Origin of the sequence: Rickettsia conorii str. Malish 7 (genome assembly GCF_000007025.1) — a bacterium.
GTDB classification, from domain to species: Bacteria; Pseudomonadota; Alphaproteobacteria; order Rickettsiales; family Rickettsiaceae; genus Rickettsia; species Rickettsia rickettsii.
This window is the reverse complement of sequence record NC_003103.1, coordinates 230,687-346,029: the sequence shown is the minus strand read 5'-3', so window position 1 is coordinate 346,029 and position 115,343 is coordinate 230,687. Positions and strand designations below refer to the sequence as shown.

Below are 115,343 nucleotides of genomic sequence, written 5' to 3'. Positions count from 1 at the left end.
TAATCTAGAAGAAATAGGAGTATTGACATCGATGATCATATTTTTAATAAATTAGGAACTTTTTATTAAAAAATAGCACCAAATTATTATAGATAAAAGGATTATAGCAAAAAGCTGATGTATAGAGGCAATTATTATAGGTACAGAGTATAAAAGAGTAAGTATTCCGGTAGATACCTGCATAAATAATGCAATCATTAGAAAATACGCTATCTTATTTAATTTCGGATGCTCTATTTTTAACAAGCAACTTATCAAAACTACAACAACCAAAAATACGCTATAGCCGACTAAACGATGTATGAATTGTATAAAAACCGGATCATACCAATTTTTAAGATCAAAGAAATTATCTTTTATCTCCATCGGGATAAATCTATCATCCATTAGCGGAAAACTATTATATATCAGCCCTGCATCAAGCCCTGCAACTAAAGCACCTAAAAAAATTTGCACATATACTACAGTAATAGCAATACCGGAAAATATTAATGGTAATTTAAAATCTGTTTGTGACGGGATTAACAAAATATCACAACGATTTTTTATTAGTTGATAAAAAAGTATGTGATAAATAATTACGGCGATAATTAAATGAAAAGCAAGTCGAAAATGACTAACATACGGGCTATTCAACAAGCCGCTTTTAACCATATACCACCCTATAAAGCCTTGTACGCAAAATAACAACAAAGCAATTATATAAGGTAGCATATCACGATTTTTTATAACATCTTTAAAATAAAAATATATTAAAGGTACAATATATATTAAAGCTGTAATTCTACCGAGTAATCGATGTATAAACTCTAACAGATAAATAAACTTAAACTGTGATAAAGTAATTCCGTAATTAACGGAGTTATATTCAGGAAAAGCTTTATATTTAGCAAATTCCGATTGCCAGCTTTCAAAACTAAAAGGCGGCAAAATACCGGTTACCGGACGCCACTCAACTATAGATAAACCAGAACCGGTAAGCCTTGTTATCCCCCCTATAACAAGCGTCGCTATGACCATTATACAACTTATACACAACCATTTTGTAATTAAACTTTTCTGCACTTTTATTTTAAGTTTATGTTTTTTATCGCGTCATTACAGCATTGCTATGTCATCCCCGCGTATGCCTTGTGGCGTGGATAGGTTTATCATTTATCATCCCGCGACTTGAGTGCGGGATCCAGCTAAAAATACTAATATTATTAGTATTTTTTATTATTTTTATGGACCCCGTGGGCTTGACCACGGGGTGACATTAAGGAGTACTGGATTCCTGCTTTCGCAGGAATAACATATTATATTAGCCCTCAAATCAAGACTCTGCATTCTTTTCCGTATCTTCGACGGTATTAGAAGGACATTTCTTATTTGATGTTTTATTACGATATCTACGTTTTGTCTTTTTTGGAGCAGCTTGTGCTTCTTCTAAGCCGGCATTACTTTCTACAACTTGCACCTCTTCCACAACGCTTACGGTTTGCTCCACCGATTCTTCTGCCTCTAAACTCTTATCTTTTACTTCATTAGCAACATTATTACTATTATTAGCTGTTTTCCATTTATGTTTATTTTTGCGTAACTGTTCTTTTTTCAGCTCTTCTTCAGTATAATCGGCATTATGATTCTGAATTACCGGCTTAACAGAATTAAAATTATTGTTATTTTTCTTGAACAGCTTCACTTTTTCAATCGAATAACTATCTGATGTAGCATTAGGATCGGAATAAAAATTAAGCTTTATATTATATTTTTCTTCAATAAATTTTATCTCAGTACGTTTATTATTAAGTAGATAAAGAACTGAAACGATATTGGTAAAAACATTTATTACATCAATTCTTTCTTCAAAAATTTCATTCTCTATAGTACGTAAAATTAACATAGCATTAGCGTCACTTGCTCTAATGACTCCTTTACCGTTACAATGAGAACAAATTGCCGAATTAGTTTCTAAGAAAGAAGAACGTAATCTCTGCCTTGAGAATTCAAGTAGTCCAAACTGACTAATATTACCGGTTTGTATACGAGCACGATCACGACTTAAAAACTCTTTAAAGGATCGTTCAATAATTTTACGATTCTTAGCTTCGCTCATGTCTATAAAATCAACAACTATCAAACCTGATAGATCTCTAAGCTTTACTTGCTTTGCTACTTCTTTGGCTGCTTCTAAATTAGTTTTTAGTGCCGTTTCTTCAATATTTTGTTCAGAAGTTGATTTACCGGAATTTACATCAATTGCAATAAGAGCTTCCGTGGGATTAATAACGATATATCCTCCTGAAGGTAACGTCACTACAGGCTGATATAATTTAACTAATTGCTCTTCTACTTGAAACTTAGTAAATATAGGAGTTTTACTTTTATGCTCTTTCAGCTTTACAAGCTCTGAAGGTAATAAATCCTGCATAAATTTTGAAGCATCTGCATAACCCTCTTGTCCTTGAATTACCACCTCTTTAACATTGTGATCGCACATATCACGTATGGTTTTACGTATTATACTATCTTCCTCATGAATAAAACACGGAGCCGGAAATTTAATAGTACTTTTACGAATTTTATTCCATAACCTTGCTAAATAATTATAGTCTTTCTTTAAATCTAAGGTGCTACTTCCTCTACCTGCGGTTCTAACAATGACGCTATAAGCATTTTTGTCACCGCTTACTATTTTATTTAAAATATCTTTCAGTCTTTTTCTTTCTTCCCCGTTTGATATTTTACGCGATATACCGTTTTGCGAACCTTTATTAGGCATTAAAACACAATATTTACCAGCCAAGGATATATAAGTAGTAAAAGCGGCGCACTTATTTCCTCGTTCTTCCTTAGTAACCTGCACTAATAATATTTGGTTTTTTCTTATTACTTCTTGAACTTTATATTGTTTATATTGCGGAATATTTGACTCAGGGGTACCGCTTTGAATCATTTCAATATCATCAGCCGCTTCTAAATTAAGTTCTGACTGGAATGTACTCTCTACTAAATCTTCTATGGTTTTTAGGTCAATTTCTTCACTATCAACCAAAGAATCATATATAGCAGCCGGTTTCTCTTTATTATCCTCAACCGTAATATTTGAAAGAGCTATTTCAGGAAAAGCATTAACCGGAAAATTTCTCTCCGAGGTAGGCAAATTGTAATAATTAGGATGGATTTCACTAAACGGTAAAAAACCGCTTTTATCCATTCCGTACTCTATAAAAACAGCTTGTAGCGACGGTTCTATTCTTGTAACTTTTGCTAAATAAATGTTACCTTTATTTTGTTGTCTTACGGTTGTTTGAAATTCAATATCTTCTATATTGTTGCTTTGTCCTAATAAAACTACTCTTGTTTCGCTTGGAAAATTAGCATCAATTATAATCTTTTTATTCATTTATCTTGCTCACTAACTTGAAGAACAAATAATTAATATAATGCTTGTATCTTAAGAAAAATCATTGTTTATCTTGTATTAATTTATTTAAATAGATAATTTATCTATGAGTAAAGAGCAAAAATGAAATTCTAGATAAACTTCAAATAACACCTCTTTAAAATACTAAAAAATATATTATTATTTTTCTTACATTAAAATATTTTCATATTATTTAATTCATTAATTTTTTTAAAATTCAACAATAATTATATACAAATTACAAATAAGACTACCATACTTAATTAAAAGCTGATAATCTAATAACTATCCATATATACTTAAATAATGGAATTATGAATCTCTTTAATTTTTAAGATAATAATCTTAATCATTATAATTATGAGTTATATACCATGTATTTATGTTTAGCAAACACTTAATTTATGACTTTAAAAAACGATTACAAAACTATTTTTTTCTCACTTTTGGGAATATTTATTTTTTCCTGTATCAATACTATAAATTTTTATAATTTTAAAATCTTTTTACTGCTAAATAAAAATCTAGGCGGAGAACAAATAAATCATATCAATCAAACTAAATTTATAGGTTCGATAATCGCAGGCTTTGCCTTAACACAGTTAATTAATAAGTTAAGTAATCAAAAAATTATTTTAATTAGCTTATCTTTATTAATTATTTGTACAATAAACCTAATTTTATTAAATAATTATACTCTAATTAAAATTAATTTTATTGTAATTAATTTTGGAACATTTTCATATTTCACTTCTATAACATTAGATATTATTGAGAGTAGCAAAGAAAAGAAATATTTTTTTTTAGCTTGTATAATGTTGTTATGGGCAGGTGGAAACTTAATGGTAGATTTATTAAATCCATTTATAACACCGACAAATAATACTATAGTAATTTGTGCATTGTTATATTGTATCAATATACTAACCGAATTTCTGCATTATAATCCTACATCTCATAAATTAAATTTAAATTCCAAATTTTCATCCTTAATAAAAAATGTCGAATTACAATTATTGACAGGCTTCGTAGTTGCTTATGTCACCTTGGATATATTATGGTATTATGAAGCTTTTGCATTAAAGAAAGAATTAGCATTAATTAATTTAAGACTTATACTAAAATATATTTTTCTAGCAATATGTTTTTCTATAATTCCTATATGCTATATATTAAGCAAAGTAAATAAATATTTGGCTAATTTATCACTAACTATAATTCTGCTCGTCTGCTTTATTTTACTACCGCTTCATGGAACTAATAAAAACCTTAATATATTATATATAATACTAATCGGTAGTTGTTTAGGATCCATTTATATTTGCAATATTTTAATACTAATTGATAAATTTAGGGATTACGAACTTAGAACAGCTTTATTTTCGTATTTTTCAATGTGCAGCATCGGTACATATGCCGGAGCTTTATCATCTCATGTACCTTACGGCACTATTAACGGCAGTGATTTCTTATTTTCTGTTTGTGCCGTAGTCGGTAGTTTTGTAGCTTATCATTTTTGGTATTTTATTAAGTATACATTATATAGATTTTAATAAGACTTCTTGCATAACTTTCTAATAAAGGTAATTTGTACGTCCGGTACTCGAATCCTCACGTTACTTGCGTGTACGCTGCGGTTCTGCGTTCCGTGTCTCCTTCAAATTTCTCCTTATTAGCAAGTCAAGAAGTCTTATACTAACAGAGGAAGACCAACTTCAAAAAGAGCAAGGAATCCACAAGGTGAGGAGCGGCGCGTATACTTAATACGTGAGTATCGCAACTCTTGTAGGATGAGACAGCCAATTTTTGAAGTTCATCGAGTATATGTGTAATATTCTGTAACATAATATAACTTGTATAATTTGGCATTAAATATTAATATTTAAATATATTTTTACAATGCCTAAAATGCAGCAAAGTACATTATTAAAACCGGTTAGTTGTTACGGAATCGGGGTCCACTCAGGAAAACGTACCCAGTTAACTATAGAGCCCACTAAAGAAAATACCGGAATTATATTCATTAGAACCGATATATCTTCTGAAAATAATTATATTGAAGCTAGCTATTTCAATGTTTCCGATACCTTGTTATCTACCACTATCAGTAATGATCATAAAGTTCAAATTTCAACAATTGAACATTTAATGGCAGCACTTTGGGGATGCAGCATTGATAATGCAATTATTAAAATTGACGGTCCTGAAGTACCAATTATGGACGGCAGTAGTAAACCTTTTGTGTTTATGATTGAGTGTGCAGGAAAAAAATTACAAAATGCTCCTAAAAAATATCTAAAAATTTTAAAAGATATAAAAGTAGTTCATAAAGATTGTGAATTATATTGTACTCCTTCCGATCACATGACTGTAGATTTAACCATTGATTTTAGTAGTAAAGCTATAGGCAGACAAAATCTAAGTTTTAGGGATCAAGAATCTTTTACTAAAAATATTGCGGATGCTAGAACTTTTGGCTTTATAAGAGATGTTGATTATTTGAAAAGCAAAGGGCTTGCCCAAGGTGCCTCATTTGAGAATGCTATAGGAATAGATGAGCAGGATAAAATCTTAAACCCAAACGGCTTACGTTATGAAGATGAATTTGTTCGCCATAAACTATTAGATTTATTCGGTGATTTATATACCAACGGCACTAGCATTGTAAGTGCAATTAAAGGCTACAAAACTAGCCATGCTCTTAATAATGAACTATTGCATAGAATATTTAGCGATACTACCTCTTACAAATTTGTAACTAGCAGTGAGTTATAATAATCATTTCATATTGTTAAATTTCGCTTTCTTTTTTGCATCCTTTTTAAATTTTCACTTTTTGTCCTTTTTATTTCAGCATTATTAACTTTATCTTTATCCATAGCTTTAGTTAAAGGATTATATCCTTCGGCTTTACTAGGATTTTCATAAAATGGATTCATTACATTTTTAATATCTTTAACATAGCTCTCTTTGCTATTATCCATTGTTATTTTATTTTCTCTAAAAAATTCTTCTAAACCGTTTCTTTTTATTTCAGAATTAAAACTGCCTATTATTTCTCGAAATTTTTGTATTGTTTGGTCTTTATTCATACTCCAATAATTCTTATCCGTTATTAATTTTTTTAAAGCTAATGTTTGCAATACTTGATTCTTAGTATAATTCTCTAATTGTTCTAAATTTTTATATATAGGAGTATCTTGTTTTTTATATTCTTCATTTATATTTAATTTAAATATTGCTTTTATTTCTATTTTTTCCTTTTCAGTAAGACCGTCGATAATTAATGATGCGGTCGTAACTACACCGTAACCCGTAGCTCTTAATATATCAAGCACATTACCGCTCGCACCTTTAATAATAGAAGCGGCCAAATTTGCGGCTCCACCTAAATTATTGCCAAATATTCGTCCTGTACTTTTCAATTTATTTACATTTAACTCATACTTATCTTGAGTAGCATCCTTACCTGCCGTTTGCGGCGTATATAATTCATTTTTCAAAATATCTTTTAAGCTCGGTTCTAATGATAATATATAATCTTGCTGACTTTTAGCATTTCTGTTATGTACTAATAAATTATTCTCTTTATGAAATTTACGCAAATCATGCACTTTCAAAGTCTCATTTACAGCTTGAATTCCTACGCTAACTCCTGAAACAACAGCTACAGCTATAATTATCGGTGATATAGGAGTAAAAAGTCCAGAAACTGCAATTGCTATAGAAGCTATGGAAACTGCATAACTTAAACTATTGCTAAATAATATTTTACCGATTTTACTTTGTCTAAAACTAGTCCAATAAGATTTTAACTTATTAAATATTTTTCTAACCCTTGATTTTTTTGACATTTATTTTTCTCTCCAAAGAACAAATATTTTTATAAATTTTTCTTTTATTTATTTAATTAACTTCTCTTACAACTGAAATTATAGTATAAATTCTAATAAAAAAAACAAAATAAATGTCTGGAAAAGAATTAAATAAAATTGTTGCAGCCATCTTATTTGCTAGTTTAATTGCTATGATGGTTGGATTTGTTGCAAATATATTATACAAGCCCACTCTAGAGTTACAACATCGCGGCTACAGCGTTGCGGTTCAAGAATCATCAGAAAATCAAAATACTACCGCACTAGAGCAAGCACCGGTAAATATACCGGAATTAATGAAGACTGCTAACGCCGATAACGGTCGTGAAATAGCCAAGAAATGTTTAATGTGTCATTCTCTTGATAAAGACGGTCCAAATAAACTAGGACCGCATCTTTGGGATGTCACAGGCAGACCAAAAGCAAGCATAGCAGACTATAAATATTCCCCTGCTCTATCAAAACTTGGCGGCGTATGGGATGATGATAGTTTATTTGCTTTCTTACATAAACCAAGTAGCTATGCACCAGGAACTAAAATGTCCTTTGCCGGTATCTCAAAACCACAAGACATAGCTGACGTAATATTATTTTTAAAAACTTATGTTCATGATAAATAATTATCTCACCGAAATATGGTTAATAATAGGTATAATTTGCATAGTTGTTGAATTCTTTACAGTTCCAAGTATTGGATTCTTATTCTTTGGGCTTGGAGCGTTATCAAACACTCTTGTGGTATATAACTACCCTCTAGTTAACTTAACAAATCAAATAACATTTTTTGGTATATTATCACTTATTTGGTTTTGCATATTATATTATCCTCTTAAAAAATATGTTTATAATAAAACTGATAAAACAAAAAATTACTCGGATATGATAGGCAAAACGGTACAGGTTTATAGTGCTACAGTTTCTTCTGATACTATAGGACAAGTAAGATGGTCCGGTGCTATTATGAATGCTTACCTTGTTCCAAATGAAATCGATGCAAAAACAGGCGACCGACTTTTTATTATCGAAGTTAAAGGGAATGTACTAATTTGTTCTAGAGAAAAACCTAATAATAATTCTTAGCAAAATATTTCTAAATGACATTGCCCGCGTAAATACAATTCCTCATTGCAAGTAGGTATTGTTGCGTGGATCATTTTATGTCATTCCCACGGAAGCGGGAATGACACTAAATGCATTTTCCAGTCCAACGCGGGCAGCCTCTCTAAATATTCTCTTTAAACCAATCAAAAGCTTTTTTAAAGAAGCTACTATTTGCATCAAGTCTAATATGAGCAAATTCTTTTTGCTGTTTTAGAGCATGAATTTTTAGCATTCCTATAGTTGCTGAATACATAGCCGGATTATAGTCTTCTATAAAACCGGCAATAATCTCCGGTTTACCGATTCTACTCTGTTTTTCAAAAATTTTATTTGAAAGCTCTTTAAGTCCTCTAAGCTGAGACCCGCCGCCGGTAATTACAACTCTAAAAACTTCAACCTGCCCTTTTGTTGCTTTATCATATTCGGCTTTTACCATTGATAATATTTCTTCGGCTCTTGCTCTTATTACCTCAGCCAATTTATAAATTGTTACGGAAGTATTTAAAGTATGATGAGTATCAACCTGAAAATCCTCCATATTTACAATACTATCTTTCTCAAATAAAGGTATCATTGCATTACCGTATAAAATTTTTAATTTCTCTGCCGTAACAAGATCAATACCAAAGACTTTAGCAATATCCGAGCTAATATGAAAACTACCTATATTTACATACCCCGTATATATTAATTTACCGGCAAAAAAAATGCCGAAAGAGGTAGTTTTATCCCCCATGTCGATGATAAGCGAACCTAGATTTTTTTCATCATTCGTAAGACAGCTAATAGCAGAAGCATAAATTGCTAGAGTAATATTTGTGACTTCAACATGACATTTAGCGAAGCATTGTACAATATTTGATAATATATTTGAACTAGCAGCAATAATATGTAATTCACAACTAAGTTCTCTACCGTACATACCTATAGGATTCTCGACTGAATTATTATCAAGGGTAAATTCAAGAGGAAAATAATGAATAATTTCCTGGTTTTTAACTTTAAATTCAAGTAATGCTTTTTGTAGTAACTTTTTAATATCCTGCTGCGTTACGGTTTGCCCGTTAACTTTAATTGTATAATTAATATAATAAGATTTAGTGTCGGCACCTGATAACGATAATATAACTTTTTTTATATTTTTACCGCAATCTTTTTCAAGTGCGTAAATTGCTGAAACAATGCTAGTTTCAGCATTTTTTAAATCTGATATAACTCCTGATTTAATACCTTTAGAATGATGCAAATTTTGGCTAGCTACTTTAATTTCACCTTTTTTACTAATATAGGCAGCAATTACGGCAATCTTACTACTACCGCAATCAAGTGTAACAAAATTTGATATTTTCTCTTTCATTTTTTTATGCTTGTTATTCCAAAAACGTCATTGCGCGAAGAATTACAAAGTAATGAGACGAAGCAAGCTCAGGATGCTTGACAAGAGTACCACGTCGAAACTACGTTTCTCTTCGCAATGACGATTCTCAGTACTTCTCTATATAATACTTATTCTTATCCCTTAAATCCAAAACCTTATAATTTTGGTTAAATAGCTTATTAGCTTTATTTAGTGCATCGACATATTTTAATGCTTCTTCAAACTCTTTTTCAGGTAACTTAATACTTATATTACCTTTAAGATTTAAATCCCACCTTCTATCTCCAAGTCTTACAGCAGCTGAAGTTTTATTCATTAATGCCGGATATTTCTGCAGCTCTAATACTAATGTACCTGCATAGATATTCGCCCCTTCCCCTACAACATGTAATAAATGAGGAAAAGGTTGAATATTTTTACTAATTTCGTAACCTTCTTCATCGACTAAGAAAAGCTGATTATTAATTTGCCAAATAGCAATAGGTTCTCTTTCAAATAATTTTATATATACCGTATTTGGTAATCTTCTACTGACATATACTTCCTTGATCCATTTATTTTTCTTTAAATTATTTCTAATTTCGTCTAATTTAAGAGCAAAAATAGGACTGCCCTTATTCGCATTTAAAACCTTTAATATTGTAGGCTCATCGACATTTTGCTGTCCTTCAATGATAACATTCTCAAGTTTAAACCCAAGTTTTGTTGTTGTTTGGTATATATTTGTTGTTAAGTAGGTTTTTATGCCGGCAAAATATTTTGTAAAAACAAATAGACATACAAAGATAATTAAAGCAATCTTAAGCCCTAATATTGCTTTTTTGTACATTAGTCCTAATTTTCGGCGTAATGAGATATTATTAGTTTTTTTTGTTTGTTTTTTTTTATTGGAGCTTGTTTTTTTTCTCATGATTCAAAGCTTGCCGTCTTTATAATTTCTTCAATTAAGTTAGTAAAATTTATCCCTGCATAAGCTGCAATTTCCGGCACTATTGATAAAGGCATCATACCTGGGTGAGTATTTATCTCCAAAGCATATAACTTGTTTGTCTGCTCTTCTAAAATAAACTCTGCTCTAGCAGGACCTTTACAATTCATTGTTTTATAAATTTTTTCTGATTCTATAAGTAATTTCTCATATAAATTAGCAGGTAGCGGAGCAGGACAAAGATGATCAGCAAATCCTTCGGTATATTTAGTTTCATAATCATAGAAACGATTCTTTAGTAATTTAATCTCTAAAGCTCCAAGAGCTTTGCCGTTTAATACCGCTACTTGCAATTCTCGCCCTTTTATATATTGTTCTATTATTACCTGATCACCGTAAGGAAAATCATAATCGGCAAAGTTAAAATCGTCTTCTGCAAATATCACCTCAACACCAATACTTGAACCTTGCGTAAGAGGCTTAATAACGTACGGTCGTTTCATAGGATCATTTTTTATATTATCGCTTTTATTTACAACAATGCCTTCTGCCATATTAATATTATTCGTTAAAAACCAGATCCTAGAATGTATTTTATCGAATGCTAAAGCTGAAGATAACACGCCGCTATGAGTATAAGGAATCCGCATTATATTAAGTAATCCTGGTAAACAACCGTCTTCACCATATGTACCGTGCAGGCAATTAAAAACGATATCAGGTTTTATTTCTTGTAATCTAACTGCAATATCCGCTCCCATATCAATAAAGGTAACTCTATATCCTAATTCAATTAAAGCTTTACTAACTCCTTCGCTTGACACTAACGATACTTCACGCTCAGCAGACATACCGCCTGCCATTAATGCTATATGCTTTTTACCGGTACTACTTAATATTTTGACTATAGAGTGTTCTACCCAATGTGTTTGATATTTATGCACGTTTTTTCCTTTCTTATTAAATCCATTGTAATTCCTAACTAAAAGCGGCCTTGGTGCATAGCTCGAAAAACCTACTCGATGTCATCCCCGCGTAGGCGGGGATCCAGAAAAATAACTTCAATATTGATATAGAAGTTACATATTATAAAATAAACATATAAAAAACTTGTTTTTTATATGTTTTACTGGATTCCCGCCTTCGCGGGAATGACATACAACTAGCTGCAACAACGCCATTTTTAATTAGGGATGACGTCCGATTCTCTTAATCTCCCACTCTAACTTAACCCCGCTATCTTCACATACTTTCTGCCGGACAAAATCACCTAAATCTTCTAAATCCTTAGCGGTAGCATCACCATTATTTATCATAAAATTACAATGAAATTCTGACATCGAAGCACCGCCTATTCTATAGCCTCTAAGCCCCGCTTTGTCAATAAGTTCCCAAGATTTACGCCCTTCAGGATTTGCAAAAGTACTACCGCCCGTACGCTCTTTAATAGGCTGTGTAGATGATCTTGCGTTCTTTATTTCATTCATCCGTAATAATATATTTTCACTATCGCCTTTATTTATTTTAAAAACAGCTTTGAGAATAATTAAATTCTTTGGTAAATTATTACTGCGATATTTAAAACCGATTTCTTCATTTGTGAATGTTAAAAAGTTTCCTGCAAAGTCAATCGCTTCAATCTGCACTACAATATCTTTAAATTCAGAGCCGTAAGCACCGGCATTCATAGCAACACCACCGCCGATAGTCCCTGGAATACCTACTAAAAACTCAAAACCGGAAATAGCATTTGCTTGACAAAATTTTGCTAAATTATAATTAAGGCAGCTGCTACCTACTATTAAATGATTATCTACAAACTCAATATTGCTAAAATTCTGACCAAGTTTTATAACGACCCCTTCTATGCCGCCGTCTCTTATAATAATATTTGAGCCTGCTCCAAAAGTCTTTATAGGTAATTTTTGCTTATTTTGTATTAAGAAACTTTTTAAATCTTCGCTATCTAAAGGTTTAAAGAAAATTTCAGCATTACCGCCTACTTTAAACCATGTTAAGTGTTTTAAATTATAATCTTTTTTATACTCGCCTTTTACTATCGGTAAAATTAACATATTTAATCCTGCTATTCGCTTTACTGTTATCTTCACTCTTTTGTCCCTTAGTTCGCTTGACCCTATGTTATACGAACAGATGTCATTCCCGCGAAAGCGGGAATCCAGAAAAAAATGATAAAAACAAAGAAAATTATATACTACATTTTTATATAATTTATTTAAAAAACTGGATTCCCGCTTTCGCGGGAATGACATAAGAGCTATGCAACAATACCAGTCAAACCACGGTATGACAGCTAAAGCCACGGGATGACAATCTCCCCTCTAATTCATTAGCAAAACTTGAAATATTACCTGCTCCCATCATAATGATCATATCACCAGAAGCTGCATTATCTATAATAACTCCAACCGCATCATCTAGCTCTGCTAGAAAATTTGCTTTATCGTGATGTTTACGCTTAGTAATCTTATCAACTAAACTTCGTCCTGTAATTCCTTCTATAGGGTTTTCACCTGCAGCATATATATCAGTAATATAGAGTATATCCGCATCAGCAAAGCAAAGCATAAAATCATCAAATAAATACTGCATTCTTGAATATCTGTGAGGCTGAAAAATAGCAATAACTTTACCGTTTTGTTTATTTGCTATATTTTTAGCCGTCGCAAGCGTTGCTTTGATTTCCTCAGGGTGATGAGCGTAATCATCGATAATTGAAGCGTTATTATATTCAGCTACTTTAGTAAATCTCCTCTTCACTCCTTTAAAATTATTAAAACCGTTTTTAATAGCTTTAATACCGAAATCTAATTCTATCCCAACGGCAATTGCAGCAAGACTATTTAAAATATTATGTCTTCCGGGCGTTGGAATAGTAATTTTTTCAATAATCGTTGTACCTAGTACATTTGGTAGACTAATTTTTACGTCAAAAGTAGAGGAGGCAATATCAGTGTTAATATTAAACGCTATAATATGAGCATCTTCCGAATCGATGCCATAAGTAACAATCTTCCTTTCAGTAATATCGTCTACTAACTTACGAACTATTTTATGATCGATACAACAAACGGCAAAACCGTAAAACGGCAAATTAGTAATAAAGCTTCTAAAAGCACCAATTAATGTTTCAAAATCTCTATAATAATCTAAATGTTCAGGATCAATGTTAGTTATTATCGCAATAGTTGATGGAATATGAATAAACGTTGCATCCGATTCATCGGCCTCCGCAATTAAATAATTACTTGAACCAAGATATGCATTAGTCGATTTATTATTGATGATCCCACCGTTAATAACCGTAGGACATAAACCAGCTGCCTCAAATAAACAAGCAACTAAAGAAGTAGTAGTGGTTTTACCGTGCGATCCCGAAACTGCTACTGAACATTTTAATCTCATAAGTTCAGCAAGCATGTCCGCACGTCTAATAATTGGAATTTTACGCTCCAAAGCTTCTTTTATTTCAGGATTCTTTGGATTAATTGCCGATGAAATAACAACATACGACACATTGGTAATGTTCTGCTCGGCGTGTCCTAAAAATATTTTAATGCCGTATGACTCAAGCCTTTTAGTATTATAATTTTCTACTAAATCGGAACCTTGTACTTTATAACCTAGATTATATAATATCTCAGCAATACCGCTCATGCCAACGCCGCCGATACCTATAAAATGTATAGTTTCTAAGGTTTGATTAGTTTTTTTTAATTCAAGTAACAGCATTTAAGTTTAATCATTTAAAATTGAGTTCTGCATATAGGTTTTAAGTAACATTGTCAAGCACTAACTGTGTCATACCGCGACTTGATCGCGGTATCCAGTTTTAAATATTAAAATCATTGATATTAAAAGTTATTTTTATGGATACCGTGGTCAAATCACGGCATGACATCGGAGTCTTTTTCAAGAGCCATACAACAAAACCGGTTCAGTATGACAATCATTAAACCTCATCCACCCTATCAAATTTTGCTTCGGAATAGAAGTTTCCTTGTAGCCCACCGACTTTTAGATCAATTAAAAATTTAGCTATTTCTCCGTTTTCTACGAATTCAGCTACCGTTTCAATACCTAAATCTTCTGAAATTTTAATTAATCTTTCTACGAAATACCTACTTTGTACATCACTTGTAATACTACGCACATATTTACCGTCAATTTTGATAATATCAATTGGTAAGCTTTGAAGTTGTTTAAAAGAAGTAAAACCCGCACCAAAATCGTCTAATGCAAATTTACATCCGTACTTACGTAGTTTATTAATAAATAAAGTTATTTTATCGTAATTCTGATTGAAAGAAGTTTCCGTAATTTCAATAATTAAACGATCCCGAACATTATGAGCTTTTAATAAGTTTTCTGCTATTTCCCATAAAGCTTCATCGCCTGTTCCTATATTTGAAATATTAACGGCTAACATTAAGTTTGGGTTGCGGGCAAGTTCATTAACAGTCATTTCTAAAACAATTTGATCAATTATAAAAATTAATCCTTTATTTTCAGCAATAGGGATTATAGGACCTACGGAAATATAAACACCGTTCTCGTCAGGTATACGAAGCAGACATTCATAATAATGAATCTTCATAGTATTACGATCTATTATAGGCTGATAAGCAAATCGCATAGTCTTTTTTGCTAAGGCTTGTCGTAGTAAGTTAAGCTGAAGATTAGATTTTCTTATATTTTCCAAATCATGTTCTGTACTGCTATATTCACGGTAATAATAATTATTATTTTGTGAAAGTAACATATTTAATGTTTTTTCAATTTCTTTAGCATTATTACTTACTTTTTTTGGAAATTTAATACTAGCAATATAACAATTCATATAAATTGCTGGCTTCTGTTCATTAATATAAAGCTGCAAAAATAAATATAATTTTCTAGCAAAATTTTTAATTAAGTCAGAATCAGTAGTATTTAGGATAAATAATATTCTATCTTTCTTTATTTTCTTAAACTTTGAAAAAATATTAAGTTCTTTGCTTACATCTTCAATGATTTGATCTAAATCTTCAATTATAAAATGCTTACCCTGCTCTATAAATTCTATTTCATCATAATTAACTAATCTACAAGCAAAACATACGCCTTTTTCCAATTTATCTATCGCATCTTGTAAATCTTTATAATTCGTTCTTAATTCCGACATTGCCATGTGTATCATAAAATTATATACTTAAGAATATTAGGACATTTTTACTGTAAATGAAATAAAAATATGAACCGCATAGAAATGATACAAGAAAAATTAAGTGTGTTAAAACCACATTTTCAAGAAATAATAGATGAAAGCTATAAACATGCTAGTCATTATAACGGAATTCACAGCCATATAAAAATAAGAATTTCTGCAGAAACATTACAGGGGAAAAGCCTAATTGCCAATCATCGCACTATTAATAACTTACTTGCCGATGAATTTAATAGCGGCTTGCATGCTTTATCGATAGAGGTACTATGAAAACAAATAATATTTTAAAAGTAGCCGTTGGAGCTAGCAGCGTAGCACAAAAAGCCTTAAATAGTATAACGGATAAAAGCTGTGGCATAATTGAGGATAAAATACTTAAAGGTAATTACGTCACTCGCGAAGAATTTGAAAAATTACAAACTTTAGTAATAAAACTCAAGAAAGAATTAGCAGAGTTAAAGAGCAAATAATTAATCAACTAGTTTCAGAATTTTCTATTTTTGCTTTTAACTCTTCTATTTCTTCTATAGTTAGCCCTGTTGAATCTGCTATTATATTGACATCTATATCTTTAAGTCACAAGTTCTTTGCTATTTCTATGCTTCGTTCTTTCCCTTTTTCACACTGTTCTTCCTAAAGCTATTTCCTCGGCATCTTCCATTAATTTCGCTCTTATATAGGCATCATATTCTTCGGCGGTGAGGTTATGCATTTCTATTATATTGTATGCATCTAATACCTTCTCGCTCTTTATATTTGCAGGTGGGCTGTTTTCTGTTTCTGCACACTTAAATAAATGTAACCACTCATCTATAGTAGTTTCAAGCTTATCTTTATCAAAATTTTAAGCTCTATAAATACATAGGAAAAATCAAATAAATATTGCTTATTTGTTTCGGTAATAAATCTTTATGCTTTATTCCTTGTGTAAGTTGTAAGCTCGATTATATACCAGCTACCAGCTTCATCTTTAACCTTTAAATCAAATATGCTTTTTGTTCCCTTTATCGAGCATAGGTACTTGCTCTACAGGTATAAATTCTATTGCTTTAATTCTAAGCCCCTCAGGTAATTCAAGAACTGCATTGATAAATTCCTTGAACCTCTCTAAATCACGAAAGATTTTTTTAAATACACTATCAATTAGTGGGATCTAAATATCTTTGCATATTAATTATTACTTTTGGTATTACTCATATTATATAGCTTTTTAAGTAATCAGTAAATAATACTAGAATATGTACTTTTAATAGAATACTTATTGCTATTTTTTAACAAAAATTACGTACTTTGATCCGTTCTAATGGATACGATTGCTGACATGCCGGGAACTAGATTAGCATTTGGGGATTCAAAATCTATTAAAACAGGTACACGTTGTACGCTTTTAGTAAAATTACCGGTAGCATGATCTGGTGGGATTAAGCTAAATTTAGAGCCGGTCGCAGGAGCAATATTACGAATCTTCCCGTAAATTACCTTTTTAGGCAAAGCATCAAATTCAATTTTGACTTTCATGCCAGACTTAAATTTCTGAATTTGTGTTTCTTTAAAATTAGCCTGAATATACATAGTATTATCTTGAACTATAGAAAACAACGCCCTACCCGGTACTATGTAATTTCCGACTTCTAAACTACTATTACCGAATATACCGGGTACCATAGCAATAAGTTTAGTATTTTGTAAGCTCCTTAAGATTACTTTTTTATTTTCTGTTAGCTCTTTAAGTTTTTCCTGTTCTGCTGCTTTTTCAAGCTCAAGAAGCTGTAAATGTTGCTTAGATATATCTAAATCTAACTGTGCTTGTTTATAATCCGTTTTGGCTTTTTGATATGCGTTTTTAGAATCATCTAACGTTTTAGAGCTAGCAAATTTTGCCTTATTTAACTCCTGCACTCTCATAAAATCTGTTGCAACAATATCAAAGCTTATTTTATTAAGCTTTAATTTTTCAGCTGCTTGCTCTAGGCTAATTTGCCCTATTGAGATTTTTTGCTCTATAATTTCTATATTTTTTATGCAAGCTTCAATAGATGCTTCAAGTGCTGCAAGCTTTGCCTTATAATCTCTATCGTCAATTTCACCTATCAGATCGCCTTTATTAACTTTAGTATTATCGGTAACAAATAACTTTGTTAAAACACCGCTAACTTCAGCACTAACATTTGAAATATCTGCATCTATGTAAGCATTATCCGTAGATTGTGTATTTGCCCAAACATAAATTCTATATCCCAAATAAATAAATATGATTAAGGCTATAATAATTACATATTTAGTAAATGGATGATGTTTATATTTGTCGATAGCTTGTTGTAATACACTCGGCATAATTAACTTTACCAATACCCTCTATGTTTAAAAAAATAACAAATTGGTATAGAAAGAATATATATCACTGCAATTAACGGCAGTGAATACCATGGATATATGATAAGATTTATAATAACAATAGCAACTAAAATCATTGCAAGCGATAAATATTCAGGTTTAATACTCAAATTTTTTGTTGAGATTGTAGGAAGCCTACTAGCAAGTAGAAAAGCTATAATAGCCAAATATATATTAATTGTTATAGTATGAGTACGGGTATTGATATTTAATAACGTACCGATTTCAAAATCTATCATTACAGGCATTAAAGCAAGTAAAGCACCGCATGGGGCAGGTACACCGGTAAAAAAATAGTCAGTTTTATCTTGTTTCGGTTGATAAATACCAACGTTAAAGCGAGCTAAACGTAGTGCCATACACACTATAAATAATAACATTACCGCTGATGAAAATACCTTATACTCATATTGTTGAAAAGACCATAAATATATCAGATAGGCCGGAGCTATACCGAAATTAGCAAAATCGCATAATGAATCAAGCTCTGCACCAAATGGACTAACTGCATTTAGCATCCTTGCTATTCTACCGTCGATACCGTCAATAATTGCCGCTACTATAATGCAATATACCGCAAGTTCCCATCTACTATCCAAAGCAAATTTTATAGAACTCATACCGGTTACTAAACCAAGCAACGTAATAAAGTTGGGAATTAATTTTATTAGAGGTACAGGCTTAGTTATTATAGATTTACGAATTTTTAACAATTTTTATACCCAAAATGTATTTATCACGTCATTGCAAGGACAAAACAGTGTGGTTGCATGGCTGTCAATGTCTCATTCCTGCAAAAGCAGGAATCCAGAAAAAAATAATCTTAATTGGTACAAAATTATATATTTGATAAAATAAACAGATAAAAAACTTGTTTTTTATACGTTTCACTGGATTCCCTCCCGCCTACGCCGGAATGACATAAACAAACCATGCCTACAGCTGCTCGCAATGACGGTGTTAAAATTATGAGGCTACTTCCTCTCAAACTTAAATTCTGTTGTCTTTTTACGTCCAAAATCAGCAATGATAGTTTCACCGCCTATAGCAGTCTGCCCTTTACTCACTAATAAAGCTGTTTTCAACGGTAAATAAACATCTACTCTGCTACCGAAACGAATTATACCGTATCGCTCGCCCGTTTTAACTTCATTACCCTCTTCTAAATCACAAACTATACGCCTTGCTATAAGTCCGGCTATTTGAACAAAAACAATTTTCTGACCTTGAGCAGTTTCCATTAATACTGATTGACGCTCATTATAAATACTAGCTTTATCGAGTGAAGCATTAAAAAATTTTCCTGGATTATAATGAAGTGCTAAAATTTTTCCGTTTGCCGGGATTCTATTAACATGGACATTAAAAATATTTAGAAAAATACTAACTCTAATCATTTCCACATCACCAAGTCCTAATTCCGGAGGCGGCAATGCTTCCTTAATTTCTTGAATTATTCCATCTGCAGGACTTATTACCAGATCATCACTTATAGGCACAAAGCGATCAGGATTACGGAAAAAATAAATACACCAAGCAGTAGCAATACATCCAATACAGCCAAGTTTTTCATTAAATGATGCTAATAAAAAACTTACTAATGCAAAGCTAGCAATAAATATATATCCTTCGCGGTGAATAATTTTAAATAAATCATTATATTGTTTCATTTTAATCTCTATGAATCTCCTTATTATTTTTAACTATGCCTGCTCTGCTTTATCCTCTTGATTCTCACTCTCGTTTTCATCTTCGTCTTGAGGGGTAGCTTGAACTTCTTGCGCAGAACCCAGAGCATATACGCATAAATCCGGGAGTGGAACACCGTTTTTTTTGGCAAGATCATTTAGCTGTGATATTGCTTTCATAACATCATCAGGAATAGTACCGCCTCTTTCGTCAGATAACCATTTTGCTTGAAATTGTAGCGGATGATGCCCTTCTTGAGGCGTACCTATATAAAACTTAAACTTGGCTCTTTGTCCACTAAAATCGCAGTCAAATTCAAACTCTTTATAATGTGCCATAACTTTATGAATTAATAATTATATTAATATTATTATAACAATAAAAATGCAAATCTAAAATAATTTCTTATCTAATATTTTTTAAGTTTTTTAGCAATATAACGATTTGAATATAGAAATTTATCGCTAGAATCTATAATTATCCCGCCTGCTTCCTTAATAAAAAGCTCAAATGCATAATATAATGTAAAATTTAATAATGATAAACATATTAAATCCGCTTTACCTGACGCTACAAGCGTAGCCCCATAGCAAAGAGAACCAAAAGATCTAATATTATCTACCTCTATCTCCTCCAAATCATTATGATTTACACCTTCAATAATTGCTAAACAGTTTCTTAAATCGGCATTATCGGAAACTCTAAGTCTTAATCCTTGATAATTAGAGTTTAAATTATTTTTTTCTATCCAAGCTCCCTTACCTTTTTCAGCATAATAAATTTCATTAAGAGCAGGAAAATATATTACTGTAGAAGTAGGAATTAAAACTTCTTGATTCCTTTTTAAATAAGTTACGGATATCGCAAAAAAAGGTATGCTTCTGGCGAAATTATTTGGGCTATCTATAGGATTAATTAAAAAAACACTCTCATAATTATTATTTAAATCGAATTTATCCTCCGGAAAAAATAAATATTGTGTATATTTTTGTAATTCTTCACATAATAAAGTTTTTAATTTTAAATAAGATCGCTTACAAAATTCTTCATTTCTTACAGAGTGTTTTTGTAGCATTTCGAGTTCTAAAAAATCTCTATGCAAAAACTTAACAGCTTTACGCAGGGCATTAATTAATAAATTAGTTATAGGTTGCATTTGATATTTTTAATTATTAGTTTTAGAAATTATGTCGTATGGCTTTAAAAAATTGATACCATTCCTAGCTAAAAGCATTGCCTGAGTGGATGCTGCAAGTCGTCATTGCGAGGAAAAACTGTAAGTTTTGACTAAGCAATCTCAGGATATTTGACGAGATTGCCACGCAGCCTACGGCTGCTCGCAATGACGGGGTGGTATCCATAGTTCAATAAAACAGCTTACTTCGCTCGCTCGACATATGTCATATCATCAGTTTTAACAACAATTTTTTCTCCTATTTCTAAATATTGCGGGACCTTAACTTTAATACCGTTTTCTAAAATTGCTGATTTATAAGAAGCGGTAGCGGTTGCTCCTTTTATTACCGGATCAGTTTCACTAATTTCAAGTATAACAGTTGGAGGAAGCTCAATATTTAAAGGCTTGTCATTATAAAATTCGACTTTAACAATCATATTTTCAGTTAAGAAAGATAATTTTTCTTCTAACATTTCCTTGGAAATATTTATTTGATCAAAATGTTTGGTATCCATTAATACCAAATCATCACCTTCAAAATATAAAAATTGATAATCTTTTTGTTCAAGTTCAGCTTTTTCTAAATAATTGGCAGAACTGAATCTTTCGTTACGCTTTGTCCCTGTTTTTAAATTTTTCATCTCAACTTGTACATAAGCTCCACCTTTCCCGGGTTGAGTATGTTCCGGTGTTTTGCTGACAACCCATAAATCATTATTATACACTAATATGTTACCTGTTCTAATTGAATTTGCTGAAATTTTCATATATCATACATTTAAGACTTAAAATTAAAGTATAAATATACAAATTATTTCCTTTAAAAACAAGAATTTAATCTTATGACCACAATATTAGTAGTAGATGATATAGAACCCAATATTAAGTTACTAACAGCCAAACTTTTAAAAGAGTATTATACGGTTCTTACTGCAAATAGCGGTAAAGAAGCACTAGCAATTCTTAAAAAAGAAAAAATTGATATTATACTACTTGATGTTATGATGCCGGAAATGGATGGATGTGAGGTATGTAAAACGATAAAAACCGATCCGGAAACTACTCATATACCGGTTGTAATGGTAACTGCACTTTCCGATATTGATGATCGCGTTAAAGGTCTTGAGGCAGGAGCTGATGAGTTTTTAACAAAGCCGATTAACGATACTGCTCTATTTGTAAGACTTAAATCGCTATCTAGAATGAAAAGCTTAATTGATGAGTTAAAGCTTCGTAATAGCACTAATGCATTATTAGGCGTAATAAATATTGAAATGCATGACACTTTTGCAGATAAAAAAATATTACTAATTAATGATGATGTGGTACAAGCTAAAAATATAAAACAAATGTTACTTAAGCTTACCCAAAACGTAAAGGTAATAAGTAATTCCGATGAATTAGATATTATAAATGAATATACCCCCGATTTAGTAATTATCAGTAGTACGCTCGAAAATGACGATCCTTTGAGGATCAGTGTTATTTTAAGGGGTAAAGCAGAAATAAGCGGCGTAGTAATAATTTTACAAATTGATGAAGACGGTATGCCTTTGGTTGTGAAAGGTATTGAACTCGGTATTAATGATTATTTCGTTTATCCTATAGAGGAAAGCGAATTGCTTGCTAGAATTAGAACACAATTAAGACGTAAGCAATATCAAGATAATTTACGTAATGATCTTGAACAAAGTGTCAATTTAGCAGTTAAAGACGGTCTAACCGGCTTATTTAATCGTCGCTATTTCGATATACATCTCAAACAAATTATTGAGAAAACTAATAAAGAAAGTATTAAATTATATTTACTTATGTGCGATATCGACAATTTTAAACATGTAAACGATACTTACGGTCATCAAGCAGGCGATAAGGTTTTAACAATTGTATCCCGTATTTTGAAGAATACTCTCAGAGTAACAGACTTAATAGCAAGATTCGGCGGTGAAGAATTTACTATACTCTTAACGGATATAGATATTTCTAAAGCAATTGCAACTGCGGAGAGAATTAGAGTTAAAATAGAATATATGAATTTTCACATTGAAGATCAAATTGAACCTTTAAAAACAACTATTTCAATCGGAGTTACGAAATATAAAAAAGAAGAATCAATAGAATCTTTCATTGAACGTGCTGACAAAGCTATGTATGAAGCTAAAACAACTGGTAAAAATAAAGTAGTAAAATTATAATTGATTTTTTAAAGTAAAAAAATAATGAGCAATTCTTCCAAAAAACATCTTGATTTACCATATAGACCAGGGGTCGGCATGATGATATTAAATGCCAATAACCATATATTCGTCGGTAAAAGAATAGATACAAAAATATCTGCATGGCAAATGCCGCAAGGTGGGATAGTTCCCGGCGAAACACCAAGTATTGCAGCAATGCGTGAGATGTTAGAAGAAATAGGCAGCGATAAAGGATATATTATTGCCGAAAGCAAATTCTGGTATAGTTATGATGTACCAAGCTTTTTAATACCTAAACTGTGGAACGGTAATTTTCGTGGACAAAAACAACGCTGGTTTTTAATTAGGTTTACCGGAAATAACGAAGATATTAATATAAATACCTCTAATCCGGAATTTGACCAATGGCGTTGGGCATCACTTGATGAACTCTTATCTATTATAATACCGTTTAAACGTAAACTTTACCAAGCCGTCGTAAAAGAATTTGAATCATTAATTCAGTAAAAATTATATATATATAGTACTTGTAGAACAGCACTATTTACCTCTTTATCACCTTCAATTCATTCATTTATAGCACTAAATAATGAAATATCCGTATTATTGCCTAAAGTAAATACAGCACACTCATTTGTTCCTCTAGACAATAAACGAATCTTTATCGCAACTAGATTCAATCTCATATAATATGTACGTACTATCATTCTTTATTAGGTTATAATTATTATCACCGATTATATGTGCAGTAAATGCATTTGCTAGATTAGATATAGTTATATTAAAATCTTTTACTTCTCTTATATGAAATAAGTTTATAATGAAATTACTTAGACAGTAATTTGTTGTTGTTTCAGTTTCCTAATTAACCATATCAATTTGAGTTTCCGGCATTAAAAATCATGAATTTATATCTTCAAACGCAAATTTTAGCTCCCTAACCAATCCATATAAAATATATTTTTTATCAGCAATATGTACAAAGGTATGATCAGGATGCTCATCTAAAAAATATGTAGAGGTATTAGAAAAAGGTTTTAAATGTACAGAATATACCTTATTTCTATCAAGGCTTTGGTCATAACTATTTTCACTAGAATCAGCTGATATTAAATTTGGTAATAAAATAAGTCTACAAAAATAACCGATTAACTTAACTCTATTTGGTAAAAATTTAATATGATAATTTGGCATAACGTTACTTTATGTTTATTATAACATGTCTTATTATTAAATTTTCTCACTTAATACTGTCATAGTTTTTTTTCTATATCAAAGTTAAAATATTGATCTTTATAAGGCTCATCTGCAAGTTGTATAATGCCACCACTCAATTTTACATGCTTTAAAATTATGGTTTTGCATCTTAGAACATAAATAATTACGTTTTGCTAAATATTTCTTATCAATTAATTTACTATCATGAGGTAAAGCTTCATCAAATAAGTCAAAAGAAGTATACATGTCTACCGTATTGTCATCTAAAGAGGATTATAACACGCGCGTCTTTCAGCTTTCTCTTAATAATGACTTCAGAATTATTATTAACTTCCTTCTGAAGCTTTATTATTGATCAATCTACAGTACTCCTACTATGACTAGATCTTTCCAGCTATATAACCTAATATAAAACATTTAGACTTATCTATATATGGGTAAAAGCTTTCCTTATTTTTTTGATCAATATTATCGTTGCTCCATCTTAAAAATGTTGTACCGCTTTTTGTGGTCTATATGCATATAATCAGTGAATAACCATCTTTTTGTACCTCAGCTTGTACTGCTTTAAGAGCCTTAACAGCTTATATGGTTAAAATTGCTTCCGGTGCTTTATAACCATCTACCTTTTTACCAACAAAATTTTCATCTGAATAATAATGCATATTTTGAATAATTGTAGGGTCGATATCTTTCAGATACATGAACCCTTTAAGTAAGGATTTAGCATATATTGGAAGAAAGCTCATAAATATAAAAATTAAACTTGTTAAAATCAATTTCATAAAATGCTAGGCTTTGTAAAGATTTCTAATTGATTTTATTTTGAGATATTGTTTAGTGCAAATCAAATCGTTTTAGAGATCTTCACAGAACCTAATATAAAATAGACTCCTTGGCATAATCTCTTTCTAAAGGTAATTTGGATCTGGTACTCGAATCCTTACATAGATTTGTTGGCTACGCTCTGGTTCTATGTTCCGTGCCTCCTTCAAATTCCTCTTTATAAAATAGGTTATGCAATAAGTCTAAGATTTATCTTATACAAAATTTTATTAAAAACTATGGGACTGTTAACAGTACTATAGTAAACTCACCCCCATTTTGTGCCAGGCACGAAGGTAGAGCCTATATATATAATAGACGAGAGGATGAACAACGAAGCACAAAGTTCAAATCAGTTTACTATAGAACTGTCAAAAAGACGGATGAATGGTAGCGAGGGAGGGATTTGAACCCCCGACACACGGATTATGATTCCGTCGCTCTAACCAGCTGAGCTACCCCGCCAGGGGAAAAGTGTTTATATAATTTGTTAAGAAGTGTCATTCTAGATAAAAGCGGTTGCATGGCTTGGAAAATGTACTTAGTGTCATACCGTGGCTTGACCACGGTATCCCAAAAAATAACTTAAAATACTAATTAATTTAAATATTTTAAGCTGGATCCCACGATCAAGTCGCGGAATGACAATAAAAAATTGATCCATGCAACAATTGACTAGCAACTTCTCAAATTGTATCTTAACGTTTAGAGAATTGTGTTTTCTTACGTGCTTTACGTTGTCCGTATTTCTTACGCTCTACTACCCTAGAATCACGTGTTAAAAGACCACCTTTACGCAAAATAGCATGAAAATCCGGAGCAGATTTATCTAAAGCTTTAGAAATTCCATGTAAAATAGCACCTTTCTGTCCTGAAATTCCTCCACCTCTAACAGTACAAATTATATCATACTGATCAATAGTTTTTGTTAAGACAAACGGCTGTAAGATAGTTTTCACATAAGTTTCAGAAGGAAAGTACTGGGCTATTGTTTTGTTATTAACAACTATTTTTCCTTTTCCTACTTTAAGCCATACTCGTGCTATAGCATTTTTTCTTTTACCTGTAGCATAAAACTTGCCTAAATTATCTATTTGTTCTTTAGGAGTTTTTAATACTAAAGGTTCTTTAGTTAACTGCTTTTCTACTTTTTCTGTTTTAATTTTTAACTCGGGCATATTCTATTACTTTTTATTTTTTGGATTTTGGCTTGCAAAATCATAAACAGTAGGTTGCTGTGCCATATGAGGATGATCACCATTTGCATAAACATACAAATTACTCATTTGCTTAGCACCTAAAGCATTTCTTGTAATCATTCTTTTTACGGCCATTTTAATAACTCTCTCAGGGTGTTTACCACTTAAGATTTTACCTGCCGTAGTATCTTTTATCCCACCTGGAAATCCTGTATATCTGTAATATATTTTTCCGTCTTTGGGATTTGCTTTTTTACCTGTTAATTTTACATGCTCCGCATTTATTATGATTATATTATCACCACAATCTAAATGAGGTGTAAAGCTAGGCTTATGCTTACCACGTAGCATATTAGCAACTCTGCTAGCGAGTCGTCCTAGTACAATATTTTTTGCGTCTATGACCCACCATTTCTTTTCAATTTCCGATGGCTTTGCCGAGTAAGTTTTCACAATAGTATCTTTTTAATTAGAATTTAAAATTAAAGAATCAAGCAACATACTTAATAGCATTAATACCCGCTATCTGTCAAGCTAAATATAATTTATTTACTTCCGAATATTATTTTGCTATCGGTAGAAAAATATAAATTATTATTTGCGCTTAGCCCATAATAACGAATATTTTTTATAATTTTGACAACATGAGGTATCATGTTTAATCCATTATTATCAACATCAAAACTATATAAAACACCGTTAACGGAAATAACATTTAAACTTCGCTTATTGTTATTATTAACTCCAACAAAAGGTACTAAAAAAGCAGCAGATTTTAGTTTCTTAGGATCTTGTCCATCATTTAAATCAGCTACAAACTTTACTTTCCCTGTTTCAGGATTAAATGCTGCTATTTGTCTAGCATTATTTGTTACAAATAGACTATTACCGATTAAAGACATTGATTGAATATCCTCGGCATTTACCTGCCAAATCACACTGCCGGTTGCTACATTAAGCTTAATAAGCTTACCAAGACCGGTTGCTATATACAGATTCATATTATCATGAACGGGAGTACATAAAATACTTGATTCGTCAAAATTCGGTATAGCTGTACGATCATTAAGATTTGTAAACTCAAAATTCCATTTTACTTCACCGTTTGTTATATTTAAGGCAAGTATTTGCCCGGAATTATAAGTTACTATTACATTGTCATACTGTACTATCGGCGTCATAAAATAACTAGCCGACAAAACTTCCGCTAGGCTTTCATGTTCCCATACGGTTTTTAAAGTTTCTGCATTTAAAGCAATAGTTTGATTACTGATAGTTTGCACTAAGACAGTATTATCATTGAGCACAATAGGCTTAATTCTAATAATATCCGGAAGTTCTTTTCTAATTATTTCATAACCTGATTTTGCATCTAGCACTACTAACAACCTTGAACCGTATGTTACGTATAATTTTCCGTTATGGTGTAAAATTCCGCCGCCTATATAATTATCTTTTTTATGTCTACTTAAATTATAAGACCAAATAATCTTATTTTTCTCTATAGAAAATGCAGAAATATTCGATCTAATATCCAATGCATAAATCATATCGCCTATAAAAACCGGCTCAGTAATCGTTTTACTTCTAGCGAAACTATACTGTTTATTCTTAAGCATATTTGCATTAAATGCATATATATTTGCATTAGAATCTAAATATATAGGCTCATGAGTCTGAATTGCTAATTTAGGAGTCAACTCAACAATATTTTTTACCCTTTTTGGTCCAAGCCCGTTACATGAAATTAAAATAAACGGTAATAACAGAAGTGCTATTTTTTTTGTCATATTTTTCCTTAAGTACGAATTATTATTTATTTAAATTTACAAGCAATGCTTTAGCCTGATCTTTTATTAGATCAGATACATTATTTGAAATTAATAAATTTTTTAGATTTTTTTCTGCTTGCGGTTTCATATTATTCTTAATATCCCACATAGCTTTTATAATAGTTGCTGTAGCCCAAAAAGGTTTTTTCTCGTCATCAAAATAATTTAAATATTTGGTCAATTTCTCTTTATCTTGAATATCTAGATTGTGATCATCAATAACAAGACTACACCATGAAATACGTGCATAAGAAGTAGAAATTTCGGAATATTCTTTATTTTCAATAATTTTATTAAGCAGGTCTTTCGCTTCTGAATATTTTTTTTTTGAAATCTTTATGGCTACTTGTTCTAATGCAGCTATTTCTTTGATTTTAGTATTACTAGTAGTAACTAAATGCTCTAAAGTATTAAAAGCTAATTCTTCATTATCTTTTGTTGTTTCCAAACCAACAGTCTTAACAAGAATATCTCCGTTTTTTTGGTTATTTTTAATTCTTTTATCTTTATTATTATTAATAACAACCATTATAGTAATAGCTATTATAGAAATGATTATTATTATAGGTAAAAGCTTTTTGAAAAAAATTAACCTTTTTTCTTCATTTTGATCACTCAGTACTTCATCCAAAATATCAGTCATATTTTATTATTTTTATTTATTTTTACAGCCAAATTTAATCTTAGCATCTTCTGCCATTTTCTTGGATGCGGCAGTTCTATTAGTTGGAAATTCCTTATCAAACTTAGCAAGCATATTACATGCTTCCTGAGTTTTTTTTAGTTCGCCTAAGGAAAGTGCTAACTTCAATAACCCATCGGAAGATTTTGCCCCTTTCGGTAACTCTTTATAGCCTTTTAAATAGTTAACCGCTGCCCTGTTATAGTCTTTTTGTTTAAAAAAGCATTCCCCATACCAGAAATAAGCATTACTAATTAGCAAACTGTTAGGATAGTTTTGGATAAAATGTTTAAACTTATCTTTTGCTTCAGTAAGTTTATTATCTTTATAAGCAGCAAGAGCCAAATCGTAGGCTTGCTTATCAGGAGCTATATCCTTATTAACCGCAATAGGTTTTTTAGGTGCATTATCCGGCATATCTTTAAGCAAAGCTATATCAAAAACATCTTGTTTTTTTGAATCACCGGCTTCTAAAACTTCAGTATTTTCTTCTTGATTTGAAATATTTGAGTTCTGCTTTAGCATATCAATTTTATGCTGTAAAACCTCAACTTTACCGATTAGCCTTCTGATTTCTTGTTCCTGTTCATCTAGTCTATTTTCAAAATCATTATTTGCTGCATATTTTAAAGGCTTTCCTTTAATAGTTTCGCTTTCTCCGAAAGAAAACATAGAAAATAAAAAAGTAAATAATAAGACAATCAGTTTCATATATTTTTTAAAAATTTATAATTTTTTTATAATACCGAAATTTTTTTAATATTCCACACAATTTTTTATATTTCAATACTACAGTCATATGTAAACGTTATTGTTATGGTGGTACCTTCATTTATCTTACTTTGCAAATCAAATTTACCGTTCATAAGTTCAACCAGCTTTTTAGTAAGCGGCAACCCAAGACCGGTACCTTCATATTTTCTACTAAGCTCACTATCAATTTGACCGAACGCCGATAAAGTTTTTGGGATATCTTTTTCCTCAATACCGATACCGGTATCTATAACTTTTATATATACTAATTTTGCTAACTCATCTTTTTCAAGTGCAATAGTAACACTTCCTCCGGAATTCGTAAATTTCACAGCATTTGATAAAAGATTTAAGAATACTTGTTTTAGCCTTTTTGGATCAGCCTTTATAACCACATGCTCTTTCGGTAATCTACTAATTAAAGCCACTTCGGCTTGATCGGCACGAGTCTTAACAAGTATCAGCGAAGAACGAATTAATTTATTTAAATCAAGATCTATACTATCTACTTTTAATTTATCGGCAGAAGCTTTAGAAAGATCTAAAATATCATTAATCATACTAAGCAAATGCTTACCGGCATCATTTATATCTTTAATATAATTTTTACTTTTTTCTGCATCTCTTTCCGACATAAGAATTTCCGAAAAGCCTATTATAGCATTAAGCGGTGTACGCAATTCATGACTAATATTAGTAAAAAACTTTGTATTTGAAGAGCTGGTTTTTTCTACTTTTACTATTTGAGCTTTTAAATTTCTATTTATTTCAAGCTGCTCCTCAATGATTTGTCTAGCATAGTTAGTATTACTAATAATTATAGTGCAGAATATTATAAAAATAATGATAAAAGTTATAAAAACCTTTTGCTCAAGAGAGGTTATATTTTGCCACTGGCTGGTAATATTAGTGTTAATCTCAAATACTGCATCTACGGGAAAATCTAAATTATTATTTATAACAGGGATATAGCTAGTAACAAAAGAAGCCTCTTCCACTGTTAAATCACTTTCATTTTCTATTACTACCCTTGGTAATAATATATGACTTGTAATACCTTCAAAAGCATCTCGAAGCGGAGCTTTTGAAGTAAAGGATTTTAAAAAAAATTTATCGATTTTTGCGGTAACTATCTCAACCAAACTATCATCTTTATAATTGTCTACACTATACATATGTAACATATTACTAGTGATGAATTTATTACCTTTGAGATCGTAGAGAGAAATATTAATATTAAGATTGGTGAACCATTGAGTGGTAACCTTTGCAAAATTAATAAAATCTTGATCTTGTAATAGTTTTAAATAATCGAATTTGCGTAATTTACTGATTACGTTCTGATGAGTATTCCAAATATTATCAGTGTAAAGTTCTACAATTTTAGTATGTTCCAAAGCCACTTGTTTTACTATCATTTCTTTTATCATAAAATAACGATAAAACATCATATTTATGACAATATTAAGAAACAATATAATGAATGACAATCTTACTATATACTTATTATGGTTCATTATAAGACCTAGTAGTTATTTTTAACTCAACTGATGTCATCCCTGCGGAAGGCTTGCTCGCATACCAAATCGTCATTGCAAGTGACTAAAAGGAGCGTGGCAATCTCATAAACCAGGGTTCCTGAGATCGCGTACGTACAAAACTTACAGTTTTTCCGTAGCTTATGACGAAGAATCTATCCATGCAGCAAAACCGAGAATGATATTATCCTCTCTACTTATCTTCTTGTTTAACTCTCTCTTTTGTTTCCAGCTTCTTATTAATAATCAACCCTGTAATTACATCATAAGCACGAGCAAATTGATAATCTTTTTTGTATAATTCCGATAATTCATTCTCTTCTTGTTTATTATTTTTGGCTTTTGTTTCTTTTTGGCTATCTTTGTTTTTAGATGCATTATCTTTGTTTTTTTCATTATCATTCTTCAAATAATTTTTTAAAGAACTCTCAGAAAAACGCTTATCTATTTTTTTCACTTCTGGATACTCAACTTTCGCCGGCTCAATTAAAATATCAGGCTCTATTCCTTCTGCTTGAATAGAACGACCGCTTGGGGTGTAATATTTAGATATAGTCAGTTTTACGGCAGCCCTAGAATTGATTTGCGTTAAAGCCTGAACTGATCCTTTACCGAAAGACTTAGTGCCAAGTATTATTGCTCTTTTATGATCTTGCAAAGCTCCGGCCACTATTTCCGAGGCAGAGGCAGAATTACCGTTTATTAAAACTATCATAGGTACTTTGGGAGCTTTTAACGAAAACTCATTTGCTTTAATTTCGCTATTACTTGATGTAGTTCTACCTTTTGTTGTTACAATTACACCGGAATCAATAAAATAATCACTAACAGCAATAGCTTGATCGAGTATACCTCCGGCATTATTACGTAAATCTAGAATTATACCTTTAAGGTCATCTTTACTCTCAGTTTTTAACTTCTTTACTGCTGCCTTCAGCTCAGAAATTGTTGACTCATTAAAAGTAGTTATACGTATATATGCAATATTATTTTTTTCTAAATGTGCTTTTATCGGCTTGATTTTTACTATTTCGCGAGTAAGCTCTAGCTCTTGCGGTTTTGCCTCTTCTTCCTTAATTATCAACAATTTAACCTTAGTACCAGGCGTACCACGCATCTCTTTTATAGCTTTATTAGGACCAAGCGTAGAGACTAACTCGTCATTCACGCCTACTATATAATCCCCACCTTTAAGCCCTGCTTTAAAAGCCGGCAAATCGTCAATAGGCGATATTATCTTAATTGCTCCGCTATCATACATTATTTCAACACCGATTCCGCCGAATTCACCTTTTGTAAAAGTAACAATATCTTCTAAATCCTCATCGGTATAATAGCTTGAATGGGGATCAAGTGAGTTTAACATACCGTTAATTGCTTCATCTATCATTTTTTGCCTATCGGGTACCTGTACATAAGCCTTTTCGATACGTTCAAATACGTCTTGAAATTGCTTATAAGCTTCCTGATTTGATATTTTATTTTCAGTTTCTTTTTCTCCTTCTGCAAATGCACAAATAGAATTTATAATAAAAAATAGTGTTATAATTAAACGTAATAACATAATACTCCAAATATGTGTGTTTTTTAAGCAAAGCGTCATTGCGAGGAAAATTACGAAGTAATCTTAGGATATTTGACGAGATTGCCGCGTCGCCTACGGCTCCTCGCAATAACGATTAAATATCTAGCTCACTAATAATTTTATCCATTTTAACTAAAGCCTGTTCATAAATAAATTGAAATCTTTTTTCCGGCTTTTTACCCATTAAATCATCTACTATTTTATCAACATTTTGAAAATCTGCTAAAGTTACCTTTAAAAGCGATCTTTTTTCCGGATGCATAGTAGTTTCCTTTAATTGTGCAGGCATCATTTCACCGAGACCTTTAAACCTACCTACTTCAATTTTAGCTTTACTAGCTTTTAATAATTTATCCATTAACTTAGCTTTTTCCTCTTCATCGCCTGCATAATAAGTTTTATTAGACTGCGTTAAACGATAAAGCGGAGGCTTAGCTAGATATAAATGCCCCTCTTCTACCAATTTCGGCATTCGTAAAAAAAAGAAAGTCATTAATAACGAAGCTATATGAGCACCGTCAACATCTGCATCAGTCATAATAATTATTTTTTCGTAACGCAGATTTTCTTTTTTATAATTCTTTAAACTACCGCAGGCAAGAGCTATTTCTAAATCTTGTATTGCTTGATTATTAACGATTTTCTCAAGCGTAGAACTCGCAACATTTAGAACTTTACCCCATAGCGGTAATACTGCTTGCGTTTCTCTATTACGTGCTTGTTTTGCAGAGCCTCCTGCCGAATCACCTTCTACAATAAATAATTCCGTCCCTTCAGGTGAAGTGCGTGTGCAATCGGCAAGTTTACCGGGTAAACGTAATTTTTGAGTGGCATTTTTACGGGAAATATTTTTTTCGTTTTTCTTACTGATTCTAAACTCAGCAATGCTAATTACATGCTCAAGTAAATTAGTAGCTAAAGCTTTATCGCTACTAAGAAAATGGTCAAAATGATCTTTTATTATATTCTCGACCGGTTTACTTACACCGTTTGATACTAATTTTTCCTTAGTTTGTCCTTGAAAAGACGGCTCAGCTATAAAAATAGAAAGTACGACACTTGCGGTTTCTAAAATATCCTCAATAGTTAGATTAGCAGCTTTTTTATTCCCTATCATTTCACCATATGCTTTAAGCCCACGTAAAATAGCCGACTTAAGTCCTTGCTCATGTGTTCCTCCTTGAGGAGTCGGAACAGTATTACAATATGATTGAACAAATGCCGAGCTATCGTTATTTTGCCAACAAATCGCCCATTCAAGTTTTATCCTGTCCGACTTAGACTCTATATTACCTGCAAAAATTCCCGGAATAACTAAATTATCTAAAGTTATTTTTGAACTTAAATAATCTTTTAAACCGTTCGGGAAACTTATTAATGCCTTTTTAGGTATATCTGACTGTACTTCTACTTCACATGCCCATTCTATAGTAACACCGCGATATAAATAAGCTTTTGACCTTGCAAGCTCATAAATCTTTTTAGGATTAAAATGTAATTTTTCACTAAAAATTTCCGGATCGGGAGTGAAATTTATTGATGTACCTCTTAGCCTTTTAGATGCTTCTTCACATATTAAATCAGTTAATTTTTCTCCTTTAGAATAACTTTGGCTATATAATTTACCTTGTTTATAAACCTTTATTTCTAAATGTTTAGATAAAGCATTTACTACCGATATTCCAACACCATGCAATCCGCCTGCAGTATGATAAACATTATTTGAGAATTTACCTCCTGAATGAAGAGTAGTTAAAATTACTTCTAAAGCTGATTTGTCAGGAAATTTAGGATGATTATCAATAGGGATACCGCGACCGTTATCAAATATAGTAATACTATGATCATGATGCATTGTTATCGTGATGATACTTGCAAAGCCGGCAACTGCTTCATCCATAGCATTATCCAGCACCTCAGATACTAAATGATGCATAGCATTTGAATCAGTACCCCCGATATACATCCCCGGTCTTTTACGAACAGGCTCAAGCCCCTCTAATACTTCAATATCTTTTGCACTATAGTTATTATCGACTAGCTTATTTTTCTTTTCTTTGTTAAAGCTGAATAAATCGCTCATATATTAGAGATTTAATTAATTATTTTCTCTCCTAAATTAAACTATTTAACATAGAAAAGCAATTAAGCTTTAAAGAAATTGTTTGAAAATTCTACGTAATTGCGAGGCAAAACTGTAAGTTTTGACGAAGCAATCTCAGGATTTTATACTATTTTATGAGATTGCCACGCTCCTTACAGTCGCTTGCAATGACGATAAAAATAATCTTATCAATATCCCTTAGCTTTGATTAACATACAAGCTATGTTAGCGTTTCCTTGAGCTAATGCAATATCTAATGGATATTGGCACTCATCATTTAGAGTAGAAATTTTAATACCTCGTATGACCAAAAATTTTGCTAAATAGTAATTATCGTTATAAATAGCAGCAGTTAGTAATGTCTCACCGCTTCTACCTTTTTCTTGCAATATAGGATAAACGTCAAGTAACGCACGCAACCCAAAAAGATTGTTTCTATCCACTGCTCTAAAAGCATTCTCTACCGCACTACAATAAGATAGATTGGCATAAATATCTTTCTTTTTATTTATATCATTACCATATTTAATAAAACTCTCTACAACTTTTCTTCTTTCGGCACTTGCTATCCATTCTGCTTTCTTTTGGAACAGCTCTATATATGCATACATATCCATCTGCTCTAAAGTCGCCTGCTCTGTTAGTTTACCAAGAACTATATCATCATCAGGTAAAAATAACATTTGTGTTTCATCTTTAACAAATTTTGTTACCAACTCCGATGTTTCATTATTTACGTTATTATCTTGTTTTTGAATCGTGACATTTGGAGAGCTTACCGGAGGTGATTTCTCTTGATTATTTGTAGTTTGATTATTATTAATTTGTAAAGGCTGAAGTTGATTCAGCTTCACTACAACAACGGGTATAAGCGGCGTATTCCAATCTTGTTTTTTTGGGACATCTGAAACAGCTACAAATGTCTCTTGCGAGTTATTGAGTTCTGCTGAAGAATCGGTTGTAGGAATTACTTTAGACGGAGTAGTAACGGGTGTATTTGGGCTAGTCGGTGTTATAGGCTGTGTAGAAGGTTGATTTATAGGCATTACCGAAGGTGCAGGTACATTACGAGGTACTGCCGGAGGTACTGTTGTCGGCATAGTACTTGATGTATTATCTTGGGTTACCGGCGGGCTAACCACAGGCGGAGAAACAGCAGGTATATTAGTTATAGAGGGCAGTGCTGCGCTTTCTTCCTCTTTATTAGCATCAGGAGGGGGATTAAGCGGAATAGGCTTATGCACAGGCGGCAAATTGGTTGGTTTATATATTTGCACCGGTCGCTGCGGAGGCACTACATAACTTTCTGCTTGAGCCGGAGGCATAGATACTATCGGTCTCGGTACGTTAGGAATTATAATATTAGAAGCTAAATTTGTATCATTATGCTCATTAGAAGCAACTTGTGCTTCATGCATTTCATTACTTGTAACACTAGGTAACGTTGCACTACCAATATCTATAAAAGGTTCAGATGCCTCGGCTTCATTAGATTCCTGAATGTCATGAGAAGCTAAATTTACACTACTTTCATGACTGGGATTTGTATGAACGTTATCACTTGTAGCACTAGGCAATGCTGTATTACCGACATCTATAAACGGCTCAGCTTGTTCATTGTCATTAGGCTCTTGGGAAGCTAGCTTTGGTTCTTCTTGATGGGCTGCTTTAGTTTGTTCACTTGCTTGTTTAGGGGGTATATCTTTCTTTTTTGGTTTACTAAAAAATTGCTTAAATTTATCAAAAAAAGAAATATCGGCACTAGAGCGAACATCCTTATCTTTAGTATCTACTGCGGCAGCCGGTAATGATGGCGGTAAGGGCGGAGGTGAAGCATAACTTTGAACTATCACTAATAATAGATTTATAAAAAATAATATCTTACATAAGTTATTTAACATATAATGCCTTATTAAATAATTTATTTGATAGCAGGAGATTGTTCGATGTCATTCCTGCGAAAGCAGGAATCCAGGGTAAAGCGAGATAAATCGAGCTTTTAATATTAAAACTTACTGTGTATATACCTTTTAATTGCTGGATTCCCGCGTCCGCGGGAATGACATAAACAAGCCATACACCTCCCCCGCTTTTAGCTAGCAATGACATTCACTGCCCTACCTCTTACTATTCTGCACCAATTTCTTTATCTCAATCTCTACTAACTCTTTAACAAGTACAGGTAGATTTTTATCAAGCCAAGCTTTAAGTTCTGGTTTTAACATCTCAATTACTAATTCTTCAAGTGCATTTTTAGATGAGATATTATTATCCAGCTTTTTATCTTTAATAGTATCGGTAAAATTTTTAAAAATATCACCTACCTCTTCAGCAGATTTAGTTGATATTAACTTTTCTTCTTCATCTTGATTTACTATTTCCGTTAGCTCTAATACATCTTCATCTTCGCTATCATTTTCATGAATAGGATTTTTACGCTCGTTTATTACTCCTTTAATCGATTTTAATATGTCTTCTATCGACATATCTTGGTTCTTTTTATTGTCCTTACTCACGTTAGAAACCTATAAACATTTTCTTTTTAATAGTCTTAAACTCTTCTTCAGGACTAAAATATTTTACTTTAAGTTTTAAACTTTGAGCCGTTAGCTCGCCGGTTAACAATTTCATTTGATATGCCGCAAGTACTGAAGATTTATACGCATCCACACGAGTTATTTTTGCTTCGTATAATTTTTCTTCGGCAGTTAAAACATCTAATATTGTTTTAGATCCGACTATTTCCTCTTGCACAGTACCGTCATATGATATTTGAGCAGCATCCACTCCTTGATTAGCGGCAACAATACGAGATTTTGCTGCTTCAAATCCCTCCCACACGCTTACAACCCCTGCTTGGGTCTGCTTTATCACATTATCAAGCTGAACTGCACTATTTCTTGTTTGATTTTTAGCCGATCTGATTCTTGAATATTGAGCTCCGCCCTCAGGATAAATAGGGATATTTACCGAAAGAGTAGTAGTATAGCTTCTATTATTTATAGCATTTATATCACCTTGTGGATTGTAGTATGTTCTACCAGATTGCAGTTGCACACTTACTTGCGGTAATAATTTCCCTTTTTCTGCCATTTCTAAAGCTTTAGCCGCAGTTACATTATGCCTTGCCGAATCAATATCAGGATTGAGTTTAGCAGCTCTTCTAGTTAACTCATCTAATGAAGCAGGTAACATTTTAGGTAACTCAGGCATAGTTATATTAGTCGGCTCTATTCCAAATACTCTAATAAAATTTGCTTTTTTTCCTTGAAAATCGGCATAAGCAGCTAGTTTATTCGTTTCTGCTGCTGCAAGCCCCGCTCTTGCGGTTGCTATATCTACTTCCGTTGCTTCTCCAAGTCTTAATTTTTCCTCAACGGTGTTAACTTGTTGTATGTTAGTGCGAACTCTACTTTCGGAAATATCATATTTCGCTTTGCTCTCAAAACAATCAAGATACGCAGTTATTAAATTTAATAATATTTTTTGTTCACCGGCATAATATGCACCCCGTGCAGCTCTAAATCCTGCTTGAGCAGCTTTAAGAGCCGCAACGCTAGAACCACCATTAAATAGAGACTGTTGAATTGTTAATGCACCTTGATCACTATCTGTGTCCCTTGGAGTAAGACCAAGCCTATCAGCATATTTTTTATTATATTTAGTCTTATTATGTTGTCTATTAATCTGTAATCCGGCACTAGGCATAAACCCTGAAAAAGCTCGCGGAAACTGCTCCATCGAGTCTAAAAACTTAATTCTAGCAGCTTTCAGCTCCTCATTATTCTTATATCCTTCAGTTAAAGCTCCCTGCAAATCAACTGCTGCAACCGAACTAGTTAGTAATAATGTAACAATAAATGTAATTAATTTACGCATAAATTTCTTGAATCATTGATAATATGTTAGTTAGATTAGTTTAGTTTAATCTTTCAAGAATATACCTTATATCCTAATAAAACAATATAAATCTATTGTAGCACTGTTAGCACGTAATATAACAAAAATTAATATCAAGGGCAATGATAACTATTTTACATTTTATTTTACGGTTATAAAGCTTTAAGATTAATTAATATTTGATAACAAAATAAAATTTTATGTCTATAATTGATTTTTCTAGTTTCAGCGGATTAAATAAAGAATAACAAAGATTTTTAATAAAATTAAAAGGTTTTACCAAATCTTTGAAAATGAATGTAAAAGATTTAGAAGATCTTATTTTATATTTTACAAAATTCTTTAATGAATTATCTCACACTGAAAATATCGATGGAAAATAGAAAAACTTTTTAATAGGACAATCCAAGAATCTATAACTACTTTATCTGAAGCGCTTGAGAAAGCATATCAAGAACAGTTAAAAAACAAAAGATATATTTTTATTTGACAGGATTATTGTAGAAAAATGTTTAAATGTTTTAGAACACATTTTATTTCAGCAAGAATGAGATAAATTCTATCCTGGAGCTTCTAAAAAAATTATAGAATCATTAGACAATATATTAGTCGGGGTTATATCGACTCAAATACCGATGCTTGGAATATTTATACAAACAAGAGGAATACTTGAAAAAGTAAATAATCTTATTGACTCTGAAAAAATTATTGCCAAAAATAACAAAATTGCATAATGATATAAAAGAAATAAGGGAAGAAGCTACATCTCATGAGAAGCTTGAAAACATCTATGAAAAAGCCAAAAAAGTTGCTACAATTTCAGAAATATCAAAAGAACCGACTCGAAAAATTATTGAAATAGCAAATAAAAACCCTAATAACCAAGCTTCACTAGAGAATATTGTAAAAGCTACTAAAGCTATACCAAAAAGCAAAGATGAAGTAGAAGAAAAAATAACAGAACTAAAAAGTAATATTGAAAGTGCAATTCCACAAGATACAAATATTGACAAATTAAACTCTGTAAAGAATACTATTGCTGGTAATCTAAATGAAGCTAAAACAGAATTATTAAAAGTATTACATCCGGAAGCTTCTTGTAGCGAAAAGATAGAATCCTTATGTAAAGCAGCAGAAAAAGCTACGAAAATTGCAAGCAACATAAAAAAATAGTAGGAGTAACACCAGGAAGTCAAGAACTCGGAAATGTTATAAGTCTCATAATAAAAACTAACTTATTACCGCCTCCGGTCTTAGCAATTGCAAAGCTCACTCCTGATATAGCTAACTTAGTTAATATAGGTAAAGCAGTGGTTACTATACTTTCTAAAACACACAACTTAACTCAACAACAAGGAAGAGCAAAATAGTGTCTAATTCTAATACTCATATTTTAATTGCCATAGGTTGCTTATTAGCATTATTATTAATATTTTTAATGTATAAGAAAATAGCAGCACGTAAAAAAAATATATTACCTGCTGAAAGAGGTAATATTGATGATTCGCCAAATGTGGCCCTTAATAGTCAAAAACCAGAAAATCAAAAGCTGACATTACAAGAAAGAATAGAACTATCTTGGAAATTCCTTTATAATATCACGGAAGTTATTTTAAATAAATTCTCTAAAGAAGATGTTATTCAAGTGAATAAATGCGGTCAAGTTTTATTTGAAAATGGCGTTAGATATGAACATGTAGTCGATCTTGCAATTCCTCAAGTTAAGTCTCATACTCAAACAGTTGAACAAGAACAATCTAAAGGAAAAAAAGCCTTAGGGGTATAACTCTTTTCTTTGAAAAGTAGTATTTTATACTTTTCTTTAAAGCATGTTTAAAATCAATTATGTTTTTTATCCTTTACTTATATACTAATATAACTATTTAGGAGTAAACTCCAATTAAGTTAGATTATAAAAGGCAGCATTCTTAGCTAAATAGGTAAATTTTATTTAAACTATGTCTAATATATATCTTGTTACTATATCGTTTAATAAAAGTAAGCAATTCTTATTATTGGCATTTACTTTGTAGTTTTATCGGTTCTTTATACCAAAACGGTAATATATTAAATAATGGAGAATTTTTAGTCTTACAAAAAATAAATTGGTTTTTTATGCAGTAATTCCTAATAAAGATGCTTTGCATGCTTCACATTTAAGCTATCATGCATTGAAAGATAAAGATGAATTAGAGCAATTGGGCGTAATAATTAGTTATAAAATAACAGCAGACTATGTTAGTGAAACACCTATTGATATCGAAAAAAATATTGAAAATGCAAAATTTCTCTATTTATATCCTATTGCATAGTCAAAAGCTTATGAAGAGCAACTTATATTACGTACAGATGAGGGGAGATATCTACCTTTATATACAATAAATGATAAAGACCGATATCTCGGAGGAACAATTACTTCTTGGCAAAATGATTATGCGGCGGCTTACAGCTTATGGCTTTCAAGCTATAAACATTAGAACCTTTAATGGAAAAACAATTAGCAGAATTAGATAGTGATATTTCTATAAAAGGAAGAAAAATGAGTAAGCGAATACAAAAATGTTTAAAAAAGAAAGTTTTTTATCCTATAGCAGCACCGGTATCAGGAAACTCCTATGCACGTTCTAATTATTCAAATTGTCCATCTTGTAAAAAAGATTGGCAATTCAAAAACAACATTTCCTGAAATATTTGATTATAAATGTAATAAATGCCTTTTATTAGGTTATGAACTTCATAGTTAGCTTTTTGTTGCCTAGAGATACCTTACATATTCTTAATATAACGCCGGTTTAAACAAATCCGTTAACTTGATACTCCCAGAGTTCCTTAAAAGTGCCGTCTTCTACGATCTTGCCTTTATCCATAACAATAATTCTATCCATATGCTTGATAGTAGATAATCTGTGGGCTATAGCAATTATTGTGACATTCTCAATATCAAGCATGGTATTAATAGATTTTTGTACTTCTTGCTCTGTATGGCTATCAAGGCTTGAAGTTGCTTCATCTAAAACCAAAATCGGAGCGTTTTTAAGAATAACACGGACAATTGCTATACGTTGCCTCTGTCCACCACTTAGCTTTACTCCTCTCTCACCGACAATGGTGTTATATTTTTCCGGTAAACTTTCGATAAATTCATGGATATTTGCAGCTTTGGCGGCATTTTCTATTGCCCAAGGCAAAGCTTTTGCATATATCCGATATTCTTACCTACTGAGCGATGAAAAAGCATAATATCTTGAGGAATTAATGATATCTGCTCCCACAGGCTGTCAAAGGAAGTATCGTAAAGGCTTTGGTTATCGATTATAATATCGCAAATTCCGGCTTAAAATTTTTCAATCATAATGCAATTAAAGTGGATTTACCGCTACCTGAATTCCCGACAATACCCACTTTCTCACCGGCTTTAATATACAAATTAAGAGACTGGAATACACTACTCCCCTCTTTGCAAACGATATATCCTTAAATATAATTTCCCCTTTGAAGATTTTTAATGCAGCAGCATTTTTTATCTATAGTATCTTGTGGGATTTGCATGATTGTAAAGGCGGAGCGAAACGCTGCTATATCTTCTAAAAAGTCTTTAAGTTCCATAGTGGCATGCCACGAATTTTCAGTAACTAAAAAAGTAAGGGACATAATAAAAGCAATATCGCCGATACTAATTTCACCAAGATTACGTTAAATGAATTACATACACAAATACACCTATATACCCAATATACTAAACTGAGTATTATACAAATAATTAAATCATATTTGTAATATTTTTATTAGAGGGTTATGTACATTATGGTAATAATCATTTACTTTATTTAATTCTCGCTGCTTTGCTGCAAACGAAAAAATAGTAAAGATGTTTATAATACAATCAGCTACCAAGAATCTTGCTTATCTTGTTCCATTGTAGCAAGTTTAGTAAAAAACTGTAAAGCAAGCGGTAAGTCAATAGCCATAAAGGTACTAATGACAACAAATACTTTAATATTAGTAAGACCCAGTGCAACACCGGAAAGCAAGGTAATTAATAACGGTTTGCTTAATTGATACTCGATTGCTTGGTACATTTTATAATAATTATCACCTAGCCCCGTACCTTCCAACGATAGAACCGGAAAGGTTATTTTGAAAATAAGTATACGGCACATTAAAACAGTGATTACATATTTTATGCATCATGCCTTGAAAGATATGAGGCATTGCTTTAAGTTGTGCAAAGTTATGAGCACGCCAAGCACCATCAAGTATAGCTTGTGCTGCTACAAACCATATTATCGGTTTATAACTTCGAGCAAATATAATCTTTTCATTTTGGGTAAATAAATCAAGCAAAAGCTTTACGGCATAATTATATATAATAGGATGAAAGCCACTTGCAATAGGCCCAAGCATCATAACAAAATACCAATATTTATACGGCTTTATAACAGACCATAAAAAAGAAACAGGATAAGTTTTGATTTTCATAAGTTGAGAAATGTATGTTATTCTTAGATAAAAGCGGCCTTATTACATGGCCCGTTTCATATCATACCTGCGTGTCCTTGTTGCATGACTCTTATGTCATTCCCGCAAAAGCGGGAATCCAGTACCTTAAAGCTTTATTTGAAAAGTAAAATTTATAAATCTTGGTCTAACCTTAAGTTGTCACCCATGTGCGATCAACGGAATGACATTATTGTAGATAATCTATTAATATATTAGTATCAAAGGTAGCTTTCATTTGTTCCACTCATTACATAATTTAGTCTGATATTCTACACTATCTAGATTTTTATCTTTCCAGAGTCCAAAAGCGTTTTCAAATGCCTTATTATTGTGATCATTACTAGCAATGTAACTAGTTAAAGCTTGCCCAATAATTTTATCTCTTGATATTTTTTTCTTGGATATTTTATCTAGAATTTTAATTTGCGAATCAGCTATATTAATAATAGTTCTCACATAATCTCCTTAGGATTTTTTCCTAATTAGGATATCATATCCCTATGATACGTATTATTATCTTATATCATCCTTTAGATTTAAAATCTACAAATATTTCTCATTCTCTTCTTTAACCACAGCTATTAACTGCTCAACCGATAATACTTCTTGGTCAGTAGTTCCGAGCCTTCTAATCGCTACTTGTTTATTTTCTTGCTCTTGTTTACCAATTACTGCAATCATCGGTATTTTTTGATTAGAAAACTCACGAATCTTATAGTTAATTTTATCAGGTGAAATATTAAAATCCGTTCTTACCCCGTTATCAATTAAAGCTTTCTGCACTTCCAAAGCGTAATCGTTCAAATCGCTGGTAATAGTTGCAATAGCAACCTGCACTGGTGCAAGCCAAAGCGGAAACCTACCTGCATATTCTTCGATCAATATACCAATAAAACGCTCAAGTGAGCCAAGGATCGCTCTATGTAGCATTACGGGTCTTTTTTTCTCTCCGCTTGCTGCAACATAGCTAGCGTCTAACCGCTCCGGCAAAACAAAATCCATCTGAAGCGTACCGCATTGCCATTGCCGCCCTATCGCATCGGTTAATACAAACTCAAGCTTCGGACCGTAAAATGCCCCCTCGCCCGGGTTTAGTGTATAATTAAACCCTGCTTGTTCTACTGCTTCTTTTAAAGCATTCTCAGCCTTATCCCAAACTTCATTGCTCCCTGCTCTGATTTCAGGACGATCAGAGAATTTTACCTTTATATCAGTAAAGCCGAAATCCTTATAAACTTCAGTCAGTAATTTACAAAAACTAACCGTTTCATCGGTAATTTGTTCCGCAGCACAAAATATATGTGCATCGTCTTGCACTAAACTCCGCACTCTCATTAAACCGTGCAATGCACCGGATGCCTCATTACGATGGCACAAACCAAACTCCGACATACGAAGAGGTAAATCACGATAACTCTTGATACCTTGTTTGAAAATCTGCACGTGGCAAGGGCAGTTCATCGGCTTCAAAGCTAATGTCTTGTCGTCTGTTTCTAACGCAAACATATCATCACGAAACTTTTCCCAATGTCCTGAAGCCTCCCAAAGGCTTTTATCGACCAAAACAGGAGTCTTAACTTCGGTATAACCGTTTTTACGAATCTTTTTCCTAATATACTGCTCAATGGTATTATATATACTCCAGCCTTTATCATGCCAAAATACCATTCCTTGAGCTTCTTCTTGGAAGTGGAATAAATCAAGCTCACGCCCAAGCTTTCTATGATCACGCTTTTCGGCTTCTTCAAGCATCAAGAGGTAACTATCTAGCTGCTCCTTCGTGGCCCAAGCAGTGCCGTATATACGCTGCAACATCTCATTACGACTATCACCTCGCCAATACGCTCCTGCAACTTTCATCAACTTAAAATGCTTAACAACCCCTGTAGAAGGAGCATGCGGACCTCGGCATAGATCAATAAAATTACCTTGCCTGTATAAAGTAATTGGCTCACCTGCCGGAATTGAAGCAATAATTTCGGCTTTATAATGCTCTCCTATCGATTTAAAAAACTCTACGGCTTTATCCCTATCCCATAGCTCTCTTGTTACTTGCTCGTTCTTTTGTGAAAGTTCTTGCATTTTAGCTTCTATAACGGCTAAATCATCAGTGGTAAAAGGTTTATCACGAGCAAAATCGTAATAATAACCGTTTTCAATTGCAGGACCAATCGTTACCTGAGTTTCAGGGAATAGTTCCTTTACTGCTTCTGCTGTTAAATGTGCCGCATCGTGCCTTATTATCTCGAGACATTCAGGATCTTGCGCAGTTAAAATACGAAGCTTGCAATCATTGTCAATTACGATACTTAAGTCTTGAAGCTCACCGTTTATTTCAGCAACCATTGCTGCTTTAGCAAGTGACATTGAAATTGCATTTGCTACTTCATAGGCGGTAATGTTTTTTGCAAATTGTTTTATACTCCCATCGGGAAAGGAAATATTAATCATTCTTTTATAACTTATTTTTTCTTCAAATTTTTTACTTGTAGACCTTATCTCGTAGCTCTTATGTCATTCCTGCTTTTGCAGGAATGACACTTAGACTACTTGCTTTCTTGATCTATCATAGCCATGGCATTTATAAATTCTAATACTCTTGCATCACTAAGGATCTGATCAATAGCTTTATCGTTAAAGGTTAGTCCGGCGTCTTTACTTTTTACATCCACTACTAAAGATTCACCGTCTTTTAATTCAGAATTTTTACTAAAAACTTCTATTGCCCTAAAGCCATATTGCTTTATTACTGAAGATTGTTTTCCTAGATTTAAAGCAAATTCCTTAGAATCTTTTATTTTATTAAGCACCGGTACAATAGCATTATTAGTATAATGCACAAAATTATTTATAACCACACTCGGATCCGATAATTTTATTACGCTTTCTAGATTCAGAGGATTATCTATAGTAGGCATATCAATATCAATAGCAAAATTAAAATCATCCATTACAAGATTAGTGTTACCGGATAATTTTTTTGCTTCAGGATCAAACTGACCTTTTAAATTAAATTCGGAATTATTTATTTTTGCAAAAACACCCATTACTCTTTCCCCATCTTCTTGAGTAATAGGGCTAGTTAGTTTAAAAATTTTATCTAACTCAGCTCTTTTGTTTAAACCATTACTAAAGTAGCTTCCTAAAGCTTCAGCTGCCGTTTTTTGGTATGTTTCAGAAGGTTCTATAGTAGATTTAATATTTAAAGCAAAATCAAAAATTTTATCTTTTTCTATATTTAATTTATATAAATTACTTTCTACTTTTCCTTTTCTTTCAATATCACAAGCAACTAAAAACGGCTTACCTTTTACTAATTCTCCTAACATCTGCATAAAAATAACAGCATGCATATTCTCATCTTGCCTTTGATCTAGAGAAACATTTTGAATTAATAATTTCCCAAGAGCTACTAACTCATCACTATATTTTAGTTTTAATTTGGAATTGTAAGAAATAGGTAAATTCAATATATCTAACTTTGTCAAACCATACTCAAAGAAAGCAGTATCAGAGTCATTAGCTATTTGATCTCTCAAAAATTCAAAAATTTTATCATATAAATTTCTTCTGTAATTTTCAGAAATAAAAGAAACAGTACTTTTTCCATCCAAAATTAACAAATTAAGGTTATCCGATGTCTTAGTATTAGTAATTACAGAATTACTAATATCACTCTCTGCTAATTTTTCTGCATCTAGAGAACTATAAAGAGTTGATTTATTGTCACTCAAGCTTAATGTCCAATAATCAGGCTCTCTATTAAACAAAGATTTTCTAAACCAAATTGTTGTATGATGATCAGGTGAGTAAAAAATATTTTTTTCATCTTGAGCGGTAGTAATTTTTACATTATTTCCGTAAGAATCAATTTTTGTAATATTCAAAAACGGTATATGTCTAATAACTATTTCATCAAAATAAAAATCTATAGGTTTTAACATTACTTTATTTAAAGTAACACTAAATCCATATTTATTAACTTTTATTGCATCATAAGTTATATATTTTTCATATTTATCAAGAATAGAGATAATATTTTCTTTACTTTGATGTTCAAATTTATAGGCAGCATATCCCCACCCTACTAGGATTAGAGCTATAAAGCTTATTATAATAAATCGTATTTTCATCTTTTTTACTGTAAAAAATTATTAAAAATCAGAAATGTTGTTCCTGTGTAGACACCTAATCGTCATTGCGAGCAGCAGTAGGCTGCGTGGCAATCTCATCAAATATCCTGAGATTGCTTCGTCCATTACTTCGTAATTTTCCTCGCAATGACGAAAAACTAAACTTTGTAATAAAACCTTAAACAGTCCAAAATAGTATATATCGCTTAAAAAATACATTTATTTTTCTTTTAAACGATCAGCTATTAGCTGATATGATTCAAAAACCTTATTTGGTTCTTTTTCAAGCAATTCAAATCCCAATTTTTCATTACTGTTAATATGCCATAATCTACAATTATCCGGACTAATTTCATCAGTTAACATAATGATAGATTCTTCACCGTTAAACACACGCCCAAATTCTAATTTACACTCAACAAGCCGAATCCCGACACCAATAAATAAGCCGCTTAGAAAATCATATATACGCAAAGCCTGCTCTTTTACCGCTTTAATTTCATCCCTAGTTAACCAACCGAAATTTAATATTTGATACTCATTAACTATCGGATATTTAAATTCACGACTTCGGACCTTAAAATCAATAATAGGTTTATCAAATACATACCCTTCATCAATTCCGAATTCTTTTACAAATCTACTGCACGCTACTGATGATATTATTACTTGTATCGGGAAAACCTCAACATATTGAATTAATTGCTCCCTCATATTTATTTTTTCGATAAAATGATTTTCAATGCCGATCATTTCCAGTTTATCCATTAGAAAGGAAGAAATATTATTATTAAGTACTCCTTTACCTGATATATCAACAATCTCACCTGTTTCTAAAATAGCCTTATCGGAAAAAGCCATTATAAGTAAAAAATCTTCTTCGGCAGAATATAAAATTTTACTTGAACCTTCATATAATTTTTTTTTCATTTATTTGTCTCAAAATTCATTTTCCTCGTCATTGCGAGAAAATTACGCAGTAATTGACGAAGCAATCTCAGGAGCTTGTTATTATTTCATGAGATTGCTACGCAGCCTACGGCCGCTCGCAATGACGACTCTGGTATCCACACAAGCATATCATTAAAATCCCTGAAGATCATTCGGACCGATAATTGCCGACGTAGTAGTACCACTAAATATTTTATTTGCCGTATTAATAATATCATCAGCTTTTATGCTCATGATAATTTCCATAATCTCTTCAGGAGAAATATATTGACCGAAAACAGAATAATTTTTACCTATTTCTTCTGACTTATAGGTATTTTTCTCTTGAGCCATTTGTAAATTACTACGTAGTTGTGTTTTAGCTCTAAGAATCTCTTCTGTGCTTACTTGTTCAGTCATTTTTATTATTTCGTTTTTAATCTCTTTATATAATAATTCTAATTTATCATGTGCAGTGGATGCATAAATTGTAAACACTCCACTATCAAAATAAGCACTATTATAACTACCTACTGCATATGCTAAACCTAATTTCTCACGAATACTTTGAAATAAACGCGATGACATACCGCCACCGAATATTATAGAAAGTAGATGGGTTTGGTAAAGCTTTTCTAAATTAATATATGATGTACCTTCAAACCCTAGCACTAAACTAGTTTGCTCTAACTCCTTATTAATAAAGCCGTTTCCGCCTATATATTTTGCCGGAATAAAGCTACTTTTTACTCCTTGCTTCAAAGAAGAAAATAACTGTTCCGCTATAATTACTATTTTATCATGATCAATATTACCGGCAATTGATAAATAGAGATTTGCAGCATTATAATATTTATCTATAAAATTAAAAAAATGTTCTTTCGTAAAAGTTGCAAGGGTTTTAGCAGTACCTAAGATTGACTTACCCAACGGTTGTTCTCTATAAACTTTATTATAAAATTTCTCATATACTAGGTCATCTGGATTATCCTGATGATGAGCAATTTCCTGCATGATCACCTGATATTCCTTAGCTATTTCCTCATCAGAAAAAATAGAATTTTGAATTATATCGGCAAGTATATTAAGTGCTTTATCACAATTTTCAGACAAGACTCGTGCATAATATACCGTATTCTCATGACCGGTATAGGCATTAAAATGTCCGCCTATAGCGTCAAACGCTTCCGCTATCTGTTTTGCCGTTCTAGTTTTTGTACCTTTAAAAGCCATATGCTCAAGAAAGTGAGATATGCCATCCTCTTCTGCATTCTCATAACGTGCTCCAACTTTAGCAATTAAATTTATTGCTACCGAATTAACATAAGGCATATTATATGTTAAAATTGTCAAACCGTTTTTTAATTTACTAACATTAAAATTTTCTTTCATAATTTATCTTTTATTTTCTAAATCGTCATTGCGCGGAGATGCATAGCATCGACGTGGCAATCTCAGGAATTTTATATTACTTCATGAAATTGCCACGCTCCTTATAGTCGCTCGCAATGACGTTTTTTGATTTAAGCGATGACTCTCTTAACTTCGTAAGCCTTAGAAATCTTGCAAAAGCAAAAATTATTGAATCTACAAAACCGTCAACACCAAATACAAAATAGCGTCTGATAAAAAACGCTTTAAAAAACCACCATATCATTTCTGTTGTTAAACGAAAATTTGAAAGCTTTTTTCCTTGCTTAACTAAATCTTTTGCTTGCTCGTTAGAATAAAAATTTGCTTTAGTGACCAACTGCTCAATTGAAGTACCAGAATAATGATAAGCAGCTTCATTTAATAGATAAATTTTACCTGCAAAATCAACATCTTTATTAAATATTACCGAATCATGAGTAGTACTATTTACGGTATTTGCAAAGCTTGCAAATTTTTTATTATACAACCGAGTACATTTATTAAATGGAGCAAACATTCGTGGCTTTTGATCATTACGATGCATTATTAACAGCTTTATTTGATAAGCTAAATAACGATCTTGATTATGAGAGGCAAAAATATACTCTATTTCGTCTTGTAACTCTTTAGACAACTCCTCATCGGCATCAATATTAAGAACCCAATCATTTACGCAAAGGCTTTCGGCAAAAGATTTCTGTCCTACATAACCAAGCCACGGTTTTATTACTACCTTTGCTCCTAATTTTTCAGCTATTGCTACCGTATCATCAGTACTTTCACTATCGACTACTATCACCTCATCAGTAATATTTTTTACGCTATTTATAGCTCGTGCTACCCTTGTGGATTCATTTTTGGTAATAATAAATGCTGAGATTTTTTCAGTTAATGACTTATTCATAATACGTATACATTCTAAGAATTTTTACAACTTTTTCTTGTTTATAAACTTCATAAACCAACCTATGTTGAATATTAATTCTTCTTGAATAGCAACCGCTAAAGTCACCAACGAGCTTTTCATATGGAGGGTAAATTTTCCAAGGATCAGTACTAACTATGTTTAATAAAACTTCTACTTTATTCTTTAAACCGGCTTGCACTATTTTCTTAGCATCTTTTTGTACTTGTATAGTATAACGAATTATATACATTTATAAAAAATTACCAATTTAATTTATCGCTACACTTCGCTATAGGCTCTGCTCGTCCTTCAATTATAGACTTACGCATATTTGGAATAGATAATAAATATAAAGTTTCTTCCATATTACGATAATCTTCTTCTGAAATTATAACTACATTATTTCTTTTACCTTTAATATAAACAGGTTTGTGTACATCAGAAACATAATCTATAAGTTTATAAAGCTTACTTCTTGCTTCGCTTGTATTATATATTTCCATTATTTTTTCCTTATAGTTAGTGAGACTTAATATTAATAACGTACTATAAACAGTACGTTTTGTCAAGGTTATATTCCTACTATCACCCTAAACACCAGCTTAACTACATAAGTTAAAAGTAATGTGGATAATAATCCGCTAAGCCATAGGATAATAAACCATTGCCACCCTTTGAGACAAGAGGTTATTTTTTTAAATTTTTTAATATATCGGATGATGAGATGATTTGCCACGAAATATATAATAACAATAGAATGTGTAGCCAAGTATGACAGGTAGGAATATCCCAGCCCCTATCAACAGTAAAGACTGTGACTCCGGTGCTGCTGCAGCAGTTTCAAGCGTAACTTTATAAGGAACGATATATGGCCATATGCTTATCGCAAGCCCTAAATATCCTAATAAAAATAACAAGATCGTATAAATAAACGGCTTTACTTCTTTTTTCTGCTTAACGGCTTTAATTAACTTGATAAATATTAAAGCAGTTACAATAGGTACAATAGATAAATAGTAAAGATTAGGTACACTAAACCAACGATGATTTATGTGGTTATTTAAGAAAGGAACCCATAAGCTTACAAGCCCCATAAAAAGTGCAACGTAAAATAAAATATATAAAGCAGATTTATAAGCCCAATCTTGTGTTGTCTTTTCTGTTTTCAGAATAAGCCAAGTAGCACCCAAGAGTGCATAACCGAATATTAATGCTATCCCCGTCATAACGGAAAAGGGAGTAAGAAAATCAAAGCTCCCTCCTGCAAATTCTCGTCCTTCTATCTCTATTCCTTGGACAAACGTACCAAGCATTAAACCTTGACAAAAAACAGTAATCATAGAACCGAAATGAAAAGCGTAGTCCCAAATATAACGATGACCTATATGAGCCTTAAAACGGAATTCAAAAGCTACACCACGAAATATTAGACCGAGTAACATCAATATAATAGGAATATATAAAGCCGGCATTAATAGCGAATACGCCAACGGGAAAGCCGCAAATAAACCACCGCCGCCAAGTACTAACCAAGTTTCGTTACCGTCCCAAAAAGGAGCAATAGAATTGATCATTTTATGACGGCAATCATCGGTAGGTGCAAACGGAAATAAGATTCCTACTCCTAAATCAAAACCGTCTAATAAAACATATAAACAAATAGCGGTAGCTATAAGCCCACCCCAAACAAGCGGTAAATCTATATAAGGTGCAAAATTTAACATAAGCTTATTACTTTTCTAATAATGGGTTATTCAAACCACTCTCTCCGTACATTTCTTTATTATCTATCACTTCTATACCTTTCTTTATCAAATGCATTATATAATATATACCCGCTCCGAAAATGATCACATACACTACTATAAAAGCAATTAGAGAAATAAATACATATTTGCCGAGTACCGGTGATACCGTATCCACGGTTTTTAAAATATTATATACTATATAAGGTTGTCTACCTACCTCGGTTACGAACCAACCGGCAAGTACTGCAATAAAACCTGAAGGTGACATTAATATATACCAATATTGAAACCAATGCGTAGTATATAATCTTTTCTTCAAGTAAAGATATAACCCCACAATACCTATAAATACCATTAAGCAACCGATTCCTACCATAATACGAAAGCTAAAAAATACTACTGCAACCGGCGGACGCTCTTCTTTTGTCCATTCTTTTAATCCTTTCACTTCACCATCTAAACTATGCGTTAAGATTAAACTACTAGCATAAGGTATTTCTACAGCATATTTTGTTTTTTCTTCTTCCCCATCAGGAAAGCCGATAAGATTAAAAGCTGCTCCTTTGTCTGTATTCCAAATACCTTCCATAGCCGAGACCTTGACCGGCTGATATTTAAGAGTATTTAAACCATGCAGATCACCAATAACTATTTGAATAGGTGCAACGATTAACGCCATTAACACCGCCATAAAAAGCATAATTTTAGCATGCTCTTTATAACGATTATTTAGTAAATAAAAGCTAGCTACACCACCGATAACAAAAGAAGTAGTTAAATAAGCCGCCATAATCATATGGAAAAAGCGATATGGGAAAGAAGGGTTAAAGATAATTTCTAGCCAATTTAAAGGATAAAAGAATCCTTCGCCTCGCAGTTCAAAACCAGCAGGCGTATGCATCCAGCTACTAGCTGCAAGTATCCAAAAAGCTGAGATTACAGTACCAACGGCAACTATTAACGTAGAAATAAAATGTACTTTTTTACTGACTTTATTAAAGCCGAATAACATTATACCTAAAAAAGAAGATTCGAGGAAAAAAGCAGTAAATACTTCAAAACCGAGAAGCGGACCAAGGACATTTCCAACCTTATCTGAAAAATTCGACCAGTTAGTACCGAATTGATAAGACATTACAACACCCGAAACTACTCCCATACCGAAAGTAACGGCAAAAATCTTCACCCAAAATTTGTATATTTCTTGATAAACCGGCTTTTTTGTTTTCAACCATAACCCTTCAATTACCGCTAAAAAGCTTGCAAGCCCTATAGTAAAAGCAGGGAATATTATATGAAAACTTATGGTAAAAGCAAATTGAATCCTTGATAATAATCCTTGATCAAATTCCATATTTAAGCTGCTGTTTTAAGATAATAAGCTTTGTGACAATAACAATATACTCCCAGTGTAATAACGTATACTTAATACGTGAGTACCACAGTACTTATAGGACGACGACGTAGCCAATTTTTCAAATTAAGCGAGTATACAGTATTTGATTTAATCATCCACCTTTGCTATTATTAAATTCTATCTGATTAGTTTTAACAAATTTTCCTTTTTCGGAGTTCCAATTATAATGAACATTTACTATTCTTACTTCTGTAACATTAATATCACCATTGGGCAATTGCGTTACATCATACCCTTTTCGGATAGAATCCGTAATTAATAAACTTGCTTGACAAATATATTTTACATCAAAGAACGGAGAATCGTCTTCCTTAGACTTTTCTTGTTCTTCTAAAAAATTATTAGATAATTCTTTTTCTTGCATTTCTAATGATGTTGAAGTTATTTTCTGAATTTTGTAGCATTATTTAAGGTAAGAAGCAAGGCTTGTTTATTATTTTTCCAAAGATTTAATATTTTTAGGTATATTTTAAAATAATTAAATTAAATATGCTCCAAAATAACACGAATTAATATATTATTTTAAAATCGAGGTACATTATCGTGATAAAATACCCTACTTTATCTAAATCAACATTTAGCTTAAGTATTTATTTTTTAAAATTCGATAAAGTTAAAATGACTTTATTGACTGTAATTTGTATTTTACTCGGTATGATTCCGGCGATTGATAGTATATTACTTCAGAAAATCATTGATTTAATAGAATCTTTCAGCGATAAGAACGCTAATAATCTTTTATCTTCCATGATTTACTGGGCAGTATTTTATGCTCTTTGGTGGGAGAGTATTAATATAGCATATCGTTCATATGATTATTTGTATCTCAAGACTATGCCCATAATAAAAGGGAAAATACTAAATGAACTTTATAATTATACCCAATATCATAGCCATAAATTCTTTCAGGATAATCTAGCAGGACATATTAGCAATCGTATTACCGAAACTGCAAGATCGTTTGAGATGATTATTTCAATATTCGGTGAAAAAATTCTTCGTAAACTCGCTATTATTGTATTTGCATTAATTGCTTTACATTCGGTACATTACGTTTTTGCTACGATATTTATTTTATGGATTACGGTTTTTTTAGGACTTAGTGTTCTTTTCTCCGATAAAATCAATAAATACTCATTAAATTATGCTAGAAGCCAATCTTTTGTTGCCGGTAGTATCGTAGATGCAATTAGCAACATTAATGCGGTTAGAATGTTTACAGCCCATAAATTTGAACGTCAACATCTCGAAACAAGAGTAGAAAATGCCGTAGCCGATGAGCAGACTATGCAATTCTTTATGTTCAAATTGCGTTATGCTCTTGGGACTTCTTGTTCAATAATGATTTTTATAATGATTTATTATTTATCTAAACTTCGTAGCGAATTATCTATAAGCATAGGTGATTGCGTATTAGTACTAACATTATGTATAAATGTAGCAGACGATATTTGGGATTTAACGCAAGAAATCGGTGATATGTTCGAGCAGGTCGGGGCATTTAATCAAGGCTTATCTTTAATGGCACCGCATATTATAACTGATATTGCAAACGCTACTCCATTAGATATAAAAGAAGGGGTTATTGAATTTAGAAATGTTACATTTAATTATCATCATAATAACAAGCTATTTTATAATAAATCGGTATTAATACCGAGTAAACAAAAAGTAGGACTAGTTGGATTTTCAGGTTCAGGAAAAACCACTTTTATTAGTTTAGTCACGAGGTTACATGATATAGAAGAAGGAATGATTTTAATAGATAATCAAAATATTAAAAACGTAACTCAAGATTCTTTAAGAAAAGCCATTAGCCTTATACCTCAAGAACCGGTGCTTTTTCATCGTACCATTTTGGACAATATCAGATACGGGAAAAAAGAAGCTACTCTTGAGGAGGTTATAGAAGCAGCAAAAGCTGCACATATTCATGATGTTATCGATAATCTACCGGACGGTTACGATACTATGTGCGGTGAACGGGGGAATAACTTATCAGGCGGTCAGCGTCAAAGAATTATCATAGCAAGAGCCATCTTAAAAAATGCTCCTATTTTAATTCTCGATGAAGCAACAAGTAGCTTAGATAGCGAGACGGAAAGCCTGATTCAAGAGTCAATGGATTATTTAATGCAAAATAAAACCGTGATAGTCATTGCCCACAGATTATCTACTTTACTCAATATGGATAGAATTTTAGTTTTTGAAAAGGGAAGTATAATCGATGACGGTAACCATGCAGAATTACTAAAAAATAGTAAGCTATATCAAAAATTATGGAACTCTCAAGTTAAAGGGTTAATAGTGTGAGGAGGTATTACCCATGTTTTATGTCATTCCTGCGAAAGCAGGAATGACATAAAACCAGCCTCAACCTTTAAACTAAATCATTATGAGCCACTATGTCTCCTGTTGCTTCAACTTGCAGTAGTCCGCACTCTGTCATCGCTTTTATTGCACTCTTAGGTAATTCTATCTTATCTGTAGCGTTACTATCAATAATATCTTCAATTTTTAAAATGCATAAAAACTCTAAAGGCGGTATCAATTTAGCTATCTTTCCTACTAATTCTATTAATGGTTGTTTTATAGAATCATTCTTAGAAACATCTTTTACAACCGGTAATATTGCTGCTTTCCATTGAACAAACGCAGCTAAATCTTTCTTGTCAATAGCCTTAATCTTCTTGTAATCATTCTTACGCAATGTGGATTCAAGCGTTAAAAGAGCTTTCAGAGGTTCATAAATTGCTTCCTTGTCACGGACCATTTGACCGTCAGGATCGAGTATATCCGATTAGCACCATATTGTAACAATACTTTTACCATATCTGTACTCTGCTTACTATCATTAAGCTCTCTAGTTAGGTCTACTAAACTTTTAAATGCGGTTTTTCATATTAGCACCATAAGCGAGCAATTTAGTTACCATGGCTATATTTAGGTATAGGACGTACATATTTCTAAATAAGTCATATTGTCACCTGTTACGTAATTAGGATCCGCACCATTTTCAATTAGAAATGTTGCCATATCAAAATGTTGAGCTGTTAGGGCAGTGTGAAAAACGGTACCGCTGTTGTGGTCAAGGATTATATTTGCACCTTTTGCAAGTAGAAGCCTTACTATCCCTTTCTGATTATTATGACACGCAAAATATCAAAAAGATTTAGCCTCACCTTCCAATGTATATACTTCTGTATTTGGATCTTCAATCAAAGCTTTGAATTCTTTGACAAAACTTTCTCTAAAAAATTCATATCTTTTTATTTTATATATATTATTAAATCCCATATTTTCTTCTATATCTTTACTGCTTAATATCTCATGAAATTTATTTCTAATTATATCATCGATTATCAAGTATTTCCCTTAATGATTCAATTGATAGTATTTTGTATCGTACAGAAAAAAATCATTTTATCAACAAATAGTTTATTTATTAGTAAGCAATCAATAAACTAAAATATTATATTAAATATTGTCATATGCTGTTATAATCACTTTTTTAGCTACTAATATTTAAACAATGAAACTATCTGATTTTGACTTTGATTTACCAAGCGAACTGATCGCACAATATCCATCTAGTGAACGTGATAACTCAGATTTACTAATTGCTGTTACGCCGCCTATTAAAACCAAATTCTACAACATAATAGATTACTTAAAAGAAGGGGACTTATTAGTCTTTAATAATAGTAAGGTAATAAAAGCAAAGTTAAATTTGGGGAAAAATATTACAATAAATTTGAATCAAAAATTATCAGATGATAATTGGTCGGCTTTTGCTAAACCAGCTCGAAAGCTTCATGTAAATGATGAATTTTATTTTGATAATCATAAGGTAATTATTACCGAAAAACTTGCAATGGGTGAGATTAAAGTAAAATTTGAGCTTAATGATATTTCTGTATTCGAGTTCTTAAATAAATACGGTGAGATGCCGCTACCGGTTTATATTAGGCGTTCACACTCATTATGTCATCCCGTGGCTACGACCACGGGATCCAAAACATATTTAAATAATGACTGGATACCGTGGTCAAACCACGGGATGACAAACACTCAAAACGACAACGACCGCTATCAAACTGTCTATAGCCAAATAGAAGGTTCAGTTGCAGCACCGACAGCAGGCTTGCATTTTACAAAGGATATACTTGATAAGCTTAAGGCAGAAGGCATACAAGCCACATTTTTAACATTACATGTGGGAGCTGGAACTTTTTTACCTGTAAAAACCGAAAATATTCATGAACATAAAATGCATACCGAATATTGCTCTATTACTCCTGACACTGCTGAAATTATCAATAAAGCAAAGCAAGAAGGGAAACGTATTATCGCAGTCGGCACTACAACACTTAGAACACTTGAGAGTTCTTGCAATAACGGCATCGTAAAAGCAGGTAGCTTTAAAACCGATATTTTCATAACCCCAGGTTTTAAATTTCAAACAGCCGATATGCTACTTACTAATTTCCATTTTCCTAAATCTACTTTATTTATGCTTATATGTGCTTTTGCCGGATTTAAAGAGATGCATGAATTATATAAATATGCTATAAAAGAAGCAATGCGTTTTTTTAGCTACGGCGATGCAACGCTTTTATGTAGGAAATGATAATCACAACCGTCATTGCGAGCAACTAAAAGGAGCGTGCCAATCTAGCAAAAATAACAAAAAATGCTAAAGGTTAGCATTTTTCACTGGATCCCGTGGTCAAACCACGGGATGACGGAGGTGAAATTGATCCACGCAACAAAGCCTTCCTGCTTTTAGCTAGGAACGACATTTTAGAAAAAACCTATAACAAACTAGATAAAAAATATTTTGGATGATTAAATCCTCTACTTCATTAATACAAGATTCAAAACAAACTGCTTTACGAGAAGAATTAAAACAGCTGGCAGCAGCACTTAATAAACCTAAAAGTTTATTCAAATTCTTTAATCAAAATAACTTAGAAAGCGGAATTTATTTATACGGTCCGGTGGGCAGCGGTAAAACTATGCTCATGAATTCTTTTTGTGAAGAATTAACCACACCTAAAATAATAATACATTATCAGAACTTTATGCAGGAAATTCATAAATCTATGCATAAATTACAAACAGCAAATCAGAAAGATATCATCCCTAAAATTGCTAAAAACTATACTAAACAAACTAAAGTGTTATGTATAGATGAGTTTGAAATTAAAGATATTACTGATGCAATGATAATCGGTAGATTATTTAATGAATTAATAAAGCAAAATATTTTTATTTTTATAACTTCTAACACGAGTCCCAATAATCTGTACAAAGACGGATTACAACGAGAATCTTTCTTACCTTTTATAAAGATAATCAATAATACATTTTATGTTAAATATCTAGATAATCAACATGATTATCGATTTGATAAAGCGTTAAGAGTTAAAGAGGCAAGGATAATTTATCCTTTAACTTTAGAAAACCAAAACAAACTTGAAAAAATTATCACAGATATTAGTGATAATAATCTTGCTCCTCAAAATATACAGGTTCTAGGTAGAGAAATATCCTTTCAAAAAGTGCATAAAAGAATATTAGTAACAGATTATAATGAATTATTTACAAGAGGCCTAAGCTATATCGATTATGTTAATATTTGCCAAAATTTTAACGTTATTATAGTGGGGAACGTTCATACTATCGATTCTAACGATACAAATACAGCCGTTAGATTTATCAACTTTATCGATAATGCCTATTTCTATAAAATACTCTTATTTATGAGCCTAGAAGATAACCCAAATAAAATATATCAAGGTTCAGCACGAGCCGCAGAATTTAAACGCACTATTTCAAGACTAAATGAAATGAATAGCGAATCTTATTTATTAAATAATGATTTTAAGAATTAACTTCAATTTTCGCTAACAAAGCTCTTTAATTACTAATTAAAATTTATTTACAGATGACCTCTAAGAAACTTAATAAATTCATCAATATTGATCTTTATATCGTCTTCTAAATGCTCTTCTGTTGTCTGATGATCTACATAAAAAGGATAATAATCGCATGACATATAATTTGCCATTCTTTTATAAAAACTTCTAGAGGGAGTTGTACCGTGATCAATCTCTACTACTTTGCATTTTGGAGCCGCAAAAATAAAGTTAGCAAATCCTGATCCGTGCGATCCAACTATTATTTTTGCTTTATTAAAAAGCCGGGCCTGTTCATACGGGAAGGATAGCTCTAGATATATTACTTTCAAACCGGATCTCTCAATTTTTTCTATTAATTCCTCTTCATTAACTATTTTTCGGGTAGAAGCGTATTTACGAGAAATATATATTTTATCGTATACTTTACTATTATCTTTAATAAAAATATTTCTTAAATCTTTTTTTAACCATAAAGGCAAAGGTGTACCTTTTACCGGAATAAACGGTACAGATGGAACAATTAGTCTAGTAGCTTGAATTATACAGTCACTATTTACTATAAAAATCTTATCTTCCAGTATATTTAAATAATTTAATACTATCTCTAATGACTTAATTTGCCATGAATATTTTAAATTATTAATATAGATACGATCATATTCAAGAGCTGATTCTTTTAATATAATTAATCTAGGCAAAATTTGTAGCAGCCAATGATACCAATTTTCAGAACCAAAAGATAAAATTACTGCTAATTTTCCATTAAAATATAAAGGATTTTCAGTATTAATATCTCGTTTTTTTAATAAACGAGATCACCTAAGATTGTTTGAGTATCTTGTAGAATATAACCTTCTTGAGTTAAAATTCCACCTTCATTAATTACTGTGACGTTTGGTAACTCTAAAATAAATTGACCAGTATTTTTTTTCTTTAAATAGCTTTTTAATTTCTATGTTAGATTTTAGCGATTCTATGGAAATAAATTGATGTTTATTATTTAATGCGTAAGCATTACTAATATAGAGAAAGGTAAAAATTATGAATATAAAATATTCTCATGAAGAGAAAGAAAGGTAATTAACAACTTGCATTGCAAGCTTGGCAGCGACTTACTCTCCCATGCCTTATGACATAGTACCATTAGCGCTATGAGGTTTCACATTCGAGTTCGGGATGGGATCGTGTGTTTCACTCATGCTATAACCACCAAGCTAGCAATACAAACTTTTAAAAAGATAGATTTGTATTATAGTTTGCTGTTAATGTTGTTGCACGACTCAAAAAAATTCTCAACATCATATCTTAACTTTTACTACGATACTCAGCAAAATAATTCTCGCTGGATATCGTGGCAGGGCTACAGTATATAACATTAGTTATGCAATAACATTTTTATTAGTTGATAAAACTATTTAACCTGATAACTTTGTGAGTAGATACTACACTCTTATAACATTAACACTATATGCATATGTAATCTCACAGCAAAGTAAACCAATCGAGCTATTAGTATCGGTTAGCTACACACATTACTGTGCTTCCACACCCGACCTATCAACGTGGTGGTCTTCCACGGCTCTAATGGGGAAGTCTAGTTTTGAGGTGGGTTTCCTGCTTAGATGCATTCAGCAGTTATCCCTTCCGTACTTAGCTACCCAGCTGTGCCGTTGGCACGACAACTGGTCCACCAGGGGTACGTCCACCTCGGTCCTCTCGTACTAAAGGCAGATCCTCTCAAACTTCCTACACCCACGGCAGATAGGGACCGAACTGTCTCACGACGTTCTAAACCCAGCTCACGTACCACTTTAATCGGCGAACAGCCGAACCCTTGGGACCTTCTCCAGCCCCAGGATGTGATGAGCCGACATCGAGGTGCCAAACGATTTCGTCGCTATGGACGCTTGGAAATCATCAGCCTGTTATCCCCGGAGTACCTTTTATTCGTTGAGCGATGGCCCTTCCACTCGGGACCACCGGATCACTATGACCGACTTTCGTCTCTGCTCGTCTTGTCAGACTCGCAGTCAGGCTAGCTTATGCCATTGCACTCTAAAAGTTGATTTCCGACCAACCTGAGCTAACCATCGCGCGCCTCCGTTACTCTTTGGGAGGCGACCGCCCCAGTCAAACTACCCACCATGCATTGTCTCGGATCCTGATTCAAGGATCTCGGTTAGATGTCAAGCACCAAAAGGGTGGTATCTCAAGGGTGACTCCACAAAGGCTGACGCCTTCGCTTCGTAGTCTCCCACCTATCCTGCACATCTGATTCCTAACACCAGTGCAAAGCTATAGTAAAGGTTCACGGGGTCTTTCCGTCTGACCGCGGGAACTCCGCATCTTCACGGAGAATTCAATTTCGCTGAGTCGATACTGGAGACAGTGGGGAAATCGTTACGCCATTCGTGCGGGTCGGAACTTACCCGACAAGGAATTTCGCTACCTTAGGACCGTCATAGTTACGGCCGCCGTTCACTGGGACTTCAATTCAGAGCTTGCACCCCTCCTTTTAATCTTCCAGCACTGGGCAGGCGTCAGACCCTATACATCGTCTATTGACTTTGCAGAGCCCTGTGTTTTTAATAAACAGTCGCTACCCCCTAGCTTGTGCCACCTGCACATGGTTGCCCATATACAGGTCATCTTTCTTCCGAAGTTACAGATGCAATTTGCCTAGTTCCTTCAGCATCGTTCTCTCAAGCGCCTTGGTATACTCTACCTGTCCACCTGTGTCGGTTTCGGGTACGGTCTATAATGAAGGTGTTATTTCCTGGAAAATATTCACCGCACAATCAATCCAATAAGACTGTACAATTTACTATTTTCGTCACATCCTTCAGGTTCAGGAATATTAACCTGATTCCCATCGATTACGCCTTTCAGCCTCATCTTAGGGGCCGACTAACCTTGCGCAGATTAACTTTACGCAAGAACCCTTGGACTTTCGGCGAGAATGTTTCTCACATTCTTTATCGCTACTTATGTCAGCATTCTCACTTCCGATACCTCCAGCAAACCTCACGGTTCACCTTCGCAGGCTTACGGAACGCTCCGCTACCATTTATGCCAAATGCATAAACCCGCATCTTCGGTACATGACTTGAGCCCCGTTACATTGTTGGCGCAAGAAAACTTATTTAGACTAGTGAGCTATTACGCTTTCTTTAAATGATGGCTGCTTCTAAGCCAACATCCTAGTTGTTTTGGTCTTCTCACATCCTTTAACACTTAGTCATGATTTAGGGACCTTAGATGGCGGTCTGGGCTTTTTCCCTCTCGACTATGGACCTTAGCACCCATAGTCTGTCTGCTATGCTGTACTCATCGACATTCGGAGTTTGATTGAGTTTGGTAAGTCTGTGGGACCCCCTAGCTCATTCAGTGCTCTACCTTCGATGGTAATCGCTATAACGCTCTACCTAAATAGATTTCGCGGAGAACCAGCTATATCCGAGTTTGATTGGCCTTTCACCCCTAACCACAGCTCATCCCCTACTTTTTCAACAGTAGTGGGTTCGGTCCTTCAGTGGATTTTACTCCGCTTTCAACCTGGCCATGGCTAGATCACCCGGTTTCGGGTCTAATTCATCTAACTAAACGCCCTATTCAGACTCGCTTTCGCTACGCCTACACCTAACGGCTTAAGCTTGCTAGATAAACTAAGTCGCTGACCCATTATACAAAAGGTACGCCGTCACAAGACATATAAATACGCTTGCTCCGACTGCTTGTAAGCATTTGGTTTCAGATACTATTTCACTCCCCTTGTCGGGGTACTTTTCACCTTTCCCTCACGGTACTTGTTCACTATCGGTCACTAGAGAGTACTTAGGCTTAGAGGGTGGTCCCCCTATGTTCAAACAGGATTTCACGTGTCCCGCCTTACTCAAGGACTTCAAACTTTTTACCTATACGGGACTATCACCCTCTATGGTCAACCTTTCCATGTTGTTTTAGTTATTTTTTTGAAGCCACTGGCCTGATCCGCGTTCGCTCGTCACTACTAACGGAGTCTCGGTTGATGTCCTTTCCTCCAGCTACTTAGATATTTCAGTTCGCTGGGTTTGCCTCATATAGCTATGTATTCACTATACAATACCTAATAAATTAGGTAGGTTTCCCTATTCGGAAATCTTCGGATCAAAGTTTATTCGCAACTCCCCGAAGCTTATCGCAGCGTATTACGTCCTTCATCGCCTTCTAGTGCCAAGGCATCCACCAAATGCTCTTATTATATTTACTTATGCTTTTAACTTGAGATTACACAATGCATACAGAATTAATTTCACAATTATTTTTCTTATTTTCAGCATCTACTCACGATATAAATTTTTATTATCGCGGTGTATTTAGTTTTTAGCTTTATCAACTTTTTAAACAGCTACAAAGTTTTACGTTTCAAACTTTGTGTGATGATTTTATATCTATATTTTTAAAGCTTGTCAAACACTAATTTCAAATAATTTTAATTTTATTTCTTATGAGAGGGCTTAAAGTTATTTTAACCTCTTTTTAAAATAGGCTTTGTCGGCTTTTTGTTTAGATTTGTGGTCCCTAATTTTGTATCTACATTACCGCCTAAATCTTCAAACAAAAATCTGCCTTTTTGTAAAATATGATTTACTGCTGTCATTTCTCCTTCTCTATTTATCAAACCGCTTTGAGTTTTAACCCATAATAATTTACCGTCTTTTCTAAAGACTGGATTTTCATCAATTGCACAATCTTTAGTTATACTTAAATTACCGTTCTTATCAAATTTACCTAAAATATTTTTCTGTAAATCAGCAAATACGGCATGAGCGTATAATTTTGAAATTTCTTTTATTTGCTTTGGATCGTTTATATGTGCGCCGGCTTTGTTAATAAATCCGCTAATTTCATATTGAGATGTTTTACCATGTGGAGTTTTTTTCACAAGAAATTAAGTTTCCGTCAGTAGCTTAGTTTGATCCTCTACTTCATCATCTACTATATTAATTACTTTCCTTTTTAAAGAATCAATATCACTATTCTTTTCAAACTTTGAGGTAAACTCCTTAACGTCTCAATTATCATTAAACCTAACTTCTTTTTTATCTTTACCCATAATAATACTCTTATTTTAATACTGTATCTTTTAAAATATTTGTACCACGTAAAAATTCTTCTATATTCAAAGCTTTTTTACTCTCTTGCTGAAGTTTTTTCACTCGTAATATACCGCTTCCACAAGCTATTTCCAGCTTATCACTAATAACGGTACCGGAAGTAAAGTGATGATCCGCATTTAAATATTCTGCTTCAAGGATTTTAATTATTTTATCATTATAACTAAAATATGCTCCGGGCCAAGGATTCATGCCCCTTATTTTACAATCTATTTTATATGCGGATTCATGCCAATTAATTTTTCCTTCTTCTTTAGTTAATTTATGAGCATACGTAACGCCGTCACTTGGCTGTGTTATTGGTACTATATTATCGATATTTGCAAGTGTTTTAATTAATAACTCCGCTCCGAGATTTGCACATTTGTTATGCAGTTCTTCCAATGTTATTCTTTCTTCTAAATCAAAATCTTCTTTCATCAATATATCACCTGTATCAAGCCCTGTATCCATACGCATAATACATACACTACTTTTCCGGTCACCCTCTATAATAGTACGCTGCAGAGGAGCCGCTCCTCTGTGACGAGGCAAATCGGATGGATGGATATTAAGACAGCCGTATTTCTTAGCTTCTAATATAGCTTTCGGCACAATAAAACCATAGGCAATAACAACTATAATATCAGCATTAACTTTATTAATTAGATTTATTATTTCATCATTACGAAGAGTAGAAGGAGTATAAACAGGAATTTGATGCTCAAATGCTAATTGATGTATTGGAGATTTAGCTAAGTTAAGTCCTCTGCCCTTAGCTTTAGGTTGCTGTGTAAAAACAGCTTTAACTTCGTGATGAGTTATAAGTTTTTTAAGAGCGGGAACAGCGAATTCAGGCGTTCCCATAAAGATTACTTTCACACTATATTATTTTTGAGTTTCTTAAGCTTACGCAGTACTACATCTCTTTTTAAATTACTTAAATAATCAATCATAAGCTTACCTTCTAAATGATCATACTCATGCTGGATAACTCTTGCAAGCCAATCATTTGCTTTAAGCTCTCGCGATTTACCATGATAGTCTAAATACCTAATCTTTATAGATTCCGGTCTTGCCACCTCAATACGTTGCTCCGGTAATGAGATACAACCTTCGTTAGCCGTAACTAGCTCTTCTGCTTTTTCTATTATTTCAGGATTCACTATAAAAAGCGGATAAAAATCTTTTGGTCTTGCTACCGAATCATGATCTTGTATATCAATTACTAAAATACGTTTCAATACCCCTACTTGTACTGCTGCAAGCCCTGCACCGTCTTCATGGTACATAGTTTTAAGCATATCATCCATAAATTTTCGTGTTTGATCGGTAAACTCTAAAACCGGCTGAGATTTCTGCTTTAATCTTTCATCAGGTGCCGTTACTATCGGTAATATTGACATAATTAAATCTTAATATTTAATTTTAATATACTATAAAATCACCAAAATGTAAAGAAAGCAAACCTGCCTAATTCCGGCAATAGTTGCATAATAAACTCACCTATTTGCAATAATTTGTCGAATTAATAATATTTAGTAAAAAATAATAGCAAATATCAGATAACATGTTAATAAATAAGGCTTGCATAAAATATAAGGAGGAATAATAATGCATTGGGGTGATATTGAAGAAATTGCCGAACAACTCGAAGAACATTGTAGCGATCAGTATAATGAAAAAAAAATTTCATTATTAAAGCTAGAGAAACTGATTAGAGATTTAAAGGACTTTGAAGATGGAGAGAAAAAAGTCGAAGAAGTTACATTAGAAGAAATTTTAGACAAATGGGAAGAATTACGTGAAGAAATTAGAGAAATCGATTAAGTAGCTTTTGAGTTATTTTCAGACATTTATAAATTAACTTTATAAAAATACATTATAATCAATAAAAATATAGCAACTGCCTGAAAAAAAACCCTTAAAGTCATTAACTTTGAACTAAATTTCTTATCAAACTTTCCTTCGATAGCCATCGATACTACCCCTATAATAAGAACCGCAACGGTTAAACCAATTGCAATTAATAACCACATCATAATTTATTACCAATATATCACTTTCCACACAAAGATTATATGCTTTTTCTCTTTTAAATCAATTATATAATATTTGAGATTTGATTAAAAAATTCACTAATTCCTCATTCAAGGAACACACATATCTAATTTATCAAATATAGATAATTCAACAATTACTTTAAAAGCAAAAGAGATATTAGGCTCTTGCGTTCTTATTAATTTTTGCTCAAAAATATCTAAAAATACAAATAATTTAATTTTCTGCACGCAAGAACCTAGAGTATTTTGAGAAACCTCGTCCTATTGCTAAAATATTTATTAATGCTCACGGTGGAACATGACTTTAAATTAAGCTTTCTGAGTTACACTATATATATTATCTATCAGTTTAACAAAAGCACCATTTCCTAAAACATTAGCACAAGTGATCACAGGATCAAATAAGATATAAAGAGCTGTAATCAGAGACATCATATTAGTATTAAAACCTAGATATTGTTCAAGTATAGGGAGCATTACAATAATTCTACCACCTGGTATAGCTGCTACTGAAAATTTTGCCAATACAAAATAAAAAGTAAAATAATTAAATAAAGTAGGTTCAGCTAATCCATAACTTTTTAGTATAGCATAAGCCAAAATCGATATGGCAAAACAATCGCCAACAAGATGAATATTGACTGTTATTGGTCAACGGTACGAGCGAGTGCTTTATTATTTGTATTATTTTCCGCTCCTATTATACTAAGTGGCATCACTAGACATTGCACTAAATCCACTTATAGACGCTGGCATCATATTAATAAGGCTAGCTATGCATTCCTTAACTCGACAGTTACTTAAAATAAAATAAGCAAGAAAGATATAACCAAACTGAGCAAATACGATCGTCACAAATAGGAGAGATCATTGATAAAGCGAATTGATATATGTATATACCTACATAATAACTTATGAAGGTAGAACAAACATTAGACCCACATACTAGTAATAATATTAAGAAAACTATACGTGTTGCATCTTTGGCTAGCATTACAACAGATTTAAAAAGTAAACCAAAAATAATTAAAGGCAGAAATAATCCAATTATAGAAATAGATAGACTTATTGAATACAATAACCTTTGTACTTCTAAACTCATTAGTGGGTTTAACAATATGATAGCTTATGATAATAGCCATTAAAATAAGTGGCATTTTACGCAACATAAAACTTACCTAATAATTAGTTAATTTAAATCGATGAATATAATTAAAAGAAAGATATAGAGATATTGTTACCGGCTTAGACCGGCTATAGTAGTAAAAAAAGACTGGAAAGTTAATATTTGCATATTAATTCAATATACAGTTATTATAGAGAGAAAAATTAGTGTTACAATACTTTTCTAGAAGTTCTTTTGGGGGGGTATTGTTAACTAAAAGCAGATCAATTAATAAATTAACGTCATTGCGAGGAAAATTACAAAGTAATTTGTACGTCCGCAATCTCAGGAGTTTTATTATTTCATGAGATTGCCACGTAGCCTATGGCTGCTCGCAAGGAATTGTTGCGTGAAGCAATTTCACCTCTGTCATCCCGTGGCTTGACCACGGGGTGACACAGTGGGTTTTACCGGTCCACGCAACAATACCTCCTCGCAATGACGACTTAGGTATCTATGCAAAATGCTTTCGCAAGAATGACATCGAGAGCTTTTTAAGAGCTATGCGGGAATAACAACGCCTCAGCCCTTACACCTCTTCAGATTGCTCTAATCCCTCTTCCTCTAACTCACTATCTTCTTCACTTTCAGCAGTTTCAGCAATTAAAGAGACAGACACGACTTTTTCACCATCATCTAGCTTAAATAGGATTACGCCGCTAGTGTTACGTCCCGTAATACGTACTGACTCAAGTTTACAGCGAATTAACTTACCGCTATTGGTAATCAGCATTAACTCATCATCCATTTTAACCGGCATAACACCGACGACTAAACCAGTTTTGTCGTTAATATCCATATTGATTATACCGCTACCGCCACGGTCAGTAATTCTATAGCCATAAGCTGAGCTTCTCTTACCAAAACCGTTCTCAGTTACGGTTAAAATGAATTCTTCGGAATTTGCCATTTCTACAATAGCCGGGGCAGTTAAGCTTACGCCAAGTTCTTCAGGATTAAACGCCTCACCTTTAGCAATCTCTAGTCTCTGCTCCCACGGCACGGATAAATAAGCATCTCTATCCTCTTTTGTACTACTAATACCTTTAAGCACAGTCATAGAAATTACGGAATCCTCTTTGGCAAGCTTCATACCTCGTACCCCATCAGAAGTACGGCTCTTAATAACACGCAGCGATTCAACAGGGAATCTTAAAGCTTTACCGGCTTTGGTAGCAAGTAAAATATGCTCGTCTTCTTTACATGGTTTTACGTCTATTAATTTATCGTCCTCATCAAGCCTAATAGCAATTTTACCGTTCGACTGAAGCTTTTTGAAATCTAATAAATCGCTTCTTCTGATATTACCTTTGGCAGTTGCGAACATAATGTTTAAATTATCCCTCTCATCCTGATTTTCAGGTAGCGGCATAATATTCGTAATATGCTCATTTGCTTTCAGCGGTAATATATTAACCATCGGTCTACCCTTACCCTGCGGATTACTTAAAGGCAGTTTATACAGTTTTAAACTATAAACCTGACCGATATTTGAGAAGAACAACATAGGAGTATGGGTACTACCGACAAAAACTTGCGTGGTAATATCTTCATCACGCATTGAAAGCCCTGATCTTCCTTTACCGCCACGTTTTTGCGCACGATAGCTACTTAGAGGTACACGCTTGATATACCCGCCAAGCGTTACGGTTACAACCATTTCTTCACGCTGAATTAAATCTTCTATATCTTGATCAAATTCGCCGAATTCAATTGAAGTAAGACGAGGAGTCGCAAATTCTTCTTTAACTTTAATGAGCTCTTCCTTTAAAATTTCAAGTAACCTTGTACGAGAGCCAAGTATATTAAGATATTCGGTGATTTCCGTAATGAGGTTCTTTAAATCCTCTTCAAGCTTGTTTTTCTCCATAGCGGTCAGGCGTTGCAATCTCATTTCTAAGATTGCCTTAGCTTGCACTTCGGTAAAGTTACATTTACCCTGCTCGTTTAACATTGCTTTATCATCAACCAACTTTACAAGAGGTAGGATATTTAATGCTTCCCACTGACGAGCCATTAATTCTTGTTTAGCTGCATTCGAGTCATTTGAAGCTTTAATAATACGTATTATTTCATCGATATTACTAACGGCAATAGTTAGTCCTAGTAAAATATGAGCTCTATCTCTTGCTTTATTGAGTAAATATATAGTACGGTTAGTAATTACTACTTCCCTAAAACTAACGAAAGCTGCAATTACTTCTTTCAAATTCATCACTTTCGGTAGCCCGTCTTTAAGAGCAAGCATAATAACACCGAAGCTAGTTTGTAGCTGCGTACATGCGTATATTTGATTTAAGACTACTTCAGCAACTACGTCTTTCTTTAACTCAATAAAAATCCTTACACCGTTTTTATTCGATTCATCACGTAAATCACTTATACCTTCTATACGCTTTTCCTTAACCATTTCAGCGATTTTCTCAACGAGCCTTGCCTTATTTACCATATACGGTATTTCGGTAATAATAATTGCTTGACGGTTATTACCGATATTCTCAATCTCGGCTCGACCTCGCATAATGATACTCCCTCTACCGGTAAGATATGCCGATCTAATACCGCTAATGCCTAAAATCATTGAACCTGTAGGAAAATCCGGTCCTTTAACAACTTCAAGTAAATCTAATATTTCTATATCGTTATTATCTATATATAAACAGCACGCATCGATAACCTCACCAAGATTATGAGGCGGGATATTAGTTGCCATACCGACCGCAATGCCTCCGCTACCGTTCACCAATAAATTGGGAAACATTGCAGGAAGTACGGAAGGCTCTTCTTCAGAACCATCGTAATTAGGGTTAAAGCTGACAGTCTCTTTATCGATATCCTCTACGAGCTTATACGAAACTTTGGCCATTCGAGATTCGGTATATCTCATTGCTGCCGCCGCATCACCATCCATCGAACCGAAATTACCCTGCCCGTCTACAAGCGGTAAACGCAAGGAAAAATCTTGTGCCATACGTACTAACGCGTCGTAAATAGCACTATCACCGTGCGGATGGTATTTACCCATCACGTCACCGACTATTCTAGCGGATTTTCTATAAGGTTTACTAGCATGATTACCGGCTTCATGCATGGAATAGATAATTCGGCGATGTACCGGCTTTAAGCCGTCCCGAACATCCGGTATAGCTCTACTTACTATAACGCTCATAGCATAATCAAGATAAGATACTTTCATCTCATCTTCGATATTTACCGGTACTAAATTAGAAGAAGATTTATCAGTCACGATTACTTAGCCTTAAATTTAATGAATTATATTTAATAATAGAGACATAATAAATTTCTTTCAAGGATTGCTTGTATTTATAATCGTGGCATTATTGCTAAGTTACCGATGTCATTGCTGCGGGACATTGTTGCGCGGATGCTGATGTCATTCCTGCGAAAGCAGGAATCTAGTTTTTTAAGCAAATTATATACTAAATTTTTATGTAATTTTCTTTGTTTTATCATTTTTTACTGGATTCCCGCTTGCGTGGAAATGACATAAACGAACCATACAACAAGGCCTTTAGTCGCTTACAATGACGACATCAACCGTTTCTATGCAATAACATAATCGTAAAAGTTAACAAACTTTATTATATATTAGAATTATTTTATACTTTCTAAATATAATGAACGCTGCTCTATTCTTGTTATCTCATCTACCGTTACCTGTTCTGCTAACCTTTGTTTAAACTTAGATCTTAGTTTTTCTAAATCTTTATTTTTCTTAGAGAACGGTAATATTTTAGATAATAATTTATTATTTTTGTTGAACATGTAGTTGCTTCCGTGATTACACTTAAATTGCTCAAGTTTTAACCACCGAAGATTTTCACTTCGGGTGGTTGGGACGTTCAAAGAACCGTCACAGAACAGTTATAATAGCTTTTAGGTTTAAAGCTTACACTTTAAACCTTGTACATAGCTACTATATTATCCCCCGACCATGAAGTCGAGGATTATACCATTTATACGGCTGATAATACCGCTTAGGATAGAGGCTTTGAAACCCCGGAATAACGTCACCGCTATTCTTGCAAGAGATTTTAGCCAATTTTTTGAAATATCAATTAGCTATCCATGTCATTCCTGCGTGGAGCAGTTTTTTTGTCATTGCGAGGAAAATTACATAGTAATTTGACGCAGCAATCTTGAGAAGAATTCCTGAGATTGCCACGCTCACTAACGTTCGCTCGCAATGACGACTTGATATCCACGCAACAAAACCTCCGCGGGAATGACATCGAGCTGGTTTTACCAAACCACTTAACAAAGCTTGTAGTTGATATAATGATAAATTTTAAGAATGTTCCTCTTCTTGCTATTTATACCAAAGTTCGGCATAATAGCCTTTGTGCTGTAGCAAGGTTTTATGGTTGCCCCGCTCAACTATATAACCGTTATCTAAAACGATAATCTCATCTGCATCGATAATAGTTGAGAGTCTATGGGCAATGATAAGGGTAGTATGGTGATCCGAGATCTCTTTAAGGCGTGCTTGAATTAGCTTTTCGGCTTTTAGTACCAAGCGAACTTGTTGCCTCATCAAACATATATTGCTGGATTTTTTAAGATGGTTCTTGCAATTGCAATACGCTGTTTCTCACCGCCCGAAAGCTTTAAGCCTCTCTCGCCTACCTGCGTCTCATACCCTTCGGGTAACGTGCTAATAAACTCATGAATATGAGCATTTTTGCTGCTATAACTTCATCGTAGCTTGCTGGATTATTACCGTATGCGATGTTGTAATATATCGCGTATCGTTAAACAGTACCGTATCTTGTGGGACAATTCCAATAGATTTACGCAGCGATTGTTGCGTGACTTCTCTTATATCCTGACCATCAATAGTAACATTGCCGCTATTAATATTGTAAAACCTAAAAAGCAAGCGTGATATCGTCGATTTCCCTGTCCCGCTACTACCGACTACTGCTAAAGTTTTACCGCTCTTGATCGTAAAACTTATATTATGTAAAATCGGACGTGCCTGATTATAAGCAAAGCTAACATTATCGAAACTAACCGCACCTTTTAAGATAATTAGCTCCTTAGCGTTCAAAGCATCCTCTACTTCTACAGGTATATCAAGCAGCTTAAACATATCTTCCATACTAACTAGAGCGTTTTTAATTTCTCTATAAGCAAAGCCAAGTATTGAAAGCAGAATTGATAGCTGAAATAGATAAGTATTAACCATTATTAAATCGCCGACGGTCATTTTATTTTGGTTAATAGCATTTGCTGAAAGTATCATAAGACTAACAAGCCCTAAGGATATTATAACATCCTGCCAGATCTTTAAAATCGATATGCTGTTAGTATAGTTTTAGTAGCTGATTTTTCATAAGTTTGTAAAACCTCATTAAACTTTATCGCCTCATATTCTTCATTACCGAAATATTTAACGGTCTCAAAATTCAGTAAACTATCGATTGCTCTATTATTGGCGGTGTTATCGCTTTGGTTTTATTTCCCTTGCAAAAGAAATACGCCAAACACTGATTAGGCAAATATAACCTAAACTATCATTGTTATTAAAATAGTTACGGCAAACCAAATACTGTAAACATACCATAACATCCCGCTTACTAATATAATTTCTACGCTTGTCGGAAAAATATTAAATAACGAATACCGCAGTACCACTTCAATACCTTTAGTACCACGCTCTATTGACCTACTTAAGCCCCCTGTGTTTCTAGTAATGTGAAAACGCATACTTAAAGCATGTACTTAAAGACATTTAGAGCAACTAAGCGAGTTGCTTGATGCCCTACTTTTGAAAAAATGATATTTCGTAATTCACTGTTGAACAAGTATTTTTGTTCCGCCATATGCAACAATAATCCCGATCATAACCGAAAGAGCAAAGTTCTTATTTAGCCCATTTATTATATATTTATAAACAATAGGAACGAAAATATTTATTACTTTAGCTATGACTAGACAAATAAGAGAGGTAACAATACGCAGGCGTATATCAAAATCCTTCGACCATAAATACGGCAGAAGTAGAGAGAATGAATTTTTGCGAGTTTTATTTTTGAACATTTTTTGGTAGTTTTCAGCACCATTGCAAGCGGGCATTGCTCGCGTGGATACTAAATCGTCATTGCGAGCGACCGTAGGGAGCGTGACAATCTCATCAAATAATAACAAACTCCTTAGATTGCTTCGTCAATTACTTCGTAATTTCCTTGCAATGACGTTTTTATGAATTACGCTCCGGCAGCAGGTGAAGTCGTCTTTGGCTGATTTTCTAACAGCTTATCTAACCTTCCCTCTTTTTCAAGATCAAACAGAGCATCACAACCGCCAACATGCATATTATCTATAAATATCTGCGGGACGGTCTTTTTTCCACCGGATTTCTTAATAAATTTTTCTTTCTCTTCCTGAGTAAAGTTACTTACTTCAATTTCCTCATAAGCAACATTTTTCTCATCAAGCAATGCTTTAGCTTTTATACAATAAGGACAACTAGCGAGAGTATAAACAATAATTGTGTGTAATATAGCTTTATTCATAATGTTATATTTTTTTGTGAGATTTTAATATATTATCTTAAACTATAGTTTTTAAAGCAAGTAAAAATGCATGAATAATTTTTCTATTATCTCAGAATATAAACCGGCAGGCGATCAACCAAAAGCAATAGATGAAATTATAGCAGGGTTAAGTAGCAAAAAACGCTCACAAATGTTGCTTGGTATTACGGGATCAGGCAAAACCTTTACTATGGCAAATATTATAGAGAGAACTAATCGTCCTACTCTTATTATGGCTCATAATAAAACTTTAGCTGCCCAAATCTATTCAGAGATGAAATCGCTTTTTCCAAAGAATGCCGTTGAATACTTTGTCTCATATTATGATTATTACCAGCCCGAAGCTTATATAGCACGCACCGATACTTTTATAGAAAAAGACTCATCAATTAACGAACAAATTGATTTAATGCGTCATGCCGCTACAAGATCGCTATTAGAGCGTCGTGACGTTATAGTAGTTTCTTCCGTTTCCTGTATTTACGGCCTTGGCTCTCCCGATTTATATTACCAAATGATGGTTAATCTAGAGCCTGGTCAAAGCTACCCTCGTGATCAGCTACTAAACGATTTGATAAATCTACAATATGAGCGTAACGATATCGGATTTGAGCGTGGCTGTTTTAGAGTTAAAGGCGACAACATCGATATTTTCCCCTCACATTACAGCGATAAAGCTTGGCGTTTATCGTTTTTCGGTAATGAACTCGAATATATCCATGAATTTGATCCCCTAACAGGTGAAAAACTTGCTAAGCTCGATAAAGCTATGGTTTTTGGTAATTCACATTTTGTGATGCCTCAAGAAACAGTCAATAATGCCATATCAGGTATTGAAGAAGAATTACAAAAACGCTTAGAGTTTTTAAAGTCACAAGACAAACCACTTGAAACTCAAAGGCTAAATCAACGTACTCAATATGATCTTGAAATGTTAACGGAAACCGGCAGCTGTAAAGGCGTTGAAAACTACTCTCGCTTTTTCACAGGACGTAATGCCGGTGAGCCGCCTCCTACATTATTCGAATACCTACCAGAAGATGCATTATTATTTGTTGATGAAAGCCATGTATCCGTACCGCAAATTAGAGCGATGTATAACGGCGATCGAGCAAGGAAAAAAGTTTTGGTAGAGCATGGGTTTCGTCTACCCTCTGCACTTGATAACAGACCTTTAAAATTTGAAGAATGGGACAAATTTAGACCACAAACTGTGTTTGTATCTGCAACTCCAGGACCGTTCGAGTTAGAAGAAACCGGCGGCACGGTTGTAGAATTGATTATCAGACCTACTGGGCTGCTTGATCCTGAATGTATTATCAAACCCGCTACTAACCAAGTTGAGGATTTAATTAGCGAAATTCAAACCACTATCGCTCAAGGTTTTCGTGTTCTAGTCACCACCTTAACTAAAAAAATGGCAGAAGATTTAACCGCCTATTTGCAGGAGCTAAAATATAAAACTTCTTATTTACATTCTAACGTTCATACTCTAGAACGTATAGAGATTTTACGAGATTTAAGACAAGGTACTATTGATGTTTTAGTCGGTATTAATCTATTAAGGGAGGGGCTTGACATCCCTGAATGCGGCTTAGTTGCTATACTTGATGCAGACAAAGAGGGGTTTTTGCGGTCGGAAGTATCGTTAATACAAACAATAGGAAGAGCTGCAAGAAATAGCGCGGGTAGAGTTATACTTTATGCCGATAAAATGACTAAATCTATCGATAAAGCCGTTAGTGAAACGTTGCGTAGAAGGCAAATTCAGCAAGAATATAATGAAAAACACGGCATAATTCCAAAAACCATCAACCGTGCTATTCACGCTTTAGCAGAATTTGAGAAAATCGATAGTAAGCTTGATAAAAAACAAGCTCATACTTTATTTGATAATCCTGCTAAGCTAAAAACCCATATTGATAAATTAAAGAAAGAAATGCTTAAAGCCGCAAGTAATCTTGAATTTGAACAAGCCGTAAAACTTCGTGATCAGCTAAAAACTCTAGAAGAGGCGGCACTCGAGTTGAGTTAATGGTGTACGTTGTGGATACCAAAATCGTCATCGTCATTGCGAGGCAAAACTGTAAGTTTTGACAATCTCAGGAGTTTGTTATTATTTCATGAGATTGCCACGCAGCCTATGGCTGCTCGCAATGACTATTCAGTGTCCACACGGGCAATACCATTAACAACACCTAAAACTCCTACGATGATACGGTGATAAGCCATGTATATTAATAGCTTCGATATGTTCTTTGGTACCGTAGCCGGAATTTTTATGCCATAAATATTGGGGAAATTCAGCACTTAAGTCTAGCATCAAACGATCCCTAGTAACTTTTGCAACAATAGAAGCCGCAGCAATTGATAATGATAAATTATCACCGTTAATTATACTGACAAATCTTTCATCCTTAAACTGCATATTACCGTCAACTAACACTATTTCTGGCTCAAGGCTAAGATTTGCTACAGCAATAGAACAAGCTTTTTTAGTTGCCTCTAATATATTAATATCATCAATTTCGGTATGAGAAATAATAGCAGTTGCCCAAACATAATTACTAGTGATTTGTTCATATAGTAATTCTCTTTTCTTTTTGGAAAGCTTTTTAGAATCTTTAATTCCCGTTATAATATTGGCGTTATCTACTATAACGGCACTTGCTACTACCGGACCTGCAAGCGGTCCTCTACCTGCTTCATCTATACCTGCTACAATACAGTTATGATATTTTTTTTCAAAATGTAATAGATCTACTTCCATAATTGTATTTTTTTAATTTTTGATATATGATAGAGCAGTTTAGAATTACAAAAAAGGAAAAGTGCAAAATTATTTTCAATTATTAGGACTTCCGCAAGAGTATAATATTAACTTAAAGATATTAGAAAAGCAATATTTTGCTATGCAGGTAAAATATCATCCCGATAAAGCAAAAACTTTGCAGGAAAAGGAACAAAATCTAATTACTGCGGCTGAATTAAATAACGCTTACTCTACTCTTAAAGATGCCTTAAAGCGCGCTGAATATATGCTGCTTTTGCAAAATATAAATTTGAATGACGAAAAAACACGTAGTTTACTTTCGCCTCTAGAATTAAGCATATTCTGGGATGAAATGGAAATAATCGAAAATACTATCTTATTTAGTGATTTAGAAAAAATAAAAGACAAATATGAATTAATGAAAAAGCTTGAAATTGATTCTTTAAAACAAGCTTTTGAAGAACAAAATCTATCAGACGCAACTATAAAAACTAGCAAGCTTAAATATATTGGAACATTGCTGCATAAACTGCAAGAAAAAATAAAATCATGCAAATAATAGAAATTAGGGAACCGGAGCAAGCTGATTTTAAGCAAGAACGGCAAATAGCAGTCGGTATCGATTTTGGCACTACTAACTCATTAATAGCTATTGCAGCTAATAGACAAGTTAAAGTTATTAAATCTATAGATGATAAAGAATTAATCCCAACTACTATAGATTTTACAAGTAACAATTTTACTATAGGTAATAATAAAGGACTGCGTTCTATTAAAAGACTATTCGGTAAAACATTAAAAGAAATTCTAAATACTCCGGCACTTTTTTCGTTAGTTAAAGATTATCTAGATGTAAATAGTAGTGAGCTTAAGCTAAATTTTGCAAATAAACAACTAAGAGTCCCTGAAATTGCAGCAGAAATTTTTATTTACCTAAAAAATCAAGCAGAAGAACAATTAAAGACTAATCTAACTAAAGCAGTAATAACAGTACCTGCACATTTTAACGATGCAGCAAGAGGCGAAGTAATGCTTGCGGCTAAAATAGCAGGTTTTGAAGTATTAAGGCTAATTGCCGAACCTACTGCAGCTGCCTATGCTTACGGCTTAAACAAAAATCAAAAAGGCTGTTATTTAGTATATGACCTAGGCGGCGGTACTTTTGACGTATCTATTCTTAATATACAAGAAGGTATTTTTCAAGTTATAGCAACAAACGGCGATAACATGCTTGGTGGCAACGATATAGATGTAGTAATTACACAATATCTTTGCAATAAATTTGATTTACCTAATTCTATAGATACTTTACAACTTGCAAAAAAAGCAAAAGAAACTTTAACATATAAAGATAGTTTTAATAATGATAATGTATCAATTAATAAGCAAATATTAGAGCAATTAATTTTACCCTTAGTAGAACGTACTATCAATATAGCTCAAGAGTGTTTAGAACAAGCAGGAAATCCAAATATAGATGGAGTTATTTTAGTAGGGGGTGCAACCCGCATTCCTTTAATAAAAGACGAATTATATAAAGCATTTAAAATAGATATTCTATCAGATATCGATCCTGATAAAGCAGTTGTATGGGGGGCTGCATTACAAGCAGAAAATTTAATAGCACCCCATACAAATTCATTATTGATTGATGTAGCACCTTTATCGCTGGGTATGGAATTATATGGCGGTATAGTTGAAAAAATCATCATGCATAATACTCCGATTCCTATTTCGGTCGTAAAAGAATTTACGACTTATGTCGATAATCAAACCGGTATACAATTTCATATATTACAAGGTGAACGTGAAATGGCTGCCGATTGCCGCAGTTTAGCCCGATTTGAGTTAAAGGGACTTCCTCCTATGAAAGCAGGCTATATTAGAGCCGAAGTTACTTTTTCTATTGACGCAGACGGTATATTATCCGTTTCTGCTTATGAGAAAATCAGCAATACATCACATGCTATAGAAGTAAAGCCAAATCACGGTATTGATAAAACGGAGATTGATATTATGTTAGAAAACGCGTATAAAAATGCTAAAATAGATTATACTACAAGATTATTACAAGAAGCAGTAATTGAAGCAGAGGCTTTAATCTTTAGCATAGAACGTGCTATAGCGGAATTAACAATTTTATCATCGGAAAGTGAGATATCTATAATTAATTCTTTATTAGATAATATAAAAGAAGCCGTACACGCTAGAGATTGGATCTTAATTAATAATTCTATTAAAGAGTTTAAATCCAAAATAAAAAAATCTATAGATACAAAGTTTAATATAATAATTAATGATTTGCTAAAAGGCAAAAATATCAATCAAATTAAATAGCCTCAGTTATATATAAAATATTATATATAATCGAACTAATTTAGATAAGGAAAAATAAGAAGAATGTCAGGAAAAATAAAAGTAACATTTATTATAAATGATGGAGAAGAAAAAACAGTAGAAGCACCGATAGGGCTTTCTATTTTAGAAATTGCCCATAGTAACGATCTAGACCTTGAGGGAGCTTGTGAAGGATCGCTTGCTTGTGCTACTTGTCACGTTATTTTAGAAGAAGAATTTTACAACAAATTAAAAAAACCTACGGAAGCAGAGGAAGATATGCTTGACTTAGCCTTTGGTCTTACCGATACTTCTAGATTGGGATGTCAAATTATTTTAACCGAAGAATTAGACGGCATAAAAGTACGCATTCCTGCTACTACTCGTAATATAAAATTATAATGGATTAAAAAAGTGATACGTAAAATACTTCTTTTTGTGTTTTTAGCCTTTACTATAATATGGTTTGCAACTGCATATACTATAAAAAATAACGTTGTAAGTTTAATGAAGAATTCTGAATCCGATAATCTTAAAATATCTTATAATGTAGTTAAGTTTTCAGGCTATCCTTTTAATTGGAAAATTACCGTAACAGATCCTAAAGTAAAATTAATTGATCATGTAAATTCTAAAGAATTTACATGCGAAAATATTGTCCTAAATATAGCTTTTAGTACTAAAAGAGCCGTTCTTAATTTCGGTCCTTTTATTAGAGAAGTCGATAATTACGGCGACAAAACATTTACCTATGATGTACGCAGCGATGATGACATAAAGGGTATAGGAAAATTTAATAAACCTTTATATAAAATATCAAAAGATGATAATTTAAAAGAAATATTAAAATCAATTCAGTTAAATAATAAAGCATTATTGATATTTAAAGATAATCAAGAAATCTTCAAAATTAATGATTTAGCATTTCTTATAAGAAAACAGAATTTAGCAAGTGAGGAAAATATATCCTTATTTTTAAACATGAATTATTATTCAGAAAAAGATATTTTGAATTTTAAAAATGCTAATTTAGATATTGCTGCTTCTTTAAAATTTGCTGAAGACGGAGAAGATTCAGCTATTTTACAAAATTTTAATATAGAAAGATTTATTTTTACTTGTGATAATGATTCTAAAATTAATTTAAACGGTGATTTACAACTCTTTGCCAATAAATTACCGAAAGGAAAACTATATTTTGAGCTAGAAAATTATAATTCCATAGTTGATAAATTATTACCGAATAATATTATTTTTTCTAAGAACATAATTAAAACAATTATTGCTAAAGCAATTACTAAAGCTTCCGACGTGCAATTAAATACAGAGCAAAATGATTCAAATTCGGCTTACAAAAATATAGAAAAAGCTAAGTTTGATATTGAGTTTTCAGACAAAGGAATAAATATCGGTGCTATTAATTTATTAGAACTAAAACTTGGTGAACATAAAGAAGACCAAAATACCACAAATAATTCAAATTAGCTTTATGAACAATTTTAAACTAGCGACTATTATTAGCATATTTCTTATTTGCAGTAATATTTATGCTGCTCCAAAAGTCATTAAAATCGGTACCGGCTCTATTTTAAAAGGATATTATGCTATTGGACTTGATTTATGCAAGACTATTACAAATGACGATAAAAATAATGAACATATTACATGCGAAGTTGTTGCAACAAACGGTAGTATAGAAAATTTAAAATTATTACAACAAGGCAAAATTGATTTAGCCCTAGTGCAAGCTAATATTGCAGTAGAAGCATATGAGGGCATAGGTTATTATCACGATCAAGAAAAAATGCAAAATTTACGTCAGGTGCTTAATCTACATGATGAGTTTTTTACGGTTATTGTAAAAGATGAGGATACAATAAAAGGTTTTGCTGATATTGACGGAAAAAAAATAACTAACGGTCCAGCATTTTCCAGTAGTCATATTACTTATGATATCGTACGTTCTTTATATAAATTTGCTAAGGAACCTGAAGAGCTACACATTAATTATGAAGATTCTAGTGATCAACTCTGTAATAAGGAAATAGATGCTATAATAATGATGGTTGGACATTCTAACCCCTTAGTAAATTTAATAGCTAATAAGTGTAAAATTGATTTCATTTCTATTGACAATGATAAAATAACGGAATTAATAAAACAAAATAGAGCTTTTCATAAAGCCATACTTCATAAGGGCTTATATCCAGGGATTACCGATAATCAAACTACAGTAAAAGTATCGGCAATCCTAGTAACTAGAGATGAGGCAAATCGTGATATTTTAGATAAATTTATCGGAGCTTTTCATAGAAACGTAGCAAATTTTAAACTTTCTAATTACTTATTAAATAACCTGGACATTAACTATTTCGCCGATACTAAAAATTTTGTTCTACCAAAACATGATTCAGTAAGAAACAAAAACTAACAATATCTTATGTCTGAAAATACTATATTTAAAAATATACTGATACCTATAGATTTAAATGATAAAAAATCTATAAAAGGTATTCTTTCTAAGGCTTTAATGCTTGCGACGAACTTTCAAGCAAAATTACATTTTATGTATGTAATTCCTGAATTCGGTACGAAAATGTTTGAAGATTATTTACCTAAACATTGGAGAACAGAGAAAAAAGAAAAGTATAAAGCTCAAATTAAAGAGCTTATCAAACAATATATTCCCGATGAAATTGCAACAGATTATTATATAGGTAGCGGTGCCGTTTATGATGAAATAATTAAGCACTCTAATGAAATTAAAGCCGATTTAATCATAATCTCTGCAGTCAGACTACAATTAAAAGATTATATGCTTGGACCTAATGCTTCTAAAATCGTCCGTCATTCAGATATATCAGTGTTAGTAGTAAGAGACGAGTAATAAGTATTATTTACGACTCTTGGGAGTGCATTGCTAGCGTGGGTCCATAATCATCATTGCGAGCAGCCGTAGGCTGCGTGGTAATCCACAAAAAATAAAAAAAAATGCTATAAATTAGCATTTTTTACTGGATTGCTTCGTCAAAACTTACAGTTTTTTCTTGCAATGACGATTTTGGCTGTTATAACTTCACTTTCAACTTCACAAAGCCTTGATAGCTTTGATATTTCTTTTGTACATGACAGTGATATTCAAGTAATACGCTTACATTATCTTTTTCAGTTAAAACGCTAGCACCGATATTATAAGCGACTTTAGGTTGCTTCGGTAATGCGATAGTTTCATTAACTTCTCTATCTTTCCATTTTACTTTAGCATTAAGTTTTTTACTATTATCATTAAGTAATGTTCTACAGATGCTTGAAGTGCAGGCATAACACTGAAACCTTCAGCTATTTTCTGCGGTGCTAAAGAACTACCTTACCGCCTAAAATACCGCTCTATAAATGCTACTTTTAGAAGCAATACTCAAATGCTGAATACCTACAACATCACTTTCTTGATATGTATCGTCTTTAGAGTGGCCGTATCTTATACCAAGCTTGTATCATAAAGTTTTTCGGTAATTCTTTTTGTCCGTATAAAGTTACGATATGGCTATCGATATTAGTATTTGACCTGCTACCGTTAGATTTAAACTTTGAATCCAATTTAGTATAAGCAATACCGACTAAATCTTTGTAGTTATCAGAACCAATATCAAAACCTATAGTACCACCCGCAACATGACCTTTATAACCAGCAAAACCTTTTTGCGTATTATAGTACCGTAAGTACCTGCAATCCAAAGGCTTTTATCTAACACTTTTTCATCTTCATCACCCGCAGCAACCACAGCACTAGAGAACATTCTATGCGATATAATATTACAGCTCATTTGAGTGATATCATGAATCGGATTATATATTGCTCCAATCATTTCTTCGTCTTGTTTTACTGCATTTTGCATTTCTACAACTTCAGCAGCTTCAACTCTTACAGCTTCAGCAATGCTTGCTTCTGCGGCTTCCTTTATAGAAGCAACTACTTTTGCCTCCTCTTCTTGTCTAGCTTCCTCTTGCTTCGAGTTTGCAAGGCTAACTTCAGAATCCTTAGATTCTGATTTATTTGTACTACTAGATACTTCTACTTTTGTTCGCTCCTGTATTATATTATAATCATCATTTTCATAATCTTCTTCAATGTTAAAATCATCTTTATCATCAAAGCCTTCAATATTGCCCTCTAAAGGAACAATCCTCTCTATACGTTGAACAATCATAATTTCTGCACCAGTATGTGGAGCTTCTTCCACCGGAGGCGGAACTACCCCTACATCTTCCATATTAATAACTACCGGTGCCGGTGCTAATGGAGCTGCAACTGCAGGAACAGCTATTACCTCTTCTGCATCCTCTTCAGGATCTGCCGGTAAAACCAACGGTGCAACAGGAACCACAAAAGCAACAGCAGGAGCTACTACAACTACTCCACCATAGCTTACGTCTCCATTTGCTACTGCTTGTGCTGCTGCTGACTCAGGATGTCTTGTAGCAACTTCTGCTTCATTTACAGCTGCCGCTTCTATAATTGCTGCTAACCTAGAATTATTCGCTTTAAGTTGCTGCATTAATCCTGCATCTTGATTCATTCTAACACATAGATTTCTTGTTTCCTGATCTATACCACTTGCTACTTCTCTTTTAGGACCTATGAACTCAATATTGGTTCCTTCTTTTATAGCTTGAGCTAATTGATTTATATTACCATCAAGTGCATCTGCATTTTTAGTTGTATATTTCTCAAAAACTTCTTCTACAATTAATGCTTTTAGTTTTTCCTTTCCTTGAGTCTTTATTGCTAACTCTCTTTTTAAATCCGTGTCAACTGAAGCTGCTATAGCTTGAACAACGGTTTCGTATTTTGTCCCCTATTTTAGAAGTAGGAGCAATATAAGCTACTGCCACTGCAACCGCAGTATTTTTTTTAGGAAAAAGATTTACGATAGGCTTTAGACTGTTCCTCTTTCTGACTAAACCGTCCATACCAAGCCCATTATATCCTATCCTCGTAGGTAGTGGCAGTCCACCTGCTACCACTATTACTGGTGCAATAACAGGGGTATTAGCAGCTTTACTCCTTTTAATACCGCTTCTATTTTCTCATCACTTAATTATATTAAGAAATTTTCCTCTTTTAAGAAATCTTTAGTATTAGGTATTAAAGCTTTCATTTTTGCATTAAAATTATTTTGTACGGCGTCTGTTATATTTTTCTCTGTAATGGTTTTAGAAGCTTTAGATAAACCAGCTGCATTATCGGCTAAAACTTTTCTTAGTAATCTAGCATTAGTATCAACTGCCGTTTCATAAATTCTTGATAATGTTGCCGGTACAGCTTTATGTTGTAAAAATGTTAGCCTCTATCTATATTACTTCCCACTTTTAAATTAACAATATTGTTATTAATCCAATTATTTATTTGAGTATTTACTTCGTTTGCTTTAGGAGTAAGGGCTATATTATCGTGTACTTCTCCTTTATTAGGAGCTAGATCTAGTACATCGGAAAATTTTATCTCTATTTCATTATTTAAAGAATTTGCTCCTAAAACATTTTCATTTTTAGCAATATAATCTATTCTTGATATAATTGTTTTCTTATCTTGTAGTTCATATTTTATTTTTATTTCAGTACTTCTTGCCGTAATATGATTTTGTAAGTCCAGCGGTAATTTATCAAAAGTATAGTTTAACGGTCTATTGCATTATGTTCTTCTTCATTAAATAGCTCTTTAAAAAATTCCTTGTTGGCTATTTTATTATTTAAAGTTAAAGCTTGCCTTGAAATTTGCTTTATTACATCATCATCTTTTAGTCTATTCCAAATATTCTCAGCTTTTATCATTAATTGTGCTTTATCAGGCTTTGCTTCTGAAAATAATGTTAAAGACTCAAGTGAACTTTTCCTTTCTTCTAAAGTTAAAAGTGTTTTGATAGTCATCCCTAAATCTGTTGCTGCACCTAATCTCATGTTCTTACTTCTAGCTTTCCGGGATTTCCATTATTTTTAGCTAAATACATCTCATTATGAAATATTCTGTCTAAAGTATTCGGAGCTACAAAAACTTCTGCGACTGCTCTGCCTACAACCGGTGCCGGTGCAGCTATTCTTCCTCTTAATGCAGCATCTTCTTTTGCCTTTAGATTTATAACCTGCTAATTTTAGTTCATCATCACCTATGGCATCTAGATTTGCTATATCCCTAGCTATTGCAAGTCTTATACCTACACCTGCCGGAGGAGGAGCTGCTACTCCACCCGGTAGAGGCGGAGGAGGCGGTACTACTCCTGCCATTGCTTGAGGTGCTATATTACAAGACCTACTAGACCCTCATTATCTATTCTTATTTCACCTACAGTCTTTTTTAGGACAAGTGCCAGATCACTCATTGTTTAAAGCATCGAAATTATTTATCAATGCCTGCATTTTCTTACCATCCAAATCTTTAGTTATTAAACCGGCATCTTTTAAAATCTTGTTATAACTTTTTAGACCTTGCTCATCAACTACCTTATCGTTTTCATTCACTATCTTAATTTTACCGTTATCAATATATGCTTCTTTTAATTTATCCATCTGCTCTCAATAATTAACTACTATTGCAGGATCAGCTAACTTCATTACGGATTGTCTTATGGGAATACTAGATTGTTTAGACTCAAGCTCAACTAAGTTTTGATTAACATAGTTTTTAAATTGATCTAATAATTTATGTTTTGCTTCCGGAGTAGCTACGCTTTTAAACTTATTTAAAAGGGCTGTTTCCTGATTCAGAGTATTTAGCATTAATATCGATGCTTCTTACAGATTATTTACAACTTTTAAATCGTCATTAGCATCTACACCGCCTGTCATAGCTATATATTTTAACTGCTCCAAAGGTGTATTTAAATTTTCTATGTTATAAAATTTATAGCCTTTTTAATTTTATCGTTAATACTGACAGCATTTGCCCCTTCAGCTTTAGCAAGGATTTCCAATACTTGAAGTCTATTTTCTAGAGCCATCTCTTGCTCGTTACGTCCTGTTTCTACTGCTGTATTACCGTTAAATCAACAACTTCAACACCGGCTGCACGTGCTTCTCTTCTTTCTCTAGCACCGTTAAGTACAGGAACAACTGCTTGAAGTCTAGTGACTTCTATTATTGCGTTATTGAATAATCTTCTTTCCCCAGGCATAAGATCGTCAACAAGGTCACCAAAATCTGTACGGTCCTGAATTCCTTTTATAACATTAAGCTTTTGAGCAGGAGTTAATATTTGGTAGTCAGCAGTATGGTTCAATATATAATAGATTTCTATATCTGCTCTTGCTTCCCCGGTCACAGCGGTAAGGATTGCAGCATTAGCACAGTTAAGTAAGAATAATTTTGTAAGTTTAGAATTTATAGATTTAATATTTTTTCCATAATATCTAATTTCTCTTTAATAAATCTTATTACTTAAAATATTAATACTTTTTTGTTATTAAAGATAATGATACATAATCTATATTATGTCAAAAATTTATATTGATGAGTTATAAAATAGGATAGTAACGTGGATTTTATATGATATTTTAGTATTTATAGGAAATGTTATTTTTGTTAATGTTTAGTTAATTTATTAAAATCTCGTAGCACATTATACGATATTACTTCTATACATGCACGCTATATTATTAAAATTTTCATTATTTTTAAAATGCTTTATAATGATTGTTATATAAAATGATGTCATTCCCGCATGAATACCCAAGTCGTCATTGCGAGCGAACGTTAGTGAGCGTGGCAATCTCAGGAATTGTTCCAATATTGCTTAGTCGAAACTTGCAGTTTTTCCTCGCAATGACGCAAAAATCGTTCCACGCAACCGCGCTTTCTTACCTACACGGGAATGACATTAAACTATAAGGTATATTACTTTGTCTCTCAAAACCAAATTACTTTTTATTACACTCAGCAGCATTATAATATTATATTTTGCTATTCCTCCTGCACCTTTACTTAAAGACGTAAGTTTCTCACAAAGAGTATTTGACCGAAACGGCGAGTTAATGCGTATTTCGCTTTCTAAAGACGATAAATATAGGATATTCACTCCTATACGTGAAATACCGGCCAGTTTTATAGAAACAGTACTACTATATGAAGACAAGCATTTTTATGCGCATTTTGGCGTTAACCCTGTTTCTTTAGCCAAAGCTTTTTATTCTACTTATTTACAGAATAATCGTAAAATAGGCGGCTCTACTATAACAATGCAAGTAGCACGTTTAAGATATGGAATAAACTCTTCTACTATTCTTGGTAAAATACATCAAATCATTAAAGCTATTCATGTAGAGCTACATTATTCAAAAGATGAAATCCTAGAAGCTTATCTAAATCTAGTGCCTTACGGTAGTAATATTGAAGGGATAGCAGCCGGCAGTTATATTTACTTCAATCGTGACCTAAAAGATTTAAATTTGATCGATATTCTAAGCCTTGCAGTAATCCCACAAAATCCACTTAAAAGAGGCGGGAATGATATTAATATTTTTAAAGCACGTAAATATCTATTTACCGAGTGGCTCACGATTCACCCACAAGATATTATTTATAATAAGTTAATTAGTTTGCCGGTTAAATTTAATCAAAATAAAAAGCTTCCTTTTATTGCACCGCATTTTACTTTAGACATACTAGCAAATAATGATAGCCCTATTATACACACTACTATAGATAAAAATCTGCAAGCTGCTATAGAACAACAAGTTCGGCTATATATTAATGATCGGAAAAAATATGGCATTAATAATGCCTCCGTAATTCTTATTGATTTTACTACTATGGAAGTGCTTGCAAGTATTGGCTCCGGAGAGTTTTTTAATAACGATATTTGTGGACAGATTAACGGCACTAAAAGCCATAGATCTCCAGGCTCAGCTTTAAAACCGTTTGTCTATGCACTTAGTTTTGATCAATCACTAATACATCCGTTAACTTTACTAAAGGATACACCTACTTACTATGATTATTATAAACCGGAAAATTTTGATAGTAGGTTTGCAGGCGGTTTAAGTGCTAGAGAATCGTTAATAAAGAGCCGTAACATACCTGTAATATTTCTAGCGTCTAAGTTAAAAAACCCGAATTTTTATGAGTTCTTACAACAAGCAAAAATTAGCGGCTTACGAAAACCTGAAAATTACGGTTTATCTATAGTGCTCGGCACAGCAGAAATTACTCTTGAAGAGTTAACTACTCTTTATGCTATGCTTGCTAATTTCGGTACTTATAAACCGCTTAGAAAAGTATTGGATTCTACTATGTCATTCCTGCGAAAGCAGGAATCCATAAAAAATTACCTAAATGTTGGAACAAAAATTTCATATGATTTACTGGATTCCCGCTTTCGCGGGAATGACACAGGAGAGGACAAGGATGACACAGACATCGTACTACTATCCCCCGAGGCAAGCTATTTAACACTTGATATTATAAAAGATACGACTCGTCCTATTACCTATAATAATACAAGGCATAACTTACCGATTTATTGGAAAACAGGTACTTCCAGCTCATTTAGAGATGCACTTAGCGTTGGCATATTCGGGAAATACGTACTTGCTGTTTGGGTTGGGGATTTCAAAGGGCAAACTCACGGAACATTTACGGGTAATATTGCTGCAGCCCCTTTATTCTTTAATATTATCGAAGCCATAGCTAGACCAAATAAAGATGAGGATTTAATCCTTTCAAAAATTAATGCACTAAATATTACTAAAGTAAAAGTTTGTGCAGATACGGGAGATATCGATAACGATATGTGTCCGGTTAAAGCAGAAACCTTATTCATTCAAGGCAAATCACCGATAAAACAATCCGGTATTTATAGAAAAATGTTGATAGATTTAAAAACCGGTATGCCTACTTGTAACTTTATTAAAGGACAAACAGAATATAAAACAGTAAATTTATGGCCAACAGATATGCTTGCGGTTTATCAAAAAGCAGGAATACATATATTACCGAAACCGATACCTACAAACCATTGCAATAGGTTGATAAATTGGCATCATCAAAAACCTAAAATTATATACCCGTTAAAAAATTCCGTACATTCAATTAAAAATAGTGATAACATTACTTTTAGTGCGATTAGCGATAATAAAACCAACAACATTTTTTGGTTTGTGGAAAATGAATTAATAGCAACCGCGAAACCAAACGAAGCAGTAATATGGAAAGCAAAAGCCGGTGAATTTATTATTAGAGCTATCAGCGATAGCGGCGAAAGCGACAGTATAAAAATTTATATTAAAGAATAGATTAGCGGTTATATATGAAATTTAAAATTCCCACAGAAATTGAGATTAAACCTTTCACAGAAGAAGAAACTGCTCTTGATGCTTTAAAAGCAAATATTCTCAATGCATTGACTGAAGTGAATTATTCACTAATACCAGCAGGAAAAACACCAGAAGCTACAGAGTAATAGGGTGACCTTATAGCGGAAAAAACACATTTTTAAATGCTCTTGAGAACAACCTTAAGATTAACAGTGAAGAATTTACATTTGATAAATTATTTGCTTTTGAAACAACGCCGGAAATTCAGCATAAATATGAACCGGCTATATATGATCCCAAAAAATTTGAAATTGCAGAAAAAGTATTTTGGGAATGTCTAACGGAGTACCCGATACAGTGCAAGAGTTAATCAATGTATTTTTCATTCAAAAGCTAGTTCAAATGACCGATAAATTAAAATTTATCCTAGTAGCAAAAGAAGAGACCGTAAAATCCCCTAGTATCTTTAACAGGATTATAGACGACTTTAAAAATATTTTTCCTACAGAAGAACACAAAACATTCAAAGGAAATGTTATATGCGTAATAACACAACATAATGAAAATAATCATGAAAACATTATACCGATGTACAAAATAGCATTGCTATTAACAAGGATATATTAGAATTCTCTGATATAAAATTTTTCTATAAACCTACTTCTCAAAATGGGGGAATAAACCTAGGAGTACAAAATTTAGAGATAAAGCAGCTAAGTTCATTGTTAAAGGAACAAGAAAGTCTGATAGAAAATTTACATACACAAATACAGATAAATGTAGAATGTATAATTAATACTATCCAATCAATTTTTGAAGACTTTAATGTATATACACCTCTTAACTACTCAAAATTTTTTAACTATAAGGGTTATATTAAACCATATTTACCAAGTTCTCCAATACAATACCGGCTATAGAAAAAACTCTTTCTTGTTTTGAGGGATTAGCACAATTATCAGAATTTCAAGCTATCATATTAAACAAACAAGCTAATAACCTTATAGGGATAATATTGCAAATTTTAGACTCTATTGAGAAATTCACAGACAATAAACCGGTTATTCAAGCTTACCGATATGTATTAAACCTACAAATTAAAGAATTATCATTAATTTGAAGAAATGTTATCTATAACATGGTCTCAATCCAATGATTGCTATAGTTCCTTAATTGAAATATGATTCATACAAAATCACTATCTATCTTCTATAAAAAATATAGAACCTAAACACGATCAACCAGTGCAATATTATAAAGAAGCCATAGAGTGTAAATAAGTACTCGGACAAAGCAGAAGTGACTCAAACTATAGCTAGCTGCTACTCTAAAATAGGCGATATGCTATTTAACTTAGGACGTGAAGACCCAGCTATCATATTTTATAGAAAGAATAATAAATTAGACTCTATATTAAAATGTTATGACAGTCTTATAAATAAGGCTGAAAAGCCTATAAAATATGATTTATATATGGCCCAAGGAAACGAACTTTGCTTTCAAAAACAACAGGAAACAGATGCTGCAGAATCATATTTTAAAGCAGCTGGTGTTGTACGTGATCCTCAAAAACAACGAGATACAATGCTTATGGCATACAATATTCTTAGGAAACCCAAATAATAACGCAATTCAACAAACAGATATTTCAGAACAACAACAAAGAGAGGGATATCTTAATGATATAATCGGCGATATTATTGATCTGTGATCTTTCACTGGTATTAAGCGGCTTGTTATTCCTCTCTGTCATCCCGTGATTTATTCACGGAATCCAGTAAAACATATAAAAATTTATTTTTATATGTTTATTTTGTTAAACATGTAGTGTAGGTAACAATATTGAAGTTATTTTTTCTGGACCCCGTGGTCAGGCCACGGGGTGACAGTGAAAAACCCATGAACGCTCACCTTGATCTATCTATCTCAGTAAATCATTTATGCTTACTTTAGCTCTAGTAGTTTTATCGACTTGTTTTACGATAACTACGCAATAAAGTCCAGGCTTACCGGCTTCCTTAGCAGGTAATACTCCTGGAACTACAACGGAATAAGCCGGAATTCTGCCGTAAATAATTTCACCTGTATCTCTGTATACTATTTTTGTAGAGCTACCGATAAACACCCCCATACTAATTACTGCTCCTTCCTCTACTATTACACCTTCTGCTATTTCCGATCTTGCACCGATAAAACAATTATCTTCAATGATAACAGGCTTTGCTTGCAACGGCTCAAGCACCCCACCTATTCCCGTGCCGCCTGAAATATGACAATTCTTGCCGATTTGAGCACATGAGCCGATAGTAGCCCATGTATCAATCATTGTTCCCTCATCTATATAAGCACCTATATTAATGAAAGAAGGCATAATTACAACATTTTTAGCTATATAAGTACCGGTTCTAACAACAGCTCCGGGCACTTTGCGTATAGCTGCTTCTTTGAATGTATTTTTATCAGTATCTGCAGAAAATTTAGGAGCAACTTTGTCATACCAACTATTATAATTGTTATTATAAAGTTGTGATTCCGTAGTGATAAAATATAGCAATATAGCTTTCTTTACCCATTCATTAACGTGCCAACTATTTTCTTGCTTTTCACACACACGAATCGTACCTTGATTTAAGCTTTCTATAATATCATTAAGAGTTTGCTTTAATGTTATAAGCTTTGAAGAATCTTGAAGAAGTTTGTCCTTAATTTGCCAAGCTTCTTCAATTTCTTTAATAAGAGAGGACATATCTTTTAACTGTTTTATTGCCAAAAATAATAAATGAGATTATCATGAAGTCAAACATAATAATTATAATTAACTATGCATATTACTTGCCCAAATTGCCAAACAAGATTTATTGTTACAAGCAATCAAATAGGTATTAACGGACGACGAGTAAAATGTTCCAAATGTAGCCATTTGTGGTATCAGAAATTAGACTATAATACTAGTACATTAAATGACTTTAAAGATAAAGTAAACACGGGAACTATTAAAACTCCTATTAAAAATCATTACAATGCTAATGTGCCGGTTATTTTACCGTATATTCCTCCTAAGAAAAAATATAATATATTTCCAATATTATGGACTAGCTTTATAATTTTTTGTTTAGTGATATTACTAATAGATAGCTTTAAATTCTTAGATAAATATGATCAATTAAAGATAGAAGAAATTAATTTAGGCAAATCTCGTCATATAGGCGGTATGAAGATATTTTATAAATTATCTAATGAGTCTGATTATTTAATTTCCGATCCTATAATCAAAGTAAGAGTAATGGATACTAATAATCAAGCTTTAGATGAATATGTATCAATTACAAAACTACAAACAAAAATCCCTGCAAAACAAGCAATATATCTAGAAATGAATATTGAAGGGATCCCTATTACAGCAAAATATATTGATATTGTTATAGGTAATAGATTAGGACTTTTATTTAAGTGAGGATGTTGTTGCATAGACCGACAAAATCTACCGTCATCCCGTGGTTTAACCACGTGATCCATCAAAACAATTAAAACACTATTGAGTATTGTACGAATGTTGCTGTTGACCTGAGTATAAAGGCAATTGATGTCATTCCCACGTAGGCGGAATCCAGTAAAACATATAAAAACAAGTTTTTATATGTTTATTTTTATTAAATATGTAACCTATATTAAGGTTGTCTTGTCCCTACCTTTGCAGGAATGACATAGGGGCTATGCAACAACATCACTTAAAAATAAAAATACCCATAAGCCAACGCTTATGGGTATTACTAAAGATATAATAATTTTTTTGTGTATTAGGAAACACCACAATTTGAGCTATTAGTATCACTTGATACCATATTAACAATATCTGGAGCTTTAAATAATATAATGATTGCAGTAACTACCACTAAAGCTACTTCCCACTGCAATTTTCCTCTTAATGTTTGAATTCCCAGAACAATTATACCGACAACAGCTATACCTTTTGCAGTATTGCCTCTGAATACTTTAATTAACTTACATAATGCCTCACCTACAGGATCGCCGACATTACCAGCTAAGCTATCAAAAGCTACGATAATAATAGCCACGCTTAGAATAGTAAATAATATGCGTAATGATAGATTATAATCGATTAATTCTTCGTTTAATTTACGAATAGGAAAGTTCATATGTTTTACCTCAATAAAATAATTAGCATTTAAAAAATAATGTATAATTTATTTATATATAAATCAACTCCTAAATATATGCAATTTTAATTAATATGCAAAAATATTTTAAAAACACTTATTTTAAGTAACATTATAATCACATATAGTATAATTTAACTTCCAAATATATAAACAAACGTAAATAAAAATAACCAAACCACATCTACAAAATGCCAGTACCATGCAGCACATTCAAACCCTAAATGTCCATTACCTTCTGTAGTAAAATCTCCTCTTTTTGCTCTAAAGTAGCAAATTATTAGAAATATAGTACCTATAATTACATGAGCTCCATGAAAACCCGTAGCTAAATAAAAATTAGAAGCATATATACCATCTGTAAATTTAAACGCCGCATGGTAATATTCATATGCCTGCATAGTTGTAAAAAATATTCCAAGCAATATGGTAAGAGCAAGTGCAGTTACACAATCTTTTTGATTTTTTTCTTCTAAGGCGTAGTGAGCCCAAGTAACGGTCGTGCCTGATAAGAGTAGTATTAAAGTATTGATAAAAGGAATATCAAACGGCTCAAAAGTTTTAATTGTAGGTGGAGGCCAAATGCCCTGCTTTACAACCCATACACCGTCTAAAAGACCTACGGGTGATAGACTTGATTTAAAAAAAGAAGCAAAAAATACACCAAAAAATACTATTTCCGTTAAGATAAATAACGCCATACCTATTTGCAAACCTTTTCTAACAGGACTAGTATGCTGATGTTCGACTATTCCTTCTTTCACTATATCTCTCCACCAAGAATATAAACAGTAACCTACTGAAATAATCCCTGCAGATAAAATATATATATTAAATTTGTATCCATGCATGAACGAGACGCCGCCTATAACCAAAAGAAGTAAAGCAAAAGATGTTAGGACGGGCCAAGGGCTTGGATCTACTATATGGAATAAGTGCGATTTAGTAATAGAATATGAATTATTTAAAATTATCTTTTGACTCATATTGTTACATATTGTTATTTTATATTTCCTAATTATCACCAATAACAAACTACAAAAGTAATCTGCTATTCGCATGAGTGAAAATAAATATAAATTATTATTGATGTAAAAGCAAATGCTAGAAGGAGATTATATAGAAAATATACCCCCAACTCAGAATTACATTATTTATTATCAATGACAACTAAAATCTCTTGACTCTTTATATTATTCAACTAATATATAGACCGCTAATAATGTTTAAACTCCATTGTTGCAAGACCCATCTGTCAAAACTTAATATTAAGTTATGCCAGGAGTCTATTATTACAAGTGAGTAAAATCATGAAGTATAATGGAGGTTGTTGTCTTACAGCAACGGATCTTAACCCCTGGCCCCTTTATTTATTAATTCTAAAAAATACAAATGCAAAAAATAAAGAACAAATTTAAAAAAAGTTTTTCTTTTCATCACCATTTCTAATAATATTACTAATGTTTTTTTATTATCTTCTTAATATCTTAGAAGTAAAATATTTCTAGATTTTTTAACTAATTAAGTTGTTAACTCTAAATTTTCTTACTTAAAATTATAGAGATACGACAAATTATCTTCACTATTTTACTAGTTATTTCTGCAAATATTGCCTCAGTACTATCATTCATTATAGCAATATTTTTATGTTCAATTTCATCAAGTCGAAATTTAATAATATTATTTAATAATTCTGGCTCAACATTTTCATTTTCTAAATAATTTATTTGCTGTTCATAATGTTTTTCTATTACTTCTTCTACACTCTCGGTAATAAGCATCGCCGTTTTTATTCCCATCAAGGAAGATAAAGCACCAAGTAAAAATCCGTAATGATGCCAAAAAAATAATAAAAACGTGGGTCTCACTTCTTTTTCCAGTAATTTTTTTTCAAAATAATTTAAATGCACTTCTTCGTGGTCAAGCATTTCTTTAATCAATATACGATCATTTTGAGATTTAATATATTTTAGCTGTCCTTGATAAATTCTTTTTGCACCATATTCTCCGGCATGATTAACTCTAATTATCTCGTGAATTTGTTTGTCAGGGTCAGAAAAATCAGGTCTAGGCATAATGTATACTCGTTTAATTTGAAAAATTGGCTACGTCATCTTATAAGAGCTACGGTACTCACGTATTAAGTATACGCTCCGCTCCTCGCCTTATAGTCTCCTTGCTCTTTTCCAAATTAAACTTCGTCTACTCTTCATTTACTTTGGAGTATACTTTGGAATAAATCGAAACTAGCAGGATTTAACTTATAATCCACTTCTGCCTGTTGTAGCACTTTTAAAGTCTTTAGACATTCAGTGAGGCTAAGACCGTTTGCTATCTTCGTAAAATCATTAATATACTGATAGAAAATCGGTGGTGATAATGATTTTATTGCGAGTTCCAAACGCTCACCGTTTTTTACTTTCGACAAAACTATATATAAATTTAAATAATGCCTTATTAATGCTCTAATAATTAAAACTTCATTGATATTTTGTTTTTTTAATATATCAAGCTCTTGCAGAAAATTACTATAATCTTTTTTTGAAAAATACATTGCTAAATCACTGCCGTTTGCCGTAATTTCGCTACTTATAACTTCTAGAACGTCGTTTAAAGTAATTTCGCGTGCGTCGTGAACAAAATATATTAATTTATTTATTTCGCTACAAATTAAATCATGATCACCTTTTAAATGAGCTTTTAAATAAGTTATAGCTTCTTTACTTATAACTTTATTAGTTTTTTCTACTTTACCTAAAATAATTCGTTCAATTTTTGCTTCATCATCATGATAACAAGCAACTGCTGCTAAATATTCTTCCGTTTCAAAAAACTTTCTAATGCTCCCACTAGAAGTCATTTCTTCACCTATAAATACAGGAAAATTTATATAATCACTGTTTAGAATTGTTTTTAAATTCTGATCGATTGAATTCCCAACCGATCTAATTTTAATTAATTCTTTTTGACCAAAAAAATTAGACGAATTAAGTAATATTTCTAAAGATGAAATATTAAGATCTGCGTATTCTATAGAAGTTTGTAGCATATTTAAGCTGTGTACTAAATGCTTACAAATTTTTTCTATATAACCTTTATCAGGACCATATAGTAAAAGAGCTCTAATCTTTCCGGATGTTATTAGTTCAAATAATCTACCTATTTGTGAAAAATAAAATTTCATTGCTTAACTATTTCCGTGTAAAATATAAAATTAATCTGCTACGAATTTCTTCTGCTGCTTGATATGCCAAGTCTATTCCTGTTTTATCTCTTTCAACATTTGTCGCATATGGTGTAAAAATAGCATTATATGACGTGTTTTGGTAAAACTGCTCTTCAATTAAAACCTTTTGGCTTTCTATATCAATTAATTTATATCTAACTAATTGATTAATATATTCCCTTAAAACATTGGAGTTTTTTTCAATAGTAGCAGGCATAGTTGTTGCGATAAGCTTTACTTTAAGCAGGTATTTTGCTTGTGCTTTCTGAGGTAAAATACTAGTTAAACGATGATAAAACTCAGCCCCTTCAATTGTTCGAATTGGTTCAACTTCAATAGCTTCTAAATCATTATTTCTACTGTATTTTTCACTATATACCGGTTTTAAATTACAACTGCTCATTAGAAAGAATATAATTATTACAAATAAAGAACGCATATATTAGATTAAGATTGGTTTTTTATATTAATAACAGTTTATTTCGATTTTGTGAAAGAAAATTATAATAATGAGCATTTATTAATATTTATAATAATATATTAATTTATGTTGACATTAATAAGTGAGGCTTGTATGCTGCCACTTCAAAATTTTTAAGGTATTAGATGTTATTAAATCAACTTATTCTAAGTATTCCAATATACATACACACAGCATTGGTAAAAATAAGAGCATATTTTCCCCTACTAGAAAAAGTAACTTTAATAAAATATAGCTTAACAGAAAATATTGAAACGCTCAAAGTAAATACAGATGAAGCTAATACTGTAAAGATTACAAAAGAGGATTTAAAAAAATCTTTTGAGTTATATGAAGAAAAATTGATAATATTAGCACAAAAACTATCATTACAAACATCAATTAGTTATGATGCTTATAACCCTCAAACAGAGTATTACCCATTGATAGGAGAAGATGGAAATATCAATTATATCCCTATCACCGAATTATAATCTTTTAAGCTTTAAATTTAATCGGTAAGTTTTACATACTTACCGTTTTTTATTAAAGAACTCTCTATATATTCCTTGCAAATCTAATACTCTATGTTAAATTTACAAGGAAAATGCTTGTCCGATAATTTACAAAATTTTTATACAAGCTCCATTATTGTATGCTTATTTTTTCCGATTATAGACATATCATCTCTAAATATTTTATCTTCTGCCCAACCATGCCATGGTTCTATATTAAGCCGGTCTATAATATCTCGTTCACAATTTTGCAATATTTCTAATATTTCTTTACTAGTATTATAATATGATGGAGTAAGACCTGAAGCATCTTTGATCATTACTAAATAAGGATTTTTTAAGTTTTGATAATCTCTTTGTTAGCAATTCCTGTAACTGCTGAATGTAATACTGTTGAATCGTTATAGGTTATCTCTGTTACGTATTTAGCTAATTCTAATATTTTTTCAACTAATGTTTTATCCTCAACCGCATCATGTAAGATATACTTATTATTTTTATCAAATAGAAATGTAGTGCAGCTTCATCATTCTTGTCTATTAATGCTTTGCATTTTCTTAAGAAGCTTCTTTTTTAGAAACATCCCTCTCTATATCATCATCTGCACGTGGTGATGTTAGTGAATTCTGAGTATTAGAGTTATTACTATTTTTTGTAAAAAACTTAAAAAAAGATGTTTTTTGTTTTATCTACTGTAGGTATTTGTTCTTTAGTCATTAATTCTCCTAAATTTATTAATTATTTTAGGAGAAATTGTTAATTAGCTATGTTTCTTAGGTGGTGAGTAAGGGGAGTTTTTTCTGTCATTGCGAGGAAATTGCATAGCAATTGACGAAGCAAAATCTCAGGAGAGTTTGTTATTATTTCATGAAATTGTCACGCAGCCTACGGCTGCTCGCAATGACGGTTTTAGTATGTATCCACGCAACAATACTGTCTCGCTTTTGCAGGAATAACATAAAGAATATTTATCAATCCACTCAAAAATGACCTAGTTGGCGAACTACTCTGAGCTAATTTGCAATTCTCCTAAAATATAAGATTATAAATTTAAGAATAATAACGCAACAAACCAAGTTGAATTATATATTACTTCATCGATTAAGAATTGTTAATTTATCACAATGTCATTAGTTACTGAAGTTTTATATTTTCCATATCCCAATCATGAGAAATAGTATTATACTTTAATATATAAGGCTTAGTATCTATAGAATCTAGAGTTACATCAGCAATCATATCATCATGCGACGAGATAAGTTCATTATAACCGAAATTAGCATAATAAGGTTGATAATTTCTAAATCTAACCGTTATAAACTTCTCTTTAGTAATAGCAGGCAACAATTTCACCAAATCATCAAGATTACTTAAAGCTAAATCTTTCATCTCAAAAATTTGCAATCTATAAACATTTTTATAATCTTTAGTAAAAAACGTTGGTATAGAGCTAAAGCTACTACCGGATTGAACGGAAGCTATACTTAGAGCTTTAAGAGGAATACCTGATTTATTACTAAAATAATCATCGGCTTCAAAAAATACTGCACCGCCGAAATTTATCATTTTAGCGATTTTATTATTGTTCACATCATATAAATCTACTGCTTGTTCTAGCTTTTTTCCGTCACGAAATATAGTAAGTTTAATAGCTATTCCTTTGAAATTATCCATTTCTCTATCAAATAATGCTAGATTGCCGCCGAGTTCCTTATCATTAACTGCCCAAATAATATCACCGGCTTTTAAAGATTTTGCGGCAGGTGATCCGGCTAGAACTGCCTTAATACTTATCACTCTATTTCTACTATCAGGAAATTTCTTTATATATTTATCCATTTCTTCTTTAGGGAAATTGTGATGTCTCACTGCTTTATTTAAAGAATATAACTCGCTTATTATTCCTATATGTTTTCTGCCTGGTTGTTTATTATTCTTTAAACTTTCTAAAGTGCGAGCTACATAATCACCGTGCAGCGCTAGAGAATGAGTTTTACCGCCACCATATAATACTCCTATAGCCTCAATCTTATCGTTTAATACCGGTGAACCGCTAGCACCTCCTGTAGTATTTAAATTAATAACATAAGTACATTGCGGCATTAAACCTTCAATATTATAAAGATCAGACAAATAACCGGTATGGAAAGAAAAACCTTTTGCTTCTGTGTTACCGACTACAAAAACCTTTTGATTTAATTTTGGCAATTCGCTTGCAAAAGATATTTGCGTTGCTGATGCCGGTATATCTTTACTCTCTACTTTTAAAACGGCATAATCTTGCCAAATATCGTAATAGATAAGTTTTGCTTCTGCCTGCTCACCGTTATAAAAAGTAACAAAATAAGTTCCGATAGACGCACCGCCGACAACATGAGTATTAGTAATTATATAACCGTTGTTCTTATCGTTGATAAATCCCGTTCCAGTCCAACTACTTGTATCGTCATATGCCGATACGGCAATTCTAGTATCGATCGTTACGATTGCTTTCTTTGCTTTTTCAAATATAATAGTGCTTGTTTCGCTAGATGCTAAAACTATATTATTTAGGAAAACTAAATTAATAATAAATAAAAGTTTTAGTAAAATCGGTAGTTTTTTCATTGTCACCTCTTGTAAAATCATTTAAGCCGCACTATATCAAATCACAAGTCATAATAAAATAAAAAAAAGAAAACGAGGAATCTTATGGGAAAAGTAATAGGTATCGACCTTGGGACTACCAACTCGTGTGTTGCGGTCATGGAAGGTAAAGAACCAAAGGTAATAGAAAATGCAGAAGGTGAAAGAACTACACCGTCAATAATAGCTTTTGCAAACGGCGAAAAATTAGTCGGGCAATCTGCTAAGAGGCAAGCAGTAACTAACCCTCGCAATACTATATATGCGGTAAAGCGATTAATCGGTAGAAATTTTATCGATCCTATGGTTAGGAAAGACCAAGGTATTGTACCGTATAATATAGTTAAAGCCGATAACGGGGATGCATGGGTCGAAGCGGATAATAATAAATATTCACCAAGTCAAATTAGTGCATTCATTTTACAAAAAATGAAAGAAACTGCTGAGAATTATTTAGGAGACAAAGTAACACAAGCAGTAATTACCGTACCTGCTTATTTTAATGATGCACAGCGTCAAGCAACGAAAGACGCCGGTAAAATAGCAGGTCTTGAGGTCCTTAGAATAATCAACGAGCCGACTGCTGCAGCTCTTGCTTACGGTTTCGAGAAATCGGCAAGTAAAACTATTGCAGTATACGATCTTGGCGGCGGAACATTCGATGTTTCAATTCTTGAGATCGCTGACGGTGTTTTTGAAGTGAAATCAACAAACGGCGATACATTCCTTGGCGGTGAAGATTTCGATACAAGAATATTAAACCATTTAATAGATGTATTCAAAAAAGAAAACGGTATAGATTTAAGTAAAGATCCTTTAGCACTTCAACGTTTGAAAGAAGCCGCGGAAAAAGCTAAGAAAGAGCTATCTTCTGCAGTAACTACCGATATTAATTTACCTTATATTACGGCTGATAGTAGCGGTCCAAAACACTTAAATATTAAATTTACTAGAGCTGAACTAGAAAAATTAGTAGATGATTTAATTGAAAAAACAATTGAGCCTTGCCGTAAAGCATTACAGGATGCAGGTTTTAAAGCTTCTGATATTCAAGAAGTAGTATTAGTAGGCGGTATGACTAGAATGCCGAAAGTACAAGAAGCCGTAAAAAAATTCTTCGGACGTGAGCCGCATAAAGGCGTAAATCCCGATGAGGTTGTAGCTCTCGGCGCTGCTATTCAAGGCGGAGTACTTAATAAAGAAGTAACGGATATATTATTATTAGACGTTACACCTCTATCCCTTGGCATTGAAACTCTTGGCGGCGTATTTACAAGATTAATTGATCGTAATACTACTATACCTACTAAGAAAAGTCAGATATTCTCAACTGCTGATGATAACCAGCATGCCGTAACTATTAGAGTATTCCAAGGTGAACGTGAAATGGCAAAAGATAATAAATTACTTGGTCAGTTTAATCTCGAAGGTATACCTCTTGCACCAAGAGGTTTGCCACAAATAGAAGTAACGTTTGACATTGATGCTAACGGAATAGTGCATGTTTCAGCTAAAGATAAAGCAAGCGGTAAAGAGCAGAAAGTAACTATTCAAGCTTCCGGTGGTCTTAGCGATGCGGAAATTGAACAAATGGTTAAAGATGCCGAACAAAATGCTGATGAAGACAAAAAGCGTAAGGAACTTATTGAAGCAAAAAATGCTGCCGATAGTTTAGTTTATTCTACTGAAAAAACTCTTACAGAATATGGCGATAAATTATCATCAGACGATAAAGGAGCTGTTGAAGCAGCACTAGCCGCTTTAAAAGCCGTGCTTGAGTCGGAAGATACTGCTTTGATTAAAGAAAAGACCGAAAGTTTAACTGCAGCTAGCATGAAAATCGGTGAAGCGATGTATAAAGCACAAAGCGAGAGCCAACCTGCTGCAGAAAGTGCCACTAATGATGAAAAAATAGTAGATGCCGACTTTCAAGATGTAGAGAAGAAGTAGAAGTAATTTCGTCATTGCAAGGAGCGAAGCGACGTGGCAATCTCGTTAAATATCCTGAGATTGCTTTGTCAAATTACTATGTAATTTTCCTCGTAATGACGTTACAATCTCATTTTATAAATTAACTTATGTCACAAAATTATTACCAAATACTAGGGGTTAGTAAAACAGCTAGCCAAGCTGACCTTAAAAAAGCCTACCTCAAGCTAGCCAAGCAATATCACCCTGATACTACTGATGCTAAAGATGCTGAAAAGAAATTTAAAGAAATCAATGCCGCTTATGATGTTCTAAAAGATGAGCAAAAAAGAGCTGCTTATGACCGTTTGGGACACGATGCTTTTCAAAATCAACAATCACGAGGGGGAGGAGGAAATCATGGCGGTTTTCACCCTGATATTAACGACATATTCGGTGACTTCTTTAGCGACTTTATGGGAGGCAGCAGAAGATCATCACGCCCAACTTCAGCTAAAGTTAGAGGCTCAGATTTAAAATATAATCTGACAATTAACCTAGAGGAAGCATTTCACGGTATAGAAAAAAATATTAGCTTTTCTAGCGCAGTAAAATGCGATACTTGTCACGGTAGCGGTTCTGAAAAAGGTGAAACCGTAACTACTTGCGATGCTTGCAGCGGTGTTGGAGCGACTAGAATGCAGCAAGGATTCTTTACGATCGAACAAGCTTGTCATAAATGCCAAGGTAACGGACACATTATAAAAAATCCTTGCAAGAAATGTCATGGCATGGGACGTTACCATAAACAACGAAATTTATCGGTAAACATTCCTGCCGGTGTTGAAAACGGTACTAGAATAAGACATACCGGAGAAGGGGAAGCAGGCATTAGAGGCGGTAATAGCGGTGATTTATATGTTGATATAACAATAAAACCACATGATATTTATAAAGTAGACGGAGCAAATCTACATTGTAAACTACCTATTAGTTTTGTGAATGCTGCTCTTGGAGGAGAGATAGAAGTACCGGTAATTGAAGGCGGAAAAGTAAACTTAACAATTCCTGCAGGCACACAAAACGGTGATCAATTAAGGCTACGCAGCAAAGGTATGTCTAAAATGAGATCAACTATTAGGGGTGATATGCTTACGCATATTCATGTCGAAGTACCTAAAAATTTATCTAAAAGACAACGTGAATTACTAGAAGAATTCAAAAAAGAATCCATAAATGAGAAAGAAAATGACGGCAGCTTTTTTAATAAAATGAAAAGTCTGTGGTCGTAAATTTGATTTACCTTTCCTATAGCAATGAAACCTCCAATATTATAAAATATTATTTGCATAATATTACCGGAGGTTTTTATGCCTTATAAGAATAATAACGATTTACCTGATTCAGTTAAAAATCATCTTCCGAGCCATGCTAAGGATATTTATAGCGAAGCTTTTAATCATGGCATTTGAACCATATAAGGATGCCGATAAAAGACGTGGAAATGACTCTAGAGAGACAGTTGCACATAAAGTAGCATGGTCGGCCGTAGAAAAAAAATACCATAAAAATGATAAAGGACATTGGGTAGAGAAATAAGTCCAAGAATATAGACCTATTCTTCTAGGGGTAATTTGTACGTCGATCCGGTACTCGAATCCTTACGTACAAGTGTACGCTGCGATTCTGCATTCTGTGTTTCCCTCAAATTCCTCCCTATAAACGAGTTTCTGAATAGGTCTAATTTATAAGTTTGTGAGATTTTAAATTGAATCCTTGAAATTCTGTAAGCCTATATGTATATTTAGTTATTAACTGAATTTAAGTTCTTATGAAATTAACAAAATTATTGAGTACCCTTTTAGTTATAGGGTTAGTTTTAGGCGGGTGCAAAAACAAAAAAAACAGTGATGACATAGTAGTCCCTATCGCTACCCTTTATAATGAAGGTATTACCTTATTGGAAAAGAAAAAATATAAGAACGCTGCAGAAGAATTCGGAAGAGTATTGTACCAGCATCCAGGTAATGAAATGACGCCGCAAGCCGAATTGATGCAGGCTTATTCTTTATTTCTCGCCGCTCAATATGAAGAAGCGGTTGATGTGCTTGATATGTTCATTAAGTTGCACCCTGCAAATGTTGACATTGCTTATGCATATTACCTTAAAGCATTATCATATTATATGTTAATTTCAGACGTAAATCATGATCAATCTAGAACTTTCCTAGCTAAAGATAGTTTTGAAGACGTAATAGCAAAATTCCCAAATACTAAATATGCTATTGATTCATCTTTAAAAATTGACCTAGTAAACGATCATTTAGCAGGTAAAGAGATGATGGTAGGTCGCTTTTACTTAAAGAAAAAGAATCCGATGGCAGCTATAAATAGATTTGAAGAGGTAATTGATAATTATCAAACTACTTCTCACTCGGTAGAAGCTCTTTACCGTTTAGCCGAGAGTTATATGATGCTTGGACTTTCGGATGAAGCAAAAAAATATGCCTCAGTGCTAGGTTACAACTATCCTGATAGTCAATGGTATAGTTATGCGTACAGGCTAGTTCAGAACCACCAAAATTAAGCGGCATATGTTCTACAGTCTCTCAGTTAAAAACTTCATTCTGATAGACGAGCTGGAAATTGAGTTTAATAAAGGTTTATGTGTTATTACCGGTGAAACGGGAGCCGGTAAATCTATTTTACTTGATGCTATTTTATTTTGCTTAGGTTATAAAACTTCAAATAATATAATAAAGCGTGGAAAAGATTACGCTGTTGTTAATATAATATTCTCTTTAAATGAAGAAATAAAAAATTTTCTGGTTCAAAATTTTATTGAACCTGAAGAGTTATTGTTTGTAAAGTGTCTGCAAAAAGCCGAAGGACGAAAAAATTTTTTCATTAATAATCAAGTGGTTACTAAAGCTCTTATGCAGCAATTAGCTACTTATTTATTCGAGCTTCATGGACAAAATAATAATATTTCTCTTCTAGAAGCAAATACGCAGCGTGATATTTTAGATAGTTATGGAAATCTTTTGGACTTTCGAGCGGAGCTTTCCAAATGCTATCAGGCTTGGCAAAATACTCGGAAAGAAATGGCCGAAATAACACTTAAGCAAAATTCTATAGAACAAGAAATTGATTATTTGAGCTTTGCAACGGAAGAATTAACTAAACTGAACATTCAAACAGGTGAAGAAGAAAAATTAGCAAATCTACGAAAAGATTTGCAAAATAAAGATAAGGATTTACAGCTAATAAAAGATATTATAGAACAGATTAATAACCCTGAAATAAATACATCGATTAATAGAGCAGAGAAATTATTAGCAAGGCAAGGCAACAATGAGCGTTTTGAAGCTATCGTTACAAGTTTAGAGGAAGCCTATAATAATCTAGAAGAAGCACGCCAAGAATTATCAAATCTGTTAGATAGTTTCAATTATGAGGAATATAATCTTGAAGAAACAGAAGAAAGATTATTTTTAATAAAAGCTATTAGCCGTAAATATAATGTTCCTGCTGATGCGTTAGGTGTATTTTTAGATAAATCTTTAGAGCAGCTCAGTATATTAAAAAACAAAATAGCAAATAGTAATGAGTTGAAAGCTCAAGAAGTACTACTGCAGAAAAAATATTATGAACTAGCGAGTAATTTATCTGCAAAGCGTCTTATTGTTGCAAAACATCTAGAAGAATCGTTGCATCAGGAGCTAAAGCAGCTTAAAATGGCGAAAGCAATTTTTGAGATTGAGATAAATACTAAAGAACCAACAGCCGACGGTAATGACGATATTGTGTTTAAAGCGTCTACTAACCCGGGAACGGCAGCTGCAGCAATTAATAAAATCGCTTCCGGCGGTGAATTATCAAGATTCATGTTAGCTTTAAAAACTGCTCTGTTTGATAAAATGGTAAAACCATCTATTATATTTGATGAAATAGATGTCGGGATTAGCGGAGAGGTCGCAGATAAAGTAGGTGAGCGATTAAAAAAACTTAGTAGCGTTACTCAAGTAATAGTTATTACGCACCAGCCGCAAGTAGCAGGTAAAGCGGATTTGCATATAAAAATTGAGAAAACACAGCTAGAGAAAGAAACGAAAGTAACAGTAAAAGCTTTAAATTTAGCTGAAAGACAGGAGGAACTCGCCCGCATGATTTCAGGTAAAACAATCACCAAAGCAAGTTTAAAAGCAGCAAAGGAGTTGTTGCATTTGTAATAGGCACTAGCGGTACGGTTTTTATGTCATTCCTGCGAAAGCGAGAATCCAGAAAAATAACCTTAATATTGCTACAAGAAATTACATATTAATTAACAAATAAACCTATAAAAAACAAGTTTTTTATAGGTTTTACTGGATTCCCGCTTTCGCGGGAATGACATAATAGGGAACATATGAACAACAACTACACAAAATTAGAAAACGAATTTGCAACCATCTCACATTTTAATAATATCTTGAGCATATTATACTGGGATGTTGACGTAAATATGCCTATGGGTTCAGGTGAGAGTAGGACAAACGAAATAGTAACTTTAACGTCGCTAGTTCATTCTATGCTCAAATCTCCTATTCTAAAGGAGCTACTTAGCAAGGCAAAAGAAGAATCAAAGAACCTTGATGAATGGCAGAATGGTAATATTAGAGAGATTGAGAGAAAAGTAACAGATGCAAATTGTATTGACGAGCAACTACAAAAGAAATTGGTAGCAGCTACTACTAAAGCTGCACTTGTTTGGCGAGAAGCAAGAAAACATAACGACTATAATTTATTCAAATCACACTTACAAAAAGTCTTAGATTATACGAAAGAAGTTGCTAAAGTACGAGCAGATGCTTTTAATTGCGGATTATACGACTCATTAATAGATATGTTTGATCCAAGCAGAAAAAGTAGCGAGATCAAACAAGTTTTTTCAGTACTTAAAAAAGAACTCCCGCAGCTCATAAATAAAGTTTTAGAAAAACAGAAAACCGAGAAAGAACTAGTAAAACACAGCAAACTAGCTCCTGAAATGCAAAAGCGTATTGGAAAACGCATTATGGGAATTATGCAGTTTGATCTAACAAAAGGACGATTAGACGAATCGACGCATCCTTTTTGCGGTGGAACTCCAAACGATATACGTTTAACTACTAGGTATGATAAAGATAATTTCATAAGCGGTTTAATGGGAATTATTCACGAAACAGGACATGCTTTATATGAGCAGAATCTACCGGAAATGTATAAAGGGCAGCCGGTTGGGCTTGCTAAAGGTATGGCATTCCATGAAAGCCAATCTTTATTTATGGAAATGCAAGTAGGTAGATCAAGAGAATTTACCGAATTTTTAGCTAAATTACTTAGAGACGAATTTGCTGTTAAAAGCGAAGAATATTCAGCAGCAAGTTTATATAGAAAAATTACAAGAGTGATGCCTGATTTTATAAGAGTAGATGCAGATGAAGTAACTTATCCGATGCACGTAATATTACGTTTTGAGATAGAGGAAATGCTTATCAATGGCGACTTGAATCTCGATGAATTACCAAGCTGTTGGGATAGTAAGATGCAGGAATATTTAGGCGTTAAACCGGTAAGTTTTAGTAACGGCTGTCTTCAAGATATTCATTGGTCACACGGAAATTTCGGTTACTTTCCCGCCTATACAAACGGTGCAATTATCGCATCAATGGTGATGAAAAAAGTAAAAGAGATGCATTCAAATATAAAAGATGATATATTAAAGGGTGATTTTAGTAATCTAAATAATTATCTAAATAAGAATTTTAGAAATCTCGGTTCGTTAAAAAATTCAGCCGATTTATTAAAAAGTGCTAGCGGTGAGGAAAAAATCAGCCCTGAGGTGTATATAAGATATTTAGAAGGGAAGTATTTATAGTAATAAAATCGTTGCGAGGAAATTACGCAGTAATTGACGAAGCAATCTCGGAAGAATTGCTGAAATTGTCACGCTCCTTGCAGTCGCTTGCAATGACGGCTTATGACAACAACTAAACAATACAAACAATAATATGGGAGAAGACTTTAAAAAAACAGGTTATTTATTTGGCGGGAATGCTGTTTTTGTTGAAGAGCTATATAAGCAATATCTAGCCAACCCTGCCTCGGTTGATCAAACTTGGCAAGAATTTTTTGCCGGCATTAAGGATAATAATACTTTACTCAATAAAAGTACGGCAAAAATAATTATCCCTGATGAAATAAAAAAAGAATCGTTAAATAATAATTTATCTTCTGAAGACTTAAATAGTTTAAAAGCTAAGGAAATGATCAATGCTTATCGCAAGCATGCTCACTATTTAGCGAATCTTGATCCGCTTGGTCTTGAGCTACGTAAAACAAAAAATGATTTAAAGCTTAATATAGAAACTTTTGGTCTTGATAGCGGTCAGCTAGAAGAAAATATCAATATTACGGATGAATTTGTCGGTACTTGGAACTGTAAATTATCTGAATTAGTGACCAAGTTCGATAAAGTTTATACAGGTTCTATAGGTGTAGAGTTTGAGCAAATAGAAAATGTAGCAGGAAAAAACTGGTTATATAATAAGCTAGAAAGCGAAGTTACGTTTTCTTCTGAAGACAAAAAAACTATCTTAAATGATTTAGTAGAAGTAGAAGGGTTTGAGCAGTATTTACATACAAAATTTCCCGGAGCTAAGCGTTTTTCCATTGAGGGTGGTGATGCTTCTATAGTTGCTATGAGTAAAGCTATAGATTTATCCATGCATCAGGGCGTCTCAGAAATCGTTATCGGTATGGCACATCGAGGGAGATTAAACACTCTAACTAAAGTAGTAGGTAAGCCATATAAAGCCGTTATTGCGGACTTCATAAGCGGCAGCGTATTTCCTGATGAGCTAAATGTTTCAGGCGATGTAAAATACCATTTAGGCTATTCGTCCGATAGAACTCTAGAGGATAAGAAAATACACTTGTCGCTAGCCGATAACCCTTCACATTTAGAAGCGGTAAATCCTATAGTTGCAGGAAAAGTAAGAGCAAAGCAAGATATTCTTGGAGATACTAAACGCAGCAAAGTCAAAGCTATTTTAGTGCATGGCGATGCTGCTTTTTGCGGTCAGGGCGTGGTTGCCGAGAGTCTATCAATGTCACCTTTAGCTGCTTATGATATCGGCGGGATATTGCATTTCGTCATTAATAATCAGTTAGGTTTTACGGCTAACGCTGCAGATACTAGAGCTAGTAGATATTCTACGGAGTTTGCTAAAATCATAGCTGCCCCGATTTTACACGTTAACGGTGACGATATAGAAGCAGTGTTAAAAGCCACCAATATTGCGGTAGAATACAGACAGAAATTTGGTAAGGATGTTGTAGTAGAAATTATTTGTTACCGTAAATATGGGCATAATGAGGGCGATGAGCCGATGTATACTCAAGGCAAGATGTATAACATTATTAAAAACAAACTGACCCCTGGAAATATTTACGCAAATGAGTTAGTAAAAAGCGGTGTAATCGACAATAATTATTTTGCTAAGTTAAAAGAAGAATTTAAAGCAAAACTAGATAAGGAATATGAGCAGGCAAAAAGTTATAAGCAAGAAGCACATTTCTTAGGCGGATTATGGCAAGGTATTTCTCGTACTCGTACACAAGCTACAATAACGGGTATCAGTAAAAAAACATTACACGATTTAGGCACTAAACTATGCGAAATACCGAAAGATTTTGCCGTTAATCCAAAACTTGTAAAACTATTTGAAGCTCGAAAAGCCACTCTAACAGCTGATCAACCTATTGATTGGGCGACGGCAGAGCAGCTAGCTTTTGCAAGCTTACTTGCTTCAGGCACAAATATAAGGCTAACCGGACAAGATTCGGGACGCGGTACTTTCTCGCATCGTCATTCAGTATTGCACAACCAAATTGATGGTACTACCTATATACCTCTAAATAATTTATCTAAAGAACAAGCAAAATACGAGGTAGCCGATAGTAATTTATCTGAATATGCGGTGCTTGGTTTTGAGTATGGTTATTCACTCGCAAACCCAAAAAATTTAGTTTTATGGGAAGCACAATTCGGTGATTTTGCTAATGGAGCTCAGATTATTTTTGACCAGTTTATTTCAAGCAGCGAAACTAAATGGCTTCGTATGAGCGGGCTTGTGGTTTTGTTACCTCATGCATTTGAGGGACAAGGACCGGAGCATAGTTCGGCAAGACTTGAGAGGTTCTTACAACTGGCAGCTGAGAATAATATGTATGTTACATACCCTACTACCCCTGCTTCGATTTTCCATCTGCTACGTCGCCAAATACTTGATGATACCCGTAAACCGTTAATCGTAATGTCGCCGAAATCATTATTACGTCATAAATATGCCGTATCTAAACTTGACGAGCTAGGTGAAAATACTACTTTCTTACCAGTTTTAGATGAAGTAACTAAAGTAGATACAAACAATATTACTAAAGTAATTTTATGCAGCGGTAAGGTATATTACGATCTATTTGAAATGCGTGGCAATAACAGTAATATAGCGATTATTAGGCTTGAGCAATTATACCCTTTTGAAAAAAAACTTGTAGCATCGCTATTAAAAAAATATAATAGGACGCAGGAATTTATTTGGTGTCAGGAAGAACCAAAGAATATGGGAACTTGGTGTTATATAGTTTCTCACTTAAACGATGCTTTAAAAGAAGCAGGCATTAAAAATGAATTCAAATATGTAGGTAGAGAGGAATCAGCCTCTCCAGCAGTAGGCTCGCTGCAAGTACATAATAAACAGCAAGAGAAGCTATTAAGGACAGCATTGGGAATATGATTCTCAGGGTATTGCCTAATAATCATCATTGCGAGCGACTAAAAGGAGCGTGGCAATCTCAGGAATTTGCCTGAGATTGCTTCGTCGACCCTTATAGCGTCTTCTCGCAATGACGATAAAACTATACAGGGCGATGCTATACAAATATAGGAGTAAAATAAATTATGAGAGTTAAAATTATAGTACCGTCGCTTGGGGAGTCCATAACAGAAGCAACTATTGCCAAATGGTATAAGAAACAAGGCGATTCGGTTAAAACCGATGAATTACTGTTAGAAATCGAAACCGAAAAAGTGACTTTAGAAGTTAATGCTCCTTGCAATGGTACTATAGGTAAAATATCGAAAACTGAAGGTGCAAATGTAGCAGTTGGCGAAGAAATAGGCGAAATAAATGAAGGAGCATCTGCAAATACTGCCGGTACTAATAATGAATCTGCTAAAGCTCAAGCAGTAACACAACCTACTTCAGAAAAACCTGCCGTGGCTAATAATACTCTTGCTCCTTCTGTACAAAAATTAGTGACCGAAAATAAGCTTGACCCCAATAATATAAAAGGAACAGGTAGAGACGGTAGAATTACCAAAGGTGACGTGCTTGCAACAATAAACACTACGACTACTTCTGCTCCTGCAATAAGTAAATCTAATGAAGAAAGAGTGCAGCGTGTTCGTATGTCACGCTTGCGTAAAACTATTGCACAGCGTTTAAAAGATTCACAAAATACAGCAGCTATTTTGACTACTTTTAATGAAATCGATATGTCAAAAGTAATTGCTTTGCGTAATCAATATAAAGAAGAGTTTGAGAAAAAGCACGCTGTGAAACTTGGGTTTATGTCTTTCTTTGTTAAAGCAACAATTGAAGCTTTAAAGCTTATTCCGTCGGTAAATGCTGAAATAGATGGCGATGATTTAGTATATAAAAATTACTATGATATAGGTGTAGCTGTCGGAACAGAGCAAGGGCTTGTTGTACCGGTTGTTAGGGATGCCGATAAAATGGGTTTTGCCGAAGTGGAGAAAACTATAGGAATTTTGGCTAAACAAGCTCGTGAGGGTAAGCTTTCTATGGCTGATTTGTCAGGTGGGACATTCTCGATTTCTAACGGAGGCGTATATGGCTCATTATTATCTACACCGATTATTAATCCTCCTCAATCAGGTATTCTAGGCTTACATAAAACCGAGGAAAGAGCTGTAGTTATAGACGGTAAAATTGAAATACGTCCGATGATGTATATAGCTTTATCTTACGATCATCGTATAATTGACGGGAAAGAAGGAGTATCGTTCTTGGTAAAAATTAAGCAGCTTATTGAGAATCCTGAAAAGTTATTGTTAAATTTGTAAAAAATTGTCATTGCGAGCAGCCGTAGGCTGCGTGGCAATCTCATGAAATCATAACAAACTCCTGAGATTGCTTCGTCAATTACTTCGTAATTTTCCTCACAATGACGTGGTCCCGTTTTTACTCTTTGAAAAAAAAGTAAAATCATTCAAAGAAAGGAAGTATATAATAATGATAAAATGTACTCGTCGTATTGAGTTCGATGCAGGACATAGAATTATAGAACATCAAAATAAATGTCAATTCCTGCACGGTCATCGCTATGTTCTTGAGATCGCTATAGCCGCAAACAAAACCGATAAACTTGGTATGGTAATCGATTTTGGTTTAATTAAGGATTTAGCTAAAAAATGGATTGATGAAAATTTTGATCATAGCTTAATCCTACATCAAGACGATAAGGAAATGGGGCAGCAAATAGAAAATTGTACCGGTCAAAAAATATATTACATGCAAAATAACCCGACTGCAGAAAATATAGCGACGCATTTAAAGAATGAAATTTTTCCTAAACTTTTCGTGAGTCAAAACTTCTTCGTAACTAGCCTCAAACTATATGAAACACCGAATTGTTTTGTTGAGGTTTAGGCATGCAAGATTGCTGTTTAATTTTAACTACTACTAATGATTTGCAAATTGCCGAGAAAATAGCATCTGTTTTGTTAGAATTAAATCTTACTGCCTGCATTCAAATTGACGATGTCAAAAGTTACTTTAGATGGAATGGTAGAGTAACTTTAGAAACTGAATATAGACTTGTAATTAAAACAAAATCTTCTAATTATAATGAAATTGAAAATAAACTCCTTGAAATTCATAATTATGAATTACCACAAATAATAAAAATAAATATTGACTATGGCTTTCAAAAGTACTTAGAATGGATTAATCAAAATAATAAATAAACTTATAGTTGAGTAAATTTAAAAATTAAGTAAGTAAATTATGAAATTATGGCAAAAAGTTACCTTAGGGTTAATCTTAGGTATTATATTTGGTATATACTTACCACAATATGTTAATTATATTAAACCTATCGGTGACATTTTTTTACGTTTGATAAAAATGATCATTACCCCTTTAATTTTCTTCAGTTTGGTTTCCGGTATCACTAGTATGAATGATAATTCTGCCCTTGGTAGAGTAGGCATGAAAGCGGTAGCCGCTTTTTTAGGTACTACTTTTTTTGCCACGGTTTTTGGACTCACTGTTGCCTTAGTATTAAAGCCAGGAGTAGGCGTACATATAGATTTCACCTCTTCAGGAACGACAAACAGAACTTCATTTAATATAATTGATTTTTTTGTAAATATCGTCCCTGATAATGCTGTTGGGGCTTTTGCAAACGGTGATGTCTTACAAGTTGTATTTTTTGCTATTTTTGTTGGCATTACCTTAAACAAAATGAAATCTATCGGTGAACCTATTACTGATTTAATTCATGTAATGTCAAAATTAATATTAAAAATGATATCGTTTGTTATTCAATTATCCCCTTACGGTGCTTTTGCTTTAACAGGCTGGATTGTAGGCATGCAGGGAGTTGAGGTAATGATTAGTTTATCAAAACTTGTTGTAGCGGTAGTTGTGGCGATGACATTCCAATATTTAGTTTTTGGCTTACTTATATGTGTATTCTGTCGTGTTTCACCTATACCTTTTTATAAGAAAAGTTTTGAGTATCAGATACTTGCTTTTTCTACTTCAAGCAGTAAGGCAACTCTTGCAACTACTATGCAAGTTTGTCGTGCAAAGCTTGGCATTTCAGAGTCTAGTACTTCGTTCGTACTTCCGATAGGTGCGTCAATTAATATGGACGGCTTTGCTATAAATTTATCTCTTACCACCATATTTTTTGCTCAGATGATGGGAGTAACGCTTGCTCCTCACGACTATTTAGTCATTATTCTCACCTCAACACTTGGATCTATCGGTGGTGCC

The 115,343-nt window shown here is 32.9% G+C and carries 116 protein-coding genes, 1 tRNA gene, 2 rRNA genes and 7 pseudogenes (2 of these 126 running past the window's edge); 42 read left to right on the top strand and 84 right to left on the bottom strand.

Annotated elements, in window-relative coordinates:
• The 3 genes from RC_RS01750 to RC_RS01740 form a co-directional block, all read right to left on the bottom strand.
• Positions 1-39: the start of an RluA family pseudouridine synthase gene (locus tag RC_RS01750; protein WP_010976999.1), read on the bottom strand. 873 nt of this gene lie to the left of the window's left edge; the window shows 39 of its 912 coding nt (coding positions 1-39); it begins with the start codon at positions 37-39; its stop codon lies beyond the left edge, outside the window.
• Positions 40-51: 12 nt separating this feature from the next.
• On the bottom strand, positions 52-1,065 hold the full coding sequence (locus tag RC_RS01745; RefSeq protein ID WP_010976998.1) for a COX15/CtaA family protein: 1,014 nt from the start codon (positions 1,063-1,065) through the stop codon (positions 52-54).
• Between the two features lie 250 nt (positions 1,066-1,315).
• Positions 1,316-3,388, bottom strand: a complete 2,073-nt coding sequence (locus RC_RS01740) for an Rne/Rng family ribonuclease (RefSeq protein ID WP_010976997.1) — start codon at positions 3,386-3,388, stop codon at positions 1,316-1,318.
• Between the two features lie 425 nt (positions 3,389-3,813).
• On the opposite strand from RC_RS01740, the gene RC_RS01735 reads away from it, so the two are divergent.
• Complete coding sequence (locus RC_RS01735; protein WP_010976996.1) at positions 3,814-4,962, top strand: MFS transporter; 1,149 nt, start codon at positions 3,814-3,816, stop codon at positions 4,960-4,962.
• Here RC_RS01735 and RC_RS11160 read toward each other — a convergent pair.
• Positions 4,940-5,086 (bottom strand): annotated as a pseudogene (locus tag RC_RS11160) (palindromic element RPE1 domain-containing protein); the annotation flags it as partial. The gene RC_RS01735 and the pseudogene RC_RS11160 overlap by 23 nt on opposite strands.
• A gap of 231 nt (positions 5,087-5,317) precedes the next feature.
• Here RC_RS11160 and lpxC point away from each other — a divergent pair.
• The gene (gene lpxC / locus RC_RS01730; RefSeq protein WP_029374439.1) at positions 5,318-6,184 is read left to right on the top strand and encodes a UDP-3-O-acyl-N-acetylglucosamine deacetylase; all 867 of its coding nucleotides are present in this window, start codon (positions 5,318-5,320) and stop codon (positions 6,182-6,184) included.
• Between the two features lie 8 nt (positions 6,185-6,192).
• Here the strand turns inward: lpxC and RC_RS01725 are convergent, their stop codons facing one another.
• Positions 6,193-7,263, bottom strand: coding sequence for a hypothetical protein (locus RC_RS01725; protein WP_010976993.1), 1,071 nt, complete (start codon positions 7,261-7,263; stop codon positions 6,193-6,195).
• A 113-nt stretch (positions 7,264-7,376) separates the two neighbouring features.
• Here RC_RS01725 and RC_RS01720 point away from each other — a divergent pair, with 113 nt between their 5' ends.
• A complete protein-coding gene (locus tag RC_RS01720) occupies positions 7,377-7,904 on the top strand; it encodes a c-type cytochrome (protein WP_010976992.1) in 528 nt (175 codons plus the stop codon).
• On the top strand, positions 7,888-8,364 hold the full coding sequence (locus tag RC_RS01715) for an NfeD family protein (protein ID WP_010976991.1): 477 nt from the start codon (positions 7,888-7,890) through the stop codon (positions 8,362-8,364). Before RC_RS01720 ends, RC_RS01715 begins: the two co-directional genes overlap by 17 nt.
• A 142-nt stretch (positions 8,365-8,506) precedes the next feature.
• Here the strand turns inward: RC_RS01715 and ftsA are convergent, their stop codons facing one another.
• The 6 genes from ftsA to RC_RS01685 form a co-directional block, all read right to left on the bottom strand.
• Complete coding sequence (gene ftsA / locus RC_RS01710; protein WP_010976990.1) at positions 8,507-9,742, bottom strand: cell division protein FtsA; 1,236 nt, start codon at positions 9,740-9,742, stop codon at positions 8,507-8,509.
• Positions 9,743-9,869: 127 nt separating this feature from the next.
• A complete protein-coding gene (locus RC_RS01705; protein WP_010976989.1) occupies positions 9,870-10,673 on the bottom strand; it encodes a cell division protein FtsQ/DivIB in 804 nt (267 codons plus the stop codon).
• On the bottom strand, positions 10,670-11,635 hold the full coding sequence (locus tag RC_RS01700) for a D-alanine--D-alanine ligase (protein WP_010976988.1): 966 nt from the start codon (positions 11,633-11,635) through the stop codon (positions 10,670-10,672). Before RC_RS01700 ends, RC_RS01705 begins: the two co-directional genes overlap by 4 nt.
• 243 nt (positions 11,636-11,878) lie before the next feature.
• A complete protein-coding gene (gene murB / locus RC_RS01695) occupies positions 11,879-12,766 on the bottom strand; it encodes a UDP-N-acetylmuramate dehydrogenase (RefSeq protein ID WP_041471710.1) in 888 nt (295 codons plus the stop codon).
• A 220-nt stretch (positions 12,767-12,986) separates the two neighbouring features.
• Positions 12,987-14,444 (bottom strand): UDP-N-acetylmuramate--L-alanine ligase, encoded by a 1,458-nt coding sequence (gene murC, locus RC_RS01690; RefSeq protein WP_010976986.1) that lies wholly within the window; start codon positions 14,442-14,444, stop codon positions 12,987-12,989.
• Positions 14,445-14,664: 220 nt separating this feature from the next.
• Positions 14,665-15,891: an EAL domain-containing protein gene (locus tag RC_RS01685; protein WP_010976985.1), complete on the bottom strand. Its 1,227-nt coding sequence runs from the start codon at positions 15,889-15,891 to the stop codon at positions 14,665-14,667.
• 54 nt (positions 15,892-15,945) lie between these two features.
• Here RC_RS01685 and RC_RS01680 point away from each other — a divergent pair, with 54 nt between their 5' ends.
• Positions 15,946-16,188, top strand: a complete 243-nt coding sequence (locus RC_RS01680; protein WP_004996335.1) for a BolA family protein — start codon at positions 15,946-15,948, stop codon at positions 16,186-16,188.
• The gene (locus RC_RS01675; protein ID WP_004996338.1) at positions 16,185-16,388 is read left to right on the top strand and encodes a hypothetical protein; all 204 of its coding nucleotides are present in this window, start codon (positions 16,185-16,187) and stop codon (positions 16,386-16,388) included. The genes RC_RS01680 and RC_RS01675 overlap by 4 nt, the downstream gene beginning before the upstream one ends.
• 512 nt (positions 16,389-16,900) lie before the next feature.
• Here the strand turns inward: RC_RS01675 and RC_RS10965 are convergent.
• The 7 genes and pseudogenes from RC_RS10965 to efp all read right to left on the bottom strand — a co-directional run bounded on the left by RC_RS10965 (position 16,901) and on the right by efp (position 21,945).
• Positions 16,901-17,087: pseudogene (locus RC_RS10965) on the bottom strand (hypothetical protein).
• A 112-nt stretch (positions 17,088-17,199) separates the two neighbouring features.
• Entirely contained in the window at positions 17,200-18,252 is a 1,053-nt protein-coding gene (locus RC_RS01670) for an HlyD family secretion protein (protein ID WP_016830675.1), read from the bottom strand.
• 8 nt (positions 18,253-18,260) lie between these two features.
• A complete protein-coding gene (gene pssA, locus RC_RS01665; RefSeq protein ID WP_010976983.1) occupies positions 18,261-19,025 on the bottom strand; it encodes a CDP-diacylglycerol--serine O-phosphatidyltransferase in 765 nt (254 codons plus the stop codon).
• 261 nt (positions 19,026-19,286) lie between these two features.
• Positions 19,287-19,982, bottom strand: a complete 696-nt coding sequence (locus tag RC_RS01660; RefSeq protein ID WP_004996349.1) for a phosphatidylserine decarboxylase — start codon at positions 19,980-19,982, stop codon at positions 19,287-19,289.
• A gap of 33 nt (positions 19,983-20,015) precedes the next feature.
• Positions 20,016-20,339 (bottom strand): DUF2610 domain-containing protein, encoded by a 324-nt coding sequence (locus RC_RS01655; RefSeq protein ID WP_010976982.1) that lies wholly within the window; start codon positions 20,337-20,339, stop codon positions 20,016-20,018.
• A 71-nt stretch (positions 20,340-20,410) separates the two neighbouring features.
• On the bottom strand, positions 20,411-21,157 hold the full coding sequence (locus RC_RS01650) for an inositol monophosphatase family protein (RefSeq protein WP_010976981.1): 747 nt from the start codon (positions 21,155-21,157) through the stop codon (positions 20,411-20,413).
• Positions 21,158-21,378: 221 nt separating this feature from the next.
• The gene (gene efp / locus RC_RS01645) at positions 21,379-21,945 is read right to left on the bottom strand and encodes an elongation factor P (RefSeq protein ID WP_010976980.1); all 567 of its coding nucleotides are present in this window, start codon (positions 21,943-21,945) and stop codon (positions 21,379-21,381) included.
• A gap of 75 nt (positions 21,946-22,020) precedes the next feature.
• Here efp and RC_RS01640 point away from each other — a divergent pair, with 75 nt between their 5' ends.
• Complete coding sequence (locus RC_RS01640; protein ID WP_010976979.1) at positions 22,021-23,373, top strand: PleD family two-component system response regulator; 1,353 nt, start codon at positions 22,021-22,023, stop codon at positions 23,371-23,373.
• Between the two features lie 24 nt (positions 23,374-23,397).
• Entirely contained in the window at positions 23,398-23,883 is a 486-nt protein-coding gene (locus RC_RS01635) for an RNA pyrophosphohydrolase (protein ID WP_010976978.1), read from the top strand.
• A gap of 135 nt (positions 23,884-24,018) precedes the next feature.
• Here RC_RS01635 and RC_RS10960 read toward each other — a convergent pair.
• From RC_RS10960 to RC_RS01555, 17 genes and pseudogenes are all read right to left on the bottom strand, one after another.
• Positions 24,019-24,270 (bottom strand): annotated as a pseudogene (locus RC_RS10960) (hypothetical protein).
• A gap of 6 nt (positions 24,271-24,276) precedes the next feature.
• The gene (locus tag RC_RS01630) at positions 24,277-24,570 is read right to left on the bottom strand and encodes a hypothetical protein (protein ID WP_010976977.1); all 294 of its coding nucleotides are present in this window, start codon (positions 24,568-24,570) and stop codon (positions 24,277-24,279) included.
• Positions 24,571-24,678: 108 nt separating this feature from the next.
• Complete coding sequence (locus RC_RS01625; protein ID WP_010976976.1) at positions 24,679-24,840, bottom strand: M15 family metallopeptidase; 162 nt, start codon at positions 24,838-24,840, stop codon at positions 24,679-24,681.
• Between the two features lie 338 nt (positions 24,841-25,178).
• Positions 25,179-25,379 carry a hypothetical protein gene (locus RC_RS01620; RefSeq protein WP_010976975.1) on the bottom strand — a complete coding sequence of 67 codons (201 nt, stop codon included), beginning with the start codon at positions 25,377-25,379 and terminating at the stop codon, positions 25,179-25,181.
• A gap of 428 nt (positions 25,380-25,807) precedes the next feature.
• Positions 25,808-25,884: transfer RNA gene (locus tag RC_RS01615), tRNA-Met, on the bottom strand.
• Between the two features lie 233 nt (positions 25,885-26,117).
• On the bottom strand, positions 26,118-26,597 hold the full coding sequence (rpsI, locus tag RC_RS01610) for a 30S ribosomal protein S9 (RefSeq protein WP_010976974.1): 480 nt from the start codon (positions 26,595-26,597) through the stop codon (positions 26,118-26,120).
• A gap of 6 nt (positions 26,598-26,603) precedes the next feature.
• Positions 26,604-27,071, bottom strand: a complete 468-nt coding sequence (rplM, locus tag RC_RS01605) for a 50S ribosomal protein L13 (RefSeq protein ID WP_004996373.1) — start codon at positions 27,069-27,071, stop codon at positions 26,604-26,606.
• A 92-nt stretch (positions 27,072-27,163) separates the two neighbouring features.
• Positions 27,164-28,408, bottom strand: coding sequence for an outer membrane protein assembly factor BamB (locus RC_RS01600; RefSeq protein WP_010976973.1), 1,245 nt, complete (start codon positions 28,406-28,408; stop codon positions 27,164-27,166).
• Positions 28,409-28,430: 22 nt separating this feature from the next.
• Positions 28,431-29,093 carry a DUF2659 family protein gene (locus tag RC_RS01595; protein WP_010976972.1) on the bottom strand — a complete coding sequence of 221 codons (663 nt, stop codon included), beginning with the start codon at positions 29,091-29,093 and terminating at the stop codon, positions 28,431-28,433.
• 12 nt (positions 29,094-29,105) lie between these two features.
• Entirely contained in the window at positions 29,106-29,843 is a 738-nt protein-coding gene (ybgF, locus tag RC_RS01590) for a tol-pal system protein YbgF (protein WP_010976971.1), read from the bottom strand.
• Between the two features lie 65 nt (positions 29,844-29,908).
• Positions 29,909-31,402 carry a sensor histidine kinase gene (locus RC_RS01585; RefSeq protein WP_010976970.1) on the bottom strand — a complete coding sequence of 498 codons (1,494 nt, stop codon included), beginning with the start codon at positions 31,400-31,402 and terminating at the stop codon, positions 29,909-29,911.
• 214 nt (positions 31,403-31,616) lie between these two features.
• Positions 31,617-32,987, bottom strand: coding sequence for a S41 family peptidase (locus RC_RS01580; RefSeq protein WP_041471709.1), 1,371 nt, complete (start codon positions 32,985-32,987; stop codon positions 31,617-31,619).
• 115 nt (positions 32,988-33,102) lie between these two features.
• A complete protein-coding gene (parE, locus tag RC_RS01575) occupies positions 33,103-35,091 on the bottom strand; it encodes a DNA topoisomerase IV subunit B (protein WP_010976968.1) in 1,989 nt (662 codons plus the stop codon).
• A gap of 209 nt (positions 35,092-35,300) precedes the next feature.
• The gene (locus tag RC_RS01570; RefSeq protein ID WP_010976967.1) at positions 35,301-37,013 is read right to left on the bottom strand and encodes an ankyrin repeat domain-containing protein; all 1,713 of its coding nucleotides are present in this window, start codon (positions 37,011-37,013) and stop codon (positions 35,301-35,303) included.
• Positions 37,003-37,221, bottom strand: coding sequence for a hypothetical protein (locus RC_RS10120; RefSeq protein WP_016830671.1), 219 nt, complete (start codon positions 37,219-37,221; stop codon positions 37,003-37,005). Before RC_RS10120 ends, RC_RS01570 begins: the two co-directional genes overlap by 11 nt.
• 8 nt (positions 37,222-37,229) lie before the next feature.
• Positions 37,230-37,628, bottom strand: a complete 399-nt coding sequence (locus tag RC_RS01560) for a DUF2497 domain-containing protein (RefSeq protein ID WP_010976966.1) — start codon at positions 37,626-37,628, stop codon at positions 37,230-37,232.
• A 1-nt stretch (position 37,629) separates the two neighbouring features.
• Positions 37,630-38,991, bottom strand: a complete 1,362-nt coding sequence (locus RC_RS01555) for a TolC family protein (RefSeq protein WP_010976965.1) — start codon at positions 38,989-38,991, stop codon at positions 37,630-37,632.
• A 711-nt stretch (positions 38,992-39,702) separates the two neighbouring features.
• Between RC_RS01555 and RC_RS01550 the strand changes: the two genes are divergently transcribed.
• From RC_RS01550 to RC_RS10110, 4 genes are all read left to right on the top strand, one after another.
• Positions 39,703-40,185 (top strand): hypothetical protein, encoded by a 483-nt coding sequence (locus tag RC_RS01550; protein WP_010976964.1) that lies wholly within the window; start codon positions 39,703-39,705, stop codon positions 40,183-40,185.
• 196 nt (positions 40,186-40,381) lie between these two features.
• Positions 40,382-40,798: a DUF2660 domain-containing protein gene (locus RC_RS01545; RefSeq protein ID WP_010976963.1), complete on the top strand. Its 417-nt coding sequence runs from the start codon at positions 40,382-40,384 to the stop codon at positions 40,796-40,798.
• 319 nt (positions 40,799-41,117) lie between these two features.
• A complete protein-coding gene (locus RC_RS10115; protein ID WP_010976962.1) occupies positions 41,118-41,324 on the top strand; it encodes a hypothetical protein in 207 nt (68 codons plus the stop codon).
• A gap of 173 nt (positions 41,325-41,497) precedes the next feature.
• A complete protein-coding gene (locus RC_RS10110) occupies positions 41,498-41,698 on the top strand; it encodes a DUF2310 family Zn-ribbon-containing protein (protein WP_010976961.1) in 201 nt (66 codons plus the stop codon).
• A gap of 106 nt (positions 41,699-41,804) precedes the next feature.
• On the opposite strand, the gene RC_RS01530 is transcribed toward RC_RS10110, so the two are convergent.
• From RC_RS01530 to RC_RS01465, 15 genes are all read right to left on the bottom strand, one after another.
• Entirely contained in the window at positions 41,805-42,200 is a 396-nt protein-coding gene (locus RC_RS01530; protein ID WP_010976960.1) for an ATP-binding cassette domain-containing protein, read from the bottom strand.
• A 160-nt stretch (positions 42,201-42,360) separates the two neighbouring features.
• On the bottom strand, positions 42,361-42,414 hold the full coding sequence (locus RC_RS10105; RefSeq protein ID WP_233417461.1) for a hypothetical protein: 54 nt from the start codon (positions 42,412-42,414) through the stop codon (positions 42,361-42,363).
• A gap of 485 nt (positions 42,415-42,899) precedes the next feature.
• Positions 42,900-43,091: a hypothetical protein gene (locus tag RC_RS10100; protein WP_016830664.1), complete on the bottom strand. Its 192-nt coding sequence runs from the start codon at positions 43,089-43,091 to the stop codon at positions 42,900-42,902.
• Between the two features lie 13 nt (positions 43,092-43,104).
• Positions 43,105-43,491 (bottom strand): ABC transporter ATP-binding protein, encoded by a 387-nt coding sequence (locus RC_RS10095; RefSeq protein ID WP_010976957.1) that lies wholly within the window; start codon positions 43,489-43,491, stop codon positions 43,105-43,107.
• Between the two features lie 252 nt (positions 43,492-43,743).
• The gene (locus RC_RS01515) at positions 43,744-43,968 is read right to left on the bottom strand and encodes a hypothetical protein (RefSeq protein ID WP_010976956.1); all 225 of its coding nucleotides are present in this window, start codon (positions 43,966-43,968) and stop codon (positions 43,744-43,746) included.
• 87 nt (positions 43,969-44,055) lie between these two features.
• Entirely contained in the window at positions 44,056-45,963 is a 1,908-nt protein-coding gene (gene thrS, locus RC_RS01510) for a threonine--tRNA ligase (protein WP_010976955.1), read from the bottom strand.
• Between the two features lie 95 nt (positions 45,964-46,058).
• Entirely contained in the window at positions 46,059-47,645 is a 1,587-nt protein-coding gene (locus RC_RS01505; protein WP_010976954.1) for a hypothetical protein, read from the bottom strand.
• A 219-nt stretch (positions 47,646-47,864) separates the two neighbouring features.
• Complete coding sequence (locus RC_RS01500) at positions 47,865-48,575, bottom strand: phosphoribosylaminoimidazolesuccinocarboxamide synthase (RefSeq protein ID WP_004996420.1); 711 nt, start codon at positions 48,573-48,575, stop codon at positions 47,865-47,867.
• A 153-nt stretch (positions 48,576-48,728) separates the two neighbouring features.
• Complete coding sequence (locus tag RC_RS01495; protein ID WP_010976953.1) at positions 48,729-49,967, bottom strand: M16 family metallopeptidase; 1,239 nt, start codon at positions 49,965-49,967, stop codon at positions 48,729-48,731.
• Between the two features lie 76 nt (positions 49,968-50,043).
• The gene (locus RC_RS01490; protein WP_010976952.1) at positions 50,044-50,892 is read right to left on the bottom strand and encodes a glycosyltransferase family 2 protein; all 849 of its coding nucleotides are present in this window, start codon (positions 50,890-50,892) and stop codon (positions 50,044-50,046) included.
• On the bottom strand, positions 50,885-51,145 hold the full coding sequence (locus RC_RS01485) for a Txe/YoeB family addiction module toxin (protein WP_010976951.1): 261 nt from the start codon (positions 51,143-51,145) through the stop codon (positions 50,885-50,887). Before RC_RS01485 ends, RC_RS01490 begins: the two co-directional genes overlap by 8 nt.
• A gap of 10 nt (positions 51,146-51,155) precedes the next feature.
• Positions 51,156-51,398, bottom strand: a complete 243-nt coding sequence (locus RC_RS01480) for a type II toxin-antitoxin system Phd/YefM family antitoxin (protein ID WP_016830662.1) — start codon at positions 51,396-51,398, stop codon at positions 51,156-51,158.
• 201 nt (positions 51,399-51,599) lie between these two features.
• The gene (cydB, locus tag RC_RS01475) at positions 51,600-52,619 is read right to left on the bottom strand and encodes a cytochrome d ubiquinol oxidase subunit II (RefSeq protein WP_010976949.1); all 1,020 of its coding nucleotides are present in this window, start codon (positions 52,617-52,619) and stop codon (positions 51,600-51,602) included.
• A gap of 7 nt (positions 52,620-52,626) precedes the next feature.
• On the bottom strand, positions 52,627-53,997 hold the full coding sequence (locus tag RC_RS01470; protein ID WP_010976948.1) for a cytochrome ubiquinol oxidase subunit I: 1,371 nt from the start codon (positions 53,995-53,997) through the stop codon (positions 52,627-52,629).
• A 154-nt stretch (positions 53,998-54,151) separates the two neighbouring features.
• Complete coding sequence (locus tag RC_RS01465) at positions 54,152-54,424, bottom strand: DUF2671 domain-containing protein (RefSeq protein ID WP_010976947.1); 273 nt, start codon at positions 54,422-54,424, stop codon at positions 54,152-54,154.
• Between the two features lie 179 nt (positions 54,425-54,603).
• On the opposite strand from RC_RS01465, the gene RC_RS01460 reads away from it, so the two are divergent.
• Complete coding sequence (locus tag RC_RS01460; RefSeq protein WP_010976946.1) at positions 54,604-56,373, top strand: ABC transporter ATP-binding protein; 1,770 nt, start codon at positions 54,604-54,606, stop codon at positions 56,371-56,373.
• Positions 56,374-56,440: 67 nt separating this feature from the next.
• On the opposite strand, the gene RC_RS10090 is transcribed toward RC_RS01460, so the two are convergent.
• The 3 genes from RC_RS10090 to RC_RS10080 all read right to left on the bottom strand — a co-directional run bounded on the left by RC_RS10090 (position 56,441) and on the right by RC_RS10080 (position 57,426).
• Positions 56,441-56,833 (bottom strand): hypothetical protein, encoded by a 393-nt coding sequence (locus tag RC_RS10090; protein WP_010976945.1) that lies wholly within the window; start codon positions 56,831-56,833, stop codon positions 56,441-56,443.
• A gap of 170 nt (positions 56,834-57,003) precedes the next feature.
• Positions 57,004-57,192, bottom strand: a complete 189-nt coding sequence (locus RC_RS10085) for an ankyrin repeat domain-containing protein (RefSeq protein ID WP_317133659.1) — start codon at positions 57,190-57,192, stop codon at positions 57,004-57,006.
• Between the two features lie 30 nt (positions 57,193-57,222).
• Positions 57,223-57,426 carry a hypothetical protein gene (locus tag RC_RS10080; protein WP_010976944.1) on the bottom strand — a complete coding sequence of 68 codons (204 nt, stop codon included), beginning with the start codon at positions 57,424-57,426 and terminating at the stop codon, positions 57,223-57,225.
• 166 nt (positions 57,427-57,592) lie between these two features.
• Here RC_RS10080 and queA point away from each other — a divergent pair, with 166 nt between their 5' ends.
• Together queA and zapE are read left to right on the top strand one after the other, a co-directional pair.
• Positions 57,593-58,690, top strand: a complete 1,098-nt coding sequence (gene queA / locus RC_RS01445) for a tRNA preQ1(34) S-adenosylmethionine ribosyltransferase-isomerase QueA (protein ID WP_010976943.1) — start codon at positions 57,593-57,595, stop codon at positions 58,688-58,690.
• 214 nt (positions 58,691-58,904) lie between these two features.
• On the top strand, positions 58,905-59,957 hold the full coding sequence (zapE, locus tag RC_RS01435) for a cell division protein ZapE (protein ID WP_010976942.1): 1,053 nt from the start codon (positions 58,905-58,907) through the stop codon (positions 59,955-59,957).
• A 47-nt stretch (positions 59,958-60,004) separates the two neighbouring features.
• On the opposite strand, the gene RC_RS01430 is transcribed toward zapE, so the two are convergent.
• The 6 genes from RC_RS01430 to def form a co-directional block, all read right to left on the bottom strand.
• Positions 60,005-60,682: a glycosyltransferase family 61 protein gene (locus RC_RS01430; RefSeq protein WP_010976941.1), complete on the bottom strand. Its 678-nt coding sequence runs from the start codon at positions 60,680-60,682 to the stop codon at positions 60,005-60,007.
• Positions 60,683-61,083: 401 nt separating this feature from the next.
• Positions 61,084-61,198 (bottom strand): 5S ribosomal RNA (gene rrf, locus RC_RS01425).
• 274 nt (positions 61,199-61,472) lie between these two features.
• Positions 61,473-64,233 (bottom strand): 23S ribosomal RNA (locus RC_RS01420).
• Positions 64,234-64,491: 258 nt separating this feature from the next.
• Positions 64,492-64,908, bottom strand: coding sequence for a hypothetical protein (locus RC_RS01415; RefSeq protein WP_010976940.1), 417 nt, complete (start codon positions 64,906-64,908; stop codon positions 64,492-64,494).
• Between the two features lie 181 nt (positions 64,909-65,089).
• Positions 65,090-66,001, bottom strand: a complete 912-nt coding sequence (fmt, locus tag RC_RS01410) for a methionyl-tRNA formyltransferase (protein WP_010976939.1) — start codon at positions 65,999-66,001, stop codon at positions 65,090-65,092.
• Positions 65,998-66,525 (bottom strand): peptide deformylase, encoded by a 528-nt coding sequence (gene def / locus RC_RS01405; protein ID WP_010976938.1) that lies wholly within the window; start codon positions 66,523-66,525, stop codon positions 65,998-66,000. Before def ends, fmt begins: the two co-directional genes overlap by 4 nt.
• A 208-nt stretch (positions 66,526-66,733) precedes the next feature.
• Between def and RC_RS01400 the strand changes: the two genes are divergently transcribed.
• Entirely contained in the window at positions 66,734-66,949 is a 216-nt protein-coding gene (locus RC_RS01400) for a Fe-S cluster assembly protein IscX (protein ID WP_010976937.1), read from the top strand.
• 26 nt (positions 66,950-66,975) lie between these two features.
• Here the strand turns inward: RC_RS01400 and RC_RS01395 are convergent, their stop codons facing one another.
• The 3 genes from RC_RS01395 to RC_RS01385 all read right to left on the bottom strand — a co-directional run bounded on the left by RC_RS01395 (position 66,976) and on the right by RC_RS01385 (position 67,782).
• Positions 66,976-67,161, bottom strand: coding sequence for a twin transmembrane helix small protein (locus tag RC_RS01395; RefSeq protein ID WP_010976936.1), 186 nt, complete (start codon positions 67,159-67,161; stop codon positions 66,976-66,978).
• 108 nt (positions 67,162-67,269) lie between these two features.
• Positions 67,270-67,410 carry a hypothetical protein gene (locus RC_RS01390; RefSeq protein ID WP_014273244.1) on the bottom strand — a complete coding sequence of 47 codons (141 nt, stop codon included), beginning with the start codon at positions 67,408-67,410 and terminating at the stop codon, positions 67,270-67,272.
• Positions 67,411-67,491: 81 nt separating this feature from the next.
• Positions 67,492-67,782 (bottom strand): cation:dicarboxylate symporter family transporter, encoded by a 291-nt coding sequence (locus RC_RS01385; protein ID WP_010976935.1) that lies wholly within the window; start codon positions 67,780-67,782, stop codon positions 67,492-67,494.
• A gap of 314 nt (positions 67,783-68,096) precedes the next feature.
• On the opposite strand from RC_RS01385, the pseudogene RC_RS01380 reads away from it, so the two are divergent.
• A pseudogene (locus RC_RS01380) lies at positions 68,097-68,364 on the top strand (hypothetical protein).
• A gap of 512 nt (positions 68,365-68,876) precedes the next feature.
• On the opposite strand, the gene gyrA reads toward RC_RS01380, so the two are convergent.
• The 4 genes and pseudogenes from gyrA to grxC form a co-directional block, all read right to left on the bottom strand.
• Entirely contained in the window at positions 68,877-71,594 is a 2,718-nt protein-coding gene (gyrA, locus tag RC_RS01375; protein ID WP_010976933.1) for a DNA topoisomerase (ATP-hydrolyzing) subunit A, read from the bottom strand.
• A gap of 368 nt (positions 71,595-71,962) precedes the next feature.
• Positions 71,963-72,133, bottom strand: coding sequence for a hypothetical protein (locus RC_RS09560; protein WP_004996471.1), 171 nt, complete (start codon positions 72,131-72,133; stop codon positions 71,963-71,965).
• A gap of 544 nt (positions 72,134-72,677) precedes the next feature.
• Positions 72,678-74,410, bottom strand: a pseudogene (locus tag RC_RS01370) (ABCB family ABC transporter ATP-binding protein/permease).
• 167 nt (positions 74,411-74,577) lie between these two features.
• Positions 74,578-74,886 carry a glutaredoxin 3 gene (gene grxC / locus RC_RS01365; RefSeq protein WP_010976927.1) on the bottom strand — a complete coding sequence of 103 codons (309 nt, stop codon included), beginning with the start codon at positions 74,884-74,886 and terminating at the stop codon, positions 74,578-74,580.
• Positions 74,887-74,956: 70 nt separating this feature from the next.
• Here grxC and uvrB point away from each other — a divergent pair, with 70 nt between their 5' ends.
• The gene (gene uvrB, locus RC_RS01360; RefSeq protein WP_010976926.1) at positions 74,957-76,942 is read left to right on the top strand and encodes an excinuclease ABC subunit UvrB; all 1,986 of its coding nucleotides are present in this window, start codon (positions 74,957-74,959) and stop codon (positions 76,940-76,942) included.
• 153 nt (positions 76,943-77,095) lie between these two features.
• Here uvrB and RC_RS01355 read toward each other — a convergent pair whose 3' ends face one another.
• Entirely contained in the window at positions 77,096-77,677 is a 582-nt protein-coding gene (locus tag RC_RS01355; protein ID WP_010976924.1) for a ribonuclease HII, read from the bottom strand.
• A gap of 61 nt (positions 77,678-77,738) precedes the next feature.
• Between RC_RS01355 and hscB the strand changes: the two genes are divergently transcribed.
• The 6 genes from hscB to RC_RS01325 all read left to right on the top strand — a co-directional run bounded on the left by hscB (position 77,739) and on the right by RC_RS01325 (position 82,904).
• Positions 77,739-78,239 (top strand): Fe-S protein assembly co-chaperone HscB, encoded by a 501-nt coding sequence (gene hscB / locus RC_RS01350; RefSeq protein ID WP_004996487.1) that lies wholly within the window; start codon positions 77,739-77,741, stop codon positions 78,237-78,239.
• Positions 78,230-80,017 (top strand): Fe-S protein assembly chaperone HscA, encoded by a 1,788-nt coding sequence (gene hscA, locus RC_RS01345; RefSeq protein ID WP_010976923.1) that lies wholly within the window; start codon positions 78,230-78,232, stop codon positions 80,015-80,017. Before hscB ends, hscA begins: the two co-directional genes overlap by 10 nt.
• A gap of 63 nt (positions 80,018-80,080) precedes the next feature.
• Positions 80,081-80,419 carry a ferredoxin family 2Fe-2S iron-sulfur cluster binding protein gene (locus RC_RS01340; RefSeq protein ID WP_010976922.1) on the top strand — a complete coding sequence of 113 codons (339 nt, stop codon included), beginning with the start codon at positions 80,081-80,083 and terminating at the stop codon, positions 80,417-80,419.
• Positions 80,420-80,431: 12 nt separating this feature from the next.
• Positions 80,432-81,502 carry an RP198 family tick cell line-upregulated protein gene (locus RC_RS01335; RefSeq protein ID WP_010976921.1) on the top strand — a complete coding sequence of 357 codons (1,071 nt, stop codon included), beginning with the start codon at positions 80,432-80,434 and terminating at the stop codon, positions 81,500-81,502.
• 4 nt (positions 81,503-81,506) lie between these two features.
• Entirely contained in the window at positions 81,507-82,448 is a 942-nt protein-coding gene (locus tag RC_RS01330; RefSeq protein ID WP_041471708.1) for a TAXI family TRAP transporter solute-binding subunit, read from the top strand.
• Positions 82,449-82,457: 9 nt separating this feature from the next.
• Positions 82,458-82,904 carry a universal stress protein gene (locus RC_RS01325; RefSeq protein ID WP_010976919.1) on the top strand — a complete coding sequence of 149 codons (447 nt, stop codon included), beginning with the start codon at positions 82,458-82,460 and terminating at the stop codon, positions 82,902-82,904.
• A gap of 575 nt (positions 82,905-83,479) precedes the next feature.
• Here the strand turns inward: RC_RS01325 and RC_RS07200 are convergent.
• The 8 genes and pseudogenes from RC_RS07200 to RC_RS01285 form a co-directional block, all read right to left on the bottom strand.
• A complete protein-coding gene (locus RC_RS07200; protein WP_010976918.1) occupies positions 83,480-83,752 on the bottom strand; it encodes an autotransporter outer membrane beta-barrel domain-containing protein in 273 nt (90 codons plus the stop codon).
• Positions 83,671-84,594 (bottom strand): hypothetical protein, encoded by a 924-nt coding sequence (locus RC_RS10075; protein WP_010976917.1) that lies wholly within the window; start codon positions 84,592-84,594, stop codon positions 83,671-83,673. Before RC_RS10075 ends, RC_RS07200 begins: the two co-directional genes overlap by 82 nt.
• A gap of 232 nt (positions 84,595-84,826) precedes the next feature.
• On the bottom strand, positions 84,827-85,042 hold the full coding sequence (locus RC_RS10070) for a hypothetical protein (protein WP_010976916.1): 216 nt from the start codon (positions 85,040-85,042) through the stop codon (positions 84,827-84,829).
• A 651-nt stretch (positions 85,043-85,693) separates the two neighbouring features.
• The gene (locus RC_RS09805; RefSeq protein ID WP_010976915.1) at positions 85,694-85,975 is read right to left on the bottom strand and encodes a hypothetical protein; all 282 of its coding nucleotides are present in this window, start codon (positions 85,973-85,975) and stop codon (positions 85,694-85,696) included.
• Positions 85,976-86,029: 54 nt separating this feature from the next.
• A complete protein-coding gene (locus tag RC_RS01300) occupies positions 86,030-86,299 on the bottom strand; it encodes a hypothetical protein (RefSeq protein ID WP_010976914.1) in 270 nt (89 codons plus the stop codon).
• Between the two features lie 87 nt (positions 86,300-86,386).
• A complete protein-coding gene (locus tag RC_RS01295) occupies positions 86,387-86,581 on the bottom strand; it encodes a hypothetical protein (RefSeq protein ID WP_010976913.1) in 195 nt (64 codons plus the stop codon).
• A 6-nt stretch (positions 86,582-86,587) separates the two neighbouring features.
• Positions 86,588-86,791 (bottom strand): hypothetical protein, encoded by a 204-nt coding sequence (locus RC_RS01290; RefSeq protein ID WP_004996507.1) that lies wholly within the window; start codon positions 86,789-86,791, stop codon positions 86,588-86,590.
• Between the two features lie 110 nt (positions 86,792-86,901).
• A pseudogene (locus RC_RS01285) lies at positions 86,902-87,332 on the bottom strand (cell surface protein).
• Between the two features lie 577 nt (positions 87,333-87,909).
• Here RC_RS01285 and pbpC point away from each other — a divergent pair.
• The 4 genes from pbpC (at position 87,910) to RC_RS01270 (ending at position 91,944) form a co-directional block, all read left to right on the top strand.
• The gene (gene pbpC, locus RC_RS01280; RefSeq protein ID WP_010976911.1) at positions 87,910-90,300 is read left to right on the top strand and encodes a penicillin-binding protein 1C; all 2,391 of its coding nucleotides are present in this window, start codon (positions 87,910-87,912) and stop codon (positions 90,298-90,300) included.
• A gap of 14 nt (positions 90,301-90,314) precedes the next feature.
• Positions 90,315-90,467, top strand: a complete 153-nt coding sequence (locus RC_RS09555; protein ID WP_004996517.1) for a hypothetical protein — start codon at positions 90,315-90,317, stop codon at positions 90,465-90,467.
• 211 nt (positions 90,468-90,678) lie between these two features.
• Complete coding sequence (locus RC_RS01275; RefSeq protein ID WP_041471757.1) at positions 90,679-90,948, top strand: hypothetical protein; 270 nt, start codon at positions 90,679-90,681, stop codon at positions 90,946-90,948.
• Between the two features lie 714 nt (positions 90,949-91,662).
• Complete coding sequence (locus tag RC_RS01270; RefSeq protein ID WP_016830652.1) at positions 91,663-91,944, top strand: hypothetical protein; 282 nt, start codon at positions 91,663-91,665, stop codon at positions 91,942-91,944.
• Positions 91,945-92,242: 298 nt separating this feature from the next.
• On the opposite strand, the gene dapD is transcribed toward RC_RS01270, so the two are convergent.
• The gene (dapD, locus tag RC_RS01265) at positions 92,243-93,067 is read right to left on the bottom strand and encodes a 2,3,4,5-tetrahydropyridine-2,6-dicarboxylate N-succinyltransferase (RefSeq protein ID WP_010976906.1); all 825 of its coding nucleotides are present in this window, start codon (positions 93,065-93,067) and stop codon (positions 92,243-92,245) included.
• A gap of 75 nt (positions 93,068-93,142) precedes the next feature.
• Here dapD and RC_RS01260 point away from each other — a divergent pair, with 75 nt between their 5' ends.
• Entirely contained in the window at positions 93,143-93,775 is a 633-nt protein-coding gene (locus tag RC_RS01260; protein WP_010976905.1) for an MJ0042-type zinc finger domain-containing protein, read from the top strand.
• A gap of 343 nt (positions 93,776-94,118) precedes the next feature.
• On the opposite strand, the gene RC_RS01255 is transcribed toward RC_RS01260, so the two are convergent.
• The 5 genes from RC_RS01255 to RC_RS01235 all read right to left on the bottom strand — a co-directional run bounded on the left by RC_RS01255 (position 94,119) and on the right by RC_RS01235 (position 98,164).
• On the bottom strand, positions 94,119-94,478 hold the full coding sequence (locus tag RC_RS01255; RefSeq protein WP_010976904.1) for a TrbC/VirB2 family protein: 360 nt from the start codon (positions 94,476-94,478) through the stop codon (positions 94,119-94,121).
• Between the two features lie 155 nt (positions 94,479-94,633).
• Positions 94,634-95,485, bottom strand: a complete 852-nt coding sequence (locus tag RC_RS01250) for a cytochrome c oxidase subunit 3 (protein ID WP_004996526.1) — start codon at positions 95,483-95,485, stop codon at positions 94,634-94,636.
• A 549-nt stretch (positions 95,486-96,034) separates the two neighbouring features.
• Positions 96,035-96,574 (bottom strand): demethoxyubiquinone hydroxylase family protein, encoded by a 540-nt coding sequence (locus RC_RS01245; protein WP_010976902.1) that lies wholly within the window; start codon positions 96,572-96,574, stop codon positions 96,035-96,037.
• 134 nt (positions 96,575-96,708) lie between these two features.
• Complete coding sequence (gene holA / locus RC_RS01240) at positions 96,709-97,683, bottom strand: DNA polymerase III subunit delta (protein WP_010976901.1); 975 nt, start codon at positions 97,681-97,683, stop codon at positions 96,709-96,711.
• Positions 97,684-97,690: 7 nt separating this feature from the next.
• Positions 97,691-98,164 carry a hypothetical protein gene (locus tag RC_RS01235; RefSeq protein WP_010976900.1) on the bottom strand — a complete coding sequence of 158 codons (474 nt, stop codon included), beginning with the start codon at positions 98,162-98,164 and terminating at the stop codon, positions 97,691-97,693.
• Positions 98,165-98,331: 167 nt separating this feature from the next.
• On the opposite strand from RC_RS01235, the gene RC_RS01230 reads away from it, so the two are divergent.
• Positions 98,332-98,679, top strand: coding sequence for a hypothetical protein (locus RC_RS01230; protein ID WP_010976899.1), 348 nt, complete (start codon positions 98,332-98,334; stop codon positions 98,677-98,679).
• A 140-nt stretch (positions 98,680-98,819) separates the two neighbouring features.
• On the opposite strand, the gene RC_RS08835 is transcribed toward RC_RS01230, so the two are convergent.
• Together RC_RS08835 and RC_RS01220 are read right to left on the bottom strand one after the other, a co-directional pair.
• Entirely contained in the window at positions 98,820-99,020 is a 201-nt protein-coding gene (locus RC_RS08835; protein ID WP_010976898.1) for a hypothetical protein, read from the bottom strand.
• A gap of 814 nt (positions 99,021-99,834) precedes the next feature.
• A complete protein-coding gene (locus RC_RS01220; protein WP_010976897.1) occupies positions 99,835-101,328 on the bottom strand; it encodes a S1C family serine protease in 1,494 nt (497 codons plus the stop codon).
• 63 nt (positions 101,329-101,391) lie between these two features.
• Between RC_RS01220 and dnaK the strand changes: the two genes are divergently transcribed.
• The 4 genes from dnaK (at position 101,392) to RC_RS10700 (ending at position 104,832) form a co-directional block, all read left to right on the top strand.
• Positions 101,392-103,275 (top strand): molecular chaperone DnaK, encoded by a 1,884-nt coding sequence (gene dnaK / locus RC_RS01215; RefSeq protein ID WP_010976896.1) that lies wholly within the window; start codon positions 101,392-101,394, stop codon positions 103,273-103,275.
• Positions 103,276-103,403: 128 nt separating this feature from the next.
• Positions 103,404-104,525 (top strand): molecular chaperone DnaJ, encoded by a 1,122-nt coding sequence (dnaJ, locus tag RC_RS01210; protein WP_004996543.1) that lies wholly within the window; start codon positions 103,404-103,406, stop codon positions 104,523-104,525.
• A gap of 78 nt (positions 104,526-104,603) precedes the next feature.
• A complete protein-coding gene (locus RC_RS10705) occupies positions 104,604-104,705 on the top strand; it encodes a ChaB family protein (RefSeq protein ID WP_016830649.1) in 102 nt (33 codons plus the stop codon).
• The gene (locus RC_RS10700) at positions 104,695-104,832 is read left to right on the top strand and encodes a ChaB family protein (protein ID WP_014362790.1); all 138 of its coding nucleotides are present in this window, start codon (positions 104,695-104,697) and stop codon (positions 104,830-104,832) included. The genes RC_RS10705 and RC_RS10700 overlap by 11 nt, the downstream gene beginning before the upstream one ends.
• Before the next feature lie 22 nt (positions 104,833-104,854).
• Here the strand turns inward: RC_RS10700 and RC_RS08830 are convergent.
• Positions 104,855-104,963, bottom strand: a pseudogene (locus RC_RS08830) (palindromic element RPE1 domain-containing protein); the annotation flags it as partial.
• A 101-nt stretch (positions 104,964-105,064) separates the two neighbouring features.
• Between RC_RS08830 and RC_RS01200 the strand changes: the two are divergent.
• The 8 genes from RC_RS01200 to RC_RS01165 all read left to right on the top strand — a co-directional run.
• Positions 105,065-105,820: an outer membrane protein assembly factor BamD gene (locus RC_RS01200; protein WP_010976894.1), complete on the top strand. Its 756-nt coding sequence runs from the start codon at positions 105,065-105,067 to the stop codon at positions 105,818-105,820.
• Between the two features lie 7 nt (positions 105,821-105,827).
• Positions 105,828-107,465, top strand: coding sequence for a DNA repair protein RecN (recN, locus tag RC_RS01195; protein WP_010976893.1), 1,638 nt, complete (start codon positions 105,828-105,830; stop codon positions 107,463-107,465).
• A 176-nt stretch (positions 107,466-107,641) separates the two neighbouring features.
• Entirely contained in the window at positions 107,642-109,132 is a 1,491-nt protein-coding gene (locus RC_RS01190; RefSeq protein WP_010976892.1) for a carboxypeptidase M32, read from the top strand.
• 133 nt (positions 109,133-109,265) lie between these two features.
• The gene (locus RC_RS01185) at positions 109,266-112,052 is read left to right on the top strand and encodes a 2-oxoglutarate dehydrogenase E1 component (RefSeq protein ID WP_010976891.1); all 2,787 of its coding nucleotides are present in this window, start codon (positions 109,266-109,268) and stop codon (positions 112,050-112,052) included.
• Between the two features lie 164 nt (positions 112,053-112,216).
• Positions 112,217-113,404: a 2-oxoglutarate dehydrogenase complex dihydrolipoyllysine-residue succinyltransferase gene (odhB, locus tag RC_RS01180; RefSeq protein WP_010976890.1), complete on the top strand. Its 1,188-nt coding sequence runs from the start codon at positions 112,217-112,219 to the stop codon at positions 113,402-113,404.
• Between the two features lie 169 nt (positions 113,405-113,573).
• Positions 113,574-113,990: a 6-pyruvoyl trahydropterin synthase family protein gene (locus RC_RS01175; RefSeq protein WP_004996555.1), complete on the top strand. Its 417-nt coding sequence runs from the start codon at positions 113,574-113,576 to the stop codon at positions 113,988-113,990.
• 2 nt (positions 113,991-113,992) lie between these two features.
• Positions 113,993-114,307 (top strand): divalent-cation tolerance protein CutA, encoded by a 315-nt coding sequence (gene cutA, locus RC_RS01170; RefSeq protein WP_010976888.1) that lies wholly within the window; start codon positions 113,993-113,995, stop codon positions 114,305-114,307.
• 40 nt (positions 114,308-114,347) lie between these two features.
• Positions 114,348-115,343: the 5' portion of a dicarboxylate/amino acid:cation symporter gene (locus RC_RS01165; RefSeq protein WP_004996557.1), read on the top strand. The gene runs 204 nt beyond the window's last position; only the first 996 of its 1,200 coding nucleotides appear in the window; it begins with the start codon at positions 114,348-114,350; its stop codon lies off the right edge, out of view.

Coding starts and splice junctions, on each gene's coding strand:
- RC_RS01630 (WP_010976977.1), bottom strand. CDS start 24,570: ATGCCAAATTATCATATTAAATTTTTACCAAATAGAGTTAAGTTAATC.
- RC_RS01230 (WP_010976899.1), top strand. CDS start 98,332: ATGTTATTAAATCAACTTATTCTAAGTATTCCAATATACATACACACA.
- RC_RS01395 (WP_010976936.1), bottom strand. CDS start 67,161: ATGATGTGGTTATTAATTGCAATTGGTTTAACCGTTGCGGTTCTTATT.
- RC_RS01175 (WP_004996555.1), top strand. CDS start 113,574: ATGATAAAATGTACTCGTCGTATTGAGTTCGATGCAGGACATAGAATT.
- RC_RS08835 (WP_010976898.1), bottom strand. CDS start 99,020: ATGATCAAAGATGCTTCAGGTCTTACTCCATCATATTATAATACTAGT.
- RC_RS01185 (WP_010976891.1), top strand. CDS start 109,266: ATGGGAGAAGACTTTAAAAAAACAGGTTATTTATTTGGCGGGAATGCT.
- RC_RS01485 (WP_010976951.1), bottom strand. CDS start 51,145: ATGTATATAATTCGTTATACTATACAAGTACAAAAAGATGCTAAGAAA.
- RC_RS10095 (WP_010976957.1), bottom strand. CDS start 43,491: ATGAAAATCAAAACTTATCCTGTTTCTTTTTTATGGTCTGTTATAAAG.
- RC_RS09805 (WP_010976915.1), bottom strand. CDS start 85,975: ATGAGATTAGGTGCAGCAACAGATTTAGGGATGACTATCAAAACACTT.
- RC_RS01355 (WP_010976924.1), bottom strand. CDS start 77,677: ATGGAAGTAGATCTATTACATTTTGAAAAAAAATATCATAACTGTATT.
- RC_RS01595 (WP_010976972.1), bottom strand. CDS start 29,093: ATGACTGATATTTTGGATGAAGTACTGAGTGATCAAAATGAAGAAAAA.
- RC_RS01635 (WP_010976978.1), top strand. CDS start 23,398: ATGAGCAATTCTTCCAAAAAACATCTTGATTTACCATATAGACCAGGG.
- RC_RS10090 (WP_010976945.1), bottom strand. CDS start 56,833: ATGGTCCGTGACAAGGAAGCAATTTATGAACCTCTGAAAGCTCTTTTA.
- RC_RS01480 (WP_016830662.1), bottom strand. CDS start 51,398: ATGGAAATATATAATACAAGCGAAGCAAGAAGTAAGCTTTATAAACTT.
- RC_RS01220 (WP_010976897.1), bottom strand. CDS start 101,328: ATGATTTTACAAGAGGTGACAATGAAAAAACTACCGATTTTACTAAAA.
- RC_RS01260 (WP_010976905.1), top strand. CDS start 93,143: ATGCATATTACTTGCCCAAATTGCCAAACAAGATTTATTGTTACAAGC.
- holA (WP_010976901.1), bottom strand. CDS start 97,683: ATGAAATTTTATTTTTCACAAATAGGTAGATTATTTGAACTAATAACA.
- cutA (WP_010976888.1), top strand. CDS start 113,993: ATGCAAGATTGCTGTTTAATTTTAACTACTACTAATGATTTGCAAATT.
- RC_RS01585 (WP_010976970.1), bottom strand. CDS start 31,402: ATGAACCATAATAAGTATATAGTAAGATTGTCATTCATTATATTGTTT.
- RC_RS01190 (WP_010976892.1), top strand. CDS start 107,642: ATGAACAACAACTACACAAAATTAGAAAACGAATTTGCAACCATCTCA.
- queA (WP_010976943.1), top strand. CDS start 57,593: ATGAAACTATCTGATTTTGACTTTGATTTACCAAGCGAACTGATCGCA.
- RC_RS01650 (WP_010976981.1), bottom strand. CDS start 21,157: ATGCAACCTATAACTAATTTATTAATTAATGCCCTGCGTAAAGCTGTT.
- RC_RS01660 (WP_004996349.1), bottom strand. CDS start 19,982: ATGAAACAATATAATGATTTATTTAAAATTATTCACCGCGAAGGATAT.
- RC_RS01470 (WP_010976948.1), bottom strand. CDS start 53,997: ATGGAATTTGATCAAGGATTATTATCAAGGATTCAATTTGCTTTTACC.
- dnaK (WP_010976896.1), top strand. CDS start 101,392: ATGGGAAAAGTAATAGGTATCGACCTTGGGACTACCAACTCGTGTGTT.
- lpxC (WP_029374439.1), top strand. CDS start 5,318: ATGCAGCAAAGTACATTATTAAAACCGGTTAGTTGTTACGGAATCGGG.
- RC_RS01245 (WP_010976902.1), bottom strand. CDS start 96,574: ATGCCTAGACCTGATTTTTCTGACCCTGACAAACAAATTCACGAGATA.
- uvrB (WP_010976926.1), top strand. CDS start 74,957: ATGAATAATTTTTCTATTATCTCAGAATATAAACCGGCAGGCGATCAA.
- hscA (WP_010976923.1), top strand. CDS start 78,230: ATGCAAATAATAGAAATTAGGGAACCGGAGCAAGCTGATTTTAAGCAA.
- murB (WP_041471710.1), bottom strand. CDS start 12,766: ATGTTAATTTTACCGATAGTAAAAGGCGAGTATAAAAAAGATTATAAT.
- RC_RS01675 (WP_004996338.1), top strand. CDS start 16,185: ATGAAAACAAATAATATTTTAAAAGTAGCCGTTGGAGCTAGCAGCGTA.
- RC_RS01500 (WP_004996420.1), bottom strand. CDS start 48,575: ATGAAAAAAAAATTATATGAAGGTTCAAGTAAAATTTTATATTCTGCC.
- RC_RS10075 (WP_010976917.1), bottom strand. CDS start 84,594: ATGAATCAAGATGCAGGATTAATGCAGCAACTTAAAGCGAATAATTCT.
- RC_RS01725 (WP_010976993.1), bottom strand. CDS start 7,263: ATGTCAAAAAAATCAAGGGTTAGAAAAATATTTAATAAGTTAAAATCT.
- odhB (WP_010976890.1), top strand. CDS start 112,217: ATGAGAGTTAAAATTATAGTACCGTCGCTTGGGGAGTCCATAACAGAA.
- RC_RS01270 (WP_016830652.1), top strand. CDS start 91,663: ATGCTATTTAACTTAGGACGTGAAGACCCAGCTATCATATTTTATAGA.
- RC_RS01325 (WP_010976919.1), top strand. CDS start 82,458: ATGTCTGAAAATACTATATTTAAAAATATACTGATACCTATAGATTTA.
- thrS (WP_010976955.1), bottom strand. CDS start 45,963: ATGATTAATATTTCCTTTCCCGATGGGAGTATAAAACAATTTGCAAAA.
- RC_RS01290 (WP_004996507.1), bottom strand. CDS start 86,791: ATGCTAAATACTCTGAATCAGGAAACAGCCCTTTTAAATAAGTTTAAA.
- RC_RS01740 (WP_010976997.1), bottom strand. CDS start 3,388: ATGAATAAAAAGATTATAATTGATGCTAATTTTCCAAGCGAAACAAGA.
- RC_RS01255 (WP_010976904.1), bottom strand. CDS start 94,478: ATGAACTTTCCTATTCGTAAATTAAACGAAGAATTAATCGATTATAAT.
- RC_RS01505 (WP_010976954.1), bottom strand. CDS start 47,645: ATGAAAATACGATTTATTATAATAAGCTTTATAGCTCTAATCCTAGTA.
- RC_RS01330 (WP_041471708.1), top strand. CDS start 81,507: ATGAACAATTTTAAACTAGCGACTATTATTAGCATATTTCTTATTTGC.
- RC_RS01495 (WP_010976953.1), bottom strand. CDS start 49,967: ATGAAAGAAAATTTTAATGTTAGTAAATTAAAAAACGGTTTGACAATT.
- RC_RS10705 (WP_016830649.1), top strand. CDS start 104,604: ATGCCTTATAAGAATAATAACGATTTACCTGATTCAGTTAAAAATCAT.
- RC_RS01685 (WP_010976985.1), bottom strand. CDS start 15,891: ATGATACACATGGCAATGTCGGAATTAAGAACGAATTATAAAGATTTA.
- RC_RS01735 (WP_010976996.1), top strand. CDS start 3,814: ATGACTTTAAAAAACGATTACAAAACTATTTTTTTCTCACTTTTGGGA.
- RC_RS01715 (WP_010976991.1), top strand. CDS start 7,888: ATGTTCATGATAAATAATTATCTCACCGAAATATGGTTAATAATAGGT.
- RC_RS09555 (WP_004996517.1), top strand. CDS start 90,315: ATGAAATTTAAAATTCCCACAGAAATTGAGATTAAACCTTTCACAGAA.
- RC_RS01655 (WP_010976982.1), bottom strand. CDS start 20,339: ATGGCACATTATAAAGAGTTTGAATTTGACTGCGATTTTAGTGGACAA.
- efp (WP_010976980.1), bottom strand. CDS start 21,945: ATGAAAATTTCAGCAAATTCAATTAGAACAGGTAACATATTAGTGTAT.
- dnaJ (WP_004996543.1), top strand. CDS start 103,404: ATGTCACAAAATTATTACCAAATACTAGGGGTTAGTAAAACAGCTAGC.
- def (WP_010976938.1), bottom strand. CDS start 66,525: ATGTCAATATTACCGATAGTAACGGCACCTGATGAAAGATTAAAGCAG.
- RC_RS10700 (WP_014362790.1), top strand. CDS start 104,695: ATGGCATTTGAACCATATAAGGATGCCGATAAAAGACGTGGAAATGAC.
- RC_RS01250 (WP_004996526.1), bottom strand. CDS start 95,485: ATGAGTCAAAAGATAATTTTAAATAATTCATATTCTATTACTAAATCG.
- RC_RS01670 (WP_016830675.1), bottom strand. CDS start 18,252: ATGCCGAGTGTATTACAACAAGCTATCGACAAATATAAACATCATCCA.
- grxC (WP_010976927.1), bottom strand. CDS start 74,886: ATGAATAAAGCTATATTACACACAATTATTGTTTATACTCTCGCTAGT.
- parE (WP_010976968.1), bottom strand. CDS start 35,091: ATGAGCGATTTATTCAGCTTTAACAAAGAAAAGAAAAATAAGCTAGTC.
- RC_RS01465 (WP_010976947.1), bottom strand. CDS start 54,424: ATGCAAGAAAAAGAATTATCTAATAATTTTTTAGAAGAACAAGAAAAG.
- RC_RS10100 (WP_016830664.1), bottom strand. CDS start 43,091: ATGTACCAAGCAATCGAGTATCAATTAAGCAAACCGTTATTAATTACC.
- ybgF (WP_010976971.1), bottom strand. CDS start 29,843: ATGAAACTGATTGTCTTATTATTTACTTTTTTATTTTCTATGTTTTCT.
- RC_RS01235 (WP_010976900.1), bottom strand. CDS start 98,164: ATGCGTTCTTTATTTGTAATAATTATATTCTTTCTAATGAGCAGTTGT.
- dapD (WP_010976906.1), bottom strand. CDS start 93,067: ATGTCCTCTCTTATTAAAGAAATTGAAGAAGCTTGGCAAATTAAGGAC.
- RC_RS01640 (WP_010976979.1), top strand. CDS start 22,021: ATGACCACAATATTAGTAGTAGATGATATAGAACCCAATATTAAGTTA.
- RC_RS01400 (WP_010976937.1), top strand. CDS start 66,734: ATGCATTGGGGTGATATTGAAGAAATTGCCGAACAACTCGAAGAACAT.
- rpsI (WP_010976974.1), bottom strand. CDS start 26,597: ATGCCCGAGTTAAAAATTAAAACAGAAAAAGTAGAAAAGCAGTTAACT.
- RC_RS01570 (WP_010976967.1), bottom strand. CDS start 37,013: ATGTTAAATAACTTATGTAAGATATTATTTTTTATAAATCTATTATTA.
- RC_RS01580 (WP_041471709.1), bottom strand. CDS start 32,987: ATGTTATTACGTTTAATTATAACACTATTTTTTATTATAAATTCTATT.
- recN (WP_010976893.1), top strand. CDS start 105,828: ATGTTCTACAGTCTCTCAGTTAAAAACTTCATTCTGATAGACGAGCTG.
- RC_RS01720 (WP_010976992.1), top strand. CDS start 7,377: ATGTCTGGAAAAGAATTAAATAAAATTGTTGCAGCCATCTTATTTGCT.
- cydB (WP_010976949.1), bottom strand. CDS start 52,619: ATGTTAAATTTTGCACCTTATATAGATTTACCGCTTGTTTGGGGTGGG.
- RC_RS01490 (WP_010976952.1), bottom strand. CDS start 50,892: ATGAATAAGTCATTAACTGAAAAAATCTCAGCATTTATTATTACCAAA.
- RC_RS09560 (WP_004996471.1), bottom strand. CDS start 72,133: ATGTTCAACAAAAATAATAAATTATTATCTAAAATATTACCGTTCTCT.
- RC_RS01600 (WP_010976973.1), bottom strand. CDS start 28,408: ATGACAAAAAAAATAGCACTTCTGTTATTACCGTTTATTTTAATTTCA.
- RC_RS01340 (WP_010976922.1), top strand. CDS start 80,081: ATGTCAGGAAAAATAAAAGTAACATTTATTATAAATGATGGAGAAGAA.
- RC_RS01300 (WP_010976914.1), bottom strand. CDS start 86,299: ATGGCAGGAGTAGTACCGCCTCCTCCGCCTCTACCGGGTGGAGTAGCA.
- RC_RS10120 (WP_016830671.1), bottom strand. CDS start 37,221: ATGTCATTGCTAGCTAAAAGCGGGGGAGGTGTATGGCTTGTTTATGTC.
- murC (WP_010976986.1), bottom strand. CDS start 14,444: ATGCTGTTACTTGAATTAAAAAAAACTAATCAAACCTTAGAAACTATA.
- RC_RS01705 (WP_010976989.1), bottom strand. CDS start 10,673: ATGAGAAAAAAAACAAGCTCCAATAAAAAAAAACAAACAAAAAAAACT.
- RC_RS01625 (WP_010976976.1), bottom strand. CDS start 24,840: ATGTATACTTCTTTTGACTTATTTGATGAAGCTTTACCTCATGATAGT.
- RC_RS01555 (WP_010976965.1), bottom strand. CDS start 38,991: ATGCGTAAATTAATTACATTTATTGTTACATTATTACTAACTAGTTCG.
- RC_RS10110 (WP_010976961.1), top strand. CDS start 41,498: ATGGAAAAACAATTAGCAGAATTAGATAGTGATATTTCTATAAAAGGA.
- RC_RS01680 (WP_004996335.1), top strand. CDS start 15,946: ATGAACCGCATAGAAATGATACAAGAAAAATTAAGTGTGTTAAAACCA.
- RC_RS01200 (WP_010976894.1), top strand. CDS start 105,065: ATGAAATTAACAAAATTATTGAGTACCCTTTTAGTTATAGGGTTAGTT.
- RC_RS01620 (WP_010976975.1), bottom strand. CDS start 25,379: ATGAAATTGATTTTAACAAGTTTAATTTTTATATTTATGAGCTTTCTT.
- zapE (WP_010976942.1), top strand. CDS start 58,905: ATGATTAAATCCTCTACTTCATTAATACAAGATTCAAAACAAACTGCT.
- RC_RS01295 (WP_010976913.1), bottom strand. CDS start 86,581: ATGGATAAATTAAAAGAAGCATATATTGATAACGGTAAAATTAAGATA.
- ftsA (WP_010976990.1), bottom strand. CDS start 9,742: ATGAAAGAGAAAATATCAAATTTTGTTACACTTGATTGCGGTAGTAGT.